Below are 115,343 nucleotides of genomic sequence, written 5' to 3' on the forward strand. Positions count from 1 at the left end.
AGCGATCGTCCATTGGCGGCAGTTACTGGACAGCGATAACCCCAACATAAACCGAGCATCGATTAACAGTGCGATTGTCAACGCTGAGCAGAAGATGGCTAACCGTACCGTGACTGCATCTGAGTAAAAGTCACCAAAATGAAAGATTCAATGAGGTCGGCATGCGTGCCGACGGATGGAGGATGCTGTGAGTGAAAATATAGAGAGACGGAGGTTCCTGAAATGCTTAGGAGCCGGCTCTTTGATGTTGGCGCCCTTGGGGTGCAGCGTTAAGGAGCAGACAGCGCAAGATGCTGCGCCGCACTATGTGATGGTGTTCGATCAAAACAAATGTGTGGGGTGTGGCGGCTGTAAGGAGGCCTGTAACAAGGCCAATAATCTGCCCGAGGGACGTTCGCGGGTGTTACTGGAGCAGCAGTCATCTGCCGTTGCCGGGCAGGCTTGTCCGCACTGCGGCAAGACAGACTGTGACTGTCAGCGTAAGTATGTGCGGGTCTCCTGTCAGCAATGTCAGAACGCCCCCTGTGTGTCCGTGTGTCCCACAGGTGCGGCCCATAGGGATCCTAAGACGGGCATAGTGACCATGGACGCCAGCAAATGCGCCGGCTGTAAATACTGTATCGCCGCCTGTCCCTACAACGCTCGCTATATCAACAGCGAGACCGATGTGGCCGACAACTGCGACTTCTGTCTGCAGAGCAAGTTGGCCAAGGGAGAACTACCGGCCTGCGTGCAGGAGTGTCGCTACGACGCCCTGGTCTTTGGTGACGCCAACGACCCCAACTCTTATGTGAGTCGCCTGCTGGCGGTGAAAGATTCGGTGCGGGTCAAGGCCCATTTGGGCACGGAGCCGAGCCTACGTTACATACCTATCGTTAAGTTGGGGGTATAGAGATGGACGGAACACTCGAATTTACTATGGGCCTCTCGGAAGGGGTCGCCTGGCCCTGGCCCATCGCCGTTTACCTGTTCTTCGCCGGTATCTCGGGCGGTGCGCTGTCGGTCGCCCTGTTTATCCGCTTTTATAAGCAGCAGAGCGCCAATACTCCCTTCCTCAAGGCATCGGCGCTGATCGCCTTCGTCACCATCGCCCTGGGCATGCTCTGCCTGGTGCTGGACCTGACCAATCCGCTGTTCTTCTGGCGCATCTTGGTCTACTACAATCTCAACTCAGTGATGTCGGTCGGGGTGATCGCCCTGTCTGCCTATATTCCGCTGGTGGCCTTGATCGCCCTGTTTGCGCTTGAGGAGGAGATACGTCGACTGCCTATGCTGGCGCCGCTGCTACCCTTGATCGACAAGCTCAGACCCTGGCGTCGTAGCTGCGAGGCCTTGGTGTTGGTGCTGGCGCTGGCGGTATGTGCCTATACGGGCTTCTTGATCTCGGCGCTCATCCGCTTCCCCATCATCAACACTTCTGTGTTGCCTGCCCTGTTTGTGGCCTCTGGCCTGTCGGCCGGCGCCGCGGCGGCCAAGATGCTGGCGGTGGGGCTGTTTAAGGAAGACAGACACAGCAGCGACATGCAGATTCTGCACGGCGCCGAGTGGCCCATCATGTTTGCCGAAGCCCTGTTCCTCTTCATGATCATCATGTCGCTGGTGACAGGTAATGCCGGTGCCCAGAGCGCCTTCGAGGCCTTCCACACAGGCAGCTGGTCCATGGTGTTCTGGCTGGGTGTCGTGGGTGTGGGATTCGGCGGCCCCTTGCTGCTGAACTTCGCCACCGGCGAGCGCTTTAGCCATTCCTCTCAGGCCTTCTACCTCTCAGGCCTGTGCGCCGTGAGCGGCATGATGTGCCTGCGGATGTTTATCCTCTACGCCGGTCAGAACTTTACCATCTGACCATCTTGCTCAGCCCCTGGGTGACAGGGGCTGATTACCAGTTATAGGAGTCATAATGAGAGCCTTTATCTTCATCTTTATCAGCGCCTTGTTTATCTCGGGTTGTGGCGCCGCCGAGAGCGATACCCACAACCACGACGGCTTAGTGATAGGCAACCACGAGCGCTGCCACATGTGCGGCATGATGGTGAAGCAATACCCAGGCCCTAAGGGCAGTCTGGATCTCAAGGGTAACGAGATGCAGCCCAAGTTCTGCTCGACCCGGGATATGTTTATGTTTGCCCTGCAACCCGAGAATCGCCGTCAGGTCGAGGCGCTCTGGGTGCACGATATGGCGGCGACCGATTGGCAGCATCCGGAGGATGAGCATTTTATCGATGCCACCAAAGCCTGGTATGTCTATGGCTCAAACCGCAAGGCGGTGATGGGCGTTGCCGTGGCGCCTTTCTCCACTCTGGCCGCGGCCGAGGCCTTCGCCCAGCAGTATGGCGGCGCGGTATTCGAATATGACGAGATCACCCTTGAGCTGCTGTCGGCAAAATAGGCAACGCCTGATGCTTAGGCCGTCGCTCGGGCAGTCGCTCAGAAAGTCGCTAAGGCCGTCATTTAGCCTTTGGCGACGACTAAGACAGTGCCTGGTGCTGGCCTTGAGTCTAGGCCTCTGCTTAGTGCCTCATCAGGCCTTGGCCGCGGATGAGCCTCAGATCATAGAGGTGGCCGATAGCGAGTCGCTGCGCATGGCGCTGGCATCTGCACCAAATGACGCCGAGATACGACTGCTGCCTGGGCGTTACCTTGGGCGTTTCGAGGTCGATCAGCCGCTGACCCTGCGAGGCGAGCCTGGCGCCGTCTTAGATGCCCAAGGCGCAGGCTCGGCGCTGGTCGTCAGCGCGTCCGGCGTGACCCTTACCCGGCTGACGATACGCAACTGGGGGCGGGATCTCTATGAGAAAGATGCCGCCATTCGTCTGCTGCCTGGCGCCAACGAGGTGACCATTGTCGCCAATGAGCTCAGTGGTCCTGGCTTTGGTATCTACGCCAGCGAGGTGAGCGACCTTAAGCTAAAGGACAATCAGATTGAGGGGGAGGCCGAGGCCTTCTTGCTGGATCGCGGTGATGGCATTCATCTGCTGAAGGTGAACTATCCCCATGTCAGTGGCAATCGCATCAAAACGGTGCGCGATGGCATCTACCTGGAGTCTGGCGTCGGTAGCCGTGTCTATGGCAATCATCTCTCTGAGCTACAGTATGGCCTGCACTATATGTATACCAAGCAGGATGAGGCCATGGATAACCTGGCCTGCCGGGTCAGCGGCGGCTATGCCTTGATGAACTCAGAGGGAATACGTTTGGTGTTTAATCGCGTGCGCGAGGCCAAAGAGTTTGGCGTGCTGCTTAATCTTACCCATGACGCCGAGATCCAGGCCAATCAGATCGAGGCCACCCAGATGCCCAATAGCGTCGCCGGGGATCTCTTTAGCGAGGGCAAGGGGCTGTTTGTCTACGGCGCCAAGCGCAATCAGATCAGCGGTAACTATATCGCAGGTAATCAGATAGGCATCGCCATGGCGCTCGGCGGCGAGGACAACCTTGTCTATCAAAACCAGTTTCTGGCCAATGCCACTCAGGTGCGTTACGTGGGAGAGACGCGAGTGGAGTGGAGTCTTCAGGGGCGGGGAAATTATTGGAGCGATTATCGGGGCTGGGATCTCGATGGCGATGGTATCGGCGATGGTCAACATCTGCCCAATGACAGTTTAGATCGCCTGTTTTGGCTGTACCCGGAGGCGAAGTTCTTGATGGAGAGTCCCCTAGTGAAATTATTGAAGTGGCTGGATAACCAGCTGCAAGGCGAACATTCGGTCGGCGTGGTCGACAGTCATCCCGTGATGGCGCCGCCACCTCTTATTGGCCCCGCCGCCTGGGAGGCATTATGAGTCAGATGGCGGTGAGCTTTAAGCAGGTGAGTCACTATTTCGATGAGCTGCGCGCCTTGAACGATCTCAGCTTCTCTCTGCCAGGGGGCAAGTTGATGGCGCTGCTGGGCCATAACGGCGCGGGTAAGTCGACCCTGATCAAGATGATCTTAGGCCTGCTTAATCCCAGCCAGGGGGAGGTGAGTGTGCTGGGGCTGACCCAGAGTCAGGCATCGAAGGTCGCCTCGACCGACATCGGCTACCTGCCGGAGAACATCAGTTTTTACGATAAGTTGACCGGCAATGAGGTGCTGAGTTACTTCGCCGCGCTTAAAGGGGTCTCTGCCCGGGCGGTCGCCCCTCTGCTGGAAGAGTTTGGCCTGGGTTATGCCCAGCACAAGGCGGTTAAGGGCTACTCCAAGGGGATGAAACAGCGCCTTGGGTTTGCCCAGGCAATACTAGCGCAGCCCAGACTGCTCTTGCTGGATGAGCCGACCGTGGGGCTGGATCCCCAGGCGTCTCAGTTTATCTATCACAAGCTTAAGCAACTGACCGCCCAGGGCTGCACGGCCATCGTCTGTACCCACGAGTTACAGCTGGTGGAACCGCAGCTGGACTTGGCCTTAGTGCTGGGGCGGGGCCGGAGGCTCGCTTTCGGCACCCTGGATGAGCTGGTGCTAAGTTGCGACCTGGGTGTGCGTATGGCCCATCCGGCTCTGAGTCGCCTGGTCGAGACCCATCCCCTATTACAATCTTTTTATCGAGATGGCGAGCTGATTTGCCCCGTCTCACAACGCGAGGTGTTGATGAAGTACCTGACCCTAGAATGCCAGCTGTTTGATGTGAAGGTGACACTTCCTGATCTGGCCAAGGTGTACCATGCCAAGATGGCGCAGATGCAGGTGATGAGCGAGCTGGGGCTCAGCCTTATCTCGGGAGAGCTATGATGTCGACCTCACTAAAACGGCCGAGTCTCCAGCTTATTCGGGTGATCGCCACCAAGGAGATGAAGGATAGCGTGCGAAATCGCTGGGTCATGGTGGTGTTTGCCATCTTCTGGCTGCTGGCCCTTTGCATGACCTTTGCAGGGAGTGCCGTAAGCGGCACACTGTCGCTGCCGAGCCTGAGCAGTGTGGTGGCCTCCTTGACCACCATCTCGGTATTTATCATTCCGCTGGCGGCCATCTTGCTTAGCTACGATGCCTTCGTGGGGGAAGAGGAGGCGGGCACCCTGCAGCTGTTGCTCACCTATCCCGTGAGCAAGTCGCAGATCCTCGTCGGCAAGTTACTGGCCCATGGCGGGGTGATCTTTACCGCCATCGCCAGTAGCTATGCTAGCAGCGCCGCCATGCTGATCCTGTTTGGCCGAGGTGAGCCCTGGGGCGAGATTCTATCGTCATTCGCGCTGCTGATCGCCAGCAGCTGTCTGCTGGCGGTGATCTTCATCCTCATCAGTTATTTGGTCAGCCTGAAGTCGGCGGAGAAGGCCAGGGCCGTCGGCAGTCTGTTAGCGCTCTGGTTCGCCCTGGTGCTTATCTATGATCTATTGCTGTTGCTGCTCCTGGTGGCGGATCTTGGCTATGCCAGCCAGTGGTTGGTGAACCTGCTCATTCTATTGAATCCGACCGATCTCTACCGCGCCATCAATATGCTCGGCGCGAGTGCCCCGCTGGGCAGTTTAGGCCTGCTGGCCCAGTATGAGTGGAGCCTGCCGCTGCTGCTAAGTGTCGGCGCTGCCTGGCTCTTGTCGCTGCTCTATTGGACGCGACGCGTGTTTATTCACAAGCTGGTATAGCCCTTGGCATTCTCTAGAGAGCCGGGATTTGGGCGCTAGTTCACACTCTGAGTCGCGGCCTGAAATCCTGGCCTGGGATTTGAGTGAGTAGTCACGGTAATTTTTGGCGAATGTTAATAAAATGCCAAAGATAACAATAAGATATTTCTAATTAACGGTTAGGAATTATTGAGGTGTCAGGTGTTAAAAATTACGCCATATCTTGAGTTCGATGATGAGGCGCACCAACTACACGATCGTACCTGTGGCGCCACGATAGGGCTGAGCTTTTCCGAGTCGGCGGTGTTAGCTCACCTGCTTTCGCAGCCCGATGCCATCTGCGACAAGGAGGCCTTGATTGCCGTGGGTTGGCCCGATCGTGTGGTGGCGGCAACCTCGCTGACTCAATGCATCAGCACCCTGCGCAAGAAGCTGGAACCCTTTCCCGAGATACAGTTAAAGACCATAGCAAGGCGTGGTTATCAGCTCCATGTCTCGCCTAAATCCCATGTGACCATGCTGGCGGTAAGCGATGCGGGCTCGATCAAAGATGCGCTCATCGATGTTTCTCTTATGGTCAAGGTCAGCGGCATTCTGATCCTGCTGGGGATAGTGGCGACCCTCTGGTATCAGAGTGATTATCACCAGGTGATGAAGCATGCGGCCAGATGGGCCTCGGATCATGAGATCAATCTCGACATTGGTGGCACCACCCGGTCCGTGACGCTAATTAATCCTAAGGGGGTCGATAGCCTGCACCCTTCCATGTGGCAGAAGCATATCGCACCTGAGAGCAATAGCATCCAAGGATTTGATAACTTTGGCGGTTTTGCCTTCACCGATGGTACCCACTATTCGATGGCGCTCTGCGATCTGGATGAACGCGGCGAGTGTCGCCGGGATAAGATAGTCAACCTGACGGCGATCGATCTTACCCCCGCTGGGCTCAATATGGTGGAATTTGTCGAGCTGAGTAAGCGGATGGAGGAGCGGATTCGCTATAACCGCATCCTTATCCCGCCTGGCGAGGCTGGCGGTGACCTGGTGGAACACCACTACAATGGTGATGTCTATTTTCCCGTGGCCGACGAGTTGTTGGTGCGCGCCGACATAGGGATCTCTCTGGTATATGAGCAGCCCCTAGGCGGTAAGTTTTACTCCCGCGCCTGTATCACGGATCAGGACTGTCTGACCACGCCGATTAAGTATCAGATCCGCGGCGAGTTCGAGCAGTATCGCCAGAAGCTAGGGCAACTGGATGTGGACGTGTTTCATGTGAAGGTGAGACAGAAAGATCTCATCATGCCAGATGTGGTGAGTGCCTCGGCGATGCATTTCTATCGCGAGATACGCAAGCACAACATTCGCGATGAGGAGCTGTTTTACATGCGGGTGCATGCTGACAATGGCACGGCGGTGTGGGTGGTGCCTCTGCTGGGTAGCCTGGTGGCCTGGACCAAATATGAGAAGGTGGCGCTTTAGCCGAATCGTGTTAGGGCTTGAATCAAGTTAGCCCCGGCCTCGCGGACTAGGGCTAAGCGCAGATGAGATTTACTTGATGAAGGCGAAGGCGTCGCCGTAGAGGTGTTCCTCTTCGACGCCTATCTCGCGGAAGACTTCACGGGCGGCGCCGACCATGTCGAAACGCCCGGCGATATAGATGTCGTAGCCGTTGAGGCTGACATAGTCTTGCTTGATCTGAGCCAATAGGTTGGCGGTCTTACCCTGCCAATCTGGCGTCGACTCTTCTACCACGGGCACGAAATGTAGCCAAGGGTGATCCTGGTGCCACTGGCGCGCTAGCGATTCATAGTACATGGCGTCCTGATTACGACAGCCCCAGTAGAGGGTGGTTTCGACTTTATGATCCAGGGCAATCGCCTGCTCGACGATACTCTTGATGTAAGAGAAGCCGGTGCCACCTGCGATCAGCAGTCGTGGTCTGTGGCTGTCGCTGCGCAGGAAGGCTTCGCCGCCCGGCGCCTCGATATCGATATATTTGCTCTGCTGTAAACGTTCGACCACCTGCATGGGGTAGCTCTCGCTGACGGCCGCGCCAATGTGCAGCTCGATCTGCTCGCTACCCGGCGCCGAGGCGATAGAGAAGGGACGTTTATCTTTTTCACCCATTACGACGCAAAGGTACTGACCAGCCTTAAATTCGAAGCTGGTTTCTGGGGTTAATGCTACCTGATAGACGGCATCATTAAAGGCGGTAACATGTTCAACTTTACAGCGTATGGTGTTCATTCGTTTTCCTTTCAGACCCTCTCTGTGGAGGTTTAGCACCTCTGAATACCTGATTAAATTGTTCAGGTATTCAAAGGGTTAACTTCTTTGATTTATTTTAAAATTCAGACGATTAGTTTACGCCTGATATTGATTATAGTGTCGGGGCATCGTCTATGCCCAGGTCATCCCAGATCGCATCGATTCTCTGTTTGACCGCTTCGTCCATGACGATTGGGGTGCCCCACTCGCGGTTGGTTTCCCCTTCCCACTTGTTGGTGGCATCCATTCCCATCTTGGAGCCGAGTCCGGCCACAGGAGAGGCGAAATCCAGGTAGTCGATAGGGGTGTTGTCTATCATGACGGTATCGCGCTTTGGATCCATCCGGGTGGTGATTGCCCAGATAACATCGTTCCAGTCGCGGCAGTTGACATCCTCATCCACTATGATGATGAACTTGGTGTACATAAACTGGCGCAGGAAGGACCAGGCGCCCATCATCACCCGCTTGGCGTGCCCTGGATATTGCTTGCGGATAGAGATCACCGCCATGCGATAAGAGCAGCCTTCGGGCGGCAGATAGAAGTCGACGATCTCAGGGTATTGCTTACGCAAGATAGGCACGAACACCTCGTTCAGTGCCACCCCGAGCATGGCGGGCTCATCGGGCGGCCTGCCGGTATAGGTGCTGTGGTAGATGGCGTCGCGTCTATGGCTCACATGGGTCACGGTGAACACGGGGAACTCGTCGGTTTCGTTGTAGTAACCCGTGTGATCCCCGTAGGGGCCCTCTTCGGCCATCTCGCCCGGTTCGATATAACCTTCGAGGATGATCTCGCTGGTGGCGGGCACCTCGAGATCGCAGCTCAGTGCCTTACATACTTCGGTGCGCTCGCCCCGCAGCAGGCCGGCAAAGGCGTACTCGCTCATGGCGTCGGGGACAGGCGTCACCGCGCCTAAGATGGTCACGGGGTCGGCGCCCAGCGCCACCACAACCGGGTAACGTTCGCCCGGATGTTGCTCTTTAAAGTCTTTGAAATCCAGCGCGCCGCCGCGATGATCCAGCCAGCGCATGATCAGCTTGTTCTTGCTCAGTAATTGCTGGCGATAGATACCTAAGTTTTGTCGCTTTTGCCTCGGTCCCTTGGTGATGGTCAGTCCCCAGGTCACCAGCGGAGCCACGTCGCCAGGCCAGCAGTGCTGAATAGGCAGCTTGGTGAGATCAACCTCATCACCGCTGACCACCACCTCCTGGCAAGGGGCGTTGCGTACCGTCTTGGGCGGCATGTTCAGCGCCTGCTTGAACATAGGGATCTTGGATATGGCATCTTTAAAGCCGCGTGGCGGCTCAGGTTCCTTGAGGAAGGCCAGCAGCTCGCCCACATCGCGCAGGGCAAGGGGATCTTCCTTGCCCAGTGCCATGGCAACGCGTTTGGGAGTGCCAAACAAGTTGGCCAGCACAGGCATTGTCTTGCCGACAGGATTTTCAAACAGCAGCGCCGGGCCCTTGGCTCTCAGCACACGATCGGCGATCTCTGTCATCTCCAGATGGGGATCGACAGGGTGGGCGATGCGCTTAAGTTCGCCATTGGCTTCGAGGTGATCGATAAAACTGCGTAAATCCTTAAAACTCATTTGGAAATACTCGCGTTGAGAAAAATGTGATATGGCGCGCACTATACCATTTATGGGCGCTATTCCCAAATAGCTTGCGTCGGCTTTGCGACCCCGGCATGGCAAGATTTCCAGGGGGTATAATTAAGGGTAAGATGCGGTAAACCCCTTGAGAGTGAGGTGGCAAGATGAAGTCCGATTTGAAACCTTTATTGCTCCTGGCTGGCGTGCTTTGGCTCGGGGCCTTGACGCCCATTGTGAATGACGCCTGGGCGCTCAAGATAGACGATGAGTTCGAGGTGGATCCTGATTTTGGCGTGGATCCAGATTGGGAATATCGCCCCGACTGGGACAGGGACTTCTATGATCCCTGGCGCTGGCGTATCGGCATAGGCACAGGTTTTCCCTACTGGCGCCATGGCAGCTATGACTATTGGCGTGATGGCTGGCGTTACCCCTACCGTTACCAGCCGCGCAAATACCGCAAGCCGAAACCGCTCGCCCCACCCCTGCAAGTCACCACGAGTTTCACCCAGAGCGATGCCATTAAGAGCCTACCCGCAAACGCCAGGGTGAGGGTGAAAGAGGGCAGGACGGTATATGAATGGCAAGGGGTGGAGTATATCTACGACTGGAATAGCGACAGCTACATCAGGCTTAAGTAGCTGTCATTCTGTTGCTTCTCTTTAGGGATTAGATGGGTAGCAGCCAGCGCTCGCTTCTAAACCAATAGTAGCGCTCGGGATCGTTGGAGAAGGCGACCCTGTGGGCCTTGCCGGTGATCTCTTCGCGTGGAACGAAGCCGATGACGCGTGAGTCGGCGCTGGCGTCGCGATTATCCCCAAGCGCCAGGTAGTGCCCTTCGGGGACAATTACCGGGCCGAAATTGGCCAGCCTCGAGGGCTGGTCATTCAGCCTGATGGCGTGGGGCTTGCCGGGCAGGGCCTCTTGCCAAACGCTAAAGGCTCTTTGTCCATCGCTAAGGGCTTCTTTCCTTTGGCTAAAGGCTTTTTCGGTATTATCTGTAAGTGCCAGTGGCTCGGCGCGATAGTTGAGGGCCACGCCGTTGAGATAGAGGCGGTTGTTGCGCATCGCCAGAGTGTCGCCGGGCAAACCTATGATGCGTTTGACCAGCTTCTTGTCGGCCTTGGCCGAGTCGAAGGTGATGATGTCGCCACGCTCCGGATCGGCCAGCTTCATCAGGCTGACATGGGTGAAGGGCAGGCGCAGGTCGTAGGCCATCTTGTTCACCAGTATGCGGTCGCCCTGCACTATGGTGGGCAGCATGGAGCCGCTGGGCACATGGTTCCAGTCGGCCACCGCGCTACGAAAGACCAGCATCAGGCCGATAAACAGAATGAACTGGCGGTGGTGTTTCACTTGTCGCATCACTTTTTTTAGCATACCAACTCCTTGGAAAGTAAAGTGTCTTAGCATCAGACGCCGCATCGACCAAGTGGTTCCTGCTGTGTTATCCCAGAAGCGTAAGCAAATATTTTTGCTCTGCCGAGCTCGGCATTGATATAGTGCTGCCTGTTGTCCTAAGGCCATACCCATGGAGAGAGAATGAAGTACCAGTGGATATTATTTGACGCCGATGAAACCCTGTTTCATTTTGACGCCTTTAAAGGATTACAGTTGATGTTTTCGCGCTTCGGTGTGGATTTCACCCTAGCCGATTTCGAAGAGTATCAAACGGTTAATCTGCCTTTGTGGGTGGATTATCAAGACGGCAAGATCAGCGCCCGTCACCTGCAGGTGACCCGTTTCGAACGTTGGGCCGAGAAGCTTTCTGTGACCGCCGAGCACCTTAATTCGGCGTTTCTCACGGCCATGGCCGACATCTGCACCCTGCTGCCTGGCGCCGCCGAGCTGGTGGATGCCCTCTATGGCAAGGTGAAGATGGGGATCATCACCAATGGCTTTACCGACCTGCAGACGGTGCGTCTGGAGCGTACCGGCTTGCTGCATGCCTTCTCACCCGTGGTGATCTCGGAAGAGGTGGGGGTCGCTAAACCCGACGTGGCGATCTTCGAACACGCCCTGTCGCAGATGGCGCATCCGCCCAGAGAGCATGTGTTGATGGTGGGAGATAATCCCCATTCGGATATTCAAGGCGGGCTTAACGCCGGCTTCGATACCTGTTGGCTCAACCGCGCCAGTCAGCCAGTCCCCGAGGGGATCACGCCCCACTATCAGGTGGCATCACTCACCGAGCTGCAACACCTGCTGCTTAAGGGCTAATGCCAATAGGGTTAGCAGCCCGAATCCACAATCTCGAAACTTGGGCCCTGGGTAGTACTCAGGGCCTGTGTGTATTTGAGGTAGCAGTTCTCGCTACTGGACTTCTTGCTCGGGTGCATGAAGCGGATAAAGGGCTCGGCCTTGTTATTGTGAAAGTACCAGTCGGCCGGGTCGTCGGCGTTGAACACAGCATCGGCAAAGGTGGCCTCGAGCAAGAGATCCCAAGCGTGGGCTGAGTCGGCGGCCGGGTAGCCATAGGCGAGCTCTACCTGATCGCCGTTGAGGCTTATGTTTGTACTGGCCTGTGTCTGCAGGTTTTCCAGACTCGCCTTGGTAAACACCAGGGGCAGGGTGCCGCTCATCTCGCTCTTGAGTCCCTGTAGGGCGGCGATGCGGGCATCGGACTGGATATTGATGAAACGTGGCAGGGCAATGGTGGCCAGAATGCCGAGTATGATGACAGTGATGACAAGTTCAATCAGGGTAAATCCGTTACGTTTCATCTTGCTACCTGGGGTTGGCTTTGTGCCTATACTACACCCTGAGCAGGCATTTGTTCCTTAAAATAGGTCCGAAAAGGTTGTTTTTAACGCATTTGTCATCGAAAAATGCCTTAATGGATTATTTGTTGCTCAGTTAGTGAAATTTAGGCTTTACATTTAAAGTCCATTTCCTTACTATTCTCGGCGTTCGGAGAGATGGCAGAGTGGTCGAATGCACCGGTCTTGAAAACCGGCACGGGTTTATAGCCCGTCTAGGGTTCAAATCCCTATCTCTCCGCCACATTAAGAAAAAGGGCTTCCAGAAATGGAAGCCCTTTTTCGTTTTGGCTGGGCATTATTTAAAGTCTGGTCATAGTGATTATTTGAACCCAGGCTATCCTGATACTAATGTCTTTCAATAGCGTATCTGACTATCCCTCTGCCACATTAACAAAGCCCGCTTTATAGCGGGCTTTGTGCTATCTAGCATATGGGAAAAGAGAAATAGCCGGGTTCCTAACGCTATTGCCTTTCAACAGAGTGTCCGACTATCTCTCCGCCACATTAAGAGAAAAGGCTTCCAGAAATGGAAGCTTTTTTCGTTCTAGCGCTAGCTAAGTTCTATCTAAGCGACTAAGCAGACATAAGCACTTTGAACCTAGGGTTCCTAATATTTAGGTCTGGATTCCTGTCTATTCCATTTTGCTAGCCCATCGTCATCTGTGCCTAGGGGTTAATCCTAGTGCTTCTTTCCTTGCTTTAATTCGGTCTAACCCAACCTCAGTTGCATCTGTGCTGCATAATTATTCGCCAACGTGAATAGGCAAGTGGCTGTCAATCGGGGAAGAGGGGGCCGGTTTTACTGGGAGTTTGCGAGTAGATGAGTAGGTGCTAATAGGCTTGTGGCTCACAAAAATGCCGGCTTTTGTGATCGGTTTTGGTGTTTTTAAGGTTTAAAAATTGTTAAATGTGGCGTTTTTATCGCTAATTTGAATAAATTTTAAACATCAGGCTGGATTCCCGCTTTCTTTTACCGAGCGCTTTTTGCTATGCTCCCGCGGCATAAAAATACAGTGTAAATGATTCGCATTTTTTCAATTGCTGTCGATCACATTCCAATTTTGGACTGATCTATTGAAACCTACTCCTAGTCATTTTCTGGCCGACGCACAGCGTGACCTCGCCCGGCTGGCAATTAGTCATCAGAAACAGTTGGCCTATCTGTTAAGCCTGCTGTTGCTCTGCTATTGCCTCTCGGTAGTGATCTCCAGCTATTTAGATAGCCGTGAGCTGATGCAGCTGTTGTCAGACTGGCTGCTATGGGAGTCCTTTGATCTCTCCATGATGGGGCCAGTGTTCATCAGCCCGCTATTTATCTATCCATATCTCTGTCTCTGTTTCATCGCTTATCAGCTGTTTTGCCTCCTGGCTTCCCAAGGGCCAGGCTACCCACTGCTGACATGCGATCTTAAGAGCGTCGAACATGACGCTCACGGCTGTCGCGCCCCTCCAAGCCTAAAGCTCTGTTTATAAAATACTTTAAGTATCCTTAGCCGCTTAATTTTCGCAGCTTGAGCCCTATTTTGTGCTCTATGCTTGCCCCTTGCTGGCCCGGATACCCTTGCCAAGCCCATTTGGCAATCTCATAAACTAGGGTTAGAGGAATATTCCTTGTGTTAATTCGAAACTTTGCCAAAGCAAGCTGTGCCATGGTGGCGCTGATGTTGGCAGGCTGTGAAGGTGGCGTACTCGATCCAAAGGGACAGGTGGGGATCGATGAGAAGCAGTTGATCGTGATTGCCACCTTGTTGATGTTGATCGTGGTGATCCCTGTGATCGTCATGACCTTGTACTTCGCCTGGAAGTATCGCGACGGTCGCGATCATGAAATCTATGCACCTAAGTGGGCGCACTCTAAGACGATCGAATTGGTGGTCTGGTGCGTGCCTATCGTCATTGTCGGCATTCTGGGTGTGATCACCTGGCATTCGACCCATAAGCTGGACCCTTATCAACCGCTGGACCATGAGGCCGAACCGATCACTGTCGAGGTGGTGTCGCTCAACTGGAAGTGGTTGTTTATCTATCCTGAGCAGGGCATCGCCTCGGTCAACGAGCTGGCGTTTCCTGCCAATGTGCCGGTGAACTTTAAGATAAGTTCCGACACGGCCATGAACTCCTTCTTCATTCCCCAACTGGGTAGCCAGATCTACTCCATGGCGGGCATGACCACTAAGCTGCATCTGATCGCCAACGAGCCCGGTACCTACAAGGGGATCTCGGCCAACTACAGTGGTGCGGGCTTTACCGGCATGAAGTTCAACGCCATCGCGACGCCGACCCGCGGCGATTTCAACGCCTGGGTTGCCAAGGTGAAGCGCGAAGGCGCGGCGCTCGGTCCAGAGAGTTATCGCGAACTGGCGAAAGAGAGCAGCAATAATCCCGTGAGCTACTACGCCTCGGTCAGTGACGGCCTGTTTGAGCAGATCGTTATGCAGTACATGCATCACCACCAGATGCCAGCCCATGAGGGCATGGCGATGCCGGCCGCCACACACGGGCAGTCACACGAGCAGGTGCATGCATCTGACTTCTCTAACACGACGGGAGGCGAACACTAATGTCGTCTTTTCTTGGAAAATTAACACTGGATGCGGTTCCCTTCCACGAACCCATCATCATGGTGACCCTGGCTGCGGTCGCCGTGATAGGCCTTGTTATTGCGGCCCTGATCACCAAGCATAAGAAATGGGGCCCTCTGTGGCGCGACTGGCTGACCTCGGTCGACCATAAACGCCTGGGGATCATGTATATCCTGCTGGCCTTCGTCATGCTGATCCGTGGCTTCTCCGATGCCATCATGATGCGTACTCAACAGGCCATGGCCACCAATGGTGCCGCCGGCTACCTGCCGCCCGAGCACTATGACCAGATCTTCACCGCCCATGGCGTCATCATGATCATCTTCATGGCGATGCCCTTCATGATTGGCCTGATGAACCTGGTGTTGCCGCTGCAGATAGGCGCGCGCGACGTTGCCTTTCCGTTTCTGAATAACCTCAGTTTCTGGTTGACCGCCTCCGGCGCCGTGCTGATCAACATCTCTCTTGGGGTGGGTGAGTTCGCCAAGACAGGTTGGGTGGCCTATCCGCCGCTGTCTGAGCTGGCCTACAGTCCCGGGGTTGGGGTCGATTACTATATCTGGGCGCTGCAGATCTCCGGCATAGGGACCACTCTCACCGGGGTCAACTTCCTGGTGACCGTGCTTAAGATGCGCGCGCCGGGCATGAAGTTGATGCAGATGCCGATCTTTACCTGGACCTGTACCTGGGCCAACATACTGATCGTCGCCTCATTCCCGATCCTGACTGCCGTGCTGGCCATGCTGACCCTGGACAGATACATGGATTTCCACTTCTTCACCAACGAAGGCGGTGGTAATGCCATGATGTATATCAACCTGTTCTGGGCCTGGGGACACCCAGAGGTGTATATCCTGATCCTGCCGGCCTTCGGTATCTTCTCCGAGGTGATCTCAACCTTTACCGCCAAGCGTCTGTTTGGTTACAAGTCAATGGTTTGGGCCAGCGGCGCCATCTCGATTCTGGGCTTCATCGTCTGGCTGCATCACTTCTTTACCATGGGCTCGAGTGCCAACGTCAACGCCTTCTTCGGGGTGATGACCATGGTGATTGCCGTGCCGACCGGGGTGAAGCTGTTTAACTGGCTGTTTACCATCTACCGTGGACGCCTGAAGCTGACGGTGCCCGTGCTCTGGACCCTGGGCTTCATGGTGACCTTCACCATAGGCGGCATGACAGGCGTGTTGCTGGCGGTGCCTGGCGCCGACTATGTGCTACACAACAGCCTGTTTTTGATTGCGCATTTCCATAACACCATCATAGGCGGCGCCGTGTTTGGCTACCTGGCAGGTTTTGCCTTCTGGTTCCCTAAGGCGACAGGTTTCCACCTCAACGAGCGTCTGGGTAAGGCGGCATTCTGGTGCTGGCAGGTGGGCTTCTATGTCGCCTTCATGCCGCTGTATGTGCTGGGCTTCCTCGGCATGACACGTCGTCTCAATCAGACAGATAACCCGGACTGGAACTTCTGGATCTATCTGGCGGCGGTCGGTGCCTGCATCATCTTCGTCGGCATAGTGCTGCAGTTCGTTCAGCTGTACGTGAGCATCCGCGATCGTGAGCAGAACCGTGACACCACCGGCGACCCATGGAATGGTCACACCCTTGAGTGGTCGACCGCGTCGCCACCTCAGTTCTATAACTTTGCCCGTCTGCCTCAGGTCGTCGATATCGACGCCTTCACCCATGCCAAGGAGCAGGGCCAGGCCTATCAGATGCAGGAGAGCTACCAGCCGATCCACATGCCGAAGAATACCGGCCATGGGGTTTGGATGGCCCTTGGGATCACCGCCGCCGGCTTTGCCGCCATCTGGCACATCCTCTGGCTGGCCATCGCAGGTTTCCTGGGCGCTTTCATCGTCTTCCTGATGCGAGCCTACGACACAGACACCGACTACTACGTGCAGGGCGATGAGGTTAAGCGTATCGAAACCGCGCACCTGAACAACTTATCTAAGGGGCAGATATGAGTATTGCTATCCCAGCTGACCTGAGTGTTACCCAGGTCGAGACCCTACATGAGGAGCACCATGATACCGGCGAGAACACCTTGCTGGGCTTCTGGATCTACCTGATGACCGACTGCATCCTGTTTGCCTCGGCTTTCGCCACCTATGCTGTGCTCTACATGAACACAGACGGCGGCGTGTCGGGCAAGGATATCTTCGAGTTGGACTTCGTCCTGATTGAAACCGCGGCGCTGCTGCTCAGCAGTATCACTTATGGTCTGGCGCTGATCTTTGCCAAGCGTCATCACAAGGGGGCGACCCTGGCCTGGTTGGCGGTGACCTTCGCTTTAGGCTGTGTGTTCATCGGCATGGAGGTGAATGAGTTTCATCACCTGATCCTCGAGGGCAATGGCCCGCAGCGTAGTGCCTTCCTCTCCGCCTTCTTCGCCCTGGTGGGCATGCATGGTCTGCACGTGAGTGCCGGCCTGGTGTGGATGGCGCTCATGATGCTTGAGGTTGTTAAGCGCGGCACGGGCGGACGCACCCTGACCCGCCTGAATTGCCTCAGCCTGTTTTGGCATTTCCTGGACATCGTCTGGATCTGCGTGTTCACCGTGGTTTATTTGATGGGGGTCTTATTATGAGCCAAGCCACTACCCATGGTCAGGACGATCTGGCCGCTAGCATCAAGTCCTATCTTACCGGCTTCCTGCTCTCTGTGGTGTTGACCGGCATTCCCTTCTGGGCGGTGATGACTCACAGCCTGGAGACCTCGACCACTCTGGCCATAGTGCTGGTGTTGGCCGTGGTGCAGATTCTGGTGCATCTTAAGTATTTCTTGCACCTTGATTTTTCCAAGGAAGGCAAGGTGAATACCCTGTCGTTTATGTTTACCGCCCTGGTGATTGTCATGGTGGTTGGCCTGTCGGTGTGGATCATCTACGCCGCCAACGACCTCATGATGTAGGAGAGGCTGCATGATTAGGCATTCGACCTCAACTCAGGTGGCCGCGCCCTTGGGGGCTTATCTTCAGGTGACCAAACCCGGGATTATCATGGGAAACCTCATCGCCGTGGTGGGCGGGTTTCTCCTGGCCGCCAGGGGGGAGGTCGATGCCGTTTTGATGCTGGCGACGCTGCTGGGGCTCTCTCTGGTGGTGGCCTCAGGCTGCGCCATCAATAACTATATCGACCGGGATATCGACGCCAAGATGCAGCGCACCTGCCGCAGGGCGACGGTGACCGGCGCTATCCCACTTAAGCAGGTGCTTGGCTTAGGCATAGTCCTGGGCGCACTCGGCTTTGGCCTGCTGGCCTGGTTTACCAACCTGGCGGCCTTGCTGTTTGCCGCCTTCGGCTACCTGGTTTACGTGGGGCTCTACAGCCTCTACATGAAGCGCAACTCCGTCTATGGCACTCTGGTCGGTAGCCTCTCGGGCGCCGTGCCGCCCGTGGTGGGTTATTGTGCCGTGACCGGCAGGATAGATGGCGCGGCGTTGATCCTGCTGGCCATGTTCAGCCTGTGGCAGATGCCGCACTCCTATGCCATCGCCATCTTTCGCTTTAAGGACTATGAGGCGGCTAATATACCTGTGCTGCCCGTGGCCCAAGGTGTAGAAAAGGCCAAGCTGCATATCGTCTTCTACATTGCCCTGTTCGCCCTGGTATCGACCCTGCTACCCCTGGCGGGTTATACCGGGGTGGGCTTTATGGCGGTGAGTTGCGTGACCAGCTTCTGGTGGCTACTGATGGCGCTAAAAGGCTATCGCAGCGATGTGAACCTGCTGCGTTGGTCGCGCCAGGTGTTCGGTTTCTCGATACTGACCATAGCTATTTTGAGCCTCACCATGGCGCTGGATTTTCAGGTGGCCGGTCAGGCACCGCTGCTGGCAATGTTGCGCTAGAAGTTGCGCTAGAAGTTGCGCTAGAAGTTGCGCTATCTGTAGCGTTAGTCGTGCTTTAAGAAGAAAGCAAAAGGCGACCCATCTGGGTCGCCTTTTTTATTGCCAGGCATCTTGTAAGGCTCTGTTTCACTGACAGCTATTTCAGTGAAAAATAGATCTCTGTTACCAGCTCATGCTCCGCGACTTCGGGGAAGAAGTTGTGGTACTCGAAGTAGAGAGGAAAATCCCTTAGCTCCTCGCCGCTCTGGGGCAGCCAGTCGCGGTAGAACTGATAGATCTTATCGTCCATCTGATCGTGCGGTCCAAGATGGCGGATCACGGCGCAGCGACCGCCGGGGATCGTCTTGGTGATCACCCCAAAGTCGTTGGCCTTGACCTCGGCCGTTACCGAGCCACAGATGTCGAAGCGAAACGCCTCGGGCGCTACCGTGTTAGGGTCGTTAAAGGGCACGCCCAGGGTCAGGCTGCTGGCCACAGGGGATTCGCCGCTCTGCTTACGCCAGTTGATAAATTGTTGAATCGAGTCGTTCAGTGCGGCCGGGCTGCCTTGGTGTTCCAGCACGGCGACCTTGATATCGTCTCTTTGCGTGAGTTTGATCTGCACAGTTTCTCTCCTTGTATAGTTCACCTTGGCATATTGTTGACTCCATTGCTCCCACTTAGGGGTTAACCTGAACTGGGTAGGGGTCTGGGCAAATACCTGCTTAAAGGCTCGCGAGAAGGATTCGCCGTTCTCAAACCCGGCATCGAGGGCGATGTCGGTGATCTTGAGTTCGGGATGAAACACCAATCGGTATGAGGCCCGCTTCAGCCTGAGCAGGCTGATGTATTTACCTAAGGTTATGCCGGTATACACCTGAAACTGGCGATGAAAATGATACTTGGAGAAGTGCGCCTTCTGGCTCAGTTGTTCCAGCGTCAGGGGCTGGTCCAGATGTTTCGCGATATAGTCACAAACCGTCTGGATTCGTTGACTATAGGCTTGGTGCGCTGCTCGGTTCATATGCATCCCTTTTCAAGTGAGCGGCCATTGTGCGACGAGAGGGCTTGCTTTGCCTGACTCATATTGCTCAATGGCGATTGGCCGAGCAATTGTGCTTAAAAGCCCCTGCGTTTCCAGAAGTTCGCCACCTGACTCTCCTCATCGTTAAGATGCACATGAAAGGTCTTCTCGGCAACCACCTTGTCACCCAGAGATAGTGTCATGCGCCACCTGCCCACCTTGTCATGTTCAGGGGCCCAGATGGTGTCACCCAGATAGAACTTCCAGTCGTTGGACTCGACAAACAGCTCCCCCTCGAAGGGCGGGCGAACATTGCCCTGCTGGTCTGGAATATGAGGATGATAGATGCAGTAGCTAAGCCTTTGATTCTTGGCCTTGCGGATACGGGCGATGAAGCCAAATTCTATGTCTATCTCTGCCGGCACATGGACCGTGGCCTTGAGAAACTTGGGCAGATCCGGGCTCTCTTCATCCCAGCGGCTGAAGAGTCCGGCCTGTAGTATGGTGACATCGGCTTTGAGCTTAGACAAAGGAGGCTAGGCGTTAGGTGTGATACTTCACGGCCATGTCGATCAGCGGCTCGCGGCTGGCCTTGGCGGCGCGTAGTCTGGCCAGATAGTTCTCCCACAGATCTACCTGATTGGTGGCCAGGTCATAGAGCACCTTCCAAGAGTAGAGGCCTGTGTCGTGGCCGTCGTCGAACACCAGCTTGACCGCATAGTTGCCCACAGGGGTGATGGCGTTGATATTGACGTTCTTCTTGTGGGTGACCAGCACGGGATTGCCGTGACCATGGACCTCGGCCGAGGGGGAGTAGACCCTTAGGAGTTCGCAGCTCAAGGTAAATTGCTGACCGTTGTCGAAACTTATCTCCAGCTGGCGCGACTTGCGTTTGAGTTTGAGCCCTTTGACCTTGGGCGTATCGCTTTGGGGGGTCATATGCTTCGCCTATTCATGGGAGGGTATCCCTGGTTAAAAAAGAGGGCCCGCAGGGGAACTGACGGGCCCTTTAAGTTTACAGGATGAAGCGGCTGAGATCTTCGTCCTGTACCAAGTTCTCCAGGTGAGCGTTAACATAGTCGGCATCGATCACAGTCGTGCTGCCTGACTTGTCCGAGGCCTCGAAGGAGAGATCTTCCATCAGTCGCTCCATCACGGTATGCAGGCGGCGGGCACCGATATTTTCGGTGCGCTCGTTGACCTGCCAGGCAGCCTGAGCGATGCGCTCGATACCCGACTCGCTAAACTCGACCTTAACGCCTTCGGTGGCCATCAATGCCACATACTGCTCGGTGAGCGAGGCATGGGGCTCGGTGAGAATGCGCTTGAAGTCGTTGGCAGACAGGGCTTCCAGTTCGACGCGGATCGGCAGACGGCCCTGCAGCTCGGGGATGAGATCCGATGGCTTAGACATCTGGAACGCGCCCGAGGCGATAAACAGGATGTGGTCTGTCTTGACCATGCCGTGCTTGGTGTTGACCGTGCAGCCTTCCACCAGAGGCAGCAGGTCGCGCTGAACCCCTTCGCGAGAGACGTCTGGGCCCGAGGTGTCGCCACGTTTACAGATCTTGTCGATCTCATCTAGGAAGACGATGCCGTGCTGCTCGACCAGTTCGATCGCCTGCTCTTTAAGATCGTCAGGGTTCACCAGCTTGGCGGCTTCCTCTTCGATCAACAGCTTATAGGCTTCCTTGATGGTCATCTTGCGACGCTTGCTGGCGCCAGGGCCCATGTTTTGGAACATGCTCTGCAGCTGGCTGGTCATCTCTTCCATGCCGGGTGGCGACATGATCTCTATGCCCACCTGAGGCGCGGCGATATCGATCTCGATCTCTTTGTCGTCCAGCTGGCCTTCGCGTAGCTTCTTGCGGAACACCTGACGAGTGCCTGTGTCATCTTTCTTCTCTGTGTCCCAGTCTTCCTTGGGTTTAGGTAGCAGGGCATCGAGAATACGCTCTTCGGCCGCTTCTTCGGCTCTGAACTTACACTTGGCCATCTGCTCTTCGCGGGTCAGCTTGACGGCGGCGTCGGTGAGGTCACGGATGATCTGCTCGACCTCCTTACCCACGTAACCGACTTCGGTAAACTTAGTGGCTTCGACCTTGATGAAAGGCGCCTTGGCCAGCTTGGCCAGACGGCGGGCGATCTCTGTCTTACCTACACCCGTGGGGCCTATCATCAGAATGTTTTTTGGGGTGACTTCTTGGCGCAGCGCGGCATCTAGCTGCATACGACGCCAGCGGTTACGCAGGGCGATAGCGACCGAACGCTTGGCGTTTTGCTGGCCTATGATGTGGCTGTCCAGCTCGTGAACAATCTCGCGTGGAGTCATCTCAGACATAAGTATCCCTTAATGCTTGGGTGCATACGTTTGGTAACAGTGAGCGGGCTCAGTGTTAGTAATTCAGTTCTTCTATTGTCTTGAATTGGTTGGTGAATACACAGATGTCACCGGCAATGGTCAAAGACTTTTCGGCGATCTCCTTGGCGCTGAGATCGGTATTTTCCAGCAGTGCCGTGGCCGCGGCCTGGGCAAAGTTGCCGCCTGAGCCTATGGCGATCAGGTCGTTTTCTGGCTGCACCACATCGCCGTTACCTGTGATGATCAGGCTGCACTCGGTATCGGCCACCGCTAAGAGGGCCTCGAGCTTGCGCAGCACCCTGTCTGAGCGCCAATCTTTGGCCATCTCGACCGCGGCGCGCATCAGATGGCCCTGATGCATCTCTAACTTAGATTCGAAGCGTTCGAATAGGGTGAAGGCATCGGCGGTGCCGCCGGCAAAGCCCGCGAGGACCTTGTTGTGATACAGGCGTCGAACCTTTCTGGCGTTTCCTTTCATCACTGTATTTCCCAGTGATACCTGGCCGTCTCCGGCAATGACAACCTGATTGTTGCGACGTACTGAAACGATTGTGGTCACGGTATTTCCTCTTCTCAAGCCGACGAGTAGGAAACTCATCGGTGGACAATAGCTTAGATATGGGGGTGGCATTTTGTTTTTCAAGGGAGATCAACCATAGGTTTACCCATTCACGCGGGAAAAGGTCGCGTTTACTGCCAAGTATGGGAGAAACTGTTTAGTTTTATTGTGTTAAGGAGGTGAGCACTAGCGGGTTATGGGGTGAAAGTGGCGACAAGAATTCGATGGGACTCTTAAATTTAGGCGCCAATGCATGACGTGCTATTGAGAAGGGCTGGTATAAAAACGCCAGCGATAGGCTGGCGTTTCTGGAGTGAGTTGTAGCATGAACGACGAAGGCTAGCCGCCTTCCCAGAACCAGATCTGACAGCCGTTGAGGCCACCACGCTGTAGTATGTGGCGATGTTTCTCGGCAAGGCGTTTACGTTCGTATGGGCCGAGCACCACCTTATACCAGGTGCCGTTGCTGCCGCTGACCTTACGCACCTGCGCCTCCAAGCCCTGGAAGGCGATCACCGCCTTCATCTCATTGGCCTGAGATTCCTGTCTGAAGGAGCCGCATTGCATCTGGTAGGGGCGAGTCGGCGTGGTGTTTTCCGGGATATCCACCTCGACTTGCTTATTCTCCAGCTCCTCCTGGTAGGTCCACTCTTCCTTTGGCTTAGGCGGTAGCGCATTGGGGTCCTTCTTGACCACCTTAGGCTTAACCGCTTGCACCTCGGGCTGATTCTCTACCTTGTCGGCACTGTCGTTGATGCTCCAGAGGAAGTAGCCGAAACCGCCCACTAATCCCAGGGTCACCAGAGAGAGCACGAAGGGGAAGCGTCTCGGCGCTGGTGCCGGCTGACGTCGGCCAGCCGTGCTCTTCTTACGTCCTTTCGAGGCAGGTCTTCTATTGGCGTAATCGCGATTGCTCATCCTGGCGCCCTATACTACATGCGTTCTAAAGTTTCGATACCCAGTAGATCCAGACCCTGCTTCAGCGTCTTAGCGGTCAGCTGTGCCAGTAATAGACGGCTCTTCTTCTCATCTTCTGAGTCGGCCGCCAGCACTGGGCAGGCCTCGTAGAAGCTTGAGAAGGCGCCCGCCAGTTCAAACAGGTAACCACACAGGGCGTGAGGCTGACCCTTGGCCACCATGCGACCTAGCACCTCGGCAAATTGGGCCAGCTTGTTGCCCAGCTCCTTCTCTTTGTCGTGCTCCAGCTTGATGCTGGCACCGGTTAGGTCGATATCGGCCGCACGCTTGAAGATGCCTGCAACACGCGTGTAGGCGTAGAGCAGGTAAGGCGCAGTGTTGCCCTCGAAGCTCAGCATCTGCTCGAAGCTGAAGATGTAGTCGCTGGCGCGGTTTTTCGACAGGTCGGCATATTTCACCGAAGCGATACCCACCACCTTGGCGATCTTGGCCAGCTCCTCTTCATCCATATCTGGATTCTTGCTGCGAACCAGTTCCAGTGCACGGGTCTCGGCCTCGCTCAGCAGGTCTACCAGCTTCACCACGCCACCAGAGCGGGTCTTGAATGGGCGACCATCTTCGCCGTTCATGGTGCCAAAGCCCATGTGTTCCAGACTCATCTCTGGACGAACGAAGTTAGCGGTGCGTGCCAGGCTGAATACCTGCTGGAAGTGAAGCGCCTGACGCAGGTCGACGAAGTACAGGGCGCGGTCGGCCTTGAGAACGTTTGAGCGGTAGCGCATAGCCGCCAGATCGCTGGTGGCATACAGGAAGCCTCCGTCGGCCTTCTGGATGATCACCGGCAGTGGCTCACCCTCTTTGGTTTGGAACTCATCCTGGAAGACCACCTTGGCGCCGTTACTTTCAGACAGCAGCCCCTGGGCATCCAGATCCCGTACCACCTGCTCGAGGTCATCGTTGTAGGCGCTCTCGCCGCGCACGTCGGCGCGGGTCAGGCTCACGCCCAGACGCTCATAGACCTCGTGACAGTGGCTTAGGGAGATATCGTTAAATTCACGCCATAGCTTGTTGCAGTACTCGTCGCCCGATTGCAGCTCAACCACGAGCTGGCGAGCACGGGTAGCAAACTCTTCCGACTCGTCGAAACGTACCTTGGCGGCGCGGTAGAAGCTCTCGAGATCCGCCAGTTCAACCTGGGCTTGCTCGCCTTGCTGGGCACGTAGCTCTTCCATGTAGGCCAGCAGCATGCCGAACTGGGTGCCCCAGTCGCCGACATGGTTCTGACGGATCACCTTGTGACCCTGGAACTCCAGCGCGCGTACCACGGCGTCACCGATAATGGTTGAACGTAGGTGACCTACGTGCATCTCTTTGGCCAGGTTTGGCGAAGAGTAGTCGACCACCACTGTCTGCGGCGTTGGCAGGGTTACACCCAGGTGATCGTCGCTGAGGGCGGCCATCAGCTGGTTGGTCAGGGCGTTCTCATCGATAAAGAAGTTGATGAAACCTGGGCCGGCGATCTCAACTTTAGCCACCTGGCTGTCTTGTGGCAGGCTATCGATTATCAGCTGTGCGACCTCACGAGGATTCTTGCGAGCCACCTTGGTCAGCATCATGGCTAGGTTGGTGGCAAAATCACCGTGGGTTTTGTCTTTGGTTCGGTCAACCTGAATACGAGCCTCAAAATCGGCAGGGATGATCGCCTGCTGTTTTAGGGTTTGAATGGCTTGTTCGAGCAAAGATTGAATATGTGATTTCATTGGCGTTTAATCGACAGTTGCTAAATATAAAAAGATTCAGGGATAACCGCGTATTTTAGCCGTTTGTGGTGGCCAATTGCTATCCTCTGGTCGGATTTTTATGAGCTATTTTTGCATTTTTTGATCACAGGAGATCCTGCGGGTCGCGATCTAGGCTCCAGCGGCATCGCTTGGCCAGGGGCAGGGCTTCGATCTGCGGCAATGCCTGTTCGAAGGCCTGCTGCAACAGGCCGCGGGTCTTGGTCTGGAACATCAGCTGACGGCGGAACTTACCTGCCTTTCTGTCCATGGGGGCTGGCATGGGGCCGATGATCTCGCACTGCTCGTCTTGCGGCAGTAACTGGGCAACCTGGGCCAGGAAGGCGTCGGCATCTTCGGCCTTGTGTGCTTCGGCGCGCAGCAGCAACATGTGCCAGGCCGGTGGCAACAGGGCCTGTTTACGCTCCTCCAGCTGACCGCGGGCGAACTCGCCATAGCCCTTGTGCATCAACTCCCTCAGTATGGGGTTGTCACATTGGTGGGTCTGCAGCAGCACAGTGCCCGGCTTGCGGGCCCGTCCGGCGCGGCCCGATACTTGGGTATAGAGTTGGCCGAAACGCTCGGGGGCACGAAAGTCGGCGCTGAACAGGGCGCCATCCACATCTAACAGGCCTACCAGGGTGACGTCGGGGAAATGGTGCCCCTTGGCGAGCATCTGGGTGCCGACCAAGATCTTATATTCCCCCTTATGGATGGCGTTAAGGTGGGTTTCCAGCGCCCCTTTGCGGCTGGTGGTGTCGCGGTCGATCCGCACCACAGGGTGGTTGGGAAACTCCTTAGCCAGAGCGTCGGCCAGCTGCTCTGTGCCCACCCCTTGGCCCATCAACATGGTGCTGCCGCACTGGTGGCACTGCCGGGGGATGGCGTACTGATTGCCGCAGTGGTGGCAACGGATCTCGCCGAGGGACTGATGCACTGTGAAGAAGGCGTCGCAGCGATCGCACTCGTGCAGGTGGCCGCACTCGTGACACAGCAGCGCCGGGGCGAAGCCGCGACGGTTGAGAAACAGCAGCACCTGATTGCCCGCATCCAGATGGATACGCATCTCGTTGAGCAGGCCGTGGGAGAGGCCATTCTTCAGCGGCTGATTGCGGATGTCGATGATCCCCTGTCGCACCTTCTCGGCGGCGCCGGCGCGGCTGCCCAGGCTCAGGTGTTGGTAGCGCCCGGAGAGGGCATTCTGTAGCGTCTCCAAGGAGGGGGTGGCGCTGCCAAGGAGCACGGGAATCGATTCCAGATGGCCGCGCATCACGGCTAGGTCCCGGGCGTGATAGCCGATCCCCTCCTGCTGCTTGAAGCTGGCGTCGTGCTCCTCATCCAGGATGATGATACCGGGATAGCGCATGGGGGTGAACAGCGCCGAGCGGGTACCGATGATGATGGCGGCTTCGCCGCTTCTAGCCAGACGCCAGGCGCTCAGGCGTTGATTGTCGGTGAGCCCAGAGTGGATCACCGCTACTTGCACCTTGAAGCGACGCTTGAAGCGGCTGATGGTCTGGGGTGTCAGGCCAATCTCGGGCACCAAGATCAGCGCCTGTTTGCCCTGCTTAAGAACCGTTTCCAGCAGCGCCAGATAGACCTCTGTCTTGCCCGAGCCCGTGATCCCCTCGAGTAGGGTACAGTGGTAGCCCTGCTGCTGGTTGAGGGTGGCGACGGCGATGGCCTGCTCGGCATTGAGCTGATGGGGCGTCTCATCGAGTTCGAGCCCGTCGCGCCAGCTGAGATTTGATTCGATACGCCGCTCGATACACTCAATCCAGCCCCGTTCAACAAGAGCCTTCAGCGCCGTCTTACTCAGCTCCAAGGCATTGAGTTCATCCTGGCTGAGCTCTGTCTCTAACAGGGCAAGCAGCAGCTTGCGCTGGGCGGGTGCACGCTTTAGCAGATCGATATCCGCTTCCTGTCCGGCAGCGGTCACGCGCCAGAACTGTAGCTGCTGGGCCTCTACCTCGGCACCCTTACGCAGGGCGACGGGCAGGGCCTGAGACAACATCTGCCCCAGGCTGCAAAAATAGTAGCGGGCGGCCCATTGGGTCAGCTTGTACAGCGAGGGGGGTAATACCCCTTTATGGTCTAGGAAGGTGATAACCGACTTGATCTGATTCGGCGCCAGGTCGCAGCTCTGGCTTAGGCCTGTCACCAACCCGATCAGTTGCTGCCTGCCAAAGGGGACTCTGACCCTGACGCCTACCTGAGCCTTGTCGAGATCGGCCTCTTTGACGCGATAGCTAAAGGCCTGGCGCATGGGGACGGGGAGGGCGACTTCGACAAACAGGGACATAGATTTGGCTGGCAGCAATAATAGTAGAGCAAGTGTAACCAGACAGCCTGACGAGGGCTACCAGAATCTGTCACAAGTCGGTGGAAAGCCTAGGCTATTCAGATCTAAGACTTGTGACAAAATTGTTGAAACATCAAAGAGCTTGTTGCTTAATAGCTAGGTGAGACTCGGGGTTGTCGACTGGCCGGATGGCGGATGCGTGTGACCCTGAGGTGAGCGTCTGAGAGTCGAATCGATCCACCCAAACAGGGATAAGAAGGTTGCGATGAAGAGAGTGCAATATCTGGTCATGCTGTGTCTAGTGCTGCTGGGACAAGCCGGGCTAATGAGTCTGCCCGCCTGGGCTAAGCTTACCCACGTCAGTATCAATCAAAGGCTGTCAGATCTGGGGCAGCGCCCGACGCTCAGGGTCAATATCGTCGCCCAATCGGTCAACCTGGATAAGGTGCAGTTTATCGTCGAGCAGCGCTCCGGCAGCGAGCGATTGATGGTCAAGCCGATGAACTCCTATATGTTGCTGCTCAGTGGCGTCGAAGAGGTGGAAGATGGCGAGGCGCAGCTGGTGGTCAAGGAGTATCTGGTCAACAACTGGCAGGAGGTGAAGCGCATGCCCCTGTTTGATGCCGCCACGGCTTATCAGCAGAGCAAGCCGGTTAAACCAAAGCCTGTCAAATCAAATACGCCGATTAAAACAGCCAAGACCAACAAGCAGCCGTCGCAACCCCTTGCCGCTGCCCAGCAGTCACTGGCAAGTTTGCCGCCTGTCGATGTAGGCGATCGGGTGCAGCTGGGATGTCAGCTGGATTATGCCCCGCCTCAGACCCTGTGGCGCCTCGGCAGCACCTACGCCAAGCAGTGGCAGCTGAGCACCTATGGCGCCATGCTGGCCATCTTCGAGGCGAACCCCAATGCCTTTAACGATCGCAAGATCAATGGCCTGCGGGCAGATGTGACCCTTAAGTGTCCGTCGGCGGCCCTCAAGCAGAGATACCAGAGCGCCGATGCGGCAAGAGCAGCCTTTGAGGCGCTGGCGGCAGAATAGCCATGGCGGCCGATCGCCGCTGGAAGGAAAATCAGATAACGCAGGAGAATAGTTGCAGGCTATGCTTGTAACTATTGGTGGTATCCTGTACTATCTCGCGCCTAAATATTCTATTAACTGCATGTGGTGTCCGACTTCGGGTTGGAAGTGCGACATGGCCTTAAACTTGAGGTAATCCCAATGAAACCAGGCATTCATCCTGAATATGCTGAAATCACTGCAACTTGTACTTGTGGTAACGTTATCAAAGTAAACTCAACTGCAGGTAAGCCACTGCACTTGGACGTATGTGGTGCATGTCACCCATTCTACACTGGTACTCAGAAAGTTATGGATACCGGTGGACGTATCGACAAGTTCAACAAGCGTTTCGGTATGCTTGGCAAGAAGTAATACTTCTGCAAAGAACTCTGAAAAAGGCGCCTATATGGCGCCTTTTTTGTTGCCCGTTTTTGCTGGTCTGTGCCTTTGGGCTCGGCCTGCCACTTATCCCGTCACTGAGTTTGCAAGTGGGCCTGCAAGTGGGCTTTCTTGAATAGAGTTGGCGCTCGGCCTAACATGCTTGTAAGGTTATGATATTACTGATGACTGAGCGTTTAATTTAGGGAAGCGATTCATTATGGACAAGATTCTGGCCCTCTCTCTTTCTCTCTGCTCCTTCCTGGCGACCGCCGCCGGCAGCCTGTGCGCGCCGACCCATTATGATGAGACTGTCACTTTCGCCTCGGTGATCGATGGCGATACCTTGATGCTGGAAGATGGCCGTCAGCTCAGGCTTATCGGCATCGATTCACCCGAGATAGACAGGCACTACCCTGAGCTGTCTGAACCCTTCGCCAATCGCGCGCGCAATTTCCTCGCCGAGCGCCTGGTGCCTAGGCAGAAACTCAAACTGGCCTTCGATCGTAAACGTCTGGATCCCCAAGGGAAAACCTTAGCCTATGCCTATACCGAGGAGGGAGAGCATCTGCAGGAGATGATGCTGAGTCAGGGCTACGCTAAGGCGAGGGTCTATCAGAATGATTATTTCTGGCAGTGTTTGGCCAATATCGAGCGTCAGGCCCGTCAGGAGCGACGTGGATTATGGAGCCATAAAAGCTATCAGGCCAAGTCGCCGGATGAGCTAAATCGTGACGATCGCAATCGCTGGCGAGAGGTCAGAGGAGTGGTGACGGGTTTTGAAAGAAAAGGTCAGCAATTGTGGCTGATTATCGATGAAATCTTTTATGTGGGTATACCTAGAGAAGAATCTGGTAAATTTAGCAACATTTTAACCCTAAACCTGCTTGAAAGTCCGGTAATTGTGCGTGGTGAGTTGTATTATTCCTACAAAAAATGGCAGATGATTGCCCATCATCCTTCGCAGATAAGTTTGCAAAATAAGCCTTAGACCGTTTGGCTTCATAATAAACTGAAATTTTCTAATATCTTGTTTAAAAATCGCCTAATTTCGAGTATCTTAGCGCTCTAATGACCTGCGTCGATTTTCGCCAAATCTGGGGGAGCGAGGCGGGGCAAATAAGACCTTACTCTGAATATACTTGTCGCATTTTTTGCAGGATTACTAAAATGGCCGATTTCCGTCAGCAAGCCCTTGACTACCATGAGTTCCCCGTACCAGGCAAAACCGCCGTTAGCCTGACCAAGCCCGCAGAGACCAGCATGGATCTGGCGCTGGCCTACAGTCCGGGTGTGGCCGAGCCGGTGCGTGAAATTGCTGCCAATCCTGACGACGCATACCGTTACACCGCCAAGGGCAACACGGTTGCCGTGATCTCTAACGGTACCGCCATCTTAGGTCTGGGTAACCTGGGCCCACTGGCCTCTAAGCCTGTGATGGAAGGTAAGGCACTGCTGTTCAAACATTTCGCCAATATCGATGCCACAGACATCGAGGTGAAGCACCGCACCGCAGAAGAGTTTATCAACACGGTCGAGGCGATTGCCGATACCTTCGGTGGTATCAACCTGGAAGATATCAAGGCGCCCGAGTGTTTCGAGATAGAGAAGGCGCTTATCGAGCGTTGTAACGTTCCTGTATTCCACGACGATCAGCACGGCACGGCCATCGTGACTGCAGCAGGCATGATCAACGCCCTGGAGATCCAGGGTAAGAAGCTGGAAGAGGCGGTCTTTGTTTGTATGGGCGCAGGTGCGGCGGCTATCGCCTGTATGACCATGTTGGTGAAGTGTGGCGTGCAGCGTGAGAATGTCTACATGCTGGACCGTAAGGGCGTTATCCACACCCGTCGTGAAGATATCAACGAATACAAGGCGCTGTTTGCCAACAACACAGACAAGCGCACCCTGCAGGATGTGATCAAGGGCGCCGACGCCTTCCTGGGTCTGTCTGGCCCAGACGTGCTGAGTGCTGAAGACGTTGCCCTGATGGCCGAGAAGCCGGTGATCTTCGCCTGTTCAAACCCAGATCCAGAGATCAAGCCTGAGCTGGCCCACGATGTGCGCAAAGATCTGATCATGGGTACCGGCCGCAGCGATTACCCTAACCAGGTGAACAATGTGCTCTGCTTCCCCTTCATCTTCCGTGGTGCCCTGGATGTACGCGCCGCCAAGATCAACGACGAGATGAAGATTGCCGCGGTACACGCCATCGCTGCCTTGGCGAAAGAGCCTGTGCCTGCCGAGGTATTGGCTGCCTACCCAGATGTTACTGAGCTGAAATTTGGCCCAGATTACGTGATCCCTAAGCCGATGGATCCACGCCTGCTGTCAAACGTGGCCAAGGCCGTTGCCCAGGCGGCTATCGACTCGGGTGTTGCGGCCTTGCCAACACTGCCTGAGCACTACATGGCCTAATCGGCGATGGTGATGATAAGAAAAGGGCCTCAGGGCCCTTTTTTATTGTGCCTTTACGGCTTTATTTGTATGGTAAGTGGTGTTGCTCAGCCTAGGTGATAAAGCCTTTCGGGATCCTAGATGATAAAGCGGTCTCAGACGTAAAAAATAATAATAATCCTGCAGGAAGCGGAAATGAAATTGACACAACTCCTCACCAAGAAGTTAACCGGCTTTTGGCTGCTTTCTCTCGCTGCGGTCGCCTTCATCTTTCTGCTTACCGCTCTGGTCAGTTTCATTCAGCTCACCTATAAGTTCCAACAGCAACAGATGACAGAGCTGGAAGAGATGCTGCTGCAGCATCAGGTGAGGCACGAGCTGCAGCATCTGGATATCTGGCTGCCGCAGATCCTGGCCGCCTACGACGCACAAAAATTTACCCTGATCCGGGGGGACGAGACGCTGTACCGCTTCGACCGGGGTAATCATGATCAGAGTGTGGTCAACTACGACAGGGTACTCAACGAGACCTTAGACCTGCATTTTCATATCAGCCTACCTCAGCCTTTCTTGCTGCATAACATCAGCTGGCACGGCGGTCTGGTGTTCCTGGTGGGATGCATCGCGGTAGGCCTGCTGGTGCGTCGCGGCTATCTCTGGTTGGCCCTGCAGCTGCAGGGCATTGAAGATCTGGCTAAGCGAAGTCATCTGATCCTCTCGGGAGACTATGACAAGGCGCTGGCCGAGACGGGCCATGGCCGGCCAAGGCTTATCAACCGCGCCTTGACCCAGATGTTGCTTGAGCTGGATGATGCCCAGAAGCAGCGCGCCAGGTTCGATCAGTTTATTCGCTCCAACACCTTCCTCGACCCCGAGTCGGGCATCGGCAATCGCCTATTCCTCAAGAACCGCCTGGATGCCCTGAGCAACAAGGATGGCATGATGGCGCCAGGTGTGCTGCTACTGCTGGAGATGGAAGATCTGGATCTCTTACAGCAGGAGGCGGACGAGTTCAGCATTCAGGAGCTGCTCACCCAGACCATAGGCGGCATCAGTCACCTGCTGGACAGCCAGGCCAACAGCATCTTCTCCCGTCGCTCCTACAATCAGTTTGCCATAGTTGTGCCGCAGATCTCCCTGGCCGATGCCGAGAAGCTGGCCGCTCGGCTGCTCAAGGTCTGCCTGAGTCAGCCCCTGGAAGGGGTGAACAATCGCGACGACTTCTTTCATATCGGCGTCGCCTACTTCAAGGTGGGCGAGAGCAAGGAGCAGCTGATCGAAGAGGCCGAGATGGCGCTGCGAGCGGCCCAGTTTCAGGGCAACAGCGGCTGGTTTATGTATGACAAGGGCGCGGTGGATGAGGAGTTTGCCAGAGGCTCGGTGCGCTGGCGCAGCTTCCTCGAATATGCCCTGGTCAACAAGCGCGTGGTGCCCTTCACCCAGGCGATACTCGACAGCGATGGCAAGGAGCATCACAGCGAGGTCTCCTGCCGTCTGCGCGACAGCAGCGACAATCTGGTGCGCGCCACCCTGTTCTTGCCCATGGCGATCAAGTGCGGCCTGATCCCCCAGATCGAGCGTCAGGTGATCGAGGCCGTGTTGTTCGATCTGTTACCTAAGTCACCCAAGGACCAGCGGAAATACAGTATTAATCTCTCTTTGGATACGCTTACCAGCCGCGCCTTTATCCGTTGGCTACAGACGACCCTGCTGGAGTATCGTCACCTGACGCCGCGGCTGATCTTCGAGATCAACGAAGATATCCTGGTGAATAACCTGGCGAAACTGAAGGCGCCGCTGGATATGATCGCCAAGATGGGCGCCAGCCTGTGTGTCGACCGGGTGGGGCAGCAGGTGGTGAGTACCCAGTATCTTCAATCCTGCCGTGTGGATCTGATTAAGTTGCACAGATCTATCGTGCGACAGATACATTTACGCCAAGAGAATCAATTGTTTGTCAGAAGCCTTATCGGTGGACTGTATCGCACTGAGGTGCAGGTCTTTGCCGAAGGGGTCGAGTCGCTGGAGGAGTGGCAGACGTTGAAGATTTTAGGGGTGAGTGCAGGACAGGGCAGTTTCTTTAGCGACCCCCTAGAGGCCGCGTGATTTTGTTATCTCTCTGTTGGGCCTGATAAGGGCTTGTTAGGGCAGGGTTACTGTTCTATGTTTATCTGAGTGTATCTGATTGATGTTAGATTTTTTCTATAAAATTAGGCGATTAGTCGCTACAATAACGCTATTATTTTGACGCTTTCCTCGAGGCAATATCCATCCGGCATTTGAGGTAGAGCGATTTGGGACACTCATGGCGCGTGAGTATCAAATTGGTGGATATGCCTTAAATGGAAAATAGTCTTTTGAGTAAATTTGCCTTCTGGCAAACCAAGCACGATAGAGTCGATTTAGGCGTATACCTCAACGCCGCCGCAGTGACCTTCTTTAAGCGCGACAGCGACACCTCATTTTCACTGCCCCTGTCGGGCGATGACTGGTCTGGCGTATTCGAGGCGCTGACCGACAAGATCCCCGCCCCCCATCTGCAACTCGTGCTCAGCGAGGACTTCTACCAGCTGCTGGTGGTCGACAAGCCTATGGTGCAGCCAGAAGAGATGCATCAGGCGCTCGTTTGGTCGATCAAGGATATGGTGTCAGAGCCCGTCGAGTCCCTGCATCTGGATTACTTTGAGTCGCCAGAGTCCACCAACAACAAGGTGACTGTGGTCGCGGTTAATAAGGCCATGCTACAGGCGCTGGTTAAGGCAGCGGATAAGCACCAGGTGACCATTGCCGGGATCAGCATCGAAGAGATGGCCATCAGCAACTATGGCGCCGAAGATAAGCTGGCGCACATGGTGCTTTGTCACAAGCCGGGGAGTGAGCTGTTGCTGACCGTGGTGAAACAGGGGCAGCTCTATATGCAGCGCCGTATCCGCGGATTCAGTCAGTTAGATAGAGTCTCCAGCGAAGATCTGCAGCTTAACGTCGCCGATAACCTCAGTCTGGAGCTGCAGCGATCCATGGACTATTTCGAGAGCCAGCTGCGCCAGGCACCGGTAGCCTCTATTGCGCTTTTGATGGGCGGTGAGCGTCAGATGCTGGCTCAGCTATTGAGTCGGAACTTCGATCAGGCCGTCGAGGTGATCGCCTGTGATCAGGTGCAGGATAAGTTAGCCCAATGGGCATTGGCCGAGCTTGAACGTCAAACGGAGGAGCCTGCCTAGATGAATTCAAAACTGCGGGTCAATCTCTTTACTGCCAGCCTGTTACCGCCCAGGTTGCGCCTCTCCTTTAGGCGCCTGCTACAGCTTGGCTTCGGCCTCTTTGTCTTGCTGCTGGCCGCCAACCTACTGGCCTATCTGCATCTGGGAAGCCTGGAGGCCGACAAGCATCAGCTACTCAGCGACAAGGCCGCCTTCGACCAACAGAAGGCGCAGCTCGAGCAGGCCATCGCCAAGCGCAGCGCCTCTCAGGCACTGGTGCAGCAGGTGGATCTCCTATCGCAGCAGGTGGAACTCAAGCGTCTGCTGCTCGGCGAACTCTCCCATGTGGAGACCCTCACCAGCAAGGGCTATTCTCCCCTGCTGACCGGCCTTGCGCGGGTGACCGACGATCAGCTCTGGCTGAGCCGCATCCAGGTGCAGGAAGATCAGTTTGTCTTCGAGGGCTTTAGCGCCTCGCCGAATGCTGTCCCCCTCTGGCTGGCACGCCTGCAAGGGGTCGAGCCGCTCAAGGGCCAGGCTTTTAGCACGCTCACCATGAACCGGGGCGACAAGCAGCCGCTGGGATTTGTGCTGCGCAGCAAGCGTGATGAGGAGCAGGCGAAATGAAACAGCAGATAGCCCGTTGGGGCGAAGCCTTCGATCAGCTGAGTCAGCGCGAGCGGGTGATGATCGCCGTGGCGGTCGTGGTGGTGATCGGCATGTTGCTCTATCTGCCGCTCGAGTCTCTGCTGACCCAGAGCAGTCGCGTGCAGAGTAATATCAAGGCCTTAACCGCCGAGAACCGAATCTCAGAGCAACAGATTGACCTGTACCAGCAGACATTGGCGACCGACCCCGATCAGGAATATCGTCAGCGTCTGGCGGGGCTACAACAGCAAGCCAAAGATCTCGACCAGCAGCTGTCGTTTCAGATGGTCGACATGGTGCCCGCCGATAAGATGCCGACCATGCTAGGCGAGTTGCTGGGCCGGGTGAAAGGGATACGCCTGCAAAGTTTCGAGTCTCTGGCGCCTAAGCCACTGCTGGCATTAGGGGATGAGAACAAGCTCAATCTCTATAGCCACGGCATCAAGCTGGCGTTCGAGGGAGATTACTTTGCCACCCTCAAGTTTATCGAGGCGGTTGAGGCGATGCCCAATAAGCTCTATTGGCGCCAATTGGATTATGTGGTGGGCGATTATCCTAAGGCCGAGGTGACGTTAGAGGTCTACACACTCAGTATTAACAAGGACTTTATCAGTGTTGCGAATCAAGATTAGTGTTTGCCTGCTGGCGCTGTTTAGCCTTGGGCTGACTCAGGCCTCGGCGCAGACCCTGAGGGATCCGACCCGTCCAGGTGCTGGAGCCCTAGGCTCGGCGCAGCATCAAGGCGGAAGTAAGTTGGTGCTCAACAGCCTGATGATCACCGACCAATCGGCGACGGCCATTATCAATAACAAGACATTCACCACGGGTGACAGGGTACAAGGTGTGAGGATCACTCGCATCACGGCACAGGGAGTCTGGCTCGCCGATGGCCGCCAGCTCAAGCTCTACCCAGAAGTAACTGCGACAAAGGGACAATAAATGACTGCGATGAAAACCATAACACCTCTGCTCGTGCTGATGTTAGCCGCCTGTCAGACAACGGATCGTCCCCAGCCTGTCGAGTCGAAATCGGCGATCGATAGCTCGATTGCCGCGGCGCAGAACAAGCCGCAAACGCCACCACCGGCGGCCGTGATGCCAGATTCTGTGCAGCGTGAGCTGCAGTCATCGGCCCTGCTCGGATCTTTGACCCCAAGCCAGCCGAGTGAGCGACGCTTCGATGTGTCGGCCAAGGATGTCGATGCCAAGGTCTTCTTCCCTAGCCTGGTACAGGGCACGCCGCTGAGCGTGGCCGTACACCCTAACGTGACAGGCACTGTCTCTCTGTCCCTCAAGGGGGTGACCCTGAGCGAGGCGCTGCAGGTGGTCGAAGATATCTATGGTTACGAGGTGAGCCGAGAAGGACGTATCCTGCGTGTCTTCCCTGCTGGCATGCGCACCGAGACCTTCCCGCTCAACTATCTCTACATGGAGCGTCAGGGCTTGTCGCTGACCTCGGTGAACTCTGGGCGGATCTCGGACAACAATAACAACCGTAATAACAACGGCAACAACAGCAATAATTACAACAACAATAACTCGAACAACAACGGTGGCGACAGCAATAGCAACAATAGCAACGAGACCACCAACGGCACCTTTATCCGCTCCAAGACCAAGACAGACTTCTGGGGTGAGCTGAAAGAGACGCTGGAATCTATCATAGGCACAACGGGTGACGGCCGTCAGGTGGTGGTCAGCCCGCAGGCGGGCTTGGTGACTATCAGGGCCTATCCCAACGAGCTGCGTCAGGTGAAGACCTTCCTTAAGACCGCAGAGAGTCATCTGCAGCGTCAGGTGATCCTCGAGGCCAAGGTGCTAGAGGTGACCCTGTCTGACGGTTATCAGCAGGGTATCCACTGGGAAAGCGTGCTGGGCCAAAGCGGCAATAACAGCGTCGAATTTGGTACCTCGCAGGCGCCCGATGGCCTGGGGGATGTGATCACCTCGGCCATTGGTGGCATCACCTCCTTACAGATCAAGGGCAAAGACTTCAGCACCATGATTAACCTGCTCGATACCCAGGGTGATGTGGATGTGCTGTCCAGCCCAAGGGTGACCGCCTCGAACAACCAGAAGGCGGTGATCAAGGTGGGCCGCGACGAATACTTCGTGACAGATGTGTCTTCGACCACGGTAGCGGGCACCACGCCGGTCACCACTCCTGAAGTGGAACTGACGCCGTTTTTCTCTGGCATCGCGCTGGATGTGACCCCGCAGATCGACGAGGAGGGCAATGTGCTGCTGCATATCCATCCGTCGGTTATCGATATCAAGGAGCAGAACAAGTCGATCAAGGTATCAGACAGCACACTCGAGCTGCCGCTTGCCCAGAGTGAGATTCGCGAGTCGGACACTGTCATCAAGGCAAATACCGGCGATGTGGTGGTGATCGGTGGCCTGATGAAGAGCGAGAATATCGAGCTGGTCTCTAAGGTGCCGCTGCTGGGGGATATTCCGTTTCTGGGCGAAGCCTTTACCAACCGTTCCAACTCGCTACGCAAGACTGAGCTGGTGATCCTGCTCAAGCCGACCGTAGTTGGCGCCGAGACCTGGCAGACCGAGCTGCAACGCTCCAAGGCACTGCTGGATCGCTGGTACCCAGAAGAGAAACAGGAGTAGGCGCTTGTATCTGCAGCACTTTCATTTGGCGCAGCCTCCGTTTTCGCTGACGCCAAATACCGGCTTCTTCTTCGGCTTGGCGCCCCATGTCGAGGCGCTGCAAGTGCTGCAAACTGCCCTGCAGACGGGGGAAGGGTTTATCAAGGTCACCGGCGAGGTCGGGACGGGTAAAACCTTGATCTGTCGTAAACTGCTCAACGATATTCCCGAGCGTTTTCACTGCGCCTATTTGCCCAATCCCTATCTGAGTCCCAGCGAGCTGCGTTGGGCTCTGGCGCTGGAGCTGGGGCTAAAATACAGTGCCGATCTGGATCAGCAGCGTCTCACCAGTCTTATTCAGCAGCAGCTTATTGCGCTGAGCGCCCATGGACACTCCATCGTCCTGGTGCTGGATGAGGCTCAGGCCTTGCCTGACGATAGTCTGGAGGCGCTGCGGCTGTTCACTAACCTGGAGACAGAGAGTCGCAAGCTGCTGCAGGTAGTCTTGTTTGGCCAGCCTGAGCTGGATACCCGACTGCAACAGGCGCAGTTTCGTCAGCTCAGACAACGAATCACCTTCAGCTATCAACTGCGGCCCATGACCGCCGACGAGACCCGAGCCTACCAGGCCCACAGACTCGAGGTGGCGGGGTATCGCGGCGAGGGGCTGTTTGGCGCCCGCGAGAGTAGACGCATCGCCCGCGCCGCAAGAGGAATTCCGAGACTCATCAATATCTTGTCTCATAAAGCGCTACTGCTCGCTTATGGCGAAGGCGCAGACAAGGTGAGCCTAGGCCATGTGAAGGGGGCGATTGCCGATACCCAGGATGCCGATAGGGGGCTGTTTCCCTCTTGGTGGCTGGGCACCTTTGGCGCCGTGTCACTGTGCGCCGGCGCGTTATGGTTTTGGCTTACCAGGGGGCTGGCATGAGCGTCATCAATACCATGCTCAAAGATCTGGATAAGCGCCAGCAGTCCCATGGGCTGGATGAGCTGCCTGTGCCGCCATTGCAATATCGTCAGGCGCCTCAGTCGCGTCTGCCCTGGTTGCTGCTCGCACTGCTCTCCCTACTGCTGTTGGCCATGGGCTATCTGGCGTGGGATCGCTACGCGGCTCTTGAGCGCACCAACCTGGCACTGCAACAGGATAATCAGAATCTGGCCCAGGAGATTGCCAGCGGCGACCTCAAACAGCCGAGCGTAGAGACGATCGCTTCGAATGAAACGGCACTGGCAGCAGATGAAGCGCCTGCCGAGGAATCGAAGGCTGAGGGTTCACAGATTGCAGATACTCAGGTCACAGCTAAGGTCGAGCCTAGTGCCGACGCTAGTGCTGAGCTCGTGGCTACCCCCAAAATAGCCCCCGTTGCAGAGCCTAAGGACGAGAGCAAGCCAGCTGTTGAGAGCACGCCTGCCGCTAAGCCTCAGAGGGTTCGGGTCAAGCAGGCATCAGACGCCAACACAGCCAAAACGACCGGCTCCATGGTGGTGACCGAGGTGAAACTATCGCCCGAGGCGCTGGCCGAGAAACGCTTCAGTCAGGGCAAGTCGGCCCAGGAGGGTGGGCAACTGTCCCAGGCAGTGGATGACTATAGCGAGGCGATAAGGCTCGATCCCACCCTGCACGGCGCACGTCAATATCTGGCGGCCCTCTATTACGGTCAGGGACAGTTGGGCGAGGCTAAGACAGTGCTGCAACAAGGGCTCGCTCGCTATCCTCAAGAATTTGATTATGCCCTCATGCTGGCCAAAGTGTTGGAGGCACAGGGGGATAGCCAGGGGGCCTTGGCGGCGCTTGGCACGATCCCAGATGATCACCTGCTCGCCAAGCAGAAGTGGGTGCTGAAGAGTCATCTTGCCCAGCAGGCATCGGAATTTGCCTTGGCCGAAGAGAGTTATCGCCGCCTGGCCAAGGTCGAACCCACGCAGGCCAAGTGGTGGATGGGGCTGGCCTACGCCTTAGATTCCCAGCAAAAATACACCAGCGCCAAGCAGGCCTACGCTCAGGCCCTAGGCTTATCTGGCTTGTCGCAGCAGGCCAGCGATTTTATTCAGCAGCGGCTGGCCCAGTTAGGAGATATCGAGTGAAACCCAAGTTAAAGATGCGTCTCGGCGACTTATTGGTACAGGAAGCGATCATCAGCGAGGCGCAGCTGGGTCAGGCCCTGGCCGAGCAGAGAAATACCGGCAAGAAGCTGGGTCGCACCCTGATCGATCTCTCCTGCATCACAGAAGAGCAGCTGCTTAAGTTTCTGTCGCAGCAGCTCAATATTCCCTTTCTGGATATCAGCCGCCGGGCGATTCCGCCTCAAGTCGTAAATCTTCTGCCCGAGGTTCAGGCCCGTCGTTATCGCGCCCTGGCGGTGGAAGATAATGGCGACCATGTGCTGGTGGCCATGAGCGACCCTGCCGATCTACAGGCGATGGATAATATCGAGGTCTTGCTGGCGCCCAAGGCGATTAAGATTGCCGTGGTCACAGAGACCCAGCTGCTGGAGGCCTTCGACAACCTGTATCGCCGCACCGGGGAGATCGCCCAGATCGCCGGTAAGCTGGAGGAGGAATATGCCGCCGACGATCAGTTCGATCTCGCCAGCCTGACCGATGCCGACAGCGATAACGAGACGACAGTGGTTAAGCTGCTGCAGTCGATCTTCGAAGATGCGGTGCAGATGCGCGCCTCAGATATTCATATCGAGCCCGGCGATAAGGTGCTGAGGATCCGCCAGCGTATCGACGGCCAGCTGCAAGAGAACACCCTGCAGGAGGTGAACATCGCCTCGGCGCTGGTGCTGCGTCTCAAGTTGATGGCGGGGCTGGATATCTCAGAGAAGCGTCTGCCTCAAGATGGTCGTTTCCACATGGAGATCAAGGGGCATAAGATAGACGTGCGTATGTCGACCATGCCCATCTATCACGGCGAGTCTGTAGTGATGCGTCTTCTGGACCAGTCCGCGGGCCTGCTGACCTTAGATGAGACAGGCATGCCGGCCGAAATGCTGGCGCGGGTGCGCAGACAGATCAAACGTCCCCACGGCATGCTGCTGGTGACCGGGCCAACGGGTAGCGGTAAGACCACGACGCTTTATGGCGTGCTGAGTGAGCTTAACACCGCCGATCGCAAGATCATCACGGTGGAAGATCCCGTGGAGTATCAGCTGCCGCGTATCAATCAGGTGCAAGTTAACCATAAGATAGGCTTAGATTTTTCCAACGTACTGCGAACCACCTTGCGTCAAGACCCCGACATCATCATGGTGGGTGAGATGCGTGACCAAGAAACGGTGGAAATTGGCCTCAGGGGCGCACTCACCGGTCACTTCGTGCTGTCGACCCTGCATACCAATGATGCGGTCACCTCTGCCCTGCGTCTGCTGGACATGGGTGCCGCCAGCTATCTGGTGGCCAGTGCGCTTAGGGTGATCATTGCCCAGCGTCTGGTGCGGCGGGTCTGTCACAAGTGTGCCCAGCCCTATGATCCTAGCGCCGCCGATCAGGCATGGCTTAGCAGCATCAGCGGTCGCGACTTCAGCCAGGCCAAGTTTCGTATCGGCACCGGCTGCCAGAGCTGTAACGGTAGCGGCTATCGCGGCCGTATAGGTGTGTTCGAGATCCTGGAGCTGGATGAGAAGATGATCGATGCGATGCGTAGCGGTAATCCCCAAGCGTTTGCCCAGGCGGCCTATCAGAGCCCGAACTTTACTCCGCTGGCCGAGTCGGCGCTCAACTACCTTGCTGAGGGCATGACCACTATGGAAGAGGTGGCCAAGCTTATCGAAGATGCCAGCGATGCCCAGGTACCCATCTCGCAGGAGATGATCCATCAACATGAGATTGAGGGCTAACTATGCCTGTCTATCAGTACAAGGGGCGTGATGCACAGGGCAATGCGGTCAGCGGGCGGCTCGATGCGACCACTCAAAGCGCCGCCGCCGATCAGCTGCTATCTCGCGCCGTGATCCCCCTTGAGCTGGTGGAGGCCAAGGCCGCGCGGGAGTTCCACCTGGGCAGCCTGTTTAAGAGCAAGGTTGGCCTGGATGAGCTGCAAATCTTTACCCGGCAGATGTATTCGCTCACCCGCTCGGGCATCCCTATTCTGCGGGCCATCGCCGGCCTATCTGAGAGTTCTCACTCCAAACGGATGAAGGATGCCCTGAACGATATTTCAGAGCAGCTGATATCCGGTCGTCCGCTTTCATCGGCGATGAACCATCATCCGGATGTGTTTGATGCCCTGTTTGTCTCCATGATCCATGTGGGGGAGAACACGGGTAAGCTGGAGGATGCCTTTATTCAGCTCTCTGGCTATATCGAACGCGAGCAGGAAACCCGCAGGCGCATCAAGGCGGCGATGCGCTACCCCATCTTCGTCTTGATGGCGGTGGCCCTGGCCATGGTGGTGCTCAATATCATGGTGATCCCTAAGTTTGCCGATCTGTTTGCCCGTTTCGGCGCGGATCTGCCATGGGCCACCAAGCTGTTGATCGGCACTTCTAACTTCTTCGTCAACTACTGGTACCTGTTGCTCATCGCCTTGGTGGGGGGCTTCGTGGGGATCCGCTACTGGCACAATACAGAGAAGGGCGAGCAGCAGTGGGACAGATGGAAGCTTAAGATCCCGGCGGTGGGCAGCATCATAGAGCGCTCGACCCTGTCGCGTTATTGCCGCAGTTTCTCCATGATGCTGAGCGCAGGTGTGCCCATGACACAGGCCCTGAGCTTGGTGGCTGATGCCGTGGATAATGCCTATATGCATGACCGCATAGTGGCCATGCGCCGGGGCATAGAGTCCGGCGAGTCCATGCTGCGGGTGTCGAACCAGAGTCAGCTCTTTACCCCGCTGGTGCTGCAGATGGTGGCCGTTGGTGAAGAGACGGGCCAGATAGATCAACTGCTTAACGACGCCGCCGACTTTTACGAGGGGGAGGTCGATTACGACCTCAAGAACCTGACCGCCAAGCTGGAGCCTATCTTGATCGGCATAGTCGCGGTGATCGTCCTCATCCTGGCGCTGGGCATCTACCTGCCGATGTGGGATATGCTCAATGTGGTCAAGGGAGGGTAGCCCGTGATAACCATGAATTGGCAGATGGATCGGGAGCTTCGCTGATGCAGAATCAACAGCGGGTGGACAGCGAGCTGATGCAGGCCTACGGCAAGATGATCGCCATAGTGGTGCTCTTGCTCATCTTGGGCGTACTAGGTTACGGTTATTTTGCCAAGGTGGATCAGGTCTCTTCTCAGGGGCTGAAGCTTGAGCACAGCCGCCTGCTGAATGTGCTGGCCATGGTTCGCTCTCAATGGTTGGTGCAGGGGCGCCCTGCCGAGATGCATCTCGACTGGTCCACGGCCATGGAACTCAGGGACGGCGAACAACCCCTGATCAAGATGAGCGAACAGGGTTGGCCAACCTTAGCGCAAATCACAGAGGAGAACTGCAAGACCCTCTGGTGGCAGCTGTTGGGTGGCCGGGATGATTTAGCCAAAATTGTTACACAAGCGGACCAGGCTGGAGAGGTTTGTAGTTATATTGCTAATAACGGTGATCGATTGAGTTATCAACTCACTAGTGGACGCGTTATTTTTTTGACAGATCGCTGAATTTAGCGACTTCTAAGGTTTTATAATTTGCTGTAACTGCTAGAATTATCAGGATTATCCAAGGGAGTTTTTTATGAAAATGCGAGCCCAATACATGCCAACCAAACAGAGCGGTTTCTCTCTGATCGAGCTGGTGATCGTGATTGTGATCCTGGGAATTCTGGCGGCCACTGCCATTCCCCGTTTTTTGAATGTGACCGACGATGCAGAAGATGCTAGCGTAGATGGCGTAGCCGGTGGTTTGGCCACGGCGGTAAGCTTCGTGCGCTCCCAATGGGAGGTGGATGGTCGTAATAATGCCAATGTGGTGCTGGATGGTACGCAGATCTCCCTGGATATTCGTTTCGGTTTTCCAACGGGCTTGACCTCGGGCAGTGGTATCGTGAGTGCGACCGGTATGACTGATGCCGCCTGTCAGGAGGTATTCCAGAATATTCTTCAGGGCGCACCGCGTAACGTGCTCTTTAATCAGGATGCCCGCAATCAGCGCTTTACCGCGCGTGTACTGGATGGCGCCGGTGGTAATGGGGTTGCCATCGATGGCACTCAGGTGACCAACTTAGATCTCTGTGTCTACCATCAGGTGGCCTCGCTGGCATTAAACCCAACCACGGGCGTGCCGACACCTACACCTGATCTGGCCACCGCCAACGCCAAAGGTATCCTCTATAACCCAGGTACCGGTCAGGTGTTGAGTTTTACCAATTAATCTTGCGCCTTGCCCCGGCGGGGCCGACAGAATTTTATTGAAAAGTTGAAAGTTAGCAGAAGCGAAAATAACAAGGGTACGACATGAAGAAGCAAAACGGCTTTACACTGATCGAGCTAGTGGTTGTGATCATCATCTTAGGGATTCTGGCCGTGACCGCAGCGCCTAAGTTTATTAACTTACAGAGCGATGCGCGCCTTTCTGCATTGGAAGGAATGAAAGCATCTATCCAAGGTGCCAACTCTTTGGTCTATTCCAAAGCCGCGATTGCCGGAAAAGAGAAGGGCGACGCTAATGGCGCAGCTACATTGGATATCGGCCTAGGTACAGGGAACGATATCAATATCGTTTACGGTTATATGAAAGCGACTGAGGCCGATTTTGAGAAAGGATTAGATGTCTCTTTTGCTGCTGGTGCAGATGGTAAGCCAACATCCACAACGGCAACCGATGAATGGATTATTAAGGAAGAAACCTCAAAGGTGACTATATGGCAAAAAGGTGCTCCAGCCGCCTGTAAGTTGGAATATACCCAAGCGACAAGCTCGAGTGTCGGCCCTACATTTGCCGCCATGCCGACAACTTCAAATTGCTAATAGTTAGGAAACAGATGAATAAGCAGAAAGGATTCACGCTAATCGAATTAGTGGTGGTTATTATCATTCTAGGGATTCTGGCGGTGACCGCCGCGCCTAAGTTTATTAATCTACAAAGTGATGCTCGTCAATCGACTATTGCGGGGATGAAAGCCGCGATACAGGGAGCCAACGCCCTGATTTATTCGAAGGCTGTGATTGCCGGAAAAGAGAAGGAAGCTGATACCAGTATCATTATCGCCCCCGGTGTGGAAGTCATTACCGATTATGGCTATTTAGATAGTGAAGATGAGCCGCTTATCGTTAAGGCGAATCTGGAAAATGCGTTGGATACAGAGTTTGAAGCTTTGAGCGCTGCCGATACTGTCGCCACTCAAGATTGGGGTGTGTTTTCCTCGACAAATACTCAATTTATCATAGTGCCAAAGGGTAAGAAGTCGACAGATGCATGTCGTATCGATTATACGACGGCAAAAGATGCAAATACACCGGCCGTAGTCTCGGCTGTTATTACTGGTTGTTAAATAGGAAGTTATCAATGAATAAACAAAATGGTTTTACACTAATTGAATTAGTGGTTGTTATTATTATTTTAGGAATTCTGGCGGTGACCGCGGCGCCTAAGTTTATTAACCTACAGAGTGATGCCCGTGTTTCTGCATTGCAAGGTGTAAAAGGGGCGTTGCAGGGGGCGAACTCACTTTATTACTCCAAGGCAGTCTTAGTGGGTATTGAAAAGACAGCTGCAACTGCGGCTGACTCGAATGCAACACCACCAACTACAGGAACGGTAGTTGAAGGCGTGACCTTAAATTATGGTTATATTCAGGCTAAGCAAGCTGAGATTGCCGCTGCACTAGAGATCACAGCCTCGGATTGGACGTTTACAGAGGTTACTGGGTCAGATCCTTTAGCAATCGAAATCTCTCAGAAGGATGCACCTACTGCTTGTAAGTTTACTTATACCCAGGCTAAGGATGCATCGACACCGCCTACATATGGTGCCATACCTGCGGCTAGCGATTGCTAGAGAAAACGTTTCTAAAGGCCTGCAATGCAGGCCTTTTTTGTCTGTGGCGAGAGACTAATTACTGAAATCGATGGCAATATTTGCCATACTCTGTAGGTTATTAGAAAGTTTAACGCTATCAGCGTGTTGCGGCTGGGGTGTCGATGAATAAACAACAAGGTTTTACCCTTGTGGAGCTGGTCACTAGCATCATCTTGATTGCCATTTTATCTGTGGTGGTCTTGCCGCGCTTCTTTACCGCCTCTAGCTACAGTGCCTATACCCTGAGAGATGAACTGATTAGCGAGCTCAGGCGCGTTCAGCTGATGGCGCTGAATAATCTGGATCGCTGCTACAAGGTAAGTGTGACGGAGACAAGTTATCGTGCCGACATCTTTGGCGCCGACTGCAACAGCCTAGCGGTCACTGGCAATGCCCAGTCGCTACCCCGCCAGACCAGCCTGAGTTTAGGTGGCTTGAACAGCTTCACCCTGACCTTCGACCGTGATGGCAGGGTGACGGGCAGCTGCGCTACGGGCTGCACCATCAAGGTTGCAGCCGATGAAACCTTAGACCTCAGCATAGAGAGCCAGGGGTATATTCATGGACGCTAGCAGAGTCACCTTACCAAGGCGCGCCTCAGGCTTTACCCTGATCGAGTTGGTCGTGGGCATGATAGTGCTTGGCATCGCCCTGGTTATGCTCACCAGCATGCTGTTTCCCCAGGCGGATCGCGCCGCCGAAACCCTGCACAGGGTGCGTTCTGCCGAGTTGGCGCATTCCCTGCTCAACGAGATCTGGGGCAAACGTTACGATCAGAACAGCAATCCCAATGGCGGCGTGCCCGCCTGTGGCGCAGCGGCCAGGCCAGACCTTGGATTGCCAGCAGGGCAGCCCTGTACAGACCAGGCCAGCTTTGGCGCGGGCGGACTCGATCGTAACGCCTATCGCGATGTGGATGACTATCATGGCCTGACCCAGGCCAGCAAGATGCTCAACTCGGATCGCACCTATGCTCAGGAATATATTAACTACCAACTATCGGTCAGCGTCACCTATCCCGGCAGCGACAAGAACAGCAAGCTGGTGGCGATCAATGTGACCACCCCCAGTGGCGAGGTGATCACCTATCATGGGCTGCGGAGTAACTACTGATGCGGCTGCAAACTAACAAGGGCTTCACCCTGGTCGAGATGGTGACCGTCATCATCATACTGGGCATCCTGGTGGTCGGGGTGAGCAGCTTTGTGATCTTGGGCACCCGCATTTTCGTCGAATCCAGCTCAGTGGATCAGGTGCTGAGCCAGAGTCGTTTCGTGATTGAGCGTATGACGCGGGAGCTGCGTAATGCCCTGCCAAACAGCATCCGGGTGGCCAGCTCAAGCGATGCACAGTGCATAGAGTTTATGCCTATCACAGCCAGCGCCAGCTATATCAGTTTGCCGATAGCGCCAGACAGCCCGGCAGACAGCGGCAGTGTGATGCTCCCGGCGCAGGGGATTAACCTGGCCCACAAGATGGTGATCTATCCGCTTTCACCTGTTCAGCTCTACCAAGACAGTCCGTCGACCACACAGGGGCGTATCTTCGATGTTAAACAGCTGAGTGGCAATCAGATCGAGTTTAACAATGCGCTGCGTTTCGATGAGGCCTCGCCTCAGAAGCGCTATTTTATGGTCAATGGCGCCGTGAGTTACTGCTTCTTAAGCAGTGGCGATATCAGGCGTTACGACGGCTACGGGGTTCAGACCACCCAGCCGACACCGACACCGGCTCAGATGGGGACGGGGGCCTTGATGGGCCAGCATGTGGTCAATAACTTAGGCAGTGAGGCGCCGATTCACTACACGCCGGGTACACTGATTAACAATGCCGTGGTGCAGCTGTCGCCCCGTTTCGAGGTGAATGGCCAGACCTTTCAATATCAACATCAGGTGCAGGTGATCAATGTTCCCTAATCGAGCCAGCCAGCGAGGCAGCGCCCTAGTGATAGGCATTTTCATCATTACCGTGATGTTTCTGATGGCGGCTGCGCTGATCAATATCGTCAGCGATGCCGACGAGGGGGTAAACCTGGAGGTGTTGGCAACCCGCGCCTTCGCCGCGGCGAACAGCGGCGCCGATGCCGCCCTGGCGCAGCTATTTCCCCTAAGCGGTGCTGTGGTCGGTTGTTCTAGCGTCTCTGCTAGTTGGACACCGCCGGATGTGGTGGGCTTTCATGGCTGTAATGTGGTGTTAAGCTGCAATCAGACCACAGTGGCGACTGGGAGTGACAGCGTGACCCAATATCTTATCGGCAGTGAGGCGACCTGCGCCGTGGGCAATTGCGACGGCGATGCCTGTCTGCGCGTCAATCGTAAGGTGGAGGTCGAGGCCCGTGAATAGACTCCTGCTAACCTTGCTCGCTGGCTTGTTTTACCTAATCTTCTCCACAGGTGTTTTCGCCGTGCCTCAGTGTGATGCGATCTTTACCGACCCGGCAACCGGAAACCATAATCCCGGCCTGGTGCCGCCTGATGATATTGGTTCTAGTTTGGGGGATTTGAATTGCCTCAAGCAAGGAAGATCGACAAGCTGTTCGCCAAGCGATTCTTTTAAACCTGGGGATTATAACTTTAGAAATGGCACATTCGAACATGACAGCTACGTAACAACGACAAGTGCCTCGACACGTCTTTATTTTGATAGCTTGTCGCTGACCAAATCCAGTATTAACGCTTATGGTAAAGCCGAGAATCTCATTATTTATGTGCGAGGAAATTTAAAAGTTGCGGGCATTAATTATGTGAATGCGATTGTTTATGTTGCAGGAGATGTTCACTTTGACGGGAACGCCAATCTCAGTGGTGCAATTGCCGCCGGCGGAGATTTAGATCCTGAGGACTACAACAATATCGATCTCGATGCGGTGGACAACGCCGACTTCGGCGGCATGTGTGACAAGGGCGGTGTGAATGTCGACCATTACCGGCTCGAATTTACCTCGGATGCGCTGAGCTGCGCCGCCAAAGATATCCTGCTGCGGGCCTGTGTCAACGCCGACTGCTCGACTCAAGCGAGTGTCTCTTCGAGCGTCGAGTTAACCAAGAATGACAATAAATATGCCGATGTCGGCTTTACCGGCTCGGCTCAAACCCAGGTGTGGCACCCAGACGGCGGCAGCGTCCTCCTGGGACTTGGCACTACGGCACCATCCGCGCCCTATCGCTGTTATATCGACGGTACTCTGGTGGCTAATGCCCAGTGCCTGCTCGACTTTGCCGATACGGGATTCTATTTCGATGTGCCCGACAGTACCGCCTGCAAGACGGGTAACAGCTTTAATCTGTTTGCTGTCACCAAAGATACTCAGACGCAGCAGTGTAAGCCCCTGTTTGCCAACCAGACCAAGACGATTAGCTTCGGCTTCGATTATCTGCGCCCGGCAACGGTAAACAATCCGGCCCAGCTTACCCTGAACAGCCTGTTATCACCGAGTGACTCGATAGCGATCGATGGCGGCGGCACTCAGACAATGCAGGTGCATTTTAACGCTGAAGGAGTTGCCAGTCTGTCGGCCAACTACCCAGAGGCGGGCGTGGTGACGCTTAGCGCCGAACATAGCCACATAGTTTCGCGTCCCGCAGGAGGTTCAGAGACGCTAGTGCTTACCCATAGCGATAGCTTTACCTCGACACCTGCCGGTTTTCATTTTGCCAATGTCAGTGCCAATGGGCGCTGTGATGCCAGTGAACCCTATGACGCTGACTGTAAGGTACTGGCGGCGGCGGGAGAACCCTTTAGCATGCAGGTGACTGCGGCCTGTTGGCAGAGCGATGACGACAAAGATTTCAGTGACAATAGTGCGCTGCAGAACTTCGAGCATGACGGCCTGTCTGTGGTGTCACAGGTAGTGCAGCCCGATACCGGGGTAAACGGCGTGTTAGGACGTGATAGCCTGGCGTTCTCACTATCATCTGGCGTTAGCGCCCAGATCATCAATGATCAAAGCTGGAGCGAGGTGGGCACCATGCAGGTGGCGCTTGGCGCGGATGTCAGCTTTGAGGGGGTGACCATTCCCGCCAGCCAGTTCAGCAGTGAGGTGTTTGGCCGTTTCACACCAGCCTATCTAGAGATCACTGGCAACGACCCTGAGGCGGCCCAGAGCTGCGGCGCATTTACCTATCTGGATCAGCCCTTCGGCTTTAAAACGGGCGCCGAGCCAAACATTCAGGTGGCGGGGTTAAATGCCCAAGATAAGGTAACCAGTAACTACCAGATCGGCGATTGGTGGCGTTACAAGCATAGGGATGAGGCAGAGCGCAATCAGTGGCCTGAGCGTAGCTATCAAGACAGCACAGGGCTAGCTGTGGTTGGCGACAGTCAGGCGCCGGCACTCTCAGGCCAGGTCAATTATCGCGGTTCACCCAATGTCGCTGAGTTGATCGGCGCCCAGCCGAGTTACCGACGCACCCAGACGCCACAGGAATCCTTCGATGCCAAGTTTGATCTAATCTTGTCGGCGCTGGACGTCAGCGATGAAGATGGCATCTGTTATCGCGACAGCGCCTCGGCTGCTTGCCGCGGATTTACCTTCAGCGATATCGGCGACGGTAAGGCCTTCGAGCTGCGCTATGGCCGTCTGGTGCTGGAAAACGGCTATGGCCCTCAGTCGGAGAGCCTGCGGCTGCCAATGCATAGCGAATATGTTTCAAGCGTGACTGCTGGCGTGCCAGTCTGGACACTCAATGGCGATGACAATTGCTCGGTTTTTAATACCCAGATCTCCTTAGATGCCGGCGAGACGGCAACTTCTGGCCTGTATCGTATCCTACCTTCGGGCTTCCCCGACCTGCAGGCCTTCAGCGATAGTGGATTGTCGCTGCGCAGTGGTGCCCTGATGAATGGCGTGGGCAATCTCTATTTTGCCATCCCCAATCAGGCGGGCGAGGTGCCCCTCAAGCTGCATGTTGAACCTTGGCTCAAGGGCTATTGGAACTATCCGGGGAACGCTGCCGATACCTTGTTTGACCCGAGGGCTAATGCCTATTTTGGCACCTATCGCGGACACGATAAGATCATCTATTGGCGGGAAGTGAAATAGCCGATCTACCAATTGCTGAGCGAGTGTTCACTTAGGCTGACACAAGCCCCAATGATGAACAGATATTTATCTAAGGATCAGCATAATATCCTTGTGGAATGCGGGGGGCATTGATAAAGTTACCTGATTTTTATTTTTCCGACTCCACTGAGACAGGCTGGTTACATGTTCAAGAAGCTGCGTGGCATTTTTTCTAACGATCTTTCGATCGATTTGGGTACGGCTAACACCTTAATTTACGTTCGCGAAGAGGGTATAGTGTTAAATGAGCCTTCGGTTGTTGCAATTCGGGGCGAACGCGGCAGCGGCGGCCAAAAATCGGTTGCCGCCGTGGGAACGGAAGCTAAGCAGATGCTGGGTCGTACGCCGGGCAACATTCAAGCCATTCGTCCAATGAAAGACGGTGTGATCGCCGACTTCTACGTGACCGAGAAGATGCTGCAGCACTTCATCAAACAGGTACACAACAACAGCGTATTCCGTCCAAGCCCACGCGTCTTGGTGTGTGTGCCAGTGGGAGCCACCCAGGTTGAGCGTCGTGCGATTCGTGAATCGGCCATGGGCGCAGGTGCTCGCGAAGTCTATCTGATCGAAGAGCCAATGGCGGCCGCTATCGGTGCCGGTCTGCCTGTGTCGGAAGCAACAGGTTCTATGGTGGTGGATATCGGTGGTGGTACTACCGAGGTGGCCATCATCTCACTAAACGGCGTGGTTTATTCCTCTTCTGTGCGTATCGGTGGCGATAAGTTTGACGATGCCATCATCAACTATGTGCGTCGCAACTATGGCAGCCTGATCGGTGAGGCCACGGCCGAGCGTATCAAGCACACCATAGGTACCGCCTATCCGGGTGACGAAGTGCTGGAGATCGAAGTGCGCGGTCGCAATCTGGCCGAAGGGGTACCACGTAGCTTTACCCTGAACAGCAACGAGATCTTAGAGGCGCTGCAAGAGCCACTCTCTGGCATCGTTAGTGCCGTGATGGTGGCGCTGGAACAGTCTCCACCAGAACTGGCTTCAGATATCTCTGAGCGCGGCATGGTACTGACTGGCGGTGGCGCACTGCTGCGTGACCTCGACCGTCTGTTGATGCAAGAGACCGGCATCCCTGTGATGGTGGCCGACGATCCGCTGACCTGTGTGGCCCGTGGTGGTGGTAAGGCATTAGAGATGATCGACATGCATGGCGGCGATCTCTTCTCTGACGAAAACTAATTCGGCTCAAGAAAATAGGCAGCAAGACTCTGGTTACACCCTTGGCGAGGCATAGTAAATGATGGCTCGCCGCCCAGACACCACAAGGTGAATGGGTAAAAAGTGGGTACCGGGTTCGCTGCCTTAAGTGTTTTATGAAACCTATTTTTGCCCGCGGTATTTCGAATCAATTCAGGCTCACATTGGCAATCGTTTTGTCGGTGATCTTACTGGTGGCCAACGATAGGCTGGAGCCGGTGCGCCAATCTATCTCCTCTGTGCTCAGCCCACTGCAATACGTGGCTAACATCCCCGGCGCCATCCTGGATTGGTCTGCCGAGAGTATCGCCACCCGCAACATGTTGGCCAAGCAGAACAAGCAGCTGCTGCGGCAGCAACTCCTGATGAGCGAGCGTCTGCAGCGCTTCGAGCACCTGAGACAGGAAAACGATCGTCTGCGCGCCCTGCTGGGCTCTCCGGTACACATGGACTCCAAGAAGATGGTGGCCGAGGTGATGGAGGTGGCCAGCGATCCCTTTCGTCACTATGTGGTGCTAAACCATGGTGCCCGCAGCGGCGTCTTCGTCGGTCAGCCCGTGGTGGACGCCCATGGCGTCGTCGGCCAGGTGGTGGAGATCAGCGAGCTGACTAGCCGGGTGCTGTTGATTTCAGACGTGACCCACGCCATCCCGGTGCGGGTGACCCGTAACGATGTGCGCCTGGTGGCACAGGGTATCGGCGAGCTCGATGAGCTCGAGCTGCGTCACGTGGCCAAGAGTACAGATCTCAGAGTCGGCGATCTCCTGGTCTCCTCGGGTCTGGGTAAACGCTTTCCCGAAGGCTACCCCGTGGCGCGCATCATGACGGTCGAGCGCGACGATGGCCAGAGCTATGCCACCGTCACAGCCCAGCCTTTGGCGGCACTGGACCGTATCCGTTACCTGCTGTTGATCTGGCCAGATGGCAATCAGAGCGAGCAAGCCGAGCCGGTCGAAGCAGGCGCCGATGCCCAGCCGCAAGCGGAGGAGACGCCATGAGCATGCATATTCCCCACGGTCGTTGGGTGGTCTGGTTAAGCTTCCTGCTGGCCATGTTATTTCAGATCATGCCGCTGCCCGGCCTGGTCGAGGGCTGGCGCCCCGACTGGCTGTTGCTGGTGATGATCTACTGGGCGATGGCGCTGCCGCACCGCTACAACATCCTTTCGGCCTGGGTGCTGGGCGTCTTACTGGATATCCTGCTGGGGGCCCACCTCGGCATACGTGCGCTCTCTATGTCGCTGGTGATCTATGTGGTGGTACTGCATTTCCAGCGCCTGCGTAACTTCCCCATGTGGCAACAGGCCCTGATGGTGGCCAGCCTGGTGTGCCTGCACCATCTGCTGGTGTTCTGGGTACAGTTTGTGGTGAACGTGGCGAGCTTCGATGTCAGCCTGTTCCTGCCGGCCCTGTCGAGCCTGATCATCTGGCCTTGGGTATTTTGGATGCTGAGACGCATTCGCCGTATTTATAAAGTGAGATAATGATGCAACTGGTATTAGCCTCTTCCTCTCCTCGTCGTCGCGAGCTGCTGGCTCAAGTGGCTCTTGGCGACCCCGAATTTGCTTTCGAGGCGTTATCCGCCGATATCGACGAGAGCCATAGGGCAGGGGAAAGCGCCGACGAGTTCGTGGTGCGTCTGGCAATCGAGAAGGCCCAAGCTGGTCTGGCGCTATGGGGACAGGCGGATGCCGTGGTGCTGGGCTCAGATACTATAGTGGTATTGGACGGCGAAATCCTAGGTAAGCCTAAGGATGAGCAGGACGCCAGGCAGATGCTTAGCGCGCTGTCGGGCGAGCGTCATAGCGTGATGACGGCGGTAGCGGTTACCGACGGTGAGCGGACTCTGTCTCGATTAGTTGAAACTAAAGTGCAATTTTGCGGCCTAACTGAACAGGCTATCTTGGCCTATATCGCCACCGGCGAGCCCATGGATAAGGCCGGTGCCTATGGCATTCAGGGCTTAGGCGGCTGTTTCGTCGAGGCCATCGACGGTAGCTATTCGGCGGTGGTAGGACTGCCGCTGGTGGAAACCCGGGCCCTGCTGGCCGAGATGAAGCTGTTAGCCGTTTAGCGTTTTACCCAATAGATTGAGCCATTTAGGTCTAAGTTGTTCTAAAATTAACGGTCCTTAGGCCGTTAATGCATTAATCATATTTGAGTGAGTAAGCATGAGTCACATAGTCAAAAACAAAGTACAGAAAAAGATAGGTTCTGAGCTATTGATCAATGTGACGCCTACCGAGGCGCGGGTGGCGCTGGTGGAATATGGCATCTTGCAAGAGGTGCATATCGAGCGCCGCATGAAGCGTGGTCTGGTGGGCAACATCTACAAGGGTAAGGTCAGCCGGGTATTGCCTGGCATGCAGGCCGCCTTCGTGGATATCGGTCTGGACAAGGCCGCCTTCCTCCATGCCTCTGATATCGTACCCCACACCGAGTGTGTGGCCGACGTCGAGAAGGGCAACTTCGTGGTACGCGACATCGCCGAGCTGGTGCGCCAGGGTCAGGACATCATGGTACAGGTGGTAAAAGATCCCCTGGGCACCAAGGGTGCGCGCCTCACAACTGATATCACCTTGCCCTCACGCTATCTGGTCTTCATGCCGGGCTCCAGCCATGTGGGTGTATCGCAGCGCATCGAGTCTGAAGAGGTGCGTGCCCGTCTTAAGGGACTGACCGAGCCCTTTGTGGATGAAGATGGTGGTTTCATTATTCGCACCGCCGCAGAGAATGCCGGTGAGCAGGAGCTGATCCAAGACGCGGCCTTCCTGCGCCGGGTCTGGGCCAAGGTGTGCGAGCGTCGCAAGCGTCCTGGCGTCTCTCTGCTCTATCAAGATCTCGCCCTGCCTGTGCGTATCGTGCGCGACTTCGTCGGTACCGAGCTGGATCAGATCCAGGTGGATTCGGGCCAGACCTACGAGGAGCTGCTGCAGTTTACCCAGGAGTTTATGCCCGAGATTGCCGACAAGATAGAACACTATTCCGGCCGGGTGCCCATCTTCGATCTCTATGATGTGGAGAACGAGGTGCAGCGCGCCCTAGGGCGCAAGGTGGAGCTCAAGTCAGGCGGTTATCTGATCATAGATCAGACCGAGGCCATGACGACTGTGGATATCAACACAGGCGCCTTCGTTGGCCATCGCAACCTGGAAGAGACCATATTCAACACCAACCTGGAGGCGACCCACGCCATCGCTCGCCAATTGCGCCTGCGCAATCTGGGGGGGATCATCATTATCGATTTCATCGACATGTTGAACGAAGACCATAAGAAGCGTGTGCTCAGCACTCTAGAGGCGGCGCTTGCCAACGACAGGGTGAAGACCAATGTCAGCGGCTTCTCGGGTCTTGGGCTGGTGGAGATGACCCGTAAGCGTACCCGCGAGAGCCTGGAGCATGTGCTGTGCGGCGAGTGTCCCGCCTGTTTCGGCACAGGTAGCCTGAAGACGGTCGAGACGGTTTCTTACGAGATCTTCCGCGAGATCATCCGCCTCAATCGCGGCTATGATGCCGACGAGTTCCTGGTTTACTGTGCCCCGACTGTCTACAACAGCCTCACCGGCGAGGAGAGTCATCTGGTGGCTGAACTCGGCGCCTATATCGGCAAGCATGTTCGCCTGCAAAACGAGCCCATGTATGCGCAAAACAAATTCGATGTGGTGATAATGTAGTGTCACGCCCATTCTGTCCCCGCACCTTCGGCCGCCTATGCTGGCAGATGATCGCCATCATAGTGGTGCTTTTTGCCTTGAGCGTCAGCCTGTTCAGAGGCCTGCTACCTAAGCTGGATCAGGTCCGTCAGGAGCTGGTGAGTTATATCTATGAGCAGTATCAGGTCAAGGTCGAGGTCAGCGAGCTCACCGCCGAGTGGCAGGCGTTCGGCCCTGCGGTGACCATCAAGAATCTGGTCTTGCCGGTGCAGGAAAACCTGCCGGTCACCTTCATCATAGACAATGTCCACCTTAAGTTGGATTTCTGGGACAGCCTGGTCTCGGCGTCGCCCCAGATTGAGAATGTGATCTTCGAAGGGGTCAAGATCGCCCTGGATCTCGACCGTATCAGTCAAGCGGGTAACGGTCAGCAGAGCAGTGATGCGCCAGTGGCAGAGCAGAATACCGATTGGCTCTACGCCCTGATGCTGGAACAGTTCGACCGCTTCGCCATCACAGATGTGACCATGCAGCTGATCAGCAGCTCTCACAAATATCGACCTATCCATATCAGGGATCTGCGCTGGCGCAACCTGGCCGGTCGCCACAGAGCCGAGGGCGCGCTGTTCCTCGACGAGCAGGCCTCTGAGGTCGAGCGTCTCTCCCTCTCCATCGATATTCGTGGCGATGGTCATAGCCCAGAGTCCTTGACTGGTCAGCTCTATCTGGCGGCCAACTCGCTGGATCTCGGTGAGTGGGCATCACGCCAGGAAAATCCTTATGCCTCGGGCAAGAAGCTGCCACTCGAGGGCGTGGTTAACCTGCAGGCCTGGGCAGAGTTCTCTAACCGCGCCTTTACCGCGGCGACGGTCGCCTTCGAGCCAAGCTGGCTACAGTGGCAACTCAAGGGTGAGCAGCAAAAATTTGAAATTAAGGCTGGCCAGCTTAACTGGCAGCCACAGGTCTCTGGCTGGCAACTGACCAGCTCAGACCTGGCCTTCGTCACCAATGGTCAGGCCTGGCCGGCGCTGCATATCGGCGCGCGCAAGCGTGACGATCGGCTGATGGCCAGTATCAATCAACTCGATGCCGAGGTCTTGTTGCCTCTGTTGCCCCTGGTGCCCGGCATGGATCTCGATGGCCTCTACCTGTGGCAGTCGATGGATCCCAAGGGCAGCATAGAGCAGCTCAAACTGGGTTATGGTGCGCAGCAGGGCTTTGCCATGTCGGCGCAGCTCAAGCAGTTTGCCTGGCAAGGCAGCGGCGCCATCCCTGGGGCAGAGCCGATTGACCTTATGTTCGGCATGCAAGGCAGTGACCTCTATCTGTCTGCGCCTGAGCAGCAGTATCACTTGGATTTTAACGGCGGTTTCGAGGAAGCATTGTCCCTCGCGGGTGACGCCTTCACGGTAAAATATGCCTTGGGCGAGGCGGCGCTGATCGCCCCTAAACTGCATTTCTATAATGCCGACCTGGATCTCGATGCGGCCATGAAGCTGGGCTTTGCCGGTGAGGCCAGCCTTAACCTGCTGGCCGATGTGCAGGTGAAGAACGCCGCCAGGGCTAAGTACTATTTCCCTAAGCATGCCATGTCCGAATCTCTGGTCGATTACCTCAGCGGCGCCATCAAGGCGGGGCAGAGCCAGGACGCCAAGGTGGTGTGGAACGGCCCGCTGAAGCATTTCCCCTATGACGACAACAGCGGTGTGTTCCAGGCTGGTTTCTCATTGAATCAGGCCCGCTACAGGTTCCAGCCCGATTGGCCCGAGGTGACCGACCTGAGCCTTAATGCCCTGTTTGAGAACGCGGCCATGGATATCTGGGTGAACAAGGGGATGTTGATGCAGGTGCCGGCCGACGGCGCCCATGTTGCCATCCCGCGCATGAGCCATCAGACGCTGCTGACGGTGAAGGCGGATCTGCGCACCCAGGGCGAGGCCGCCAAACAGGTGCTACAACGCTCACCTCTGGCCGATACGGTCGGGGCTACGTTAGAGGTGGTACAGGTGCAGGGTGAGGTATCGGGTAAGCTGGATCTCAGCATCCCCCTCTATCATGGTGGTAAAGAGGCGATACTGGGTCAGGTGAAGTTTGACGATACCCCTGTCTATATCAGCGAGCCGGGGGTACAGCTAGATGGCGTGACCGGCGAGGTCTACTTTGCCAACGAGGTGGTCACTGGTGAGAAGATACAGGCGCGTCTGTTCGAGCAACCCGTGAGTTTCACCTTCGACACAGGCAAGACCAACAAGCATTATGGCCTGAATCTGGATATGCAGGGGCAGTGGGCGCTGGCCTCGCTGCCGGCGATGTTGGACAACCCGCTCAAGGATTACTATAGCGGCGAGCTGGATTGGCAGGGCGCCATGACGCTGATTTTCGATGAGTTGGGGTATCGTATCCAGGCTCAGGTGAAGAGTGACATGCAGGGCGTCGAACTGAGCCTGCCGGGTAAGTTTGCCAAGACGGCCGACAGCCCGCGAGCCCTCTCATTCGAGCTGATCGGCGACAACAAGCAGGCCTCGCTAGGGGCCAAGCTTGGGGATCAGATGGAGTTCTGGGGTGGCTTCGACGAGGAGTCAGGCGACCATCTGGCGCACTTCGACCTGCTGCTGGGACGCCTGTTTAAGCCGGGTGACCAACTCAAGCGTCAGGCTGGTCATCTGCAGCTGGATATGCCTGCCACCGAATTCGCCCCTTGGCTGCCAATCATCAAGGGATTCATGGGCGACGCGGCGCTGGAATCCTCACTGGACATGGCCATGCGGGAAGCATTAGAAGAGCAGGCGCCTGAATCGCCGCTGGTGCAGGCAGAAACCGAGCCTAAGAAGAGCAGCTTCTTCCCGCCGCTGATCGCGGTCGATGGTCAGGTACGCCAGTTGAACCTCTATGGGCAGCCGCTGACTGAGCTGAACCTTGAGGCGCATCCCACAGAACATGGCTGGCGCTTCGAGGGCAACGCCAACGAATTTAGCGGCCGGGTGGACTTCTATCCAGACTGGTCGGCCCAGGGCTTAAAGCTGGTGGCGAGCCGATTTAACTTTGCGCCTGAGAGCAAGGAGGGCGAAGCCTCTGAGGTTGCCAGCGATGAGGTGCTCAGCATACTGCCGCCGTTGGCGGTGGATGTGGATCAGTTTAGCGTCTATGGTAAGCCGCTGGGACACCTGGTGTTGCAGGCAACGCCCAAGAATGGCGACTATCAGATCCAGACCATCGCCATCACCACCCCGGGTATCACCTTCAAGGGTAAGGGCGCCTGGTCCAACAGTGAAGGGCAGAACCTGACCGAGTTTCAGGTGGATCTCAAGGCCAAGCAGTTCGATGAGGTCTCAGAGCGTCTGGGCATAGACCCAGGCCTCAAGGAGGCGCCGCTGGATCTGCAGGCCGAGCTGTCATGGCAGGGGGCGCCCTATGCCTTCTCGCTGGAGACCCTCAACGGCCAGATCAGTTACAAGCTGGGCAAGGGCCACCTGTCTGAGGTGAGTGACAAGGGCGCGCGTATCTTCTCTTTGTTCAGCCTGGATTCATTGCTGCGTAAGCTGTCGCTGGATTTCTCCGATGTCTTCGGCAAGGGGCTCTACTTTAACACCTTTACCGGCACCCTTAAGCTGGATAACGGCGTGGTCAAGACCACAGACTCCGAGATGGATGCGGTGGCCGGTAACATGAGGGTGCGGGGTTATACCGACCTCACTTCCGAGAGCCTCAACTACGACATACGCTTCGTGCCGCAACTGGCCTCAAGCGTGCCCACTGTGGTGCTGCTCAGTACCGGCGGTTGGACCCTGGGCCTGGGCGCCTTCGCCCTGACCAAAGTATTGGAGCCGGTGATCGAGGTGATCTCTGAGATCCGCTTCAGGCTGACGGGCACCATGTCTGAGCCTAAGCTGGAGGAGCTGGAGCGTAAGAGCAAGGAGATAGAGATCCCCGAGTCTGTCTTGCCGCGTCAACAAGCGCCTGGCGCAGAAGCTAAGCCCGAAAACAAACAGTCCGAGAGCGATCTGCCAGAAAGCAAACAGCCTGCGAGCGAACAACCAGCGCAACTAAAACAAGAGCAGCAAGAACAGAATCCGGCGCAGTCTGGGGCAGACGCTCTGCCGGCAGAGGCGACGGGTGAGCAGGTGATGCCATCGGGCGTTGAGATCCCTAAGCCGGCGGTCGTCGCCATGCCAGAGTTTAAGGAGACGCCCACAGGGCTGCAGGCGCCAGTGGAGCAAAAAACTGAGACGCCACAACAGCAAGAGTCACAGGAAAAGCCAGTGAGCAAGGAGTCAAGCGATGCAGGTCAGCCTATTACAATGTCAGAGTGGTCGCGACGTCGAGGAGAACCTCAGCTTTATTTGCGAGCAGCTTGATGCCCTCGCCAGTGGTGAGCGCCCCCATCTGGTGGTGCTGCCCGAATGTTGCCTGCTGTTTGGTGGCCATGAGCGTCAGCAGTTGGCCTACGCCGGGGACGATGCCGGCAGCGAACTCAAGCAGACCCTGGCCGCGCTGGCGAAGCAATATGGTATCTATCTGGTGGCGGGCACCATTCCTATCCTGGCCGATGAGGGGCGGGTTTTCAGCCGCAGCTATCTGTTTGACGATAGCGGCGAGACCTTAGGCCACTACGACAAGCTGCACCTGTTCGATGTGGATGTGGACGATGGCACCAAGTCTTACCGGGAGAGTGACACCTTTTGCCCAGGTGAGGCGGTAACCGTCGTCGATACGCCTTTCGGTAAGGTCGGGATGGCGATATGCTATGACATCAGGTTTGCGGATTTATTTCGCGCCATGCGTCTGCAGGGGGCGGAGATCATCGTTCTGCCGGCGGCCTTTACCCGTGTGACCGGGCGGGTGCACTGGCTGCCCCTGCTACAGGCGAGGGCGATTGAGACCCAGTGTTTCCTGTTGGCGGCCGCTCAATGGGGCGAGCACAACCAGGGTAAACGTGAGACCTGGGGACACTCCTGCGTCATAGATCCCTGGGGAGAGGTGCAGGCGATTAAACCAGAAGGCTGTGGCTGGTTGTCGGCAGAGATAGACCTTAAGGCCATAGAGGGGATACGTCGCAACATCCCTGTGGTCGAACACAATCGTTTCGAGTCACCCAAATTAAAGAGATAATAAAATCGCGTCTTCATGCAGGCGCCATAGAGAGAAAATTAATGCCATTTTTAACCCAAGTAGAACAGAGCCTCTTGCAAGACGGATTGTCACTGGATCAGTTGCAAGGCTATATCAATAGCATTCATCAGCATCAGGTGGATTTTTCCGATCTCTATTTTCAGGGCAGTCGCCACGAGTCTTGGGTGTTAGAAGATGGCATAGTCAAAGAGGGCAGCTTCCATATCGAGCGCGGTGTGGGCGTGCGTGCCATCAGCGGCGAGAAGACGGGTTTCGCCTATGCCGACGAGATCACTCCAGCGGCGCTGAGCGCTGCGGTCGAGGCGGCTCGCGGCATCTCTGCGGCGGGCAATAGCGGCCGCGTTCAGTCATGGAAGCAGCAGAAGGTGACGCCTCTGTATCAGAGCGCCGACCCTATCGCGGCTATGGAAGAGGTGAAGAAGATTGAGCTGCTCAAACAGGCCGACGCCTATGTGCGCAGCCTGGATCCGCGCATCATACAGGTGGTGATCAGCCTGTCGGGCGTGCACGAAGAGATCTTAGTCGCGGCCAGTGACGGCACCCTGGCGGCAGATATTCGTCCCTTGGTACGTTTTAACTGTAGCGTGGTGCTGGAGCAGGAAGGCAAGCGTGAGCGCGGCGCCAGCGGTGGCGGTGGACGCCATGATTATCAAGTGTTTTTCGAGTCGGGCGACGATGGTCTGCCTAGCTGTTTCGCCTTTGCCCGCGAAGCCGTGCGTCAGGCCTCGGTCAATCTGACCGCCATAGATGCGCCTGCCGGTGAGATGCCTGTGGTACTGGGCGCGGGTTGGCCCGGCGTCCTGCTGCATGAGGCAGTGGGTCATGGCTTGGAAGGCGACTTCAATCGTAAGGGTAGCAGCGCCTTTAGCGGCTTGGTGGGCCAACAGGTGGCTTCTAGCCTGGTGACCGTGGTGGACGATGGCACCTTGGTTGATCGCCGCGGCTCGCTCAGCATAGACGATGAAGGGGTTCCGACCCAGAAGACAGTGCTTATCCAGGACGGCATCCTCAAGGGCTATATGCAAGACAAACTCAACGGCCGTCTGATGGGGCAGGCCTCAACCGGCAATGGTCGCCGCGAGTCTTATGCTCATCTGCCGATGCCGCGTATGACCAACACCTATATGGAAGCCGGCGACAGCTCGCCTGAAGATATCATCAAGTCGGTGGACAAGGGGATCTATGCGCCTAACTTCGGTGGCGGTCAGGTCGATATCACCTCGGGCAAGTTTGTGTTCTCGGCGTCTGAAGCCTATCTCATCGAGAAGGGTGAGATCACCCAGGCGATCAAGGGCGCGACCCTGATAGGTAATGGTCCCGAGGCCATGGGGCAGATCTCCATGGTGGGGAACGATCTGGCGCTCGATAAGGGTGTCGGTGTCTGTGGCAAAGATGGTCAAAGTGTGCCCGTGGGCGTGGGCCAGCCTAGTCTGAAACTCGACCGCTTGACGGTAGGTGGCACGGCGTAGTTCAGCCGCCGACCTCGCCTCTGGCCGAGCTGTCAGAGGTGAATACCGCTCTACAGGAGTGGTTGCAAGAGAGTATTTAGGGAAGGCTGTCGACAGCTTGTGAAGCGGTTTGCCAACAAGGCCAGCTTCTCAACGCCCCCATAGGGTGTTAACATTTGCCAAGGAAATAGAGTTTTAGCTCTAGAGGTGTCGATGAGATATTCACATATTGTTTGGCTGTCGCTGTTAGCCCTTGCGGGGAATACCGCCCAGGCGCAGGAGCTCGCCTTCGGCGATGCCTGGCAGCAGCTGTTGCGGGTAAGCGACAAGTTGCAGGCCAGCCAGCAGGAGGTTAACCGTGCCCAGGCCGAAAAGGCCGCTGGGGAGGACCTCAACCTGCCTTCGCTGTCGATCAACGGCAGCTACACACGTTTAGAGAAACCCCTGGAGCTGGATCTGAGGGATCTCAACCCCTTAGCCAGTCTCGATCCTGCCAGCTTGCCGCCGGCACTCGGCGGCGCCCTGGGCGCCATTCCGGGCTCGCTGTTTATCACCCCTTTTACCGAGCAGGACGTCTTCCGCTCAAGCCTGCAGGCGATGTGGCCCATCTATACCGGCGGTCGTATCAGCGCCGCCCAGGGGATCCATGAGGCCCAGGTGGCCGAGAAGGAGCAGCAGCATCAGCTGTCTACCCGGGATCTCTTTGTCCAGCTGGTGGACAGATATTATGGCGTGGCGGTGAGCCATGCCCTGATGGCGACCCGTGGTCAGCTGGTGGATGCTCTCACTGAGCACGCCGAGCATGCGGTCAAGCTTGAGCAGCAGGGACAGATCGCCAAGGTGGAGCGTCTCAACGCCCAGGTGGCCCTGGAAAATGCCCGGGTGGATTATGCCAGCGCCAAGCGTCAGCTGGAGATGAGCCAGATCGCCCTGTCACGCATGCTGCACCAGAGCGATGTCGATACCGCCTCTAAGCTGTTTATCCTCGATAACCCGCCCTCCCTCGGCCAGCTCAGTCAGCTGACCCTGACTAGCCATCCGGCGCTTAAGCTGCTGGAGGCTAAGGAGACCCAGGCCAACGGCCTTATCGATGTGGAGAAGGGCAGTTATTACCCTAGCGTCTTTCTCTACGGTAACTACACACTATATGAAGACGACAGTCTGCTGGCCAAGATGGAGCCGGACTGGATGGTCGGCGTCGGGGTGAAGATCCCGCTTATCAGTCGCGACGGTCGTAGCGGTAAGGTCGAGGCCGCCCGCAGCGCCCTGTTGCAGGCGCGCTACACCAAGGCGCAGACCCAGCAGGATCTCAGCCTGCTGCTGGATCAGAGCTATCGCCAGCTGCAGCAGGCCAGAGAGGAGACTGAGTCCCTCGACCTGTCGCTGTCGCTTGCCAAAGAAAACAAACGCCTAAGGGATCTCGCCTTCAGCCAGGGGCTGTCGACCTCTATCGAGAAGGTGGACGCCGAGCTGAAGCTGAGCGGCGTGCAGACCCAGCAGCTGGCGGCCCAGTACCGCTATGTACAGGCCTACGCCAGATTGATGGCCATCAGTGGCCAGTTAGATGAATTTATCGGTCGTTCACGCACCGCCCAGGAGAGAGCTGATGCGCACTAACAGAATCCTAGCCATTGTCGCCCTAATCGCCTTAGTGGCCATCCTGGCCTACGGCCTGATGCTGGCCCATACGCCCAAGGCCGAGCGACTGCAGGGGCAGATCGAGGCCAGAGAGTACAACATCTCCTCCAAGGTGCCAGGCCGTGTGGCGCAGGTCATGGTGCGCCGTGGCGATCAGGTGGCCGAAGGCGATCTCCTGTTTGCCATCGACAGCCCAGAGCTCAATGCCAAGCTGATGCAGGCCCAAGGGGGCCGCGACGCCGCCAAGGCGTTGCAACAGGAGGCAGATAACGGCGCCCGCAAGCAGCAGGTAGCGGCTTCTAAGGAGCAATGGCTAAAGGCGAAGGCGGCAGCAACCCTGGCCGAGACCACCTATCAGAGGGTAGAAGCCCTGTTTAGCGAAGGCGTGCTGGCCCGTCAGAAACGCGACGAGGCCTTTACCCAGTGGCAGGCGGCCAAGTACACCCAGCAGGCGGCCTATGCCATGTATCAGATGGCCGAAGAGGGTGCCCGTGAAGAGACCAAGGCCGCGGCCGAGGGTAATGCCCGCATGGCCGAGGGGGCGGTGAAAGAGGTCAGCGCCATTTTGGCCGACAGCCAGATGCGCTCGCCCAAGTCCGGCGAGGTCAGCGAGGTGCTGCTGCACCCAGGTGAGCTGGCGCCAAGCGGCTTCCCTGTGGTGAGCGTTATCGACATGCAAGATGCCTGGGCCGTGTTTCAGGTGCGTGAAGATCAGCTTAAGGGCTTTAAGGTGGGTGATACCCTGGAGGTGGAGATCCCGGCGCTTGGCGAGCGTTACCCCTTCAAGGTGGCGCACATCAGCGTCATGGGCCATTTCGCCACCTGGCGCTCCACCGAGAGTGGCCACGACTTCGATATGCGCACCTTCGAGATGGAGCTCAGACCCGTATCGCCCATCGCCGACCTGAGGGTGGGCATGAGCAGTCTGCTGGTACAGTAGGCCTTGGCGTCCATGGGGCAACTCATCACGCGGGAACTCAGGCGGCTGTGGCAGTCGCCCTGGCAGCTCGCCCTGGTCAGCTATCTGCCCTTGCTGGGCACGCTCGCCCTCTGGTGGCTGTTTAGCGCCGGGCTGCCTCGCGCCCTGCCTGTTGCCGTGGTAGATCAGGATCAGAGCCAACTGAGCCGCATGCTGGTGCGTCAGCTGAGTGCCAACTCGGTGATCAGCCCTGTGAGCTATCAGGATATCGGTCAGGCACAGGCCGCCATGGAGAGGGCCGAGGCCTATGCCATGGTGGTGCTCCCCTTCAAGCTGAATCAGGATCTGATGATAGGGCATCAGCCCAGTATCGATATTCGCTACAACGCCCAGTTTCTGCTGGTGGGCAAGCTGCTCTCCAGCCAGATACAGCTCAGCCTGGCCGATGGCCTGAAACAGAAGGCGCGGCTGAAGCAGCTGGCATCTGGCGTACCGCCGGTGCAGGCGGAGATCAACCTGAATCTGATAGAGACTCAGAGCAGTGCGCTCTATAACGCCAACAACAACTATGTGGCCTTCCTGGTGCCGCCGATATTGATCGCCCTGGTGCAGATAGTGGCCATGCTGGTGTTTGCCAATGCCCTTACCGAGGAGCTAAGGCGCGAGACCCAGGCCGAGTGGTTTAGCCTAGGCACCTACCGGGTGCTGCTGAGTAAAATTCTGGTCTATACCCCACTGCCGATGTTGCAGCTGGGACTTGTCTACGCCTGGCTCTATGGCTATCTGGGATTGCCGATGCGCGGCTGCCTGGGTCAGCTGCTCCTCGCCCAGCTGGTGATGCTCCTGGCGGTGTGGCTTATCGTGCTGGCCATCTTCGCCCTGCTGCAAGATTCGGCCCGGGTGATCAGCTTCTGCACCGCCTTGTTTGCGCCGTCATTCGCCTTCATGGGGGTGACCTTCCCCACCCACGAGATGCCGCTTCTGGCACAGTGGTGGCGACAGATCATGCCCTCGAGCCACTATGTCGATACCCATATCGGCGTCATCGCCTATGGTCAGGAGACTCAGGCATTAATCTCTCAGCTGTCTAGCTACTGGGGCTTCCTGCTGTTGCTGCCTGTGGTCGCCTTGATGCTGGCTAAGATGCGCCGGGAACAGACTGGCGAGCAGCTGGACCAGGCGCAGATAACGGAGGGGCAGGGATGAACTTTTTTGCCCTGATGTTTGAAGAGCTTAAGGCTATCGTTACCGACAAGGCGATCGCCATCACCCTGTTTGGCGGGGTGATCTTCTATTCGGTACTCTACCCCTTGCCTTACCTCAACGAGGTGCCGACCCGGCAACAGATTGTGGTGGTCGATGGCGATCACTCCAGCCTGAGTCGCCTGGTGATCCGCCATGCCCAGGCCAGCCCTAAGCTGGAGGTAGTGGCTCAGTTGGATGACCTGACCCAGGCACAGGCCGCCGTTAACTCGGGGCAGGCCCATGGCTATCTGGTGATCCCCGAGGGGTTTCGCCGGGATCTGCTGCGCCAGCGTGGCGTCACCCTGGCCTATGGCGGCGATGCCAACTATTTTCTGGTCTACTCTGCGATCCTCGAGGGGCTGGTGTCTGTGGGGATAGATGCGGGTAAATATATTCAGTTCCAGGGTCTGCTGGCCAGAGGCGAGGCGGCCAAGCAGGTTCAGCGCGAGCTTGAGCCGATTAAGCTCAACAGCGTGCCAGCCTTCAACCCCAGCCTGGGTTATACCTCCTACGTGGTGCCCGGCGTGCTCTTGTTAGTGCTGCACCAGACCCTGCTGATAGGCACTGGCATACTGGGCGCCGGTCAGTGGCGGCGTCAGGGGTATTGGCACAGCGTGGGGCTCGGGCAGCTGCTGAGCGCCAGGGTGGCCACCTTCGGCCTCATCTATAGCCTGTTTACCGCCTACTACATAGGCTACTGCCACTACTGGTATCAGGTGGGCGTGCAGGGCAACCTGGGGCTGGTCTGTCTGTTTCTGCTGCCCTTCTTGCTGGCCACTAGCCTGGCGGGTATCGCCTTTAGCAGCCTGTTTGTGCGCCGGGATCTGCCGACCCAGGTGCTACTGCTGATCTCCATGCCCATCCTGTTTGTGTCGGGTTTCGTCTGGCCGGTGGAGCTGATCCCTGCGCCGCTGCAGGCCGTGTCTCAGCTGATCCCCGGGGTGGTGACCATCAAGGGGATGTTACAGCTTAATCAGATGGGGGCGGACTGGCAGAGCGTCGCGCCGCTATGGTGGCAGCTGTGGGGCCTGGTGCTCTTCTATCTGCTGCTGGCCTATCTCGGGCTGCGCCTCAGACTCGAGACAAGAAAAAGCCCGCACTAGCGGCGGGCTGTTTCATCTTTCGTTTAAGGCTGGTAGCTATTCGCCTGTCTCGGCGCGCAGATACTTCACCAACTCGGCGGCTGACTTAGAGGCCACCTCAGGCTGTTTAGCTAGCTCCTTGTTGGCCTGTCTCACCAGCTGACGCAGCTTCTGGCGCTCAAGGCCGGGATGCTGCTCGAGCAGGGCCTGAATCGCCTCATCACCACCTGTCAGCAGATGATCTTTCTGCTTCTCGGCGACGTTCTGCTTAGAGCTTTCGTTGCGGTTCTGGTTAAGCACGTTCTTCAGGTTTTCCTGCAGCTCGTCGATGTCGACGCTGCGCATCAGCTTGCCCACATAGTGCAGCTGGCGACGGTGAGCCTCGCTGTTGATACGGATAGTCTTGGCTTTCAAGATGTTGTCGTGTAGCAGCTCATCTAGCTCAAGCTTCTTCAGCTGACTCTTGCTGAGGGAGACCAGTTTCTTACCTAGCTCTTGGTAAATGGCAATTTCGCGCTTTATATCGGCTCTGCTGACGTAATCATCGTCATGATCGAAGGGCTGTTTAAAGTGTTCTGAGTCGCCAACAATATTCATCATTAAAAAATCTCTGGGGTCCAAGCCATAACTCCCCTAATCATAACATTTCCGGCCAATATCGCCTACGAAACGACTCAGTTATTTAATGTGAAAGCCCGACGGGTTTGCTATGCTACGGCCACGATTGATAACAAAAGAGTAGATCTGTGGCTTCTCCAAGCATCGAAACCGAATTGAATTCATTGAAAGACGCCGTGTCTATGGCATTGGAATATGCCGCCAAGTTGGGCACCTCGGGGGCCGAAGTGGCCATCAGCAAGCAGCAGGGACTCTCTGTCTCGACGCGCTTGAAAGAGGTTGAGACAGTTGAGTTTAATAAAGATGGTGCGCTGGGGATCACCCTGTTTCGAGATGGCTGCAAGGGGAGCTCGTCGACCTCAGATCTGAGCCCTGAGGCGATTCGCCGCGCCGTGAAGGCCGCCGACGATATCGCTCGCTTCACCTCGGAAGACCCATTTAATGGCCTGGCCGATGCCGAGCTGATGGCTAAGCAGATCGACGATCTCGAACTCTACTATCCCCACGAGACTACGCCCGCAGAGCTCGAAGCCCTAGCGGCCCGCGCCGAAACTGCGGCCCTAGATGCCGATGCCCGCATTAAAAACTCCGACGGTGCCAGCGCCAACGCCCATACGGGTGCCAAGGTGTATGGTAACAGCCATGGTTTCCTCAACGGTTACGTCAGCTCACGCTACAGCCTGAGCTGTGTGGTGATCGGCGAGCAAGATGGCCATATGCAGCGTGACTACGACTATACTGTCGCCCGCCGCTTCGACGACCTGTGGACGCCAGAGGCCGTGGGCCAACAGGCAGCCAAGAAGACACTGAGTCGTCTGGGCGCGCGTAAGATTGCGACCACTAAGCTGCCTATTCTGTTCGCCCCCGATGTGGCCACCGGCCTCATGGGGCATCTGGTAGGCGCCATCAGCGGCAGTAGCCTGTATCGCAAGTCGAGCTTTTTGCTCGATGCCATAGACACCCAGATCTTCCCCGAGTGGTTCACCATCGCCGAGCAGCCGCACCTCAAGGGCGCGCTGGCCAGTGCCTGGTATGACAGCGAAGGGGTGGCGACAGTCGATCGCAACATCATCGACAGCGGCATACTCTCGACTTACCTGCTGACCAGTTATTCGGCGCGCAAGTTAGGGCTGACTAACACAGGCCATGCCGGTGGCATCTACAACTGGACGTTGTCCCATACTGGCCAGACCTTCGATGAGCTGGTGAAACAGATGGGCACAGGCCTTATCGTCACCGAGGTGATGGGTCAGGGCGTGAATGGCGTGACCGGCGACTATTCTCGCGGCGCCGCCGGATTCTATGTGGAGAATGGCGAGATCCTCTATCCAGTGGAAGAGATCACCATAGCCGGTAATCTCAAGGAGATGTACCGCAACATGGTTGCCGTGGGTAAGGAGCAGGACCTGCGCTCCTCTATCCGCACCGGCGCTATTCTGCTCGACGAGATGAAGATTGCCGGTAACTAATCCTCGGGCCTGATTAGCCTGATGTTTTTAGCGACCTTAAAGCGAGCCCGATGGCTCGCTTTTTTGTGCGTTAAACTAATCTGCCAGGGCATAAATGTGGTCATCACGACTTGTATATATGGAAAACCATATATATGCTTAGCCATATATTTGCTTGAGGATCTATTGATGGCTGTCGCAATCTTTAAAGCCCTGTCCGATGAGACCCGTCTGCTGAGCCTGCTGCTGATCCAGGCCGAGGGCGAGCTGTGTGTGTGCGAGTTGATGGTGGCGCTGGACGAGAGTCAGCCCAAAGTCTCGCGTCATCTGGCGCAGCTACGCAAGGCCGAGCTGCTGAGCGATCGCCGCCAGGGCCAGTGGGTGTTCTACCGTATTAACCCTGAGCTGCCCGACTGGGCGGGCGAGGTGATCCAAAAGACGCTGGCGGGCAACCCTCAGCTGTTGAGTCAGGCCCAGGCCAGGTTGGCCGAGATGGGTCAGCGCCCCGAGCGGGTGCAAGTCTGTTGTAAGGGATAAAGCCATGGGATTATTTGAGCGTTATCTGAGTGTCTGGGTGGGGCTGGCCATAGTCGCCGGCGTCGGCCTGGGTTATCTGCTGCCGCAGCAGTTTGCCTTGATCGCCTCGTTCGAGTACGCCAGCGTCAATCTGCTGATTGCTGTGCTGATCTGGGTGATGATCTATCCCATGATGGTGCAGATCGATTTCTCTGCGGTGAAGGATGTGGGCAAGCGCCCCAAGGGGCTGCTGCTGACCCTAGTGGTGAACTGGTTGATCAAACCCTTTACCATGGCGCTGCTGGGCTGGCTCTTCTTTCGTGTACTGTTTGCCTCCTGGGTAGACCCTCAGACCGCCAGCGAGTATATCGCCGGCATGATCTTACTGGGCGTCGCGCCCTGTACCGCCATGGTGTTTGTCTGGAGTCAGCTCACCAGGGGCAATCCTAACTACACCCTGGTGCAGGTGTCGGTGAACGACATCATCATGGTGTTCGCCTTCGCCCCCATCTGCGCCTTCCTGCTTGGGGTGAGTGATATACAGGTGCCCTGGCAGACGCTGCTGATCTCCGTGGTGCTCTATGTGGTGCTGCCCCTAGTGGCGGGCATAATGACACGCAAGGTATTGAATAAAAAAGGTCACGCTTTGAGTGTCGAGGCCTTTGTTGCCCGCCTCAAGCCCTGGTCTATCCTGGGCCTGCTGGCCACAGTTGTGCTGCTGTTTGGCCTACAGGCCAACACAATATTGGCTCAGCCGCAAAATATCTTGCTGATCGCCATTCCCTTGCTGCTGCAGACCTACGGCATCTTCTTCATCGCCTATCTGGCGGCCAAGCGGATGAGGCTAGAGCAGGATGTGGCGGCGCCCGCCTGCATGATAGCCACCTCTAATTTCTTCGAACTGGCGGTGGCCGTGGCCATCTCCCTGTTTGGTCTTCACTCGGGGGCAGCCCTGGCGACCGTGGTCGGGGTGCTGGTGGAGGTGCCAGTGATGCTCTCCCTGGTGGCCTTCGTCAATCGGGACAAAACCAATTACCTGTGCGGTCTGGGCAAGGCCTAGGCGATAAACGCGAATCTAACGAATAGGACGATAAGATGACAATCAAAGTGGGAATTAACGGCTTTGGCCGCATGGGACGCCTGGCGCTGCGCGCCGCCTGGGAGTGGGACGATATCGAGTTTGTGCAGATCAATGACCCGGCGGGCGATGCCGCCACCCTGGCGCATCTGCTGACCTTCGACTCCATTCATGGCCGCTGGAGCCATGATGCCGCCGTCGAGGGCGAGCAGATCATCATAGGTGACAAGTGCATCAACACCAGCGCCAACCGCGCCATCGGCGACACCGACTGGTCTGGCTGCGACCTGGTGATCGAGGCCTCAGGGGTGATGAAGTCTAAGGCGCTGCTGCAGGCCTATCTGGATCAAGGCGTGAAGCGCGTGGTGGTGACCGCGCCGGTGAAGGAGGAAGGCGTGCTAAACATCGTCATGGGGGTTAACCATCAGCTGTATGACAAGGATAAACATCCTATCGTCACCGCGGCCTCCTGTACCACCAACTGTTTGGCGCCTGTGGTCAAGGTGCTGCATGAGCAGATAGGTATCAAGCATGGCTCCATGACCACCATTCACGACATCACCAATACTCAGACCATACTCGATGCGCCCCATAAGGATCTGCGCCGCGCCCGCGCCTGCGGCCAGTCGCTGATCCCGACCACCACGGGCTCGGCTACCGCCATCACCCATATCTTCCCCGAGCTGAAGGGTAAGTTAAACGGCCACGCGGTGCGTGTGCCGCTGGCGAATGCTTCCATCACAGACTGTGTGTTCGAGATGCAGCGCCCCGTCAGCGAGCAGGAGGTCAACGCCCTGTTTAAGGCGGCCGCCGAAGGTGAGCTTAAAGATATTCTCGGCTACGAGGAGCGTCCGCTGGTCTCTGTGGATTACAAGACAGATCCTCGCTCCAGCATAATCGATGCCCTGTCGACCATGGTGATCAACGGCAGTCAGCTCAAGCTCTATGTCTGGTACGACAACGAGTGGGGCTATGCCAACCGCACCGCCGAACTGGCGCGTATGGTCGGCCGCATGGATAAGGCCTAAATGATGCTTGCCAGCCTTCGCGCCCTGCCGAGCGAGATGCGACAGTATCTGCTGGTAACCGGCAACTACTGGGCCTTCACCCTTACCGACGGCGCGCTGCGCATGTTGGTGGTGCTGCACTTTCATCAGCTTGGCTATTCGCCGCTGTCCATCGCCATGCTGTTCCTTTTCTACGAGATCTTCGGCGTGGTCACCAACCTGGTGGGCGGCTATCTGGGGGCTCGCCTCGGGCTCAATCGCACCATGAATATCGGCCTCGGGCTGCAGGTGGCGGCTTTGGCCATGCTCTTGGTGCCCAGTAGCTGGCTTGTCGTGCCTTGGGTGATGGCGGCCCAGGCGCTATCGGGAATTGCTAAAGATCTCAATAAGATGAGCGCCAAGAGCAGCGTGAAGATGCTGGTGGCCAAGGGGGAAGAGGGCAGGCTGTACAAGTATATCGCCGTGCTGACCGGCTCTAAGAATGCCCTCAAGGGGGCAGGCTTCTTCCTCGGCGGCGCCCTGTTGGCGCTGCTGGGCTTCAAGGGGGCGATCGGCCTGATGGCGGCTTTGCTGACTCTCGTCTGGCTGGTGAGCATCATCAAGCTCAAGCAAGATCTGGGCAAGGCCAAGAACAAGCCCAAATTCACCGAGCTGTTTTCCAAGAGCCGGGCGATCAACATACTCTCGGCGGCGCGCATGTGTCTGTTTGCCGCCCGTGATGTCTGGTTTGTGGTGGCGTTGCCCGTCTATCTCGCCAGCCAGTTTGGCTGGGACCATTATCAGGTGGGCGGCTTCCTGGCGCTGTGGATCATCGGCTATGGCGCGGTACAGAGCCTGGCGCCCAGAGTCACGGGCAAGGCCTGCGGCCAGGTGCCCGACGGGCGCAGCGCCATGTGGTGGGCAGGTGCCCTGACGCTGATCCCCGCGCTGATCGCCTATTTGATGAGTGGTGAGTTGGCAGCACAGGTGCCCGAGTTCAATCTCGGCGTGTTGCTACTTGGCCTGATGCTGTTTGGCGCCGTGTTTGCGGTGAACTCCTCCCTGCACAGTTACCTGATTGTCAGCTATGCCAGCGACGATGGCGTCTCCCTGGATGTGGGCTTCTACTACATGGCCAATGCCATGGGACGCCTGCTGGGCACTATCCTCTCTGGCTGGGTGTACCAGGCCTATGGGCTGGGGGCTTGCCTGTGGATCTCTACTGGGTTGCTCGGATTGACGGCGGTAATAAGCGTTGGGCTGCCGAAGCGTTAGCCTTGCAATGAAGGTCGGGCATTTAGGGGCGGGGCAGGCTGAATCTGACTTAGCTTTGTTGAAAGGTATTTGCAAATTTAATCATCTAGTTTATCGATAGCCTGCGGCTCGCTTTTGTGTAGATACAGCTGCTACACGCCGTAAATCCTTCCGTGGAGGCTCGACGATGGCATCCCTGCCATCGACGTCCGCAGCAGCATCTACACTCGTTCATTCACTCTCTTCGATTTGAGGGTATATGAATCATTAAGAGCTCAACACCTGAGGTCGTCTTTTCTCCACATAGTCCCACTCCAATTCATAGTCGTTCGTCTCAGTGAAAGAGTCGCAGGCCAAGCGCCGAGAGGTAGAGGCCGAGCCCGAATATACCGTGGGTGATCAGGCTGTGTAGTCGAGCTAGGCCAGGGTTGGGCAGACGTGAGGCGGCGATGCCTGCGCCCATGCCGGGTTGCATCAGCAAGAAGGGGGCGAGCACGGTGATTAGGCCCACCGCGAGGGCGGGCGCTAAGCTTGGCTCTGTGAGCCATTCCGATCCAGCGACGAGCAGCAAGAGGGCGGCAAAGCTGATGCCAATGAGATAGTGGGCCAGCCAACCTATGAGGGTCTCACCTGGGACGGGGGCGGCCTTTGCTATCGCTTGGTGACGAAATTGACCCTTAGGCATGTGGCCTAGCCAGCGGCCCACCAGATAATAGCTTGGCAGCGGCATACCCAGCAGGGGATGACGCAGCAGGCCCCAGAGATCCATGATGAGGGTGGCGCACAGGCCGATGAGGAGGCAGTCGATAAGGGGAGACATATTCATTCCTTTGTTGTGTGAAGCCATTGATATTGCTAGCTTACAACTTCAAGTCGACTTGAGGTCAAGGGAAGGATATGGATATTTCACAGGTCGCCAAGCGCTCGGGCGTGCCGGCGTCGACCCTGCGTTATTACGAAGAGCGGGGGCTGATCCGCTCGCTGGGACGTCATGGCATTCGCCGCCAATTTGGCGCCGAGGTGCTGGAGCGTCTGGCGTTGATCGCCCTTGGCCGCTCGGCGGGATTATCCCTCGATGAGATTGGCAGCATGCTAGCTACAGACGGCGATCCCCTCATAGATAGAGAGCTGCTGCTGCGCCGGGCCGACGAGCTGGAGCGCACCATCTTGAGGATGCAGGCGATGCGTGACGGTTTGAGACACGCCGCCAACTGCAACGCGCCCAGTCATATGGAATGCCCCAAGTTTCGCCGTCTGATGAAGGCCGCTGCCGCCGGTGCATTTGACCCGCAGGATAAGCCTTCTCTGCCAAGGCGTTAGCGGCTCGCTTGCGTCTAACGCCCTGAACATCCCTTGAGTCTTATTCTTCGGCGTTAGGCTCGCCGCTTCGGCTAACATCTCTCTTTGTTTCAATTTGTTAACAATCGCTGCTTTCATTTTGAACGCTTTTCGTTGTACTCTGGGATGCAATCAACAGAGCGTGGCGTAGATCACCAAAATAACGATAAAAACGACGAGGTTTGAATGGAAGGTATTACTGAATTTGTCAGTACGATCAACGGGTTCGTATGGGGTACTCCCATGCTCGTGATGATCTTAGGCGTGGGACTCTTTCTCTCCTTTGGCTTGCGGTTGATGCCGATCCTCAAGCTGGGTACCGGCTTTAAGCTGCTCTGGTCCGGACGTATTCCCGACAAGGATAAGCAGATGAAGGGGGAGATCAGCCCCTTCAATGCCCTGATGACCTCGCTGTCGGCCACCATAGGTACGGGTAACATCGCCGGTGTGGCGACCGCCATCTTTATCGGCGGTCCTGGCGCCCTGTTTTGGATGTGGTGTACCGCCCTGGTGGGTATGGCAACCAAGTTTTCCGAGGCCGTGCTGGCGGTGAAATACCGTGAAGTGGATGATAACGGCAACCATATCGGCGGCCCAATGTACTACATCAAGAATGGTCTGGGCAGCAAGTGGGCCTGGCTGGGTACCGCCTTTGCCCTGTTTGGCTCCTTTGCCGGTTTCGGTATCGGCAACACGGTACAGGCCAACTCTGTGGCCGATGCCCTTAACAGTAACTTCGGCGTGCCAACCTGGGTGACGGGTCTGGTGCTCATGGTGCTGGTGGGCGCCGTGCTGATGGGCGGTATCAAGCGTATCGCCGATGTGGCGGGTAAACTGGTGCCTTTGATGACGGTATTCTATATCGCCGCCGGTCTGTCGGTGATAGTGGTTAATGCAGCAGCTATCCCAGATGCTATCGCCCTTATCGTTCACAGCGCCTTCAATCCTGTGGCGGCCCAGGGCGGTTTTGCCGGGGCGGCAGTATGGGCGGCGGTGCGCTTCGGTGTGGCCCGCGGCGTCTTCTCTAACGAGGCCGGTCTGGGTAGCGCGCCTATCGCCCACGCGGCGGCGCAGACCAACAACCCTGTAGCCCAGGGCTTGGTGGCCATGCTGGGTACCTTCATCGATACCCTGGTGGTGTGTACCATTACCGGTCTGGCGATCGTAGTCTCCGGCGCTTGGACATCGGGTGAGAATGGCGCGGCGCTGACCTCATATGCCTTCTCTCACGCCCTGCCTATGGGTAACTATATCGTGGCCATCGCCCTCTCTATCTTCGCCTTCACCACCATCCTGGGTTGGAGCGTCTATAGCGAGAAGTGTGTGCAGTATCTGTTTGGTGTGCGCGCGGTAAAACCCTTCAGAGCCATCTGGGTCATTGTTGTTCCCCTCGGGGCCGTCAGCTCGCTCGACTTCATCTGGCTGCTGGCCGATACCCTGAACGCCATGATGGCGATACCAAACCTGATCGCCCTGTCGCTGCTCAGCCCAGTGGTCTTCGGCTTGACCCGCGAATACTTCATCAAGAAGCGTCAGCAGGAAGCAGAAGCCAGCAGTTAAGCAAGCAGCTAAGCCAACAGCTAAAGCCTGTGTTTGTTGAATTGAAAAAGCGCCCACAAGGGCGCTTTTTTTGTACCTCAGTTCTGGAATCAATCGAGGCGCTTATTGAAGCGCAGCGAGGCGACCAAGATACCGACCAGGGTGAAGCCGATAAGCCAGAGGGCATCGAACTGCATGTCGCTTAGGGCGCCGCCCCGCAGGACGATGGCGCGAATGATGCGCATGAAGTGGGTGGCGGGCAGCAGCTCGGCGATCCACTGGGCCGGCTTAGGCATGGCCTCGAAGGGAAACATGAAGCCCGACAACAAGATAGTGGGCAGTATGATGAAGATAGTCATCTGCATCGCCTGCAGCTGGGTCTTGGCGATGGTGGAGATGATCAGCCCCAGGGTGAGGCTGGCGGCGATGAAGAGCAGGGTACCCATCAGCAGCTGGGCGATGGCGCCATTGATGGGCACATCGAAGATAAGATGCCCAAGGCCGAGGATGATGGTCATCTGCACCAGCCCCACCAGGATATAGGGGACTATCTTACCCAGCATCAACTCTAACGGCTTGATGGGGGTGGTGATCAGCAGCTCCAGGTTGCCACGTTCGCGCTCTCTTACTATGGCCGCCGAGGTAAAGAGGATCATTGTCATGGTGAGGATCACCGCGATCAGCCCTGGCACTATGTTGACCGCCGAGCGCTGCTCTGGGTTGTAGAAGAGGGCGACCTCGAAGGTGGGCAGTCGTTGGCTGTCCTGGCCCGTGATCTGATCCAGAGGCATGTTCCTCAGCTGGCTGATGGCTGAGGCCACCATAGTATCTGAACCGTCGACCACCCATTGCCCCAGCGTTTCGCCGTTGGCCAGTTTCTCGGTAAGGTTAGGCGGTAATATCAGCGCCGCGCGCACCTCGCCACGGGTGATGGCGGCCTCGGCCTCCTCGGCGCTGGCGTAGTGCTTCTCTATGCTGACCACCTGGGTCACCTTGACGGCCTCGACGATCCAACGCCCGGCGGCGGATTGGCTCTGGTCCACCACCACCACGGGCACGTTACGCACATCGGTATTGATGGCGTAGCCAAACAGCAACAGCTGGATCAGGGGGATCATCACCACCATGCCGAAGGTGATGCGATCCCGCTTGAGTTGGCGGATCTCCTTGGTGGTGATCGACTTTATCCGTCTCAGGCTAGCCAGTAACATCTTCAGCCTCCCGAGAGGTTTTGAGTCCCTTGCCTGTGACGGATACGAAGAGATCTTCCAGGTTGGGCGAGACCAGGCTTAATTGGCTTGGATTTAGTTGGCTAGCGTTTAATTGATTTGTGCTCAGCGGTTCAGGCGTCGGTTGCCCTGCCATGGTGCGACTCTTCTCCAGCAGCCAAGGGATGGGATCTGCTATCTGCTTATCGACAAGAACCCGCAGGCGATCGCCGAGTTGGGCGGCGGAGGGGATCTCGCTGAACTGGCTCAGGTGTGACTTTAGCTGGCGCAGTCTGTGGCCGGCGATCTCTATGACATGTAGCGGCATCGCTTCGAGGAGCGCCTGAGGATTGCCCTTGGCACGAATGTGGCCGCTTTCCAAGATCGCCAACTGGTGGCAGCGCTGCGCCTCGTCCATGTAGTGGGTGGTGACCAGTATGCTGGTGCCGCGCTCGGAGAGATCGAACAGCTGCTCCCAGAAGTCGCGTCGGTTCTGGGGATCCACCGCCGAGGTGGGCTCATCGAGAAACAGCAGCTCGGGCTCGTTGATGCAGGCGCAGGCCAGCCCCAGGCGCTGCTTCTGTCCGCCGCTGAGGGTGCCCGCTAGCTGTTGGCGCTGGGCGTCGAGATGATAGGTATCGATCAGCTCATCTATCTTGCGTTTGCTCTCCCTGGCGCCCAGGCCATATATGTCGGCGATAAATTGCAGGTTCTCCCTGACGCTCAGGTCTTCGTAGAGGGAGAATTTCTGGGTCATGTAGCCGATGCGTCGCCTGAGTGCCTCGGCCTGCTGGGGGATGGCCATGCCGAGCACGGAGATCTCGCCCCGGGTCGGGGTCAGAAGGCCGGTGAGCATGCGTATGGTGGTGGACTTGCCGCAGCCATTGGGGCCGAGAAAGCCGTAGATGTGGCCCTTCTGCACCTTCAGATCCAGCTCGGCCACCGCCAAGAGTTCGCCAAACTGCTTATCGACGCCGCGTGCATCTATGGCCAGCTCCGCATTTGTCTGCATCAGGGCAGCTCCACCTGGGCTGGGATCCCCGTGGGCAGGCTCTGGGCCCTGTCGTCGAGATCGAACTCCGCCAAATAGACGAGGCGAGACCTGTCCTGCTGATTTAAGGCGTAATAGGGGGTGAAGGCCGGCTCCTTGCTGAGCCAGCGCAGTGTGCCGCTGAAGGGCTGCTCCTGACCGTCGACATGCACCTTGAGCTGTATCCCTATGGTGAGTTTGGCCATGGCGGGGGCGGGAATATAGACCCTGGCATAGGCGGCCTTGTCGGCCTGAATCGCCACTACCACGGCGTTGGCGGGCACTCGCTCTCCCAGGTTAAAGGGCAGGCTGTCGAGGCGGCCGTTGCGGGTCGCCGTGATGCTGAGGTCATCCAGCAGTTGCCGCGCCAGATCCAGCTCGGCCGCGGCGGCATCGAGGGCTGCCTGGGCCTGCTGAATATCTTCTTGGCGCACGCCGACAATCAGCTTACTCAGGGCCTCATTGGCGGCGTTGTGTTCGGCTATGGTTTGATCCCGGCTGGCAACGGCCTGATCCAGATCTTGCTGACTCACCAGATTCTGCCGCTTAAGCTTATCGATGCGCCTGTAGGTCTTTTCCGCCTGCACCATGGCGGCGGTGGCGCGCTCCAGATTAGCCTGGGCACTGGCGATATCCTCGGGGCGCTCACCATTGGTGAGCCTGAGCAGATAGGCCTGGGCCTTCTGCCACTGGGCCTGGGCGCTGGCGACGCGGGCGGTTTGTTTGCGGGTGTCGAACTGTAGCAGCAACTCGCCTTCGGTGACCTGGCTGCCCTCGCGTTTAGGCAGTGCCGTGATGATCTCTGAGGTGGTGGCGCGCAGGAGTACCCGGTCGCGCTCCAGTGTGCCCAGGGCCTGGGGAGGTTCGGCGCCCTGACAGCCGCTAAGTAGCAGGAGTAGCGGGGCTAGAAGGCGTAAGGATTTACTCAGCGTCATGGTGACCTCTTGCAGACGAACCGCTTGGAAGAATTATGACTATCAATAAGTTATGTGCTGAATTTAATCTTACACCAATTTAACCTGGGTAGAAGGGGAATCTTTGAGTCCTGAATTTGAGTGCTATATCCTTGATGTACTCAAGGCTTAGCGTACTCAACGTCGAGAGCAAACGCCTGCATGGAGCCTGGCCCCATGCAGTGGTCGCGCGAAGGAGGCAAAGGAGTCTGGGGTTAGTAGAAATCTCCCCCCATGGCGCGTTTAAGTGCCGCCTCTTCGAGTAACTCTTCCAGGCGACGTTTGACTTCGCGTCTGTGTTGCAACTCACAGGCGGCCTTAGGGTTTTTGGGTGCTGTGATCGCTTCGATTTCAGCATCGTTCGGAATAACATCGAGTAACTGAGCCATAGTGAAATCCTCGTCAAATAAAGTGCTTGTGCACTCATTTGGTGCCGCTTAGCACTGAGCCGCTTTAACATAAAGTTAACTGAGTCAAAGCGTTAGCTAGTTTAGCGTCCTAAGGCGTGAGCACATTAGCGAGCGCTAATGAGAAAAATAGCAGGGGATTTTCGATTTTTGTTTGATCGAGTTAACACTATTGTGTTTGTCGTGGATTTAGACAAAATGTGAGCGAATAGACGGGTGAACTGTTTTTAATTGACTGTTTTTAATTGAAATATTTCTAGAGCAATAATGAGTTGCCAGCTAAATTAGTGGCAACTCATTTAAATTTAGATCACAAATCGAAACTATAGCTGTAGCCAACGACCACTTTAGGATCGTCACCCTCGAGATCGGTATCGCTGACCAGGAAGGAGATGGTGCCGAAGTCGGTTTCCTTATCCAGAGACAAAGAGTAGTCGGCATAGTTGTCGGTATCGAACCAGGCGTTGACGACATCACCACTGGAGTAGCCATAGTGGGCCGAGATAGACAGTGTCTCCGACAGTGGGAAGCTGACGCCTGCGTTGATATAGCTGAGATCTTTCTCATCGAAAGGATCCGATGCCACGTCGCTGCCGGCATTGACCACCTTTGAATAGCCGATGCTGAACCACTTCCAGCTCAGGGCCAGGGTGACTTCACCGAAGTCTATGCTCGAATCGCTGTCTGGGTAGGCGTAGTAGAGATAGCTGATGTCATACCCAAAGTCTTCCCCTATGCTGCCGGCATAGCCGCCGTAGAAGTCGATCTCGTAGCTGGTGTCGTCGCCGAAATCCACATTGGACGCCCAGGTTCCGAGGTAGAGACCGCTGTCGTGTTCGAAGTCTATGCCGCCTTGAACCGCGGGCGCGTCTCCCGTCTGTGTGGCACCGCGCCACAAGTAGTTGGAGGTTGCGCCTATGTTGCCCGTGACGCTAGCGCTGGCCGGTAGGGCAACCATCAAGGTGCCCGCGAGTAGGCTTAGGGTTCGCAATGCTTGTTTCATACTCATTCCTTCTTATTGGTCTATGGGAGCGGCCCTGCCTGTTGTTATGAGTATTGTCAGGCCGCGTACAAGCTATAGCGAAGAGCGTGCCAAATATTTATCTGTTATTTTTCAAGTGTTTATATTATTTGCATCAGAAGTAGGCAACGAATTGGTTAAAAATGAGGCAGAGGATGCACTAGGAGGGTGCATAAAAAAACCTCCATGGAGGAGGTTTTTTCGACGGATTAAATACCGATTTAGTTTACGCTGTCTTTTAGCGTCTTACCGGCTTTAAACTTAGGTACTACAGCCGCTGGGATCTGAATTTCTTTGCCCGTCTGTGGGTTGCGGCCTGTACGTGCTGCACGGCTAGTGGTCTCGAAAGAACCAAAACCTACAATAGAGATTTTTTCGCCGTTCTTCATCGCTTCCGCTACCGTTTCTTCGAAAGACTTTAAGGCGCGAGCAGCTTCAGCTTTAGTGAGTTCAGCGCTTTCCGCTATTTTTGCAACAAGTTCAGTTTTATTCATTTGGATAGTCTCTTCTTTCCGTAGATTTAGTAATACCAATTACATTAGATACTTGCAATTGCTGGACTTAACATGCCACAAGCATCCCTATAATGAAAGCGGTTTTATGCGCTCAAAGGGTGCTTTCAGTCAAATTCAGTAAAAATTTAACCCTTGAAACAGAAGAAAGCGACCTGGATTTGACTGAATTGGCACGAAGGCCGGTCAGATAAGGGCTGGGGAGGAGATGGGATGTATACCTCCCCGATAGAGGGATTAAGCCTTGGTCTGGTCGCTGGTTTGAGCTGCCTGCGGCAGGTACTGTTTCAGTCCCTTAGAGAAGGCCATATACCACTGGAAACTCAGCAGTGCGGTGACAACTAAGGCGATGGCCCAGATAGGCAGCTCCTGACCGCGCACCACCACCTTAACGTCCTCCGGGGTGATCTGATAGGCGATCACCGCCGTGGCACCCAGCGCCGTGAAGCCCAGGGTCTGTATGCCGATATAGATCTTCAGCACCAGGCTTGCCCAGCTGGTGCGGGCGATGAGGCCGATGAGCACAGGGATCACGCCCAGGGTAAAGAGATCTAGGGTCTGGCTGTCCAGGGCGCGCCAACCGGCGAGGATGGCGATAACAATATAGAGGGCGATCAGTAGCAGTATGCTGGGACTTGGTCGGTTCATCTTGGCTCTTGGGTGAATGATTTGCCCCGCAGTGTAGAAAAATGGCGCAACATAGTCCAACGCTTTACTTAAATGTCTAATGCTTTACCTAAATGTCTATTGCTTTGGCTAAATTGCAAAGGCCATGCTGCCAGCTAGGCTGGCTTAGGGTAAGATGTGGCCTCTGTTTGGCCTGTCGCTTGATAAAAATGAGTCAGGATACGCAGGACAGGAGTAAATATGAAGGCAATCGTTAACCATAAACCACGTTTGGTATGAGAAGAGCATGAACGAGAATGAATTTTGGCAGTTAGTCACCCGCAGCAAGCCAGAGCAAGAACAGGAGAGCCTGGCGGCGGAGCTTAAGGCGAAGCTGAACGAACTCGACAACCAAGACTTGGCGGCCTTCGATAAGTTCTTCTCGCAGCAGATGCGCCGATCTTACCTCTGGTCGCTGTGGGGCGCCGCCTACATAGTGACCGGGTGTGACAGCGAATATGGCTTTGCCGAATTTCGCGCCTTTCTGATCTCCCTAGGGCAGGAGTGGTTCGAGCGGATACTGCTTAACCCGGATGCCTTGGCTGAGCTGCCGGCCTGGCCGGAGAAGGATGGCTATGCCTATCCCTTCGTGGAGGATTACGATCTGATCGCGGGGCAGATCTATGAAGATCGCACCGGCGAGGAGCTGCCCTTTGTGCCTTCTGGGCAGGCGACGCCTCAGGGCAAGAAGTTTTCGCCCAAGAAAAAACAGCTGAAGGCGACTTACCCTCAGCTGTTTCAGCTATTTCCTTTCTAGCGAGCCCTTACTAAGCCTGCTCTAGTAGCAGACCTGGCTATCGCTATCGAAGGTTAGTTCATGCTCGGCGCAGGCACCTTCCATAAACTCCTCTTCGGCCTGCTCCAGCTGACTGTCGAGATCGGCCTGGAAGCCGTCGAGCGTCTGGTTATCGCTCGCTTCTTGCTGCTGATCCAGAATCTGGAAGTGTTGTTCTACCGCGGCGCGTTCGCTGTCGCTAAGCTCATTGGCGTTGGCGCCTGAGATAAAGGCGAAACCAAGGATTAGCGAGGCCAATAGGGCGAATCTACCTGAGAATCTTTTGTGGGTTAGCTTGCTCATTGTCATAGCTCCTGTCGGTGTCTTAAATTCAATCTGTTGTCGGCATCTGGGGCTGTGTTTGCTGCGGCCCGAGTGCTGCTGCCGTTTCATTGATACCTATGTTAATGGCAATAGCTTGAACAGAAGCTGAATAAAAAACGAACAAATCAAATTGGCTCGCTGAGCGATGAAAGGCGGCTGACTCACTCCTGATTCTGCATGGTCTCGCACTGAAAGCCCTGACGGCTGTTGTCGAAGCGACACCTGAGGCCACACTCCCATAAGACATCGCCAAGCTCCTTGGCCTGCTCGGTGGCGAAGGCCTTACAGCTTTGGTAATCCACGAAGTCGTCGGTTTTCTTGTAGCGGCCCGAGTTGTAGCCATGGGCATAGACGAAGGCCGACCAGGTTTCTGGGGCCTGCTGAGTCTCCTCCCCTAAGGTGATCCAATAGAGGGCGCCGGCTAGCAGCGAAAAGAGGATGACGACGAACAGCAGAGAAGATCGATTTTGCATGATTTACCTTAGTTGATTCCCTTGCCCTGTGAGTCTACCCCAGGCTCGAAGCAAATTGATACAAAGGCTGCCAAAAACTGTGGGCTCGGGAGAAAAGGGTTAATTGTGCTTGTCCAATAGGTAAAAAGGCGGCGAAAAGATTCGCCAGGGTTTTACATTAAGCCTATATTCAGGTTAGCTTTTGTACACTCAGTGTTGTAATTAGACTCAATAGGTGTCCCAAGCTTGGGCGATTAAGGAGGCATAATATGAAGTTTCAATCTCTACTCTTGGTGGGGGCACTGGTGTCGCTAAACCTTGCCGCCGAAGAAGCCAAAGAGAATCCAATCACAGAGGCCGGGGTGGTCAAGATCACCTGGCAGGATACGGATAACTATCGTGACGTGAAGGCGGTGGGTGACATTCAGTCCCGCTATGAGCAGCGTGTGTTCGATACCCTGACCAAGAACCTCAACAAGGCCGCCGAGAAGACGCTTAAGCCGAATCAGAAGCTGGAGCTGGTGGTGACAGATGTAGATCTGGCCGGTGATGTACGCCCCACCTTTGGCGCGACCCCTAACGACATTCGTCTGATCGAAGATATCTACCCGCCGCAAATGACCTTTAGTTACCAAGTGCTCGACGGTGATAATGTGGTGATCGCCGGTGATGAGAAGCTCAGAGACATGAGCTTCATGCACACCACAGGCGTGATGAACGACAAGCCCCTGAGACACGAGTCTAAGATGCTGAGTGATTGGCTGAAGAAGACGGTGCAGCCCAAACTCTAAGGCAGCTGGGCCTCTCAGGCGAACTTGAGCGGCCGATACATGGCAATTACCGCGTCGTTGGGCGCGGGCGTAAACAGGCTAAAGCCATTCAATGCGGCTTTGGCCTGTTTTTTTGCCGCTGCGCTATAGGCCGACAGCCCCTGCTCGTCGCAAAAGCGAGTCACCTCGGGGGGCAGCAGGCCGACACACAAACTGATCAAGGGGTGTGCCACCCTCTGTCCCTGTCTGTCTTCGGCCATCACGCACTGGGCCAGCCAGTCGTCTGGGCTGTAGAAGGCTTCTCTGTCCTGGTTAAAGTCGAGCAGTAGGCGGCGACACTCATCGACGATCGCCTGGCTTGTGCCTATCACCACAAAATCATCGCCGCCCACATGGCCGACAAAATGCTCGCTACCCAGTTGCTGCTGCAGGCGTAGCGCCAGGGATTGGATCACCTCATCGCCACGGCAGAAGCCATAGATGTCGTTGTAGGGCTTGAAGTGGCATAGGTCGAAATAGGCCAGATAGAAGGCGCGGCCCTGTTGGCGCAGGCGTTGCAGTTCCTCCTGAATGGGGATGTTGCCAGGAAGACCGCTCAGAGGGTTGGCGTGACGGGCCATCTTGATGCGCTGCTCGGTGATCTGTTGCAACAGATCTTTGGTGTGACCTATTCCTAGCAGTTGTTGGTCGCGCATCACCATGAAATGTTGTGCAACCGTGCCGTGTTCTGCGGTCAGGCACTGACTCACCTCGGAGATCGGCATGCAGGCCGGCACCTTCAGCACCTTGTCGTTCATCACCTCTAAAACCGGGCTGTTCTCGTGCAGGGCGCGGCCATAGGGTGTGCTGAATAGCTCCATCAACTGCGCCCTGTCGACGACGCCAAGGGGTTTCTGCTTAGCATCGACGATGGCGACTACCTGCAGGTGCGGCGAGCGCACGAAGCGGGCGCTCAGTGCCTTCAACTTGGTCTCGGGCGTCACGCATATGGTGCGGGTCGACAGGCTTTCGGCCGATTCGGCGTAACGGGTCTGTCGTTGCTTGGTCTCCTGGGGCGCCACCGCCGTCAGAGTCTGCGTCGGCTGCGTTTGGGGGCGGCCCAGCAGGTAGCCCTGACAATAGACTATGCCGAGCTGAGTCAGTAGCGCCAGCTCCGCAGGTGTCTCAATCCCTTCGGCGATCACCTTACAGCTGAGGCTCTGGCAGAGATCTATGATGGAGCGGACAAACTCCTGCTTCACCGGCGATTGGTCTATCTGGTGGATGAAGTGGCGGTCTATCTTGACATAGTCTGGCGCCAGTTCGGACCAGAGTCGCAACCCCGAATAGCCGGTGCCGAGATCGTCGATGGCGGTCAGAAACCCCTGGCTGCGGTAGTGGTTGAGACATTCCTTCAGGAGATCGATATCGTCGGCGGGATATTGCTCCGACAGCTCTATTACTACCTGATCTGGCGACAGCCCCAGCTCCTGCACCAGGCTGAGGGTGAGCCCCTTGGCGTGGCTGGGTTCCAGCAGGGCCTTGGGGGAGATGTTGATAAACAGCTTGCCCGGCAACTCGCGGGCGTCGAACTGTCTGATGGAGTGACGACGACAGATCTCTTCAAGCTCGGACAGGCGTCCCTCGTGGGCCGCGGTCTGAAACAGGGGGACGGGAGAGAAGAGGGCGCTATGCTCGGGCCCCCGGCTCAGGGCCTCGAAGCCATGTAGCCGCTGGCTGTTGATGTTGAAGATGGGCTGAAACAGCACATGGATCTTCTCATTCTCGATGATCTTATCCAGTTCACTGCTCAGGTCGATTGCTGTCATCTAGGTCCGCCTCGTACGAAAAGTAGGGCGATTCTATGGCCAGGCCATGACAGCAATATGACACTAAAGTATGAGCTTACCCGCTCATTCAGTTGCTTAGTTACTTAGGTGCTTAGTTACTTAGGTGATTAGTTACTTGGCCTGGCTCTTAAATGCCTGCAGGGTCTGTAATAGTACTCCTAGCTTACGTACGAAACTCTCAAGCGCCGGGGCCAGACCATCGCCTTGGCTTGGCAGCTTGGTCATCTCGTCGGCCAGCTCCTGTACATAGGGGCCGAAGCGGTTGCTGCGCGAGGTAAAGCCTTCATCTTGGGTGAAGATGGTGGTGAATTTACCGTGGCCGGCCTTCTTTAACTCATCCAGTTTGGCATCGGCGTCGATGGCCTGACGATAAGCCAACTGTAGGTTCTCTTTCAGTTGCTCTATTAGGTGACTATGTGGCATAACAGCCTCGTGTTGAAAAATTTAGCCGAATTATAAGGGGCAAGCCAGATGGCAACAAGTCGACCGAGTTTATTAACCATAGGGATTTTACTACTGACAGGGATCATGTCACTCAGCGCGATGGCCGCCGATGATGACAAGCCGCCCTTCTATAAGATCACTTACCAAGGCAAGCAGACCTATCTCTTAGGATCGGTCCATATCGGTCAGGCCGATTTCTACCCCATGGCGAAGCAGATCGAAACGGCCTTTGCCAAGGCGGGCGCCCTGGCGGTAGAGGCCGATACTAACAAGGCGGATATCATGGGGCTGATCCGTAAGTATGGTTTGGCTCAGGTGGCCGCCGATGCCAAGACCCAGACACGCCTTGAAGAATACTGCCGTACCCGCCGCGAGATCTGCACGCCCATGCAGCCCTACGCTCCCTGGATGCAGGCGATGCAGTTTAGCGTGATGCGTTTCGCCTCCCTGGGTTACCAAGCCCAGTGGGGCGTGGATCAGATGCTGCTGAGCAAGAACGGCCAGCGCCCTGTGATCGAGCTTGAGAGCACAGAGTATCAGTTTAAGCTGATGGCCTCTTTCAGCCAGCAGATGCAGTGGGATATGGTGCTCGAGGCGATCGATGCGCCGGACGAGGAGATGGTGCAGCTTATCAAGGCCTGGCGCAGTGGCGATGAGGCCGGGCTCGATGCCTTGATGCAGGGGCAGATGCTGCACGATGGCGATAAGGAGCTTATCGACAAGATGCTGTGGCAGCGTAACGAGCAGATGACGGCCAAGATCAGATCCTTGATGATGCAGCAAGATGGCCCATCGCCACTGTTTGTGGTGGTTGGCGCAGGTCACGTGGTGGGGGATAAGGGGATACCCGCCAAGTTTGCAGATGTAGAAGGAGCCAAGGTGCAAAACTGTTGGCAGACGGCCTGTAACTAACCTTTCTCTGCTCTGCACCGGTTTCTCCCGTTTGGCTATACTGATAGGCAGGATAAACCTTGGAGAGATATCGATGGACGCCAAGTCCATCGATGCAGGGAGGCAAGATGCAGGCAGAGGCGACTCTTTTCCCCGTTCGGCCCGAATTTGAGGCGATTCCCCGCCAGTGGGATAGCCGCCACGATGCCGTGGTGGCCCGGGTCGATCCCGGCAACTTCTATGTCACCGCCCACGATGAGCTGATCTTCACCCGCCTGGGTTCTTGCGTCGCCGCCTGCATCTGGGACCCCTTGCTGGGCATAGGCGGCCTCAACCATTTCCTGCTGCCCGAGCGGCAACTCCATGAAGACTGGCATCAGCTGACCAGCTATACCTGCCGCTATGGCAACTGGGCCATGGAGCAGCTGATCAACAGCATTTTGAGTCTGGGTGGGATGCGTAATCGCCTCAAGGCCAAGGTGTTCGGCGGCGCGCAGATGACGGCCACCAGTGTGCTGAACGTCGGCGAGTCCAATATCAGCTTCGTGAAGAACTACCTCAAGACAGAAGGCATAGAGATAGTAAGTGAAGATCTCGGCGGGCCCTGGCCGCGTAAGGTGCTGTTTCATCCCAACAGCGGCAAGGTCAAGCTGATGCGCCTGTCACCTGAGCGGATCGCCAAGATGATGAGCGAAGAGCAGCGCTACTTGAAACAGATAGTCACCGCTCAGGCGGAGAGCCAGGTGGAGCTGTTCGATTAGTGAGTTAGCTATCTTTGCCAACGGGTGATGAAGTGAACGTAGCGCCCCAGGCCTATGTAGGCGGGGTGGGTTGAGTATTGCAGCTCCATCTCCAGCAGCTGGCTGAAATCTGAATTAGGGGGCTGGTGGGTCTTGAGATAGTCGTGGATCACCCGCACGCCAGAGGCCGTCACCAGCTCCATCTGCCAATCTGTCACCCAACCTCGCACATCGTCGATATAGAGCGGATAGCTTGGGGTCAGGCCCACCTTCTTCTTCACCTTGAAATCCGCTGCCACATAGTCGAAGTTACCCGAGATCAGGCTGTGAAAGCGCATCGCCTCCTTGTTGTAGAACATGAGGGAAAACAGCCCCTGGGGTTTTAACAGCTGGGTCAGACCGGCCAGGGTCTGCTTGGCATCGCTGAGCCACTCGGCCACCGCATGGCAGAGGATGAGGTCGAACTGGCCAAGATCTTCCCGGGTCAGGGATTGGATCGGAGCGTGCAGCAGTGTGATGTCCAGCTTCTCACCGCTATCGCTTTCATATTCTGTTATCTGCGCCTGACCCAGGGCCAACATCTCGCTGGAGATATCGCACAGGGTGACGCTATGGCCAAGCTTGGCCAGCTTCTGGCTGAAGAAGCCGAAGCCGCCGCCGGCGTCCAGAATACGCAGTTGCCCCTCGGGTAGTTGTGTAATGGCCTGGGATATGTCCCGCCACAGCACGGCGGCGCGGACTTCGCCCTTAGGGGTACCGTAGATGTTCTTGGCAAATTTACCGGCTAATGCATCGAAGTTTTTGTCTTGCACTGAGTGACGCCCATGGGAAAAGCTGACTGAAATTAGGAGGGCTATTTTGCCATAGGCGGGGGCGACGCGCATTAAACAGACTTAAGGTTTAGGTAAAAAGCGTGATTTTGGGGTATACTCGCGGGCTTGCAATTTTTAGGCTGAGTAAAGTGTGAAGGGTTTGGATAGCGTGAATAAAGAAATTTGTGTTGAACTTAAGGCGATGCCGTCGCTGTTATCGCTTTATCGCAAGATCTTTTTTGGCCGAAAGCCAGGCTGGGACGAGCAGCCTCTGCCCCATGTTAAGGTGACCTGTCCACAGGTGGCCGTGCGCGCCGATAAGGTCGCCCAATATGCCAAGGTGTGTGGCTTCGAGTTCGATGGCCAGCAGCTGCCGTTGACCTATCTTTATGTCATGGTGTTTCGCCTGCATGCCAGCATCTTTACCTTAGATGCGATCACCTTTCCCTTGCTGGGCATGATCCACCTGAAGAACAGTATCACCCGTTACCGCACCACGAGTGTCGATGAGCGCTATGAGCTCGAGTGCGAGCTGACCAGCAGCCAGATGACAGACTCAGGGCTGGAGTTTGAGCTGGTGTCTCGCGCCTTCGTCGGCGGTGAGCTGGTGTGGGAGTCGCTGTCGACCTATCTCTACCGTATCGAGCAAAGCGGCAAGCGAGCGCGTCCGCCTAAGGCGAGCCCAATGAGCTGGTCGAATCCGGTTAGCTGGGAGCTGAGTGAAGATCTCGGCCGCCGTTATGCCAAGGCATCGGGCGATTACAACCTGATCCACCTGCATCCCGTGCTGTCTAAGCGTTTTGGTTTCGATCGCGTGTTGGCCCATGGCATGTGGTCTAAGGCGCGAAGCGTCGCTCAGCTGATGCCAGAAATCGGCGATAAGCCCTGTACCGTGGAGGTGGCCTTCAAGCTGCCGCTACTCATGCCGGCTCAGGTGAGTTTCGATTTCGATACCGAGAGTGCCGAAGGATTGATGTTCGAGCTGCGTGACGTCAAGGGGCGCAGACCTCATCTGACGGGTCAGGTGAAGTTTCACGACTAAATCCTTGAAAGCTAAAATCTTAAAAGCTAACTCCTCAAAAGCTAGCTTAAATAGCTAAGCCTTAGTTTTGAGATGGATAGAGAAAAGCCAGCAGATTGCTGGCTTTTTCGTTTCTGATGCAGATTTTAGCGTCCTAAGGCACGCTGTGGCCGGTGGAGGCCTGCCAGATGCTAAACCACTCCTGCCTGTCGAGTTTTATCTCGCCGGCGGCGACGGCGGCGCTGATCCGCTCAGGATTACCGCTACCTATGATAGGCCTTGGCTGGCTCGGTAGGGCCATCACCCAGGCATAGATGATCTGGCTGATATCGTCCGTGCCATGGTCGGCGGCTATCTTGGTTAACGTCTGGCGAAGTCGCTTGGCCTGCTCGCTCTGGCTGCTAAAGATCTCACCGCCCCCGAGACAAGACCAGGCCATGGGCGGGCAACGATACTGCTGCGCCTGATCCAGGCTGCCATCGCTCAGGGTATGCATGGCTAAGGGCGAGATCTCCAGCTGGTTGGTCACCAGGGGGCGATCCCGCCTGGACTGCAACAGATCGAACTGGGCCGGGGTGAAGTTAGAGACGCCGAAGTGGCTCACCTTGCCGGTCTGATAGAGCTGCTCGAAGGCTTGGGCGACCTCGTCGGCGTTCATCAGGGGATCTGGTCTGTGGATCAGCAGTAGATCTATCTCATCCACGCGCAGCGCCTTAAGCGAGTTATCGACGCTGGTGAGGATGTGTTGGTAGTCTGTGTCATAATGGTTGACGTAGCGCTCAGATGTCGAGGCGAAGACGGGCTTGATGCCGCACTTGGTGACTATCTGCATCTGCTGTCTCAACTCGGGCTTGAGGGCCAGAGCGCGGCCAAACAGCGACTCGCAGCTGTACTCACCATAGATGTCCGCATGATCCATACAGGTCACGCCCAGACTGAGATAATGCTCGATCAACGCCAGTGTCTGCTGCGGTGTCTGTTGCCAGCTATCTAGGCGCCAGAAGCCGGCGATAAAGGGGGAGAATGTAAAGCTTTGCTGACTCATGGGCCGCTCCGTTTGGATTAATTTTTTCCATTAATAATCATTTTATTGATTTAGATTCATAAATCCTTAATTAATGCCTTAGCCGACAATGAATAGGTTTGTAATGATCACCATTTCCTCTATATTCGCACCAGCTCGCTTTTTTTCATGCTTATTTATTGTAGGAGCGCTATATGCTGACTGACATCGAAATTTCACGCCAAGCCAGCTTACAACCCATAGAAAGCATAGCTACTGCTTTCGGGATCTTGCCCCACGAATTAAGCCCTTACGGCCGAACCAAGGCCAAGGTCGATCTGGCTATCACCAACCGAATTAAAGATAACAAACATGGTAAGTTAGTGATAGTCACGGCGGTAACGCCGACTCCCTTCGGCGAAGGCAAGACAGTGACCAGTATCGGCCTGACTCAGGGCTTGCAGGCGATCGGCAAGAAGAGCTGCGCCTGTATCCGTCAACCCAGCATGGGACCTGTGTTTGGCATCAAGGGCGGCGCCGCCGGTGGTGGCCTGGCCCAGGTGGTGCCCATGGAAGATCTCAACCTGCATTTGACCGGCGACATACATGCGGTGACCAGCGCCCATAACCTGGCGGCCGCGGCCATCGATGCCCGCCTCTATCACGAGCAGCGCCTGGGCAGTGATGCCTTTCGTGAGCAATCCGGGCTAGCGCCCCTAGATATCGATCCCGACAAGATCCTGTGGCGCCGTGTGGTGGATCAGAATGAGCGCAGCCTGCGCACCATCACGGTCGGCCTTGGCGAGGTTAACGGCCCAGTGCATCAGGGCGGCTTCGACATCAGCGCCGCCTCCGAGTTGATGGCGATTCTGGCGCTGAGCCGGGATCTCAAGGACCTGCGTGCCCGCATAGGTCGTATCGTGCTGGCGCAGAACAAACAGGGCGACTACATCAGCGCCGAAGATCTTGGCGTGGCCGGCGCCATGACGGCCATCATGAGTCAGGCCATATCGCCGACCCTGATGCAGACCCTAAGTGGTGCCCCTTGTCTGATCCATGCCGGCCCCTTCGCCAACATCGCCCATGGTAACTCGTCGATCATCGCCGACGATATCGCCCTGAGGCTGGCAGATATCGTCGTGACCGAGGGGGGCTTCGGCTCCGACATGGGCTTCGAAAAATTCTGTAATATCAAGACCCGTCAGTCGGGTAATGCGCCGGATGCTGCGGTATTGGTGGTGACGGTCAAGGCGCTCAAGTCTCATAATCCTGACGCAGGTAGCGAGATGGATAAGCTCGCCGCCGGCTATGCCAACCTCAGCTGGCACATCAGCAACGTGGCCAAGTATGGCCTGCCGCTGGTGGTGGCCATCAACCGCTTCGCCGAGGATACCCAGGAGGAGCTGGAGTGGCTCAAGGCTCGCGTGCTGCAAGAGGGGGTATTTGCCTGCGAAGTCTGCGAAGCCTTTACTCAGGGCGCCGAGGGCGCGATGGCGCTTGCTAGGGCCGTGGTACGCGCCACCGAGCAGCCGAGCCAGTTCCGTTATCTCTATGAGACCAAGCAGTCTATTGAGGCCAAGCTGCTGACCATCGCCGAGGCGGGCTATGGTGCCAGCGGCATCAGTTTATCCGATACGGCCAAGGCTCAGCTGGCTCAGCTGCAACGCCAGGGATTTGATAAGCTGGCGCTCTGTATCGCCAAGACGCCTATGTCGGTCAGCCATGATCCTAAGCTCAAGGGGGCGCCACAAGGGTTTGAGCTGCCCATCGCCGAGCTGAAACTCAATGCCGGTGCCGGCTTTATCACTGCGCTTGTGGGTAAGGTGATGACCATGCCAGGACTTGGGATACGTCCCGGATATCTGAACATAGATATCGATGAGCGAGGCGAAATCACCGGTCTGGCCTAACGCTGGTTGGTCTCTGCTCCTTGCTAAAGAGAGATAAAAAAAGCGCCTGCAGTTGCAGGCGCTTTTTTTGTGAAGGGCTTTGTTATAAAGAGCTGTCTTTGAGCCCTTACTTGCCAGTCTGGTAGATATGCACGTCGCGCTGTGGGAAGGGAATCGAGATATCTTCCTGGTCGAAACGCATCTTCACCGCGCGGGTGATGTCCCAATACACATCCCAGTAATCTTCCGGCTTCACCCAAGGACGCACTACGAAGTCCACCGAAGACTCGCCCAGCAGGTGTAGCTTCACCGTCGGCTCAGGCTGCTTGAGCACCTTAGGATGCTCGTCGACTATGCCGCGCAGCACCTGCTCGGCCTTCTCTATGTTGTCGCCGTAGCCTATGCCGAAGGTCATGTCGACGCGGCGCTGATGTTCCACAGTGATGTTGTTGATGGTATCGCCCCAGATCTTGTTGTTGGGGATGATCAGGCGCTGGTTGTCCAGGGTCTTGATGGTGGTGGAGACCAGGCTCATCTGACTCACCTTGCCCGTCACGCCCGCGGCGTTGATCAGATCGCCCACATCGTAGGGACGATAGATGAGGATCATCATGCCCGAGGCGAAGTTAGACAGGGTGTCCTGCAGGGCGAAACCTATGATCACACCCGCGACCCCGAAGCCGGCCAGTAGTGGCCCAAGCTCGAAGCCCAGCTGTGACAGGGCGATCATCAGACCCAAGGCAAACACTGTCTTACCCGAGAGGGAGACGAAGAAGTCTTGCAGCAGCTTGCTGAATTTAAGCTTTGAGTTGCTCACCATCTTCTTGACGATGCGCTGCACTGCCTTGCCAGCCAGATGGGCCAGGAAGAGGATCAGCATGAAGACAAACAACTTGAACAGCAGGCCCGGGCCGTTGTCCAGCGCCTGATTCTTGGCCTGGTTCCACCACTGATCCAGCAGGTTGCTGGCCACGTCGACGTTGAGCACGTCTTGGGTGATGTCCCCTGAGATGCTAAACAGGGTCTGCTTGAGGGCCGCGGTGTCCTGGCTCATAGCATCCAGCAGCTCGATCGCCACCGACAGGCTGGCGCTGGTCAGGCTGAGTCGCTCGTTGAGGTTGGTGACCAGGGCGGTCTGCTCAGCAGTGACATCCTTACCTGCCTTGGCTGCCTCATCCACCGCCAGCTTGAGTTTGTCCTGGGTGAAATGCACCAGGCTGTTGAGCATGTCTGAGCGTTTCAGCAGTTGAGTGGTCAGCTGGGTCTTGATGGCCTGAGTATCTTCGCCCAAGGCGTCCAGCCAGGTGAGGGTCTCATACTTGGCGCTGAGGATCTCGTCGCGCTGGCGATCCCGCATGGCGAGCTTATACATGACGCCTGTGTCATTATCGCTGCCAAGCTGTTGTTTAAATTGGTCAATGTCGGCGGTGTAGTAGTCGGCCACCTTGTCGATAAAGGCCAGATGCTTCTGCAGCAGTGGTAGCAGGTTTGCCTTATCCAGCGGTTGCTGGTTCATCATCAGCTTGAACTTGTCGTGCAGCTGGTTGGCGTGCTCCTTGATACGGTACTCGATAAACTGCTTCATCTCGCCGTTGGCATTGCCTAGTTTAGCGATGTCTGAATCTATGGTCTGTTGCAGTTGAGTCAGTTCGGTCAGGAGCTGGGGTGTCTGGAGGGCTTCATCGGCGGTGGCGGGAAGATGGGCTAGGGCCATCATAGTCACCAGCGCCAGGGCTAAGTTGCGTAACATATTATCCGTCCTGTGTTAGCTAATGGCTGGGATCATAATCTGTTCCATCTGCGCTGTAAATTCGCAACGCACGGCGGCGCAATCTGATAGACTAGCACTCTTTGCCGTTATTTGAGAGTTTGTTGTGCTGTGTCCTCACTGTAGTCACCCCTTTCGCGCCCAACAGGTTGCTGCCCAGCGGGGCAAGGGGCTGGAAGCTCAGATCCAATGTCCCCACTGCGAGGCCTGGTTGGGTCGAAGTGCCAACCTGATGCGATTGAAGATGTTGGGTTTCTATCTGGGGCTGGTGATGCTGGTCGTGGGCTATTTTTTGCCTGAGTGGCGTAACCTGACCACGCCGGTGGCGATATTTGCCGTGATGATTCTGCTGGTGACTCATATGATGGATCACCTCAAGGTGACCCAGGCGCCGCCGAGGCAAGAGGTGGACGACAGCGAGCACAGACAGAAGTATCGCTGATGGGCGGGCTGTGTGAGTAGGTTAGATGATGATGCGCTTGAGCTAGGCCTGGCGCCTAGCTCATCTGAAATCTGATATGTGTGCCCGAGTCGTTCTATGCCGACTCAGGCCAAAGCCGTTATTCGACGACCTGAACCTGAGCCTCGAGCGCCGCTTCGACGTAATAGATCCCGCCGAGAATGGCGACAAAGAAGATGGCGGTCCAGAACAGCATTTTGAAATTTTCGCGAAAAAATTCCTTCATAGAGAGCATTTCCTTTAAATCTTGAATGGTGAGAGTCGGTAGCCCAGAGCCGCCGCTCAATTTAGCTGTCATCTTAGTGTCACTAACTTAAGTCAGACTTAATTTTAGCCAATCTGGCCGTGATGTGGGCCACGCTTTGGGTCGGCGCATAAGTAAAATTTTCGAATAACTTTTGTTACATTCCAGCCTGAGCCACCGCCAATTCTGGCTTGACTTCATCACTCGTATCCCTAAACTTGGTCGGAATTTGAATGCGTCCAGTAGATCCCATGGCAATAAAGGTAAAAGGAAAAGTTAGAGGAGTGGCGATATGGCTTAGTGCTATATTGTTCTGCTTGTCTGTGCTTGCGCCTGCCCATAGCCTGGAACATCTGGACGAGGGCGCCACCACACACTGCACCCTGTGTATTCAAAAACTGCAGCTCAATAGCGTCTTGCCGGTTGGCGAGTTCAGCTTTAGTCTGCCCAGTCTCACGGTGGAAGTGCCGCTGCGAGAGCCCACGGCCCTTGCCGCCGTCCACGTCGACTATTTCCAGAGCCGCGCACCACCCGCACAATCGTAATACCTCAAAAACTCAAGATAATTAATACTCTGCGCCCCATTGGCGGCGGAGTCGTTTAGCTGTTTTTTGGAGACATTATGATGAATTTCAATGCCCGCCTGTCGGCGGTTGCACTTGCCTGTGCCTGTTTGCCTAGCCTAATGCCAAGCTTAAGTTTCGCGGCGGATCCTAGCCTGACTAACCCTGCCATCAGTGCGGTGCTAGACGGTTACTATCAAAATGCCGAGCGCCCCATGGCTGAGCGTGTCGAGGGCTTTGGCCTGGGCCACACAGAGCTGGCGCTCAGTGCCAATATAGATGACATGTTCTATGGCAAGCTGACCTCGGTGATCGAGGTGCACGATGGCGAGACCGAGGTGGGACTCGAAGAGGCCTTCATCCAGACCCTGGCGATGCCCTATGGTCTGTCGATGCGCGGCGGTCGTTTCCTGTCGGATGTGGGTTACCTTAACAATCAGCATGTGCACAGCGATGCCTTCTCCGATCGTCCGGCGGCCTATCGCGCCTTCCTGGGCAGTCACTACTTCGATGACGGTGTACGTCTGGACTATGTCGCACCGACCGATCTCTACTGGAGCATGGGCGTCGAGGCTTTCAAGGGTGATAGCATGCGCGCCGAAGATGAACACGGCGAGCGCGAATTTAAGAGCGTCGGCGTCTACACCGCCTACACTAAGTTGGGTGGCGATATCGGCGTCAGCAGTTCCTGGCAGTTGGGTCTGAGTTATCTGCGTAACGAAAACGGTCGCCTCACCGCCCATGAGGAGCATGAAGAAGCCGTGGTGGCCGAGGATGGCCATGATCATAGCCATGCCGCCAGATACACGGGTGAGAACACCTATATAGCGGACTTCGTCTACAAGTGGGCGCCCCAGGGCAACTACAAGTATCAGCATCTGACCCTGAGCGGCGAGTATTTCCGTGTGAGCGACTATGCGCCGCTGGACGACCATGACCACGAGGCGGTCGACGATCACGATACCGCTAAGCCGGATGCCCACACGGGGTGGTATCTAAGCTCTGTGTATCAGTTCTCGCCAAACTGGTCGGCGGGTCTGCGTTACGGTCAGGTCGATACGCACCTGATGCACGATGAGCACTTCGATGCCCAGAAACTGAAAGAGACTGAGGTGAGCCTGGCCTGGCATCACAGCCACTTCTCCACTGTGCGTCTGCAATATACCAATCAGCAAGGCACTAACTTTGACGGCATCACAGATGATAACGTCATTACTCTTCAATATGTTATGACTCTGGGGGCTCACGGTGCGCATCAATTCTAACTACTTAAAAGCCGGCGTTGCGGCGCTGGCGCTGAGCTTTGCCTGTGGTGCACAGGCGAAATTGAATATCTTCGCCTGCGAGCCTGAATATGCCGCCTTGGCCAAGGAGCTGGCGCCGGACGCTAAGATCTACGCCGCGACCACGGCGATGCAGGACCCGCATCAGGTGCAGGCCAGACCCAGCCTGATCGCCAAGATGCGCCAGGCGGATCTGGCGGTCTGTGCCGGTGCCGATCTCGAGGTGGGCTGGCTGCCCATGTTGCAGATGAAGTCGGCCAACGCTCAGGTGCGCTCGACCGACAAGGGGCTGTTCTATGCCGCCGAGCATACCCAGACCCTGGACAAGCTAGCTCAGGTGGATCGCAGCATGGGCGATGTCCATGCTCAGGGCAATCCGCACCTGCACTTCGACCCAGAGCGTCTGCTGGAGGTGGCTAAGGCGCTGTCGGCCAAGATGGTGTCGCTGGATCCGGATAATCGCGCGGCCTACGAGTCGGCCCTGGCCGATTTCAGCCAGCGCTGGCAGGCGGCGATAGCGGGTTGGCAGTCACAGGCGGCACCGCTTAAGGGCAAGAAGGTGATCGCCTATCACACCAGCTTCCGCTACCTGTTTAACTGGTTGGGCATGGAGCAGGTGGGGGATCTCGAGCCTAAGCCTGGCCTGCCGCCGAGCACGGGGCACTTGGCCAGCCTGCAAGGGCGCGCCAGTCAGGGCGATGTGATGGCGATTATCGTCGCCTCCTATCAGGATGAGCGCGGCGCCAACTGGCTCGGTGAGCGCACCGGCCTGCCGGTGGTGAATCTGCCCATGTCGGTCGGTGGCAATGATGACGCCCAGGATCTCTTTGGCCTGTACGACAGTGTTATCCACTTGTTGCTGGGCGTGAATCGCTAGCCTGGTTTAGATCCGGCGCCCTCTTTGGGGGCGCCGTTGTTCGCTTTTTGGTACTCAATCATGTTTGATCTCGATCTCTTATCAATTCTACTCCCTGCCTTCGCCGCGGGGATCCTGGTGCTCTCGACTCATGTCTTGCTCGGGAGTCAGGTGCTCAAGCGGGGCATCATCTTCATCGACCTAGCGATCGCCCAGGTGGCGGCGCTGGGTGCCATCATCGCCCACACCAACCATGAGCTGGAGCATCTGCCCTATGCCACGGTCTGGATGCCGGCCCTGTTTGCCCTGCTGGGCGCCGGGTTTATTGCCTGGCTGGCCAAGCGGATGGCCGACGAGCTTGAGGCGATCATCGGCTGCTTCTATGTGTTGTCGGCGGTGGCGGCCATGCTGCTGTTGTCCAACGACCCCCACGGCGCCGAGATGCTTAAGCAGTTGATGTCTGGGCAGATCCTCTGGGTTAACTGGTCACAGTTGATCCTACCTGCCGTGGTGTCGGGCCTGGTGCTGGCGATCATCGCCCTGCGCCCCGCCATACTCAATGGCGCCGGTTTCTATCTGCTGTTTGCCTTAGTGATCACCCTGTCGGTGGAGCTGGTGGGCGTCTATCTGGTGTTCAGCTCGCTGATTTTGCCGGCGCTGGCGGTCAATAAGCTGCGCGGCAAGGGTAAATGGCCGCTGGCCTATCTGGTGGGCCTGCTTGGTTATGGCGTAGGTCTGTTGCTATCGGCCAGCTTCGATCTGCCTAGCGGCGCAGCGATTGTGGCGACCCTGGCGGTCAGCACGGTCGCGTTTCGTCTGCTGCAGCCCAGACTATTCAGAGAAAGTTCGATTACAAAGGTCGAGGCTAATTAGAAAAGTCGATAAAAACGACGCACTTGTGAGTTGAGCGGGTAGGGGGCAACAGGCACCCGTCCGCTTTTTTCTTGGTCGATTTTGATTAAGGCGATGTTTTTCTACTGTTAATTCCATGACTTATATCGTTAACACTTGCACCGTATCCTATCAGGCTGCTAGGGGCCTAAGACGACAGGTGTAAGTCAAAAGGCCTGCTGCTATAATGTCGCCACTGAAATCACAGGAGTAAGTTGTGCTGTTAATCTTCAGATCTCTGATCTTAGCCATCATGTTGTTGTTGGCCTTTGTCTTCGGTGGCCTCTATTGTCTGCTGCGCCCCCGTCATAGAGACAATGTCCATCTGTTTGCTAAGATTTTTTCCTGGGCCGCGCCAGTCTTGGGGGTCAAGGTAGTGGTGCGTAAGCCAAAGGTGGAGCGCAGCAAGCCCTGTATCTTCCTGGCCAACCATCAGAACAATTTCGACATGTTCACCCATACGGCCGCCGTGCCAAAGGGCACAGTTAGCCTGGGCAAGAAGAGCCTGGCCTGGATCCCTTTCTTCGGCCAGATCTACTGGCTGTCGGGTAACATACTGATCGACCGTAAAAACCGTAACCGCGCCTTCGAGACCATGGCACAGACGGCGAAGAAGATTAAAGATAAGTGTCTCTCTATCTGGATCTTCCCAGAGGGCACACGCTCACGGGGCAAGGGGCTGCTACCCTTCAAGGCCGGCGCCTTTCATACCGCCATCGAGGCGGGTGTCGCCATGGTGCCTGTGCTGGCCTCGAATCAGGAACATATTAAGCTCAACCGCTGGAACAACGGCGTGGTGATCATCGAGGTGATGGATCCCATAGAGACCAAAGGTCTGGCTAAGTCTCAGGTAAAAGAGCTTTCTACCCGGATTCATGCCATGATGGCGGAAAAACTGGCCCAGCTTAATCAGGAAGCCAGCGCCCTGATGGCCAAGAAAGCAATTAATTAAGAACATTTTTATTCGGAGAGATCCATGTCTACAGAACGTCAGCTGCAGGAACAGAAACAGGAAAACCAGGAGATCGTGGATGCGATTCTTGCCGATGGTTCTGAGCCAGATGCCGAATACACCATAGAACACCACTTCTCGGCCTCTAACTTCGACCGTCTGGAGAAGGCGGCGGTGGAAGCCTTTAAGATGGGCTTCGAGGTAAACGATGCCGAAGAGATGGAGCTGGAAGACGGCTCGGTGCTCTTCTGTTTCGACGCCATCGCCTACCACAAACTCGACGTGGCCCTGCTGGACAAGGCCTGTGAAGATCTGATCCAGCTGGCGGCTAAACTCAAGGTGGATTACGACGGTTGGGGCACCTACTTCATCGGCGATGAGATGGAAGATGACGACGAGGAGTACGAAGAGGAAGACTCTCGTTTCCACTAATCTTCGCGTATCTCGCACCTAACAAAAAGCCCATCATAGATGGGCTTTTTCGTATCTGTCACGGCTTGGGTTTGACCCTATTCGGCTTCATCTGGATTGAAGATGACGCAGCAGTTACGCCCTTTTTGCTTGGCCTGATAGAGGGCACTGTCGGCCTGACCTAACCACTGAGCGCTATTGCTCAGATGCTCATCTATACCGCAGATGCCGATACTTACGGTTACCTTGAGGATGGCGCTCTCGAATCTCAGCTCTGAGGCCTCGATCTTCTCCCGCAGGCGGTCGGCAAAATGCAGTGCAGCCTCGGCATTGGTGTTCGACAGCACCACTGAGAACTCCTCACCGCCGTAGCGGCCGGCGCAGTCTGTGTCACGCAGGGACTGACGCAGGATATGGGAGACATGCTGGATCACCCTGTCACCGGCGATATGGCCATAGGTGTCGTTGATTCGTTTGAAGTGATCTATGTCGAACATCACCAGTGTGGTGGGCTCGCCGTAGCGGGCATGGCGGTCGAACTCCTTCTGCATGCACAGCTGCCAGTGACGGCGGTTATGCAGCTGGGTCAGGCCATCCGTCTGGCTCAGGTGCTCCAGGCGCTCGTTGGCGGCCTTGAGCTGTAGCTTGTTGATCGCCACATCGGTGACGTCATAGATGATCATGCTGATATGGGTGATCTGGCCCGTGAGGGAGGAGAGGGGCAGCAGGGTCACATTCTGGTACATGAAGTCGGCGCGGCCCGTGATGGGGCGATAGTTACCAAACTTAAACACATAGGGGCGTTGCTCCCAGCTGATGAAGGCGCGGTTCTTCAGCAGAAACACAGACTCCATCTTCTGCTTCAGCCAGTTGGCCGGCAGGTAGTCGAACTGATCGAATAGATTCTTGCCCTTGATGGAGTTGGGTGAGATGCCGCTATGGTTCTCCATGAAACCGTTCCACAGCTGGATGTTGTAGTCGCGATCCAACACGACCAGGCCTACCTCTATGGTCTGCACCATATCGATTAGCCAGTGGAGTTCGTTCATCGCGCTTTGGTCATATGGCATATCTTGGTCCAACTTAATCCAGCAGGTAGCCCAGCTTATAGTTAAGCGTCGGCAAAGAATCTTCGGTAAACAGCAGCAGGAGATCGCATTGAATATCATGGCCTTCGATGCGGTAGTTGATCTCCATCGCCAGGGTGCGGGACCATTTCTCCGAGTTGTCGTGGATAAGGTCGTTTACCGTACAGTGACGCCCCAGCACCACGGGATGGCTCTGGCTGAACTTCATGTGCAGCTGCTCCGAGATACCACTGAGGAAGGCGCCGATAAGCACGTTGCCCGTGTCTATCATCACCTCGATCTCTGTGTTGGCATCCTCGGGATTTGCCAGCCCCATCAGCTTGGCCATGTCCTGAAAGGAGGAGTCGTGAAACAGCAACAGCGCCTCGCCGGCCACGCCCGCTCCGATAAAGCCCTGGCACAGGGCCGATACCGTGCTGTAGCGCTCGGTGGCCTTGAGGGTCATGGTGAGCTCGCTGACTTCCAGTACGTTGACGTTTGGAATCGGCAGCAGCACGAAGACATCCAGCAGCTTGGCCAGCAGATCGGCGGCGCGGCCCATGGCCACGTTGGCGACTTCCTGGCAGGCGTCGCGCAGATCCACCTCTATCATGGGGTTGTCGTTATCTTGCTCCCCCAGGGCGATGGTGAGTATGCCGTATTCCTGGAGTATGTTACTGATGGCATCGGCGCTCACCGGCTTCTGAATAAAGTCTAGGGCGCCCAATGCCTTCACCTTCTCGTGGGCCTTGATCTGAATGTCGCCGGAGACCACGATCACCAGGGCGGGAAGATCTTCCTTCTGAATCGTCTCCAGTACCTCGTAACCATCCATGACAGGCATGTTGAGATCGAGAAACACCACTTCGCCCTTGCCGGCCCTGATCGCCTCGATACCTTCGGCACCATTGTTGGCAAAGGTGATCTCGACATCCCACTCCTTGGGCAGGGTCCTGGCCATCTGCTTGCGAGCGAGTGCGGAGTCATCGCATATGAGTACGGGAATCGACATCTAGTTATAACATCCTAATCTGCCTTCATTATTAGAAGATAACACCAAATCACTTGCTTGGTGGCTAAAAGCTTCGTCCTGAGGCAGTTTTCATCGGTTTTGTCTGTGGTAACGACAGGGTTTAATGGGACTTGCAGTTGGTCTCTTTGCCGGGGCATCTACCCCAATCCCAGGCATCCAGGCCGGGTCGCCGGGTATGTCGGCGCAGGTAAATGACAAGCTTTGCCCAAAGGTTATTATCTATCAGCTTGATTAACAACCGTAAACTCTTAAGTGGCAATATTTTGACGCCAGTCAAAAAACGGACTTATGTTATATCTTTTAGGGATATTTGCCAAATGTGTTACATTCCTTCTGGACTGACCAGTAGCAGAGTTTACCTGCAGCGATTGAGGAGTAAAGGAATGCAACATCCCCACGTCACCCTGACCATAGCCGAGGGCATCGCCTGGGTAGAACTGTCACGGCCGGAAAAGTACAACGCCCTCAACTATGCGCTGTTCGACTCTATCGTGAAGGTGCAGAAGGTGATCGCCGGGCGCAGAGACGTGCGGGCGGTGATCCTCAGTGGCAGTGGCGGCAACTTCTGCTCCGGGCTGGATGTGGCCAGCGTGATGAAGTCACCCATGCAGGCGTTTAAGTTGCTGTTTAAATGGCTGCCGGGCAATGCCAACCTGGCGCAGCGGGTCTCCATCGGCTGGCGCCGCCTGCCCGTGCCAGTGATCTGCGTGCTCGAGGGGATCTGCTATGGCGGCGGCACTCAGATAGCCTTGGGGGCCGACATGCGTATCGCCGCGCCAGACTGCCGCCTCTCTATCATGGAGGCCAAGTGGGGCCTGGTGCCCGACATGGCCGGCCTGGTCGGCCTGCGGGAGCTGGTAGGTAAGGATGTGGCCATGCAGCTCACCATGACCGCCGAGGTGATCGATGCCGAGCAGGCCAAGGCCTATGGCCTGGTGACTCAGGTGAGTGAGGCGCCGCGCGAGGCCGCCGAGGCGCTGGCCTTGCGGCTGGCGAAAACCTCCCCCGATGCTAACGCCGCAATCAAGTTCAGCATCAACAAGAGCTGGCGCGTCGGTGAGCGCAGCCTGCTGGCCCGGGAATCCCTGAGCCAGGTACGCCTGCTGCTGGGTAAGAACCGGGTGATTGCCGCCCTGCGTCAGACCAAAGATCCCGAGCGGCGCTACCGGCCGCGTCAGCCCTGGTGGCGCTAACCAGAACCCTTATCGCTAAGGTCGGCGACATTGGGATGTCGCCGCTAAGCGAATGAGTCATAAGTAATTTTCAATGTGATCTGCTTCACATTCCGTTTCCCCAGGCGCGACTAAGCCCCTGAGGCCCGCTAGTATCCCGCTGCCAAATTTTTGATTAAGGAAAGCATGATAATGCGACAAGGGTTCGAACGATTTCTCTGGAGTAGCCGCCTCTCTGTGATGATTGGGGTGTTTGCCTGTGTGCTGGCGGCCTTTGTGGTGTTTATCATGGGGGTGAAGGACGTGGTCCACATGGTCGCCCTGCTGTGGGACTATGTGCTGACCGGCAGCTACGAGGTGCGTAACGATCTTGTGATGGTGGTGGTCGAGATCTTAGATACCTTCCTGCTGGGCTCTGTGCTGCTCATCTTCGCCTTCGGTCTGTATGAGCTGTTTATCAGTAACCTGCAGGCGGCGGAAGACAGTGTCGCCGGCGGCAAGATATTGGTGATCAGCAGCATAGACTCGCTCAAGAGCAAGCTGGGTAAAGTGATCCTTATGATGTTGATCATTAAGGTGTTCTCTTACTTTACCGAGATGAAGCCCACCTCAATGCTCGAGCTGCTATACATGGGCGTCATCGTCGTGCTGATCGCCCTGGCCCTGATGCTGAGTAAAGACAAGAAGTAAACCTCTAAGCCTTAGGGATAGGCCCGCAGGATGCGCTGAGCGAAGCCCTGCACCAGGGTTAGCACATCCTGCCAGGCGCTGGGCTGATCCAGGTTTAACGCCAATTGCTGCTGCTCATAACGCAGCGGCTCCCCTAGGGGAGAGAGGGCCTTGCGGGCCTTTTGAGTCGCCAGCGAGGCGGGCAGTCCGTCCGGCGATTGAATATCCAGTACTGGCAGCGCCAGCTTGGCCAGCTTGCCTGGCAGATCGCGATTTTCCTCATCTTGCTCAAGGTAGGGGTTGATCACCACCAGTAGATCTGGGCTCGGCAGCGTTGCAGCCGTCAGCATCTCGATAACCAAGCCGGCGCTTTGGCCGGTAACGATCAGTATGCGTTTACCCGGATAACTCTTGCCGAGAGAGTCGAGCTGACCCAGGGTCTGACTCATCACAGTCTTCTGTTGCTCCCTCAGCGCCGCCCAATCTTCCTGGCTGTATTTAGGCAGACTCTGATTACTCTTCTGGCTTAGTTGCTGCTCGCCAGGCTTAGGGATCTCACCTGCGTCGGTAATATGATTAGGCTGCGCCGCGCCCTGAGGCGCACCTATGCTGAGTGTCGCCCAGCCCTTGGGCGTCAACTCGCGCCTGAGAAAGGCTAGCAGTCCCTCTGGGTCGGCGTCCTCGCCTAAATCTCCTAATAAGACTGCCGCACCATATTGATTTCGCCCCTGCCAGGGACGCACCAATACAGCTTGTTCAGCATCGCCCAGGGTGATCTTTTCCACCTCGGCAGGTGGCAGGTAATCATAATCCGGTGTGGTACTGCGCTGGGCCGAGGCCATAGCCGGAAAGAGGGCCAGGCTCATCAGAGCGAGCAGGGAAAGGCTAAGCAGTGTGGAGCGTAGAGTCATCGGCATCTAAGTCATTGGGCGTTTACTTCGGCTATGGCGTCAGTATAAGCCTAAGTGCTTGCCATTGGCGACAAAATGCAGAAGAAGCTGGCACCGACTAGAGGTCGGTGCCAGTGGAAGAGGTGTAGCGCTAAGGGCAGATTAGGCGTGACTGACTAGCACCAGACGCACGGCGTCCAGTTGTAGCTGACAGGCATCTAAGTAGTTGCCCAGCTCGACCATCTGATTTTTCAGGTGCTCCAGCTCCTCGTCACGAATGTTGGGATTAACCGCCTTGAGGGCCTCCAGACGTTCCAGCTCTGCGGTGAGCTGCTGGGTCATCTTGTTGCTGGCCTCTTCGGTCAGCTGCTTCATCGCCGCTTGGGCAAACTCCTCACCCTTGGCAAACAGCGGATGCAGCAGGGTTTGCGAGGCGTTCACCAGCTTGCTGGCGATATGGCGGTTGACCGCGCTCAGCTGCTTGTCGAAGCTCTCGTAGCTGACATTCTGCGACAGGTTGTTGCCATTCTTGTCCAGCAACACACGTACCGGGGTCGGTGGCATGTAGCGGTAGAGCTGGCTCGAACGCGGCGCCGAGGCATCGGCCATATAGATCAGCTCCAAGAAGATGGTGCCCGCAGGTAGTGCCTTGTTCTTGAGCACGGCCACGCTGGTGGTGCCTGTCTCAGAAGAGGTGATCAGATCCAGCCCCGTCTGTACCAGCGGGTGCTCCTGGGTGATCAGGGCGATATCGTCGCGTGACAGCGCCATCTCACGGTCGAAGGTGACGGTGATGCCATCTTCAGGCAGACCCGGGTAGGTCGGGAACATCATGTGTTCGCTCGGATGCAGCACGATGGCGTTCTCGCCGCTGTCTTCCTGCTCGACGCCTATGATGTCCCACAGGCGGATCACTGAGCCGATTAGCTGGGTGTCCTGATCGCGGGCCGCCAGGCTCTCCACTAACTTTTGCGCCTTGTCGCCGCCATGGGAGTTGATCTCCAGCAGCTTGTCACGGCCCTGTTCCATCGCCTTCTTCAGCGCCTTGTAGCGGCTTTGGGTGTGGTTGAGCAGCTGGGTGAACTTGTCTTCGTCGCGGTAGACCAGCTGGGTCAGCAGCTCCTCGGAAAACTCGTTAAACAGAATATGGCCGGTAGGGCAGGTCTGCTCGAAGGCGTTCAGTCCCTTGTGGTACCAGTTCATCAGGTTTTCCTGGGCCGTGTTGGCCAGGTAAGGCAGATGGATCTCGACATCGTTGGCCTGACCGATACGGTCCAGACGGCCGATACGCTGCTCCAGCAGATCCGGATTCAGCGGCAGGTCGAACAGCACCAGATGGCTGGCAAACTGGAAGTTACGACCTTCCGAGCCTATCTCACTACAGATCAGCGCCTGGGCGCCGCCGCTTTCCTGAGCGAAGTAGGCGCCGGCCTTGTCGCGCTCTATGATAGACATACCTTCGTGGAAGACGGTGGCCTGAATGCCCTCGCGGGTACGCAGGGCTTCTTCCAAGCTCAGGGCGGTCTCCGCCTGGCTGGCGATGATCAGCACCTTCTTGCTGCGATGGTTCTTGAGGAAATCGATCAGCCAGTCGACCCTAGGATCGAACTTCCACCAACTGGCGCTATCGCTCTCGAAGGCCTGATACAGCTTCTCTGGGCTCAGGGCCTGTTTCACCTTGGCGGTCAGATCTGTCTGGCCGCCCATCATGTCAGACACCCTGGCGGCAGTCTCATACTGAGCCGGCATGGTCTGAGGGTGGGCGTTGAAGATACGGGTCGGGAAGCCTTTCACCGAGGCGCGGCTGTTGCGATAGAGCACGCGGCCGGTGCCGTGTCTGTCTAACAGCTCCTGCAGCAGCTCGCTACGGGCCTGATCGCGTTGTTCGTTATCGACGCTCTCATCTTCAATCAGACGCAGCGCCGGGGTGATATCTTTCTCGTTGAGCAGCTCGGTCAGGCTGGCAACGGCCTCGTCGGGAAGACGCTTACCGCTGGCCAGCGCATCGGCGGCGCTCGCCACCTCTTTATAGCTCTCCTCCTCTTTGAGGAAGGCCTGATAGTCGTAGAAACGATCCGGATCCAGCAGACGCAGACGGGCGAAGTGGCTCTGGTGGCCCAGCTGATCCGGTGTGGCGGTCAGTAGCAGCACACCGGGGACCACTTCACTCAGGGCCTCGACCACGCGGTAGGCGCGGCTCGGCGCCTCTTCGGTCCACTCCAGGTGGTGGGCTTCGTCGACCACCATGAGATCCCAGTCGGCATCCAGGGCCTGGTCCAGGCGTTTCTTCTTCCGTAGCAGCTCGAGTGAACAGATCACCAGCTGCTCTGTGTAGAAGGGGTTGTCGTGATCGGCGTAGGCCTCGACGCATCTGTCTTCATCGAACACCGAGAATCGCAGGTTGAAACGGCGCAGCATCTCCACCAACCACTGATGGCGTAGGGTGTCTGGCACTATGATCAGGATACGCTCGGCGCGGCCGGTCAGCAGCTGCTGGTGGATGATCAGGCCGGCTTCTATGGTCTTACCCAGGCCCACCTCGTCCGCTAACAGGACGCGCGGCGCGAAGCGCTGGCCCACTTCATGGGCGATCCACTGCTGGTGGGGGATCAGGCCGACGCGGGGACCCTGTAGGCCCAGCAGATCTGAGGTGGCCAGCTTATGACGCAGCAGTTGGCTCTGGTAGCGCACGCCAAATCTGTCCAGACGATCGATCTGGCCGGCAAATAGCCTGTCTTGGGGCTTGTTGAAACGAATATTGTGGTTAAGCAGCGTCTCTCTGAGGCTGACCTCTTCGCCGGTCTCGGTGTGGATACCGTGGTAGATCACCAGCTGGTTCTTCTCTTCGATCTCGCTGACCTTGAGACTCCATCCTTCGTGACTCTCAATGATATCGCCGGGGTTATAGATCACTCGGGTTAGCGGGGCATCGTCGCGGGCAAACATGCGGTTTTCGTCAGTGGCGGGGAACATCAGGGTGACCATACGGCCTTCGAGTCCAATGACAGTACCTAAACCGAGTTCCGATTCGGTATCACTAATCCAACGTTGACCTAAGGAAAAGGGCATTTACAAATTCTCATCTACAGGGTGAATCACGAAAGGGCGCGTATGTTATCCAATCGAGACTATGATGTCGAACATATCTGACCCGTAATTGCCTCGTTAAAAATACTAATTAGATTACAAATTATCCAATCAGATCGGCCGCCGCCCGCCTTGTCATCTTAATGTCATTTTAGGCCACCAGTCTCGAATTGGGTCGGGCGATTTTCTGGACAAGTTTCCGTTGAAGCCGTGAGATTTTGGTGTCAGTATGGATTTAATCCCTAAGTGCTTTGTTGCGCGTCACTATACTGACAGAGAAGGAGGCTAATTACCCGCTCAGCTCGCTTGACTACAAATATAACACCCTACGCACAAGTGGAGGCGCCATGGAACAAGACGACAAGAAGTTGTTTGTACTGGATACCAATGTGTTACTGCATGAACCCTTAGCCATCTATTCGTTTAAGGAGCATGATGTCGTAGTCCCCATGACTGTCCTTGAAGAGTTGGATCAGATCAAAGACAGGAAACGAGATGTTAGCCGAGATGCCCGAGTCGCCATTCGTGCATTGGAAGACATACTCGGCGGGCAGACCACCCCAGAAGAGATTGTCAGCGGGGTGCCCTTACCCAAACGTGAAGGACACGGTGACGCAGTAGGTTCCCTCTCTATCTTCCCCGACCATCAACTCGAATTTACCCAGGCATCCCTGCCCGGCGACAACAACGACAACCGCATCATCAACACCGCACTGCATCTGCAGAATCAGTTTGCCCCACGCCATGTGGTGCTGGTGACCAAAGATATCAACATGCGCCTCAAGGCCAAGGGCGCCGGCATCAATCTGGTCGAAGACTATCGCACCGACCAGCTAATCGACGACATTCGCTTTCTTACCAAAGGCTTCCACCAGTTTGAGGGCGATTTCTGGGCGCGCAAGGAACATGTCAACACCGAGACCCAGGGGCGTCATACGGTACACCGTGTACCTGTTAAGGAGGTGGGTGAAGAGAACTTCTATACCAACCAATACCTTATCGATGAAGACTCCAACTTCTGTGGCCGGGTACTGAGCAACAACGACGAAGAGCTGGAGATATTGGATCTCGGCCGTGACCGTCTGCTCAACCTGGATGCCTGGGGCATCAAGCCCAAGAACGTCTATCAGGGGATGGCGATGCAGGCGCTGCTGGATCCCGATATCGATCTGGTGATTCTCACCGGCCCCGCAGGCTGTGGTAAGACGCTGCTCGCCATGGCGGCGGCCCTGGAGATGGTGGTGGAGCGCGGCCTCTACGATAAAGTTATCGTGACCCGTAACACGCCGGAGATCGCCGAGTCTATCGGCTTCCTGCCTGGCACAGAGGAGGAGAAGATGGCGCCCTGGCTGGCGGCCATTACCGATACCCTGGAGGTGCTGCATAAGCACGACGTTAACCCCAGCGGCAGCATGAACTACATCATGGACAAGGCTAACATTCAGTTTAAGTCGATCAACTTCATGCGTGGACGTTCGATACAGAACTCTGTGGTGTTGCTGGATGAGTGTCAAAACCTGACCGCCTCGCAGATCAAGACGATGATCACCCGTATGGGCGAGGGGACTAAGCTGATCTGTAGCGGCAACCTGGCGCAGATCGATTCTAACTATCTGACGGCGGTGACCTCGGGACTCACCTATATCGTCGAGCGCTTTAAAAACTTCGACGGCAGTGCCAACGTCTACCTCAACGGCGTGGTGCGCTCTCGCCTGGCAGAGTTTGCCGAGGAAAACCTCTAACCGCTTAGGCGGCCACCGACGGCAAAAGGCTCCCATGGCGGAGTCTTTTGTCTAAAGAAGGGCGATCTTGTGGGTCTGCGCCAACGCGCCGGCCCAGTGCCAGCCTGACGACTGAGATCATTCTGGCAAAAGCGACTCCCCTTTGTATTCCATTGGGCTGGCTTCCTGATACTATATGCAGAATATGATGCGCCGCCCCGGGTTAGTCCAAGGGCAGATGCTTGTTTTCAAAGGTAATCAATGAAGTCGACAGAGCCGGACTTACAGCTTAAGTCTCCGATTCAAAAAAACTACAATCGCGCGGTTTTCTATACCTATATCGGCGTGATCATCATGGCGTTGCTGACGGCCTGGATCTTCTTCGAGCGTCAAAAGACCCAGATGATGGATCAGCGCGAAGAGCTGGTCGAGCGTCACGTGTTGCAGATCGACCTCCTGTTGGAATCCAGTATCCGCGCGGTGAAGAGCCTGCGCAACGTGGCGGTGGATCATCTGCGTCTGGGTGAGTTAGTGCGTACCGACCGTCTGCCCCAGTATGAGAAGTTTAACGAGAGCGGCCAGTTCTTCACCCTTGAGCCCAGCTATGCCCAGAGCGGCAAGCCCTTCACCAATATGGGGCGGATCACAGGCGCGGGCTCGCTCAATGGCCGCAGCGATAAGTTTTATCAGGAGCTGGAGATGCTGTTCGAGCTCTCCCTCTCCTTCCCGGTGGCCCGACAGGCGGCGCCCAAGGCTTCCTCCATCTACTACATCTCCAAACATAGGATGATGTCTTACTACCCCTGGCCCTCGGACGAGCAGCGTTTTCGCGACGAGCTGCTGAAGAAACAGCAGTTTCAGCTGGTTACCCCAGCGATGAACCCACAGCGCAGCGTGGCCTGGAGCCCCGCCTATGTGGAGCCCAACGGTAAGGGGCTGCTGACCACGGTCGGTGTGCCCATTTATCTGGAAGATGAGTTTATCGGCTCCATCAACCTGGACATGACCCTCTCCTCACTGGATAAGCAGATCCGCCTCTACTTCAAGATGCCGGGCACGGTTATCCTGCTGGATCAGCAGAACAATATTCTCTCCCACAGCGATATTGACGCCGCCGACATCAACCGCGTCTTCCATATCAGCCAGAAGATCCCCTCGGCGCTGCACTCGGTGCCCGAGTCTGAGCTGTTCGATGCCCACGAGGGGATCATGCGCAACGGCTACTATATCCACTCGGTGGCGCTGCAAAACGCCCCCTGGCGTCTGCTCTATCTGCAGGATGAGAACGAGCTGTTTAAGGACTCCTGGGAGAAGCTGGAGCTGACCTTCCTGCTGGTGGTGATCGCCCTGTCTGTGTTGGTGACCATAGTGCACTGGCAGACCCGCCGTTCCTTCGTTAACCCGGCGTCGCGCCTGCTGTCGCATCTGGAGGGCTGCTCTCAGGAGCCACGCAAGCCACCGGCCAAGATCACCCAGGGCTGGGAGCCCTGGTTCCAGCTGGTGAGTCGCATCTTCGAAGAGAACCAGCAATATACCCGTCACCTGGCGGAGCAGAATCGTCGCCTGGATAACCTGGTGGCGCGGCGCACCGAGCGCCTGAAGGAGACAACTGAGCGGCGAGAGCGGGAATACGCCCTGTTGCGATCCCTGCTGGACTCCATCCCCGAGGCGATCATCTTCAAGGATAAAGAAGGTAAGTACCTAGGCTGTAATAAGTCCGCCGAGCGCATGCTGGGGTATACCGAGAGTGAGATGATAGGCCAGGATTCCCAGACCATGACCAGCAACGAGCAGTCGATGCGGATCCGCGCCGAGGATGAGCGGGTGTTGTCCGAGCGCACGCCGCTGCGCTATCAGGAGAAGGTGGAGCTGGCGGGCAAGCCTGTGCTGCTCGATACCCTCAAGCTGCCTTTCTACAACCGCCGTGGCGAGCTGCTAGGCCTGATCGCCGTGTGGCGTGACGTGACCAGAGAGTATGAATCGGCCGAGCAGCTCAGGCTGTCGGAGGAGCGTTATCACCTGGCGATGGACGCGGTAGAAGATGGCCTGTGGGACTGGTATCTGGATTCCGAGCAGATCATCTGTAACCCGGCCTACTACTCTATGCTCGGCTATAAGAGCAACGAATTCCCGGCCCTGGTCTCCACCATAGACGAGCTGGTGCATCCAGACGATCGCATCCGGGTACAGGAGTATCGCGAGCAATACCTGGCGGATCCTATCGGCGCCTACGACGTGGAATTCCGTATGCGCGGCAAGAGCGGCATGTACCACTGGGTGCTCAGCCGTGGCCGTGTGGTGGAGTTCACCTCGGACAATCAGCCTAAGCGTATGGTGGGTACCCACAAGGATATTACCCGTCATAAGAGCAACGAGGTGGCGCTACTGGAGGCCAAGCAGGACGCCGAATCGGCCAACCTCTATAAGAGTGAGTTCCTGGCCAACATGAGTCACGAGATCCGCACGCCGATGAACGCCATTATCGGTATGTTGCAGCTGGCCAGTCGCACTCAGTTGACGCCACAGCAGGCGGATTATCTGGATAAGGCGGGCTTCTCGGCCCAGTCACTGCTGCGCATCATCAACGACATCCTCGACTTCTCTAAGATCGAGGCCGGTAAGCTTGAGCTGGAACGGGTCGCCTTCCCACTGGATAAGGTGCTGGACCACGCCCTGGATCTCAACGCCCTCAAGGCGCAGGAGAAGGGGGTCGAGCTGCTGCTGTATGCTCCTGTCACCGCTGGGCTTATCCTCGAAGGAGATCCCCTGCGTTTGGGTCAGGTGCTGATCAACATGCTCAGCAATGCGGTGAAATTTACCCAGAGCGGCGAGATTGAGCTGGGTTGTGAAGATGTGGGCGAGCGGGATCACCGCATCACCCTCAAGTTCTGGGTACGCGACACCGGTATAGGGATCAGCAAGGAGCAGCAGGAGAGCCTGTTCGACGCCTTCGCCCAGGCCGACGGCTCGACCACCCGCAAGTACGGCGGCACGGGTCTGGGTCTCTCCATCAGTAAACATCTGGTTTCCATGATGGGCGGCACCATGCAGGTGCAGAGTGAGCTGGGGGTCGGCAGTACCTTCAGCTTCACCATCAGCTTCGAGATCGCCGAAGAGGCCGAGGTGAAGCCGCTTATCGTGCCCGAGGTGATCGGCAACCTGAAGACGCTGGTGGTGGACGACAACCCCACGGCGCTGCAGATCTATTCTACCGCCATGCGTGACTTCCACTTCGACGTGGACACAGCATCCAACGGCGCCGAGGCGCTATACAAGCTGGAGCACAGGCCGGTGGATCTACTGCTGCTGGACTGGATGATGCCAGAGATGGATGGGGTCGAGGTGATCAAGGCGCTGGACGCCATGGTGGCCGACGGCCGCCTGGAGAAGCGCCCGGTGATCATCATGATGACCGCCTATGCCTCGGAGCCACTCAAGGAAGATCTGGACGATCTCGACATCTACGCCATGTTGCAGAAGCCGTTCAAGGCCTCGGCCCTGTTCGACGAGATCATCGCCGCCTTCATCGACAAGCCTAAGATCAATCCGGCGGCCGCGCTGCCGGTGGAAGGCAACGCCACGGGCACAGGGCAGATCCTGCTGGTGGAAGACAACTTCATCAACCAGCAAGTGGCGACCGAGCTGCTCAAGAGCGCGGGTTACGAGGTGGATGTGGCCGAGAATGGTCAGGTGGCCCTGGATATGGTGGACGCCAAGCAGTACGACGCCGTGCTGATGGATATTCAGATGCCAGTGATGGACGGTCTGACGGCCACCAAGGAGCTGCGTAAGCGCTACACCAAGGAGGAGCTGCCGGTGATCGCCATGACGGCCCACGCCATGTCGGGGGATCGCGAGAAGAGCCTGGCGGCGGGCATGAACGCCCACATCACTAAGCCTATCGTGCTCAACGAGCTGTTCGACACCCTGGCCCAGTGGATAGTGCGTCACTAATCAGACAATGCAATGCGCATGTGCGAGAAGAGAAGGGGCCCTGGCCCCTTTTTTGTGCCTATCGCTCCGCTGGCTAACAAGGCGGAGAGGCTTATGATACGGCGTGAATTATTTGCACTTGAGCCTGAATTGAGACCTGTTAAGCTAAGTGACTGATATTCACGAGACGCATAATATTTGAACAACTAAGTCTCCCATTAAAAGTCTCAGCAAGGAGATAACATGAGACCCTCTACACTCGCGCTGGCCCTTGCCCTCATTCTGGTCCCGACTGACCCCCTGCTCGCCGTCGAAAATAGCGCTAAGGTGATCAAGAGTAGCCAGGCCGCCAAAGGCTTTATCAACCTCTTCTATCAGCAAGGCTCGGGCGATCTCTACCTGGAGGCGACCCGCCTCAATCAGCCTTTCTTGCTGGTCACCAGCCTGCCCCATGGGGTGGGCTCTAACGATATCGGCCTGGATCGCGGCCAGCTGGGGATGACCCGCCTGGTGCAGTTTGAGCGCCACGGCCCCTATCTCATTCTGAAACAGCTCAACACCCGTTACCGGGCGACCACAGACAACGGCGCAGAGCAGCGGGCAGTCAAAGAGGCCTTCGCCGAATCTGTGCTCTGGCGCGGCAAGGTGCTGGAAGGCAAGCAGGCGCTGGTATCGATCAACGACCTGGTACTGCGAGACCTGCACGGCATAGCCGACACCCTGGAGCAGACCAAGCAGGGCCATTATCAGCTGGATAAGGAGACCTCGCTCATCCTGCCTCAGGGAGTGAAATCCTTCGAGCGTAACAGCGATGTAGACGTGCTGCTCACCTTCAAGGGCGCCAAGGCCGGGCCTCAGGTGGCCGAGGTCACCCCAGACGGCAAACAGATGTCACTGCGGATGCGCTACTCCTTCGTCGAGCTGCCGGACGACAACTACCAGCCCAGGTCCTATCACCCCAACAGTGGCTACCTGTCCGATGAGTATCTGGATTACGGCGCGCCAATCGACAAAGACATAGTGCAGCGCCATCTGCTGCGTCATCGCCTGCAGAAGGTCACCCCGGGGGATGCGCCCAGCGAGGTGGTGAAACCTATCATCTACTATCTGGATCCCGGTGTGCCCGAGCCCATTCGTAGCGCCCTGCTAGAGGGAGCTCGCTGGTGGGAGACCGCCTTCAACGAGGCGGGCTTTATCAACGGCTTCAAGGTAGAGCTGCTGCCGGAAGATGCCGATCCTCAGGACATTCGCTACAACGTGATCCAATGGGTACACAGGGCGACTCGCGGCTGGTCTTACGGTAGCGCCATCGCCGATCCCCGCACAGGTGAGATCATCAAGGGCCATGTGACCCTGGGTAGTCAGCGCGTCAGGCAAGATCACCTCATCGCTCGCGGCCTCACCGCAGGCTGGCAAGACAGAGAGGCAGCCGCCGAGGCGGTGACAGAACTCTCCCTGGCGCGTATTCGCCAGCTGTCAGCCCATGAGGTGGGCCACACCTTAGGCCTGGATCATAACTTTGCGGCGTCGAGTAACGATAACGCCTCTGTGATGGATTACCCGCATCCCAAGGCGACCCTCAAGGGCGACAAGATAGATATCTCTGCCCCTTATGATGAGGGCGTCGGTGCCTGGGACAAGTTTACTGTAGCCTATGGCTATGGTCAGTTT

General features: G+C 56.4%; 110 protein-coding genes and 1 tRNA gene (2 of these 111 cut by a window edge). 78 read left to right on the top strand and 33 right to left on the bottom strand.

The genetic code is table 11. The features are described 5' to 3' along the window. The 8 genes from K0J45_RS01810 to K0J45_RS01845 form a co-directional block, all read left to right on the top strand. A protein-coding gene (locus K0J45_RS01810) for a tetratricopeptide repeat protein (RefSeq protein ID WP_220044003.1) crosses the window boundary here: on the top strand, positions 1–127 show its end. 566 nt of this gene lie to the left of the window's left edge; 127 of the gene's 693 nt are visible here — the last part of the coding sequence; its start codon lies off the left edge, out of view; its stop codon occupies positions 125–127. Between the two features lie 60 nt (positions 128–187). Then, positions 188–892: a 4Fe-4S dicluster domain-containing protein gene (locus K0J45_RS01815; RefSeq protein WP_041406878.1), complete on the top strand. Its 705-nt coding sequence runs from the start codon at positions 188–190 to the stop codon at positions 890–892. Positions 893–894: 2 nt separating this feature from the next. Continuing rightward, entirely contained in the window at positions 895–1,842 is a 948-nt protein-coding gene (gene nrfD / locus K0J45_RS01820; RefSeq protein WP_220044004.1) for an NrfD/PsrC family molybdoenzyme membrane anchor subunit, read from the top strand. Between the two features lie 55 nt (positions 1,843–1,897). Continuing rightward, entirely contained in the window at positions 1,898–2,386 is a 489-nt protein-coding gene (locus K0J45_RS01825; protein WP_011864160.1) for a nitrous oxide reductase accessory protein NosL, read from the top strand. Positions 2,387–2,396: 10 nt separating this feature from the next. Next, positions 2,397–3,779 carry a nitrous oxide reductase family maturation protein NosD gene (gene nosD / locus K0J45_RS01830; protein WP_220044005.1) on the top strand — a complete coding sequence of 461 codons (1,383 nt, stop codon included), beginning with the start codon at positions 2,397–2,399 and terminating at the stop codon, positions 3,777–3,779. Beyond that, the gene (locus K0J45_RS01835) at positions 3,776–4,705 is read left to right on the top strand and encodes an ABC transporter ATP-binding protein (protein ID WP_220044006.1); all 930 of its coding nucleotides are present in this window, start codon (positions 3,776–3,778) and stop codon (positions 4,703–4,705) included. Before nosD ends, K0J45_RS01835 begins: the two co-directional genes overlap by 4 nt. After that, entirely contained in the window at positions 4,702–5,553 is an 852-nt protein-coding gene (locus K0J45_RS01840; protein WP_220044007.1) for an ABC transporter permease, read from the top strand. The genes K0J45_RS01835 and K0J45_RS01840 overlap by 4 nt, the downstream gene beginning before the upstream one ends. A gap of 180 nt (positions 5,554–5,733) precedes the next feature. Then, positions 5,734–7,014: a winged helix-turn-helix domain-containing protein gene (locus K0J45_RS01845; RefSeq protein WP_220044008.1), complete on the top strand. Its 1,281-nt coding sequence runs from the start codon at positions 5,734–5,736 to the stop codon at positions 7,012–7,014. A gap of 69 nt (positions 7,015–7,083) precedes the next feature. On the opposite strand, the gene fre is transcribed toward K0J45_RS01845, so the two are convergent. Continuing rightward, complete coding sequence (fre, locus tag K0J45_RS01850; protein WP_220044009.1) at positions 7,084–7,782, bottom strand: NAD(P)H-flavin reductase; 699 nt, start codon at positions 7,780–7,782, stop codon at positions 7,084–7,086. A 133-nt stretch (positions 7,783–7,915) separates the two neighbouring features. After that, positions 7,916–9,397, bottom strand: a complete 1,482-nt coding sequence (gene ubiD / locus K0J45_RS01855; protein ID WP_220044010.1) for a 4-hydroxy-3-polyprenylbenzoate decarboxylase — start codon at positions 9,395–9,397, stop codon at positions 7,916–7,918. Positions 9,398–9,564: 167 nt separating this feature from the next. Between ubiD and K0J45_RS01860 the strand changes: the two genes are divergently transcribed. Further along, the gene (locus K0J45_RS01860) at positions 9,565–10,041 is read left to right on the top strand and encodes a hypothetical protein (RefSeq protein WP_220044011.1); all 477 of its coding nucleotides are present in this window, start codon (positions 9,565–9,567) and stop codon (positions 10,039–10,041) included. A 28-nt stretch (positions 10,042–10,069) separates the two neighbouring features. Here K0J45_RS01860 and lepB read toward each other — a convergent pair whose 3' ends face one another. Continuing rightward, on the bottom strand, positions 10,070–10,780 hold the full coding sequence (gene lepB, locus K0J45_RS01865; RefSeq protein ID WP_220044012.1) for a signal peptidase I: 711 nt from the start codon (positions 10,778–10,780) through the stop codon (positions 10,070–10,072). A gap of 162 nt (positions 10,781–10,942) precedes the next feature. On the opposite strand from lepB, the gene yjjG reads away from it, so the two are divergent. Next, positions 10,943–11,620 carry a pyrimidine 5'-nucleotidase gene (gene yjjG / locus K0J45_RS01870; protein ID WP_011864169.1) on the top strand — a complete coding sequence of 226 codons (678 nt, stop codon included), beginning with the start codon at positions 10,943–10,945 and terminating at the stop codon, positions 11,618–11,620. 11 nt (positions 11,621–11,631) lie between these two features. Here the strand turns inward: yjjG and K0J45_RS01875 are convergent, their stop codons facing one another. Further along, entirely contained in the window at positions 11,632–12,123 is a 492-nt protein-coding gene (locus K0J45_RS01875; protein WP_220044013.1) for a type IV pilin protein, read from the bottom strand. A gap of 189 nt (positions 12,124–12,312) precedes the next feature. On the opposite strand from K0J45_RS01875, the gene K0J45_RS01880 reads away from it, so the two are divergent. The 7 genes from K0J45_RS01880 to cyoE all read left to right on the top strand — a co-directional run bounded on the left by K0J45_RS01880 (position 12,313) and on the right by cyoE (position 18,594). Beyond that, positions 12,313–12,403: transfer RNA gene (locus K0J45_RS01880), tRNA-Ser, on the top strand. Positions 12,404–13,236: 833 nt separating this feature from the next. Further along, positions 13,237–13,635, top strand: coding sequence for a hypothetical protein (locus K0J45_RS01885; protein ID WP_220044014.1), 399 nt, complete (start codon positions 13,237–13,239; stop codon positions 13,633–13,635). 140 nt (positions 13,636–13,775) lie between these two features. Continuing rightward, a complete protein-coding gene (gene cyoA, locus K0J45_RS01890) occupies positions 13,776–14,723 on the top strand; it encodes a ubiquinol oxidase subunit II (RefSeq protein WP_220044015.1) in 948 nt (315 codons plus the stop codon). Next, the gene (gene cyoB, locus K0J45_RS01895; protein ID WP_220044016.1) at positions 14,723–16,711 is read left to right on the top strand and encodes a cytochrome o ubiquinol oxidase subunit I; all 1,989 of its coding nucleotides are present in this window, start codon (positions 14,723–14,725) and stop codon (positions 16,709–16,711) included. Before cyoA ends, cyoB begins: the two co-directional genes overlap by 1 nt. Beyond that, positions 16,708–17,334, top strand: coding sequence for a cytochrome o ubiquinol oxidase subunit III (gene cyoC / locus K0J45_RS01900; RefSeq protein ID WP_220044017.1), 627 nt, complete (start codon positions 16,708–16,710; stop codon positions 17,332–17,334). Before cyoB ends, cyoC begins: the two co-directional genes overlap by 4 nt. After that, positions 17,331–17,657, top strand: a complete 327-nt coding sequence (gene cyoD, locus K0J45_RS01905; protein WP_011864175.1) for a cytochrome o ubiquinol oxidase subunit IV — start codon at positions 17,331–17,333, stop codon at positions 17,655–17,657. The genes cyoC and cyoD overlap by 4 nt, the downstream gene beginning before the upstream one ends. Positions 17,658–17,667: 10 nt before the next feature. Beyond that, complete coding sequence (gene cyoE / locus K0J45_RS01910) at positions 17,668–18,594, top strand: heme o synthase (protein WP_220044018.1); 927 nt, start codon at positions 17,668–17,670, stop codon at positions 18,592–18,594. Between the two features lie 136 nt (positions 18,595–18,730). On the opposite strand, the gene K0J45_RS01915 is transcribed toward cyoE, so the two are convergent. From K0J45_RS01915 to priA, 8 genes are all read right to left on the bottom strand, one after another. Further along, complete coding sequence (locus K0J45_RS01915; protein WP_220044019.1) at positions 18,731–19,597, bottom strand: AraC family transcriptional regulator; 867 nt, start codon at positions 19,595–19,597, stop codon at positions 18,731–18,733. Between the two features lie 95 nt (positions 19,598–19,692). Next, positions 19,693–20,127 (bottom strand): DUF3859 domain-containing protein, encoded by a 435-nt coding sequence (locus K0J45_RS01920; RefSeq protein WP_011864178.1) that lies wholly within the window; start codon positions 20,125–20,127, stop codon positions 19,693–19,695. A 13-nt stretch (positions 20,128–20,140) separates the two neighbouring features. After that, positions 20,141–20,536, bottom strand: coding sequence for a gamma-butyrobetaine hydroxylase family protein (locus K0J45_RS01925; RefSeq protein WP_220044020.1), 396 nt, complete (start codon positions 20,534–20,536; stop codon positions 20,141–20,143). Between the two features lie 76 nt (positions 20,537–20,612). Next, complete coding sequence (hslU, locus tag K0J45_RS01930; protein ID WP_011864180.1) at positions 20,613–21,938, bottom strand: ATP-dependent protease ATPase subunit HslU; 1,326 nt, start codon at positions 21,936–21,938, stop codon at positions 20,613–20,615. Between the two features lie 55 nt (positions 21,939–21,993). Then, entirely contained in the window at positions 21,994–22,518 is a 525-nt protein-coding gene (hslV, locus tag K0J45_RS01935; protein WP_011864181.1) for an ATP-dependent protease subunit HslV, read from the bottom strand. Positions 22,519–22,857: 339 nt separating this feature from the next. Further along, positions 22,858–23,436 carry an SPOR domain-containing protein gene (locus K0J45_RS01940; RefSeq protein WP_220044021.1) on the bottom strand — a complete coding sequence of 193 codons (579 nt, stop codon included), beginning with the start codon at positions 23,434–23,436 and terminating at the stop codon, positions 22,858–22,860. A 14-nt stretch (positions 23,437–23,450) separates the two neighbouring features. After that, positions 23,451–25,196, bottom strand: coding sequence for an arginine--tRNA ligase (gene argS / locus K0J45_RS01945; protein WP_220044022.1), 1,746 nt, complete (start codon positions 25,194–25,196; stop codon positions 23,451–23,453). A 124-nt stretch (positions 25,197–25,320) separates the two neighbouring features. Further along, a complete protein-coding gene (gene priA / locus K0J45_RS01950; protein WP_220044023.1) occupies positions 25,321–27,516 on the bottom strand; it encodes a primosomal protein N' in 2,196 nt (731 codons plus the stop codon). A 265-nt stretch (positions 27,517–27,781) separates the two neighbouring features. On the opposite strand from priA, the gene K0J45_RS01955 reads away from it, so the two are divergent. The 36 genes from K0J45_RS01955 to K0J45_RS02130 all read left to right on the top strand — a co-directional run bounded on the left by K0J45_RS01955 (position 27,782) and on the right by K0J45_RS02130 (position 67,169). Next, positions 27,782–28,558 carry a FimV/HubP family polar landmark protein gene (locus K0J45_RS01955; RefSeq protein ID WP_220044024.1) on the top strand — a complete coding sequence of 259 codons (777 nt, stop codon included), beginning with the start codon at positions 27,782–27,784 and terminating at the stop codon, positions 28,556–28,558. Positions 28,559–28,738: 180 nt separating this feature from the next. Beyond that, the gene (gene rpmE / locus K0J45_RS01960) at positions 28,739–28,951 is read left to right on the top strand and encodes a 50S ribosomal protein L31 (protein ID WP_011864187.1); all 213 of its coding nucleotides are present in this window, start codon (positions 28,739–28,741) and stop codon (positions 28,949–28,951) included. A 226-nt stretch (positions 28,952–29,177) separates the two neighbouring features. Next, on the top strand, positions 29,178–29,948 hold the full coding sequence (locus K0J45_RS01965) for a thermonuclease family protein (RefSeq protein ID WP_220044025.1): 771 nt from the start codon (positions 29,178–29,180) through the stop codon (positions 29,946–29,948). 179 nt (positions 29,949–30,127) lie between these two features. Next, positions 30,128–31,375: a malic enzyme-like NAD(P)-binding protein gene (locus K0J45_RS01970; RefSeq protein ID WP_144200046.1), complete on the top strand. Its 1,248-nt coding sequence runs from the start codon at positions 30,128–30,130 to the stop codon at positions 31,373–31,375. Between the two features lie 174 nt (positions 31,376–31,549). Beyond that, complete coding sequence (gene csrD / locus K0J45_RS01975) at positions 31,550–33,460, top strand: RNase E specificity factor CsrD (RefSeq protein ID WP_011864190.1); 1,911 nt, start codon at positions 31,550–31,552, stop codon at positions 33,458–33,460. Between the two features lie 236 nt (positions 33,461–33,696). Continuing rightward, positions 33,697–34,575 (top strand): MSHA biogenesis protein MshI, encoded by an 879-nt coding sequence (locus tag K0J45_RS01980; RefSeq protein ID WP_220044026.1) that lies wholly within the window; start codon positions 33,697–33,699, stop codon positions 34,573–34,575. Further along, positions 34,576–35,181, top strand: coding sequence for a PilN domain-containing protein (locus K0J45_RS01985; protein WP_220044027.1), 606 nt, complete (start codon positions 34,576–34,578; stop codon positions 35,179–35,181). Next, complete coding sequence (locus tag K0J45_RS01990; protein WP_220044028.1) at positions 35,178–35,834, top strand: MSHA biogenesis protein MshJ; 657 nt, start codon at positions 35,178–35,180, stop codon at positions 35,832–35,834. The genes K0J45_RS01985 and K0J45_RS01990 overlap by 4 nt, the downstream gene beginning before the upstream one ends. Further along, positions 35,815–36,141, top strand: coding sequence for an MSHA biogenesis protein MshK (locus K0J45_RS01995; protein ID WP_434086948.1), 327 nt, complete (start codon positions 35,815–35,817; stop codon positions 36,139–36,141). The genes K0J45_RS01990 and K0J45_RS01995 overlap by 20 nt, the downstream gene beginning before the upstream one ends. Further along, complete coding sequence (mshL, locus tag K0J45_RS02000; protein WP_220044029.1) at positions 36,142–37,824, top strand: pilus (MSHA type) biogenesis protein MshL; 1,683 nt, start codon at positions 36,142–36,144, stop codon at positions 37,822–37,824. A gap of 4 nt (positions 37,825–37,828) precedes the next feature. Then, positions 37,829–38,734: an ExeA family protein gene (locus tag K0J45_RS02005; protein WP_220044031.1), complete on the top strand. Its 906-nt coding sequence runs from the start codon at positions 37,829–37,831 to the stop codon at positions 38,732–38,734. Beyond that, positions 38,731–39,891 carry a tetratricopeptide repeat protein gene (locus tag K0J45_RS02010; RefSeq protein ID WP_220044032.1) on the top strand — a complete coding sequence of 387 codons (1,161 nt, stop codon included), beginning with the start codon at positions 38,731–38,733 and terminating at the stop codon, positions 39,889–39,891. The genes K0J45_RS02005 and K0J45_RS02010 overlap by 4 nt, the downstream gene beginning before the upstream one ends. Beyond that, complete coding sequence (locus K0J45_RS02015; RefSeq protein ID WP_220044033.1) at positions 39,888–41,648, top strand: GspE/PulE family protein; 1,761 nt, start codon at positions 39,888–39,890, stop codon at positions 41,646–41,648. Before K0J45_RS02010 ends, K0J45_RS02015 begins: the two co-directional genes overlap by 4 nt. 2 nt (positions 41,649–41,650) lie before the next feature. Then, entirely contained in the window at positions 41,651–42,868 is a 1,218-nt protein-coding gene (locus tag K0J45_RS02020) for a type II secretion system F family protein (RefSeq protein WP_220044034.1), read from the top strand. Between the two features lie 44 nt (positions 42,869–42,912). Further along, entirely contained in the window at positions 42,913–43,404 is a 492-nt protein-coding gene (locus tag K0J45_RS02025) for a hypothetical protein (RefSeq protein WP_220044035.1), read from the top strand. Between the two features lie 94 nt (positions 43,405–43,498). Then, on the top strand, positions 43,499–44,113 hold the full coding sequence (locus tag K0J45_RS02030; protein ID WP_220045194.1) for a pilin: 615 nt from the start codon (positions 43,499–43,501) through the stop codon (positions 44,111–44,113). Between the two features lie 83 nt (positions 44,114–44,196). Then, positions 44,197–44,709 (top strand): type II secretion system protein, encoded by a 513-nt coding sequence (locus tag K0J45_RS02035; RefSeq protein ID WP_220044036.1) that lies wholly within the window; start codon positions 44,197–44,199, stop codon positions 44,707–44,709. A 14-nt stretch (positions 44,710–44,723) separates the two neighbouring features. Beyond that, on the top strand, positions 44,724–45,233 hold the full coding sequence (locus K0J45_RS02040) for a prepilin-type N-terminal cleavage/methylation domain-containing protein (RefSeq protein WP_220044037.1): 510 nt from the start codon (positions 44,724–44,726) through the stop codon (positions 45,231–45,233). 14 nt (positions 45,234–45,247) lie between these two features. Further along, the gene (locus K0J45_RS02045; RefSeq protein WP_220044038.1) at positions 45,248–45,739 is read left to right on the top strand and encodes a type II secretion system protein; all 492 of its coding nucleotides are present in this window, start codon (positions 45,248–45,250) and stop codon (positions 45,737–45,739) included. A gap of 143 nt (positions 45,740–45,882) precedes the next feature. After that, positions 45,883–46,332, top strand: coding sequence for a type II secretion system protein (locus tag K0J45_RS02050; protein ID WP_220044039.1), 450 nt, complete (start codon positions 45,883–45,885; stop codon positions 46,330–46,332). After that, complete coding sequence (locus K0J45_RS02055; RefSeq protein ID WP_220044040.1) at positions 46,322–46,873, top strand: type II secretion system protein; 552 nt, start codon at positions 46,322–46,324, stop codon at positions 46,871–46,873. The genes K0J45_RS02050 and K0J45_RS02055 overlap by 11 nt, the downstream gene beginning before the upstream one ends. Beyond that, the gene (locus K0J45_RS02060; RefSeq protein ID WP_220044041.1) at positions 46,873–47,676 is read left to right on the top strand and encodes a PilW family protein; all 804 of its coding nucleotides are present in this window, start codon (positions 46,873–46,875) and stop codon (positions 47,674–47,676) included. The genes K0J45_RS02055 and K0J45_RS02060 overlap by 1 nt, the downstream gene beginning before the upstream one ends. Next, on the top strand, positions 47,666–48,103 hold the full coding sequence (locus K0J45_RS02065) for an MSHA biogenesis protein MshP (protein ID WP_220044042.1): 438 nt from the start codon (positions 47,666–47,668) through the stop codon (positions 48,101–48,103). Before K0J45_RS02060 ends, K0J45_RS02065 begins: the two co-directional genes overlap by 11 nt. Further along, the gene (locus tag K0J45_RS02070) at positions 48,054–50,801 is read left to right on the top strand and encodes a DUF8470 domain-containing protein (protein ID WP_491572536.1); all 2,748 of its coding nucleotides are present in this window, start codon (positions 48,054–48,056) and stop codon (positions 50,799–50,801) included. The genes K0J45_RS02065 and K0J45_RS02070 overlap by 50 nt, the downstream gene beginning before the upstream one ends. 165 nt (positions 50,802–50,966) lie before the next feature. After that, on the top strand, positions 50,967–52,016 hold the full coding sequence (locus tag K0J45_RS02075; protein ID WP_011864209.1) for a rod shape-determining protein: 1,050 nt from the start codon (positions 50,967–50,969) through the stop codon (positions 52,014–52,016). A gap of 134 nt (positions 52,017–52,150) precedes the next feature. After that, positions 52,151–53,032: a rod shape-determining protein MreC gene (gene mreC, locus K0J45_RS02080; protein ID WP_144200002.1), complete on the top strand. Its 882-nt coding sequence runs from the start codon at positions 52,151–52,153 to the stop codon at positions 53,030–53,032. Continuing rightward, positions 53,029–53,517, top strand: coding sequence for a rod shape-determining protein MreD (gene mreD, locus K0J45_RS02085; RefSeq protein WP_011864211.1), 489 nt, complete (start codon positions 53,029–53,031; stop codon positions 53,515–53,517). Before mreC ends, mreD begins: the two co-directional genes overlap by 4 nt. 2 nt (positions 53,518–53,519) lie before the next feature. Beyond that, on the top strand, positions 53,520–54,107 hold the full coding sequence (locus K0J45_RS02090; protein ID WP_286670311.1) for a Maf family protein: 588 nt from the start codon (positions 53,520–53,522) through the stop codon (positions 54,105–54,107). Between the two features lie 97 nt (positions 54,108–54,204). Then, entirely contained in the window at positions 54,205–55,707 is a 1,503-nt protein-coding gene (gene rng, locus K0J45_RS02095; protein ID WP_220044045.1) for a ribonuclease G, read from the top strand. Then, positions 55,707–60,041 (top strand): YhdP family protein, encoded by a 4,335-nt coding sequence (locus K0J45_RS02100; protein WP_220044046.1) that lies wholly within the window; start codon positions 55,707–55,709, stop codon positions 60,039–60,041. The genes rng and K0J45_RS02100 overlap by 1 nt, the downstream gene beginning before the upstream one ends. Then, positions 59,965–60,795 (top strand): carbon-nitrogen hydrolase family protein, encoded by an 831-nt coding sequence (locus K0J45_RS02105; RefSeq protein WP_220044047.1) that lies wholly within the window; start codon positions 59,965–59,967, stop codon positions 60,793–60,795. Before K0J45_RS02100 ends, K0J45_RS02105 begins: the two co-directional genes overlap by 77 nt. A 41-nt stretch (positions 60,796–60,836) precedes the next feature. Continuing rightward, positions 60,837–62,285, top strand: a complete 1,449-nt coding sequence (gene tldD, locus K0J45_RS02110; RefSeq protein WP_220044048.1) for a metalloprotease TldD — start codon at positions 60,837–60,839, stop codon at positions 62,283–62,285. 192 nt (positions 62,286–62,477) lie between these two features. After that, a complete protein-coding gene (locus tag K0J45_RS02115; RefSeq protein ID WP_220044049.1) occupies positions 62,478–63,881 on the top strand; it encodes a TolC family protein in 1,404 nt (467 codons plus the stop codon). Continuing rightward, entirely contained in the window at positions 63,871–64,842 is a 972-nt protein-coding gene (locus tag K0J45_RS02120; RefSeq protein ID WP_220044050.1) for an HlyD family secretion protein, read from the top strand. Before K0J45_RS02115 ends, K0J45_RS02120 begins: the two co-directional genes overlap by 11 nt. Before the next feature lie 12 nt (positions 64,843–64,854). Then, positions 64,855–66,027 carry an ABC transporter permease gene (locus tag K0J45_RS02125; RefSeq protein WP_220044051.1) on the top strand — a complete coding sequence of 391 codons (1,173 nt, stop codon included), beginning with the start codon at positions 64,855–64,857 and terminating at the stop codon, positions 66,025–66,027. Then, positions 66,024–67,169: an ABC transporter permease gene (locus K0J45_RS02130; RefSeq protein WP_220044052.1), complete on the top strand. Its 1,146-nt coding sequence runs from the start codon at positions 66,024–66,026 to the stop codon at positions 67,167–67,169. The genes K0J45_RS02125 and K0J45_RS02130 overlap by 4 nt, the downstream gene beginning before the upstream one ends. A gap of 36 nt (positions 67,170–67,205) precedes the next feature. Here K0J45_RS02130 and yjgA read toward each other — a convergent pair whose 3' ends face one another. After that, positions 67,206–67,745, bottom strand: a complete 540-nt coding sequence (yjgA, locus tag K0J45_RS02135) for a ribosome biogenesis factor YjgA (RefSeq protein ID WP_220045195.1) — start codon at positions 67,743–67,745, stop codon at positions 67,206–67,208. 149 nt (positions 67,746–67,894) lie between these two features. Here yjgA and pmbA point away from each other — a divergent pair, with 149 nt between their 5' ends. The 5 genes from pmbA to arsJ all read left to right on the top strand — a co-directional run bounded on the left by pmbA (position 67,895) and on the right by arsJ (position 73,069). After that, positions 67,895–69,235 (top strand): metalloprotease PmbA, encoded by a 1,341-nt coding sequence (pmbA, locus tag K0J45_RS02140; protein ID WP_220044053.1) that lies wholly within the window; start codon positions 67,895–67,897, stop codon positions 69,233–69,235. 165 nt (positions 69,236–69,400) lie between these two features. Further along, entirely contained in the window at positions 69,401–69,751 is a 351-nt protein-coding gene (locus tag K0J45_RS02145; RefSeq protein ID WP_434086785.1) for a metalloregulator ArsR/SmtB family transcription factor, read from the top strand. 4 nt (positions 69,752–69,755) lie between these two features. Beyond that, positions 69,756–70,790, top strand: coding sequence for an ACR3 family arsenite efflux transporter (gene arsB, locus K0J45_RS02150; RefSeq protein ID WP_220044055.1), 1,035 nt, complete (start codon positions 69,756–69,758; stop codon positions 70,788–70,790). 35 nt (positions 70,791–70,825) lie between these two features. Further along, a complete protein-coding gene (locus K0J45_RS02155; protein ID WP_220044056.1) occupies positions 70,826–71,836 on the top strand; it encodes an ArsJ-associated glyceraldehyde-3-phosphate dehydrogenase in 1,011 nt (336 codons plus the stop codon). Between the two features lie 3 nt (positions 71,837–71,839). Next, on the top strand, positions 71,840–73,069 hold the full coding sequence (gene arsJ, locus K0J45_RS02160) for an organoarsenical effux MFS transporter ArsJ (RefSeq protein WP_220045196.1): 1,230 nt from the start codon (positions 71,840–71,842) through the stop codon (positions 73,067–73,069). 313 nt (positions 73,070–73,382) lie between these two features. Here the strand turns inward: arsJ and K0J45_RS02165 are convergent, their stop codons facing one another. Next, on the bottom strand, positions 73,383–73,868 hold the full coding sequence (locus tag K0J45_RS02165) for a DUF2938 domain-containing protein (protein ID WP_220044057.1): 486 nt from the start codon (positions 73,866–73,868) through the stop codon (positions 73,383–73,385). Between the two features lie 77 nt (positions 73,869–73,945). On the opposite strand from K0J45_RS02165, the gene K0J45_RS02170 reads away from it, so the two are divergent. After that, positions 73,946–74,368, top strand: coding sequence for a helix-turn-helix domain-containing protein (locus K0J45_RS02170; protein ID WP_220044058.1), 423 nt, complete (start codon positions 73,946–73,948; stop codon positions 74,366–74,368). A 204-nt stretch (positions 74,369–74,572) separates the two neighbouring features. Further along, complete coding sequence (locus K0J45_RS02175; RefSeq protein WP_011864230.1) at positions 74,573–75,946, top strand: alanine/glycine:cation symporter family protein; 1,374 nt, start codon at positions 74,573–74,575, stop codon at positions 75,944–75,946. A gap of 89 nt (positions 75,947–76,035) precedes the next feature. Here K0J45_RS02175 and K0J45_RS02180 read toward each other — a convergent pair whose 3' ends face one another. The 7 genes from K0J45_RS02180 to K0J45_RS02210 all read right to left on the bottom strand — a co-directional run bounded on the left by K0J45_RS02180 (position 76,036) and on the right by K0J45_RS02210 (position 81,704). Next, positions 76,036–77,136 carry an ABC transporter permease gene (locus tag K0J45_RS02180; protein WP_220044059.1) on the bottom strand — a complete coding sequence of 367 codons (1,101 nt, stop codon included), beginning with the start codon at positions 77,134–77,136 and terminating at the stop codon, positions 76,036–76,038. Then, entirely contained in the window at positions 77,123–78,145 is a 1,023-nt protein-coding gene (locus K0J45_RS02185; RefSeq protein ID WP_220044060.1) for an ABC transporter ATP-binding protein, read from the bottom strand. The genes K0J45_RS02180 and K0J45_RS02185 overlap by 14 nt, the downstream gene beginning before the upstream one ends. Continuing rightward, complete coding sequence (locus K0J45_RS02190) at positions 78,145–79,098, bottom strand: HlyD family secretion protein (RefSeq protein ID WP_220044061.1); 954 nt, start codon at positions 79,096–79,098, stop codon at positions 78,145–78,147. The genes K0J45_RS02185 and K0J45_RS02190 overlap by 1 nt, the downstream gene beginning before the upstream one ends. A 233-nt stretch (positions 79,099–79,331) precedes the next feature. Next, positions 79,332–79,505, bottom strand: coding sequence for a hypothetical protein (locus K0J45_RS02195; protein ID WP_011864234.1), 174 nt, complete (start codon positions 79,503–79,505; stop codon positions 79,332–79,334). A gap of 328 nt (positions 79,506–79,833) precedes the next feature. Next, positions 79,834–80,526, bottom strand: coding sequence for a TorF family putative porin (locus K0J45_RS02200; protein ID WP_220044063.1), 693 nt, complete (start codon positions 80,524–80,526; stop codon positions 79,834–79,836). A gap of 239 nt (positions 80,527–80,765) precedes the next feature. After that, entirely contained in the window at positions 80,766–81,038 is a 273-nt protein-coding gene (locus K0J45_RS02205) for an HU family DNA-binding protein (RefSeq protein ID WP_011864236.1), read from the bottom strand. Between the two features lie 255 nt (positions 81,039–81,293). Then, a complete protein-coding gene (locus K0J45_RS02210) occupies positions 81,294–81,704 on the bottom strand; it encodes a hypothetical protein (protein ID WP_011864237.1) in 411 nt (136 codons plus the stop codon). Between the two features lie 265 nt (positions 81,705–81,969). Between K0J45_RS02210 and K0J45_RS02215 the strand changes: the two genes are divergently transcribed. Beyond that, positions 81,970–82,479, top strand: coding sequence for a DUF4240 domain-containing protein (locus K0J45_RS02215; RefSeq protein ID WP_220044064.1), 510 nt, complete (start codon positions 81,970–81,972; stop codon positions 82,477–82,479). Positions 82,480–82,500: 21 nt separating this feature from the next. Here the strand turns inward: K0J45_RS02215 and K0J45_RS02220 are convergent, their stop codons facing one another. Together K0J45_RS02220 and K0J45_RS02225 are read right to left on the bottom strand one after the other, a co-directional pair. Next, positions 82,501–82,800 carry a hypothetical protein gene (locus tag K0J45_RS02220; protein WP_049766486.1) on the bottom strand — a complete coding sequence of 100 codons (300 nt, stop codon included), beginning with the start codon at positions 82,798–82,800 and terminating at the stop codon, positions 82,501–82,503. A gap of 182 nt (positions 82,801–82,982) precedes the next feature. Beyond that, entirely contained in the window at positions 82,983–83,294 is a 312-nt protein-coding gene (locus K0J45_RS02225) for a hypothetical protein (protein ID WP_220044066.1), read from the bottom strand. Between the two features lie 248 nt (positions 83,295–83,542). On the opposite strand from K0J45_RS02225, the gene K0J45_RS02230 reads away from it, so the two are divergent. Continuing rightward, positions 83,543–84,064, top strand: coding sequence for a DUF3016 domain-containing protein (locus K0J45_RS02230; protein WP_220044067.1), 522 nt, complete (start codon positions 83,543–83,545; stop codon positions 84,062–84,064). 14 nt (positions 84,065–84,078) lie between these two features. On the opposite strand, the gene K0J45_RS02235 is transcribed toward K0J45_RS02230, so the two are convergent. Beyond that, positions 84,079–85,851, bottom strand: a complete 1,773-nt coding sequence (locus K0J45_RS02235) for a bifunctional diguanylate cyclase/phosphodiesterase (RefSeq protein ID WP_220044068.1) — start codon at positions 85,849–85,851, stop codon at positions 84,079–84,081. A gap of 132 nt (positions 85,852–85,983) precedes the next feature. Continuing rightward, positions 85,984–86,295 (bottom strand): prephenate dehydrogenase, encoded by a 312-nt coding sequence (locus tag K0J45_RS02240; RefSeq protein ID WP_144199949.1) that lies wholly within the window; start codon positions 86,293–86,295, stop codon positions 85,984–85,986. Positions 86,296–86,343: 48 nt separating this feature from the next. Here K0J45_RS02240 and K0J45_RS02245 point away from each other — a divergent pair, with 48 nt between their 5' ends. Beyond that, positions 86,344–87,228 (top strand): TraB/GumN family protein, encoded by an 885-nt coding sequence (locus tag K0J45_RS02245; RefSeq protein WP_220044069.1) that lies wholly within the window; start codon positions 86,344–86,346, stop codon positions 87,226–87,228. 107 nt (positions 87,229–87,335) lie between these two features. Continuing rightward, positions 87,336–87,968 (top strand): chemoreceptor glutamine deamidase CheD, encoded by a 633-nt coding sequence (locus K0J45_RS02250; RefSeq protein WP_220045197.1) that lies wholly within the window; start codon positions 87,336–87,338, stop codon positions 87,966–87,968. A gap of 8 nt (positions 87,969–87,976) precedes the next feature. On the opposite strand, the gene K0J45_RS02255 is transcribed toward K0J45_RS02250, so the two are convergent. Further along, entirely contained in the window at positions 87,977–88,759 is a 783-nt protein-coding gene (locus K0J45_RS02255; protein WP_220044070.1) for a methyltransferase domain-containing protein, read from the bottom strand. A 202-nt stretch (positions 88,760–88,961) separates the two neighbouring features. On the opposite strand from K0J45_RS02255, the gene K0J45_RS02260 reads away from it, so the two are divergent. Continuing rightward, on the top strand, positions 88,962–89,801 hold the full coding sequence (locus tag K0J45_RS02260; RefSeq protein ID WP_220045198.1) for a MaoC/PaaZ C-terminal domain-containing protein: 840 nt from the start codon (positions 88,962–88,964) through the stop codon (positions 89,799–89,801). A gap of 133 nt (positions 89,802–89,934) precedes the next feature. On the opposite strand, the gene K0J45_RS02265 is transcribed toward K0J45_RS02260, so the two are convergent. Next, complete coding sequence (locus K0J45_RS02265) at positions 89,935–90,825, bottom strand: aldo/keto reductase (RefSeq protein ID WP_220044071.1); 891 nt, start codon at positions 90,823–90,825, stop codon at positions 89,935–89,937. A 173-nt stretch (positions 90,826–90,998) separates the two neighbouring features. On the opposite strand from K0J45_RS02265, the gene K0J45_RS02270 reads away from it, so the two are divergent. Continuing rightward, complete coding sequence (locus tag K0J45_RS02270; RefSeq protein ID WP_220044073.1) at positions 90,999–92,693, top strand: formate--tetrahydrofolate ligase; 1,695 nt, start codon at positions 90,999–91,001, stop codon at positions 92,691–92,693. A gap of 106 nt (positions 92,694–92,799) precedes the next feature. On the opposite strand, the gene K0J45_RS02275 is transcribed toward K0J45_RS02270, so the two are convergent. Then, positions 92,800–94,422, bottom strand: a complete 1,623-nt coding sequence (locus K0J45_RS02275; protein ID WP_220044074.1) for a mechanosensitive ion channel family protein — start codon at positions 94,420–94,422, stop codon at positions 92,800–92,802. A 124-nt stretch (positions 94,423–94,546) separates the two neighbouring features. Between K0J45_RS02275 and K0J45_RS02280 the strand changes: the two genes are divergently transcribed. Beyond that, entirely contained in the window at positions 94,547–94,882 is a 336-nt protein-coding gene (locus K0J45_RS02280) for a hypothetical protein (protein ID WP_220044075.1), read from the top strand. 118 nt (positions 94,883–95,000) lie between these two features. On the opposite strand, the gene K0J45_RS02285 is transcribed toward K0J45_RS02280, so the two are convergent. Next, the gene (locus K0J45_RS02285) at positions 95,001–95,198 is read right to left on the bottom strand and encodes a hypothetical protein (protein WP_220045368.1); all 198 of its coding nucleotides are present in this window, start codon (positions 95,196–95,198) and stop codon (positions 95,001–95,003) included. A 230-nt stretch (positions 95,199–95,428) separates the two neighbouring features. Between K0J45_RS02285 and K0J45_RS02290 the strand changes: the two genes are divergently transcribed. The 6 genes from K0J45_RS02290 (at position 95,429) to rraB (ending at position 100,121) form a co-directional block, all read left to right on the top strand. Then, positions 95,429–95,689: an ABC-type zinc uptake system zinc chaperone gene (locus tag K0J45_RS02290; RefSeq protein WP_258406159.1), complete on the top strand. Its 261-nt coding sequence runs from the start codon at positions 95,429–95,431 to the stop codon at positions 95,687–95,689. 77 nt (positions 95,690–95,766) lie between these two features. Then, positions 95,767–96,972, top strand: a complete 1,206-nt coding sequence (locus tag K0J45_RS02295) for a hypothetical protein (RefSeq protein ID WP_220044076.1) — start codon at positions 95,767–95,769, stop codon at positions 96,970–96,972. Then, positions 96,956–97,867: a metal ABC transporter solute-binding protein, Zn/Mn family gene (locus tag K0J45_RS02300; RefSeq protein ID WP_220044077.1), complete on the top strand. Its 912-nt coding sequence runs from the start codon at positions 96,956–96,958 to the stop codon at positions 97,865–97,867. Before K0J45_RS02295 ends, K0J45_RS02300 begins: the two co-directional genes overlap by 17 nt. 60 nt (positions 97,868–97,927) lie before the next feature. Further along, complete coding sequence (locus K0J45_RS02305; RefSeq protein WP_220044078.1) at positions 97,928–98,719, top strand: metal ABC transporter permease; 792 nt, start codon at positions 97,928–97,930, stop codon at positions 98,717–98,719. A 235-nt stretch (positions 98,720–98,954) separates the two neighbouring features. Then, positions 98,955–99,689 (top strand): 1-acylglycerol-3-phosphate O-acyltransferase, encoded by a 735-nt coding sequence (locus K0J45_RS02310; RefSeq protein ID WP_220044079.1) that lies wholly within the window; start codon positions 98,955–98,957, stop codon positions 99,687–99,689. Between the two features lie 24 nt (positions 99,690–99,713). Continuing rightward, positions 99,714–100,121 (top strand): ribonuclease E inhibitor RraB, encoded by a 408-nt coding sequence (gene rraB, locus K0J45_RS02315; protein WP_220044080.1) that lies wholly within the window; start codon positions 99,714–99,716, stop codon positions 100,119–100,121. Positions 100,122–100,198: 77 nt separating this feature from the next. On the opposite strand, the gene K0J45_RS02320 is transcribed toward rraB, so the two are convergent. Both K0J45_RS02320 and K0J45_RS02325 read right to left on the bottom strand, forming a co-directional pair. After that, positions 100,199–101,170, bottom strand: a complete 972-nt coding sequence (locus K0J45_RS02320) for a GGDEF domain-containing protein (protein ID WP_220044081.1) — start codon at positions 101,168–101,170, stop codon at positions 100,199–100,201. Positions 101,171–101,183: 13 nt separating this feature from the next. After that, positions 101,184–102,179, bottom strand: a complete 996-nt coding sequence (locus K0J45_RS02325; RefSeq protein ID WP_011864259.1) for a response regulator — start codon at positions 102,177–102,179, stop codon at positions 101,184–101,186. 404 nt (positions 102,180–102,583) lie between these two features. Here K0J45_RS02325 and K0J45_RS02330 point away from each other — a divergent pair, with 404 nt between their 5' ends. Continuing rightward, on the top strand, positions 102,584–103,393 hold the full coding sequence (locus K0J45_RS02330; protein WP_220044082.1) for a crotonase/enoyl-CoA hydratase family protein: 810 nt from the start codon (positions 102,584–102,586) through the stop codon (positions 103,391–103,393). Positions 103,394–103,564: 171 nt separating this feature from the next. Beyond that, the gene (locus K0J45_RS02335) at positions 103,565–104,062 is read left to right on the top strand and encodes a YqhA family protein (RefSeq protein ID WP_144199921.1); all 498 of its coding nucleotides are present in this window, start codon (positions 103,565–103,567) and stop codon (positions 104,060–104,062) included. 11 nt (positions 104,063–104,073) lie between these two features. Here K0J45_RS02335 and K0J45_RS02340 read toward each other — a convergent pair whose 3' ends face one another. Continuing rightward, entirely contained in the window at positions 104,074–104,958 is an 885-nt protein-coding gene (locus K0J45_RS02340) for a DUF3530 family protein (protein WP_220044083.1), read from the bottom strand. A gap of 135 nt (positions 104,959–105,093) precedes the next feature. Next, a complete protein-coding gene (rapA, locus tag K0J45_RS02345; RefSeq protein ID WP_220044084.1) occupies positions 105,094–108,000 on the bottom strand; it encodes an RNA polymerase-associated protein RapA in 2,907 nt (968 codons plus the stop codon). Positions 108,001–108,365: 365 nt separating this feature from the next. On the opposite strand from rapA, the gene K0J45_RS02350 reads away from it, so the two are divergent. The 3 genes from K0J45_RS02350 to K0J45_RS02360 form a co-directional block, all read left to right on the top strand. Continuing rightward, on the top strand, positions 108,366–109,760 hold the full coding sequence (locus K0J45_RS02350) for a PhoH family protein (protein WP_144199915.1): 1,395 nt from the start codon (positions 108,366–108,368) through the stop codon (positions 109,758–109,760). 240 nt (positions 109,761–110,000) lie between these two features. Further along, the gene (locus K0J45_RS02355; protein WP_011864265.1) at positions 110,001–113,693 is read left to right on the top strand and encodes a response regulator; all 3,693 of its coding nucleotides are present in this window, start codon (positions 110,001–110,003) and stop codon (positions 113,691–113,693) included. A 222-nt stretch (positions 113,694–113,915) separates the two neighbouring features. Then, positions 113,916–115,343 carry the 5' portion of a zinc-dependent metalloprotease gene (locus tag K0J45_RS02360; protein WP_220044085.1) on the top strand. The gene runs 972 nt beyond the window's last position, so the window shows 1,428 of its 2,400 coding nt (coding positions 1–1,428); its start codon is at positions 113,916–113,918; the stop codon falls past the right edge of the window.

Origin of the sequence: Shewanella alkalitolerans (genome assembly GCF_019457575.1) — a bacterium.
GTDB classification, from domain to species: domain Bacteria; phylum Pseudomonadota; class Gammaproteobacteria; order Enterobacterales; family Shewanellaceae; genus Shewanella; species Shewanella loihica.

Coding starts and splice junctions, on each gene's coding strand:
- cyoD (WP_011864175.1), top strand. CDS start 17,331: ATGAGCCAAGCCACTACCCATGGTCAGGACGATCTGGCCGCTAGCATC.
- K0J45_RS01835 (WP_220044006.1), top strand. CDS start 3,776: ATGAGTCAGATGGCGGTGAGCTTTAAGCAGGTGAGTCACTATTTCGAT.
- K0J45_RS02200 (WP_220044063.1), bottom strand. CDS start 80,526: ATGAAACAAGCATTGCGAACCCTAAGCCTACTCGCGGGCACCTTGATG.
- K0J45_RS02215 (WP_220044064.1), top strand. CDS start 81,970: ATGAACGAGAATGAATTTTGGCAGTTAGTCACCCGCAGCAAGCCAGAG.
- K0J45_RS02250 (WP_220045197.1), top strand. CDS start 87,336: ATGCAGGCAGAGGCGACTCTTTTCCCCGTTCGGCCCGAATTTGAGGCG.
- K0J45_RS02180 (WP_220044059.1), bottom strand. CDS start 77,136: ATGTTACTGGCTAGCCTGAGACGGATAAAGTCGATCACCACCAAGGAG.
- ubiD (WP_220044010.1), bottom strand. CDS start 9,397: ATGAGTTTTAAGGATTTACGCAGTTTTATCGATCACCTCGAAGCCAAT.
- K0J45_RS01955 (WP_220044024.1), top strand. CDS start 27,782: ATGAAGAGAGTGCAATATCTGGTCATGCTGTGTCTAGTGCTGCTGGGA.
- K0J45_RS02170 (WP_220044058.1), top strand. CDS start 73,946: ATGGATATTTCACAGGTCGCCAAGCGCTCGGGCGTGCCGGCGTCGACC.
- K0J45_RS01915 (WP_220044019.1), bottom strand. CDS start 19,597: ATGAACCGAGCAGCGCACCAAGCCTATAGTCAACGAATCCAGACGGTT.
- K0J45_RS01940 (WP_220044021.1), bottom strand. CDS start 23,436: ATGAGCAATCGCGATTACGCCAATAGAAGACCTGCCTCGAAAGGACGT.
- K0J45_RS02260 (WP_220045198.1), top strand. CDS start 88,962: ATGCCGTCGCTGTTATCGCTTTATCGCAAGATCTTTTTTGGCCGAAAG.
- K0J45_RS02050 (WP_220044039.1), top strand. CDS start 45,883: ATGAATAAACAACAAGGTTTTACCCTTGTGGAGCTGGTCACTAGCATC.
- fre (WP_220044009.1), bottom strand. CDS start 7,782: ATGAACACCATACGCTGTAAAGTTGAACATGTTACCGCCTTTAATGAT.
- K0J45_RS02075 (WP_011864209.1), top strand. CDS start 50,967: ATGTTCAAGAAGCTGCGTGGCATTTTTTCTAACGATCTTTCGATCGAT.
- K0J45_RS02010 (WP_220044032.1), top strand. CDS start 38,731: ATGAGCGTCATCAATACCATGCTCAAAGATCTGGATAAGCGCCAGCAG.
- K0J45_RS02210 (WP_011864237.1), bottom strand. CDS start 81,704: ATGAACCGACCAAGTCCCAGCATACTGCTACTGATCGCCCTCTATATT.
- K0J45_RS02195 (WP_011864234.1), bottom strand. CDS start 79,505: ATGGCTCAGTTACTCGATGTTATTCCGAACGATGCTGAAATCGAAGCG.
- nrfD (WP_220044004.1), top strand. CDS start 895: ATGGACGGAACACTCGAATTTACTATGGGCCTCTCGGAAGGGGTCGCC.
- K0J45_RS02295 (WP_220044076.1), top strand. CDS start 95,767: ATGATGAATTTCAATGCCCGCCTGTCGGCGGTTGCACTTGCCTGTGCC.
- K0J45_RS02065 (WP_220044042.1), top strand. CDS start 47,666: ATGTTCCCTAATCGAGCCAGCCAGCGAGGCAGCGCCCTAGTGATAGGC.
- K0J45_RS02340 (WP_220044083.1), bottom strand. CDS start 104,958: ATGCCGATGACTCTACGCTCCACACTGCTTAGCCTTTCCCTGCTCGCT.
- K0J45_RS02230 (WP_220044067.1), top strand. CDS start 83,543: ATGAAGTTTCAATCTCTACTCTTGGTGGGGGCACTGGTGTCGCTAAAC.
- K0J45_RS02025 (WP_220044035.1), top strand. CDS start 42,913: ATGCAGAATCAACAGCGGGTGGACAGCGAGCTGATGCAGGCCTACGGC.
- K0J45_RS02130 (WP_220044052.1), top strand. CDS start 66,024: ATGAACTTTTTTGCCCTGATGTTTGAAGAGCTTAAGGCTATCGTTACC.
- K0J45_RS02235 (WP_220044068.1), bottom strand. CDS start 85,851: ATGACAGCAATCGACCTGAGCAGTGAACTGGATAAGATCATCGAGAAT.
- rraB (WP_220044080.1), top strand. CDS start 99,714: ATGTCTACAGAACGTCAGCTGCAGGAACAGAAACAGGAAAACCAGGAG.
- K0J45_RS02125 (WP_220044051.1), top strand. CDS start 64,855: ATGGGGCAACTCATCACGCGGGAACTCAGGCGGCTGTGGCAGTCGCCC.
- argS (WP_220044022.1), bottom strand. CDS start 25,196: ATGAAATCACATATTCAATCTTTGCTCGAACAAGCCATTCAAACCCTA.
- K0J45_RS02270 (WP_220044073.1), top strand. CDS start 90,999: ATGCTGACTGACATCGAAATTTCACGCCAAGCCAGCTTACAACCCATA.
- K0J45_RS01825 (WP_011864160.1), top strand. CDS start 1,898: ATGAGAGCCTTTATCTTCATCTTTATCAGCGCCTTGTTTATCTCGGGT.
- K0J45_RS02105 (WP_220044047.1), top strand. CDS start 59,965: ATGCAGGTCAGCCTATTACAATGTCAGAGTGGTCGCGACGTCGAGGAG.
- mshL (WP_220044029.1), top strand. CDS start 36,142: ATGACTGCGATGAAAACCATAACACCTCTGCTCGTGCTGATGTTAGCC.
- K0J45_RS02055 (WP_220044040.1), top strand. CDS start 46,322: ATGGACGCTAGCAGAGTCACCTTACCAAGGCGCGCCTCAGGCTTTACC.
- mreD (WP_011864211.1), top strand. CDS start 53,029: ATGAGCATGCATATTCCCCACGGTCGTTGGGTGGTCTGGTTAAGCTTC.
- K0J45_RS01925 (WP_220044020.1), bottom strand. CDS start 20,536: ATGACCCCCCAAAGCGATACGCCCAAGGTCAAAGGGCTCAAACTCAAA.
- K0J45_RS02040 (WP_220044037.1), top strand. CDS start 44,724: ATGAATAAGCAGAAAGGATTCACGCTAATCGAATTAGTGGTGGTTATT.
- K0J45_RS02275 (WP_220044074.1), bottom strand. CDS start 94,422: ATGTTACGCAACTTAGCCCTGGCGCTGGTGACTATGATGGCCCTAGCC.
- K0J45_RS02245 (WP_220044069.1), top strand. CDS start 86,344: ATGGCAACAAGTCGACCGAGTTTATTAACCATAGGGATTTTACTACTG.
- K0J45_RS02325 (WP_011864259.1), bottom strand. CDS start 102,179: ATGTCGATTCCCGTACTCATATGCGATGACTCCGCACTCGCTCGCAAG.
- K0J45_RS02285 (WP_220045368.1), bottom strand. CDS start 95,198: ATGACAGCTAAATTGAGCGGCGGCTCTGGGCTACCGACTCTCACCATT.
- rng (WP_220044045.1), top strand. CDS start 54,205: ATGAGTCACATAGTCAAAAACAAAGTACAGAAAAAGATAGGTTCTGAG.
- K0J45_RS02060 (WP_220044041.1), top strand. CDS start 46,873: ATGCGGCTGCAAACTAACAAGGGCTTCACCCTGGTCGAGATGGTGACC.
- K0J45_RS02305 (WP_220044078.1), top strand. CDS start 97,928: ATGTTTGATCTCGATCTCTTATCAATTCTACTCCCTGCCTTCGCCGCG.
- K0J45_RS02330 (WP_220044082.1), top strand. CDS start 102,584: ATGCAACATCCCCACGTCACCCTGACCATAGCCGAGGGCATCGCCTGG.
- K0J45_RS02030 (WP_220045194.1), top strand. CDS start 43,499: ATGCCAACCAAACAGAGCGGTTTCTCTCTGATCGAGCTGGTGATCGTG.
- K0J45_RS01985 (WP_220044027.1), top strand. CDS start 34,576: ATGAATTCAAAACTGCGGGTCAATCTCTTTACTGCCAGCCTGTTACCG.
- K0J45_RS02020 (WP_220044034.1), top strand. CDS start 41,651: ATGCCTGTCTATCAGTACAAGGGGCGTGATGCACAGGGCAATGCGGTC.
- K0J45_RS01965 (WP_220044025.1), top strand. CDS start 29,178: ATGGACAAGATTCTGGCCCTCTCTCTTTCTCTCTGCTCCTTCCTGGCG.
- arsB (WP_220044055.1), top strand. CDS start 69,756: ATGGGATTATTTGAGCGTTATCTGAGTGTCTGGGTGGGGCTGGCCATA.
- K0J45_RS02045 (WP_220044038.1), top strand. CDS start 45,248: ATGAATAAACAAAATGGTTTTACACTAATTGAATTAGTGGTTGTTATT.
- K0J45_RS02165 (WP_220044057.1), bottom strand. CDS start 73,868: ATGTCTCCCCTTATCGACTGCCTCCTCATCGGCCTGTGCGCCACCCTC.
- cyoB (WP_220044016.1), top strand. CDS start 14,723: ATGTCGTCTTTTCTTGGAAAATTAACACTGGATGCGGTTCCCTTCCAC.
- K0J45_RS01970 (WP_144200046.1), top strand. CDS start 30,128: ATGGCCGATTTCCGTCAGCAAGCCCTTGACTACCATGAGTTCCCCGTA.
- mreC (WP_144200002.1), top strand. CDS start 52,151: ATGAAACCTATTTTTGCCCGCGGTATTTCGAATCAATTCAGGCTCACA.
- K0J45_RS02115 (WP_220044049.1), top strand. CDS start 62,478: ATGAGATATTCACATATTGTTTGGCTGTCGCTGTTAGCCCTTGCGGGG.
- yjgA (WP_220045195.1), bottom strand. CDS start 67,745: ATGAATATTGTTGGCGACTCAGAACACTTTAAACAGCCCTTCGATCAT.
- K0J45_RS02205 (WP_011864236.1), bottom strand. CDS start 81,038: ATGAATAAAACTGAACTTGTTGCAAAAATAGCGGAAAGCGCTGAACTC.
- yjjG (WP_011864169.1), top strand. CDS start 10,943: ATGAAGTACCAGTGGATATTATTTGACGCCGATGAAACCCTGTTTCAT.
- K0J45_RS02220 (WP_049766486.1), bottom strand. CDS start 82,800: ATGAGCAAGCTAACCCACAAAAGATTCTCAGGTAGATTCGCCCTATTG.
- K0J45_RS02265 (WP_220044071.1), bottom strand. CDS start 90,825: ATGAGTCAGCAAAGCTTTACATTCTCCCCCTTTATCGCCGGCTTCTGG.
- nosD (WP_220044005.1), top strand. CDS start 2,397: ATGCTTAGGCCGTCGCTCGGGCAGTCGCTCAGAAAGTCGCTAAGGCCG.
- K0J45_RS01990 (WP_220044028.1), top strand. CDS start 35,178: ATGAAACAGCAGATAGCCCGTTGGGGCGAAGCCTTCGATCAGCTGAGT.
- K0J45_RS01860 (WP_220044011.1), top strand. CDS start 9,565: ATGAAGTCCGATTTGAAACCTTTATTGCTCCTGGCTGGCGTGCTTTGG.
- K0J45_RS02120 (WP_220044050.1), top strand. CDS start 63,871: ATGCGCACTAACAGAATCCTAGCCATTGTCGCCCTAATCGCCTTAGTG.
- cyoE (WP_220044018.1), top strand. CDS start 17,668: ATGATTAGGCATTCGACCTCAACTCAGGTGGCCGCGCCCTTGGGGGCT.
- K0J45_RS01980 (WP_220044026.1), top strand. CDS start 33,697: ATGGAAAATAGTCTTTTGAGTAAATTTGCCTTCTGGCAAACCAAGCAC.
- K0J45_RS02070 (WP_491572536.1), top strand. CDS start 48,054: ATGCCTGTCTGCGCGTCAATCGTAAGGTGGAGGTCGAGGCCCGTGAAT.
- K0J45_RS02155 (WP_220044056.1), top strand. CDS start 70,826: ATGACAATCAAAGTGGGAATTAACGGCTTTGGCCGCATGGGACGCCTG.
- tldD (WP_220044048.1), top strand. CDS start 60,837: ATGCCATTTTTAACCCAAGTAGAACAGAGCCTCTTGCAAGACGGATTG.
- K0J45_RS02350 (WP_144199915.1), top strand. CDS start 108,366: ATGGAACAAGACGACAAGAAGTTGTTTGTACTGGATACCAATGTGTTA.
- csrD (WP_011864190.1), top strand. CDS start 31,550: ATGAAATTGACACAACTCCTCACCAAGAAGTTAACCGGCTTTTGGCTG.
- rpmE (WP_011864187.1), top strand. CDS start 28,739: ATGAAACCAGGCATTCATCCTGAATATGCTGAAATCACTGCAACTTGT.
- K0J45_RS02090 (WP_286670311.1), top strand. CDS start 53,520: ATGCAACTGGTATTAGCCTCTTCCTCTCCTCGTCGTCGCGAGCTGCTG.
- K0J45_RS02335 (WP_144199921.1), top strand. CDS start 103,565: ATGCGACAAGGGTTCGAACGATTTCTCTGGAGTAGCCGCCTCTCTGTG.
- cyoC (WP_220044017.1), top strand. CDS start 16,708: ATGAGTATTGCTATCCCAGCTGACCTGAGTGTTACCCAGGTCGAGACC.
- K0J45_RS02175 (WP_011864230.1), top strand. CDS start 74,573: ATGGAAGGTATTACTGAATTTGTCAGTACGATCAACGGGTTCGTATGG.
- arsJ (WP_220045196.1), top strand. CDS start 71,840: ATGCTTGCCAGCCTTCGCGCCCTGCCGAGCGAGATGCGACAGTATCTG.
- K0J45_RS02035 (WP_220044036.1), top strand. CDS start 44,197: ATGAAGAAGCAAAACGGCTTTACACTGATCGAGCTAGTGGTTGTGATC.
- K0J45_RS02185 (WP_220044060.1), bottom strand. CDS start 78,145: ATGCAGACAAATGCGGAGCTGGCCATAGATGCACGCGGCGTCGATAAG.
- K0J45_RS02190 (WP_220044061.1), bottom strand. CDS start 79,098: ATGACGCTGAGTAAATCCTTACGCCTTCTAGCCCCGCTACTCCTGCTA.
- K0J45_RS01875 (WP_220044013.1), bottom strand. CDS start 12,123: ATGAAACGTAACGGATTTACCCTGATTGAACTTGTCATCACTGTCATC.
- rapA (WP_220044084.1), bottom strand. CDS start 108,000: ATGCCCTTTTCCTTAGGTCAACGTTGGATTAGTGATACCGAATCGGAA.
- K0J45_RS02240 (WP_144199949.1), bottom strand. CDS start 86,295: ATGCCACATAGTCACCTAATAGAGCAACTGAAAGAGAACCTACAGTTG.
- K0J45_RS02355 (WP_011864265.1), top strand. CDS start 110,001: ATGAAGTCGACAGAGCCGGACTTACAGCTTAAGTCTCCGATTCAAAAA.
- hslU (WP_011864180.1), bottom strand. CDS start 21,938: ATGTCTGAGATGACTCCACGCGAGATTGTTCACGAGCTGGACAGCCAC.
- K0J45_RS02225 (WP_220044066.1), bottom strand. CDS start 83,294: ATGCAAAATCGATCTTCTCTGCTGTTCGTCGTCATCCTCTTTTCGCTG.
- lepB (WP_220044012.1), bottom strand. CDS start 10,780: ATGCTAAAAAAAGTGATGCGACAAGTGAAACACCACCGCCAGTTCATT.
- K0J45_RS01840 (WP_220044007.1), top strand. CDS start 4,702: ATGATGTCGACCTCACTAAAACGGCCGAGTCTCCAGCTTATTCGGGTG.
- K0J45_RS02320 (WP_220044081.1), bottom strand. CDS start 101,170: ATGCCATATGACCAAAGCGCGATGAACGAACTCCACTGGCTAATCGAT.
- priA (WP_220044023.1), bottom strand. CDS start 27,516: ATGTCCCTGTTTGTCGAAGTCGCCCTCCCCGTCCCCATGCGCCAGGCC.